This is a genomic window from Urbifossiella limnaea, assembly GCF_007747215.1.
Classification (GTDB): domain Bacteria; phylum Planctomycetota; class Planctomycetia; order Gemmatales; family Gemmataceae; genus Urbifossiella; species Urbifossiella limnaea.
This window is the reverse complement of the sequence record NZ_CP036273.1, coordinates 6,879,233-6,993,855: the sequence shown is the minus strand read 5'-3', so window position 1 is coordinate 6,993,855 and position 114,623 is coordinate 6,879,233. Positions and strand designations below refer to the sequence as shown.

At 72.9% G+C, this 114,623-nt stretch carries 96 protein-coding genes, 1 tRNA gene and 2 pseudogenes (2 of these 99 running past the window's edge); 32 read left to right on the top strand and 67 right to left on the bottom strand.

Annotated elements, in window-relative coordinates; all coding sequences use genetic code 11:
* Positions 1 to 958, top strand: partial view of a tetratricopeptide repeat protein gene (locus tag ETAA1_RS28440; protein WP_202920480.1) — the 3' portion only. 560 nt of this gene lie to the left of the window's left edge; only the last 958 of its 1,518 coding nucleotides appear in the window; the start codon falls outside the window, past its left edge; it ends in the stop codon at positions 956 to 958.
* 17 nt (positions 959 to 975) lie between these two features.
* Positions 976 to 1,434: a hypothetical protein gene (locus ETAA1_RS28435; protein WP_145243999.1), complete on the top strand. Its 459-nt coding sequence runs from the start codon at positions 976 to 978 to the stop codon at positions 1,432 to 1,434.
* Between the two features lie 122 nt (positions 1,435 to 1,556).
* Here ETAA1_RS28435 and ETAA1_RS28430 read toward each other — a convergent pair whose 3' ends face one another.
* Together ETAA1_RS28430 and ETAA1_RS28425 are read right to left on the bottom strand one after the other, a co-directional pair.
* Positions 1,557 to 2,519: a WD40 repeat domain-containing protein gene (locus tag ETAA1_RS28430; protein ID WP_145243998.1), complete on the bottom strand. Its 963-nt coding sequence runs from the start codon at positions 2,517 to 2,519 to the stop codon at positions 1,557 to 1,559.
* Between the two features lie 271 nt (positions 2,520 to 2,790).
* Positions 2,791 to 4,065, bottom strand: coding sequence for a HEAT repeat domain-containing protein (locus ETAA1_RS28425; RefSeq protein ID WP_145243997.1), 1,275 nt, complete (start codon positions 4,063 to 4,065; stop codon positions 2,791 to 2,793).
* 184 nt (positions 4,066 to 4,249) lie between these two features.
* Here ETAA1_RS28425 and ETAA1_RS28420 point away from each other — a divergent pair, with 184 nt between their 5' ends.
* The 3 genes from ETAA1_RS28420 to ETAA1_RS28410 all read left to right on the top strand — a co-directional run bounded on the left by ETAA1_RS28420 (position 4,250) and on the right by ETAA1_RS28410 (position 7,695).
* On the top strand, positions 4,250 to 5,644 hold the full coding sequence (locus ETAA1_RS28420) for a transposase (RefSeq protein WP_145233609.1): 1,395 nt from the start codon (positions 4,250 to 4,252) through the stop codon (positions 5,642 to 5,644).
* A gap of 635 nt (positions 5,645 to 6,279) precedes the next feature.
* Positions 6,280 to 7,362 (top strand): hypothetical protein, encoded by a 1,083-nt coding sequence (locus tag ETAA1_RS28415; protein ID WP_145243996.1) that lies wholly within the window; start codon positions 6,280 to 6,282, stop codon positions 7,360 to 7,362.
* Positions 7,363 to 7,512: 150 nt separating this feature from the next.
* Positions 7,513 to 7,695, top strand: a complete 183-nt coding sequence (locus ETAA1_RS28410; RefSeq protein WP_145243995.1) for a hypothetical protein — start codon at positions 7,513 to 7,515, stop codon at positions 7,693 to 7,695.
* 77 nt (positions 7,696 to 7,772) lie between these two features.
* Here ETAA1_RS28410 and ETAA1_RS28405 read toward each other — a convergent pair whose 3' ends face one another.
* Entirely contained in the window at positions 7,773 to 10,268 is a 2,496-nt protein-coding gene (locus tag ETAA1_RS28405; RefSeq protein ID WP_202920479.1) for an NACHT domain-containing protein, read from the bottom strand.
* Positions 10,269 to 10,416: 148 nt separating this feature from the next.
* A complete protein-coding gene (locus ETAA1_RS28400; RefSeq protein WP_145243993.1) occupies positions 10,417 to 10,599 on the bottom strand; it encodes a hypothetical protein in 183 nt (60 codons plus the stop codon).
* A gap of 145 nt (positions 10,600 to 10,744) precedes the next feature.
* Here ETAA1_RS28400 and ETAA1_RS28395 point away from each other — a divergent pair, with 145 nt between their 5' ends.
* Genes ETAA1_RS28395 through ETAA1_RS28385 form a run of 3 tightly spaced genes read left to right on the top strand, consistent with a single transcriptional unit; the run spans position 10,745 to position 15,034 of the window.
* Entirely contained in the window at positions 10,745 to 11,713 is a 969-nt protein-coding gene (locus ETAA1_RS28395) for a hypothetical protein (protein WP_145243992.1), read from the top strand.
* A 4-nt stretch (positions 11,714 to 11,717) separates the two neighbouring features.
* On the top strand, positions 11,718 to 13,724 hold the full coding sequence (locus tag ETAA1_RS28390) for an AAA family ATPase (RefSeq protein ID WP_145243991.1): 2,007 nt from the start codon (positions 11,718 to 11,720) through the stop codon (positions 13,722 to 13,724).
* A 38-nt stretch (positions 13,725 to 13,762) separates the two neighbouring features.
* Complete coding sequence (locus ETAA1_RS28385) at positions 13,763 to 15,034, top strand: hypothetical protein (RefSeq protein ID WP_145243990.1); 1,272 nt, start codon at positions 13,763 to 13,765, stop codon at positions 15,032 to 15,034.
* Positions 15,035 to 15,119: 85 nt separating this feature from the next.
* Here the strand turns inward: ETAA1_RS28385 and ETAA1_RS28380 are convergent, their stop codons facing one another.
* The 8 genes from ETAA1_RS28380 to ETAA1_RS28345 form a co-directional block, all read right to left on the bottom strand.
* Complete coding sequence (locus ETAA1_RS28380; protein ID WP_145243989.1) at positions 15,120 to 15,701, bottom strand: hypothetical protein; 582 nt, start codon at positions 15,699 to 15,701, stop codon at positions 15,120 to 15,122.
* Positions 15,698 to 15,976: a hypothetical protein gene (locus ETAA1_RS28375; RefSeq protein ID WP_145243988.1), complete on the bottom strand. Its 279-nt coding sequence runs from the start codon at positions 15,974 to 15,976 to the stop codon at positions 15,698 to 15,700. The genes ETAA1_RS28380 and ETAA1_RS28375 overlap by 4 nt, the downstream gene beginning before the upstream one ends.
* Positions 15,973 to 16,188 (bottom strand): hypothetical protein, encoded by a 216-nt coding sequence (locus tag ETAA1_RS28370; RefSeq protein WP_145243987.1) that lies wholly within the window; start codon positions 16,186 to 16,188, stop codon positions 15,973 to 15,975. The genes ETAA1_RS28375 and ETAA1_RS28370 overlap by 4 nt, the downstream gene beginning before the upstream one ends.
* Positions 16,185 to 16,652, bottom strand: coding sequence for a hypothetical protein (locus ETAA1_RS28365; RefSeq protein WP_145243986.1), 468 nt, complete (start codon positions 16,650 to 16,652; stop codon positions 16,185 to 16,187). The genes ETAA1_RS28370 and ETAA1_RS28365 overlap by 4 nt, the downstream gene beginning before the upstream one ends.
* Positions 16,649 to 16,927: a hypothetical protein gene (locus ETAA1_RS28360; RefSeq protein ID WP_145243985.1), complete on the bottom strand. Its 279-nt coding sequence runs from the start codon at positions 16,925 to 16,927 to the stop codon at positions 16,649 to 16,651. Before ETAA1_RS28360 ends, ETAA1_RS28365 begins: the two co-directional genes overlap by 4 nt.
* A complete protein-coding gene (locus ETAA1_RS28355; RefSeq protein WP_145243984.1) occupies positions 16,924 to 17,322 on the bottom strand; it encodes a hypothetical protein in 399 nt (132 codons plus the stop codon). Before ETAA1_RS28355 ends, ETAA1_RS28360 begins: the two co-directional genes overlap by 4 nt.
* 74 nt (positions 17,323 to 17,396) lie before the next feature.
* A complete protein-coding gene (locus tag ETAA1_RS28350; protein WP_145243983.1) occupies positions 17,397 to 17,597 on the bottom strand; it encodes a hypothetical protein in 201 nt (66 codons plus the stop codon).
* A gap of 24 nt (positions 17,598 to 17,621) precedes the next feature.
* Complete coding sequence (locus ETAA1_RS28345; RefSeq protein ID WP_145243982.1) at positions 17,622 to 18,872, bottom strand: DNA modification methylase; 1,251 nt, start codon at positions 18,870 to 18,872, stop codon at positions 17,622 to 17,624.
* Positions 18,873 to 19,477: 605 nt separating this feature from the next.
* Here ETAA1_RS28345 and ETAA1_RS28340 point away from each other — a divergent pair.
* Positions 19,478 to 20,536 carry a ligand-binding sensor domain-containing protein gene (locus ETAA1_RS28340; RefSeq protein WP_145243981.1) on the top strand — a complete coding sequence of 353 codons (1,059 nt, stop codon included), beginning with the start codon at positions 19,478 to 19,480 and terminating at the stop codon, positions 20,534 to 20,536.
* A gap of 27 nt (positions 20,537 to 20,563) precedes the next feature.
* Here the strand turns inward: ETAA1_RS28340 and ETAA1_RS28335 are convergent, their stop codons facing one another.
* The 23 genes from ETAA1_RS28335 to ETAA1_RS28225 form a co-directional block, all read right to left on the bottom strand.
* On the bottom strand, positions 20,564 to 22,624 hold the full coding sequence (locus ETAA1_RS28335; RefSeq protein ID WP_145243980.1) for a hypothetical protein: 2,061 nt from the start codon (positions 22,622 to 22,624) through the stop codon (positions 20,564 to 20,566).
* The gene (locus tag ETAA1_RS28330) at positions 22,621 to 23,361 is read right to left on the bottom strand and encodes a hypothetical protein (RefSeq protein ID WP_145243979.1); all 741 of its coding nucleotides are present in this window, start codon (positions 23,359 to 23,361) and stop codon (positions 22,621 to 22,623) included. The genes ETAA1_RS28335 and ETAA1_RS28330 overlap by 4 nt, the downstream gene beginning before the upstream one ends.
* Before the next feature lie 75 nt (positions 23,362 to 23,436).
* On the bottom strand, positions 23,437 to 23,736 hold the full coding sequence (locus ETAA1_RS28325; protein ID WP_145243978.1) for a hypothetical protein: 300 nt from the start codon (positions 23,734 to 23,736) through the stop codon (positions 23,437 to 23,439).
* Positions 23,737 to 23,773: 37 nt separating this feature from the next.
* Positions 23,774 to 24,313 (bottom strand): helix-turn-helix domain-containing protein, encoded by a 540-nt coding sequence (locus ETAA1_RS28320; protein WP_145243977.1) that lies wholly within the window; start codon positions 24,311 to 24,313, stop codon positions 23,774 to 23,776.
* 150 nt (positions 24,314 to 24,463) lie between these two features.
* Positions 24,464 to 24,784 carry a hypothetical protein gene (locus tag ETAA1_RS28315; RefSeq protein ID WP_145243976.1) on the bottom strand — a complete coding sequence of 107 codons (321 nt, stop codon included), beginning with the start codon at positions 24,782 to 24,784 and terminating at the stop codon, positions 24,464 to 24,466.
* A 258-nt stretch (positions 24,785 to 25,042) separates the two neighbouring features.
* Complete coding sequence (locus tag ETAA1_RS28310; RefSeq protein ID WP_145243975.1) at positions 25,043 to 26,107, bottom strand: hypothetical protein; 1,065 nt, start codon at positions 26,105 to 26,107, stop codon at positions 25,043 to 25,045.
* A gap of 18 nt (positions 26,108 to 26,125) precedes the next feature.
* On the bottom strand, positions 26,126 to 27,334 hold the full coding sequence (locus ETAA1_RS28305) for a hypothetical protein (RefSeq protein WP_145243974.1): 1,209 nt from the start codon (positions 27,332 to 27,334) through the stop codon (positions 26,126 to 26,128).
* A 66-nt stretch (positions 27,335 to 27,400) separates the two neighbouring features.
* A complete protein-coding gene (locus tag ETAA1_RS28300; protein WP_145243973.1) occupies positions 27,401 to 27,832 on the bottom strand; it encodes a hypothetical protein in 432 nt (143 codons plus the stop codon).
* A complete protein-coding gene (locus ETAA1_RS28295) occupies positions 27,829 to 29,418 on the bottom strand; it encodes a recombinase family protein (protein WP_145243972.1) in 1,590 nt (529 codons plus the stop codon). Before ETAA1_RS28295 ends, ETAA1_RS28300 begins: the two co-directional genes overlap by 4 nt.
* Positions 29,415 to 29,918 (bottom strand): DUF2924 domain-containing protein, encoded by a 504-nt coding sequence (locus tag ETAA1_RS28290; RefSeq protein ID WP_145243971.1) that lies wholly within the window; start codon positions 29,916 to 29,918, stop codon positions 29,415 to 29,417. The genes ETAA1_RS28295 and ETAA1_RS28290 overlap by 4 nt, the downstream gene beginning before the upstream one ends.
* Before the next feature lie 466 nt (positions 29,919 to 30,384).
* Entirely contained in the window at positions 30,385 to 30,990 is a 606-nt protein-coding gene (locus ETAA1_RS28285) for a class I SAM-dependent methyltransferase (protein WP_202920478.1), read from the bottom strand.
* Between the two features lie 516 nt (positions 30,991 to 31,506).
* The gene (locus tag ETAA1_RS28280) at positions 31,507 to 31,716 is read right to left on the bottom strand and encodes a hypothetical protein (RefSeq protein WP_145243970.1); all 210 of its coding nucleotides are present in this window, start codon (positions 31,714 to 31,716) and stop codon (positions 31,507 to 31,509) included.
* The gene (locus tag ETAA1_RS28275; protein ID WP_145243969.1) at positions 31,713 to 33,350 is read right to left on the bottom strand and encodes a hypothetical protein; all 1,638 of its coding nucleotides are present in this window, start codon (positions 33,348 to 33,350) and stop codon (positions 31,713 to 31,715) included. Before ETAA1_RS28275 ends, ETAA1_RS28280 begins: the two co-directional genes overlap by 4 nt.
* Positions 33,351 to 33,353: 3 nt before the next feature.
* A complete protein-coding gene (locus ETAA1_RS28270) occupies positions 33,354 to 34,136 on the bottom strand; it encodes a hypothetical protein (RefSeq protein ID WP_145243968.1) in 783 nt (260 codons plus the stop codon).
* Between the two features lie 18 nt (positions 34,137 to 34,154).
* Positions 34,155 to 34,502 carry a DUF6915 family protein gene (locus tag ETAA1_RS28265; RefSeq protein ID WP_145243967.1) on the bottom strand — a complete coding sequence of 116 codons (348 nt, stop codon included), beginning with the start codon at positions 34,500 to 34,502 and terminating at the stop codon, positions 34,155 to 34,157.
* Positions 34,503 to 34,505: 3 nt separating this feature from the next.
* Positions 34,506 to 35,330, bottom strand: a complete 825-nt coding sequence (locus ETAA1_RS28260; protein ID WP_145243966.1) for a hypothetical protein — start codon at positions 35,328 to 35,330, stop codon at positions 34,506 to 34,508.
* On the bottom strand, positions 35,327 to 36,133 hold the full coding sequence (locus ETAA1_RS28255) for a hypothetical protein (protein WP_145243965.1): 807 nt from the start codon (positions 36,131 to 36,133) through the stop codon (positions 35,327 to 35,329). Before ETAA1_RS28255 ends, ETAA1_RS28260 begins: the two co-directional genes overlap by 4 nt.
* Positions 36,134 to 36,234: 101 nt before the next feature.
* Entirely contained in the window at positions 36,235 to 38,175 is a 1,941-nt protein-coding gene (locus ETAA1_RS33700) for a calcium-binding protein (protein ID WP_145243964.1), read from the bottom strand.
* 336 nt (positions 38,176 to 38,511) lie between these two features.
* Complete coding sequence (locus tag ETAA1_RS28245) at positions 38,512 to 38,964, bottom strand: hypothetical protein (RefSeq protein ID WP_145243963.1); 453 nt, start codon at positions 38,962 to 38,964, stop codon at positions 38,512 to 38,514.
* Between the two features lie 470 nt (positions 38,965 to 39,434).
* Entirely contained in the window at positions 39,435 to 40,787 is a 1,353-nt protein-coding gene (locus ETAA1_RS28240) for a C2 family cysteine protease (RefSeq protein WP_145243962.1), read from the bottom strand.
* Positions 40,788 to 41,173: 386 nt separating this feature from the next.
* The gene (locus ETAA1_RS28235; RefSeq protein ID WP_202920476.1) at positions 41,174 to 46,132 is read right to left on the bottom strand and encodes a WD40 repeat domain-containing serine/threonine protein kinase; all 4,959 of its coding nucleotides are present in this window, start codon (positions 46,130 to 46,132) and stop codon (positions 41,174 to 41,176) included.
* Between the two features lie 25 nt (positions 46,133 to 46,157).
* Positions 46,158 to 46,769, bottom strand: coding sequence for an ECF-type sigma factor (locus ETAA1_RS28230; protein WP_145243960.1), 612 nt, complete (start codon positions 46,767 to 46,769; stop codon positions 46,158 to 46,160).
* A 623-nt stretch (positions 46,770 to 47,392) separates the two neighbouring features.
* Positions 47,393 to 47,464, bottom strand: a tRNA-Asn gene (locus ETAA1_RS28225).
* Positions 47,465 to 47,593: 129 nt separating this feature from the next.
* Here ETAA1_RS28225 and ETAA1_RS28220 point away from each other — a divergent pair.
* Positions 47,594 to 48,511: a TIM barrel protein gene (locus ETAA1_RS28220; RefSeq protein WP_145243959.1), complete on the top strand. Its 918-nt coding sequence runs from the start codon at positions 47,594 to 47,596 to the stop codon at positions 48,509 to 48,511.
* A 9-nt stretch (positions 48,512 to 48,520) separates the two neighbouring features.
* Here ETAA1_RS28220 and ETAA1_RS28215 read toward each other — a convergent pair whose 3' ends face one another.
* From ETAA1_RS28215 to ETAA1_RS28205, 3 genes are all read right to left on the bottom strand, one after another.
* The gene (locus ETAA1_RS28215) at positions 48,521 to 49,237 is read right to left on the bottom strand and encodes a hypothetical protein (RefSeq protein ID WP_145243958.1); all 717 of its coding nucleotides are present in this window, start codon (positions 49,235 to 49,237) and stop codon (positions 48,521 to 48,523) included.
* Positions 49,238 to 49,430: 193 nt separating this feature from the next.
* Positions 49,431 to 51,452 carry a sigma-70 family RNA polymerase sigma factor gene (locus ETAA1_RS28210; protein ID WP_145243957.1) on the bottom strand — a complete coding sequence of 674 codons (2,022 nt, stop codon included), beginning with the start codon at positions 51,450 to 51,452 and terminating at the stop codon, positions 49,431 to 49,433.
* Between the two features lie 66 nt (positions 51,453 to 51,518).
* A complete protein-coding gene (locus ETAA1_RS28205) occupies positions 51,519 to 51,833 on the bottom strand; it encodes a hypothetical protein (RefSeq protein WP_145243956.1) in 315 nt (104 codons plus the stop codon).
* 310 nt (positions 51,834 to 52,143) lie between these two features.
* Here ETAA1_RS28205 and ETAA1_RS32495 point away from each other — a divergent pair, with 310 nt between their 5' ends.
* Positions 52,144 to 52,386 carry a helix-hairpin-helix domain-containing protein gene (locus ETAA1_RS32495; RefSeq protein WP_202920475.1) on the top strand — a complete coding sequence of 81 codons (243 nt, stop codon included), beginning with the start codon at positions 52,144 to 52,146 and terminating at the stop codon, positions 52,384 to 52,386.
* 161 nt (positions 52,387 to 52,547) lie between these two features.
* Positions 52,548 to 53,630, top strand: coding sequence for a transposase (locus ETAA1_RS28195; protein WP_145243954.1), 1,083 nt, complete (start codon positions 52,548 to 52,550; stop codon positions 53,628 to 53,630).
* A 126-nt stretch (positions 53,631 to 53,756) separates the two neighbouring features.
* Here ETAA1_RS28195 and ETAA1_RS28190 read toward each other — a convergent pair whose 3' ends face one another.
* The 5 genes from ETAA1_RS28190 to ETAA1_RS28170 form a co-directional block, all read right to left on the bottom strand.
* Positions 53,757 to 54,440: a phosphonatase-like hydrolase gene (locus ETAA1_RS28190; RefSeq protein ID WP_202920474.1), complete on the bottom strand. Its 684-nt coding sequence runs from the start codon at positions 54,438 to 54,440 to the stop codon at positions 53,757 to 53,759.
* 66 nt (positions 54,441 to 54,506) lie between these two features.
* The gene (locus ETAA1_RS28185) at positions 54,507 to 55,649 is read right to left on the bottom strand and encodes a TIGR03364 family FAD-dependent oxidoreductase (RefSeq protein WP_145243953.1); all 1,143 of its coding nucleotides are present in this window, start codon (positions 55,647 to 55,649) and stop codon (positions 54,507 to 54,509) included.
* Positions 55,646 to 56,197, bottom strand: coding sequence for a phosphonate degradation HD-domain oxygenase (locus ETAA1_RS28180; protein WP_145243952.1), 552 nt, complete (start codon positions 56,195 to 56,197; stop codon positions 55,646 to 55,648). Before ETAA1_RS28180 ends, ETAA1_RS28185 begins: the two co-directional genes overlap by 4 nt.
* Positions 56,198 to 56,392: 195 nt before the next feature.
* The gene (locus tag ETAA1_RS28175) at positions 56,393 to 57,463 is read right to left on the bottom strand and encodes a zinc-binding dehydrogenase (protein ID WP_145243951.1); all 1,071 of its coding nucleotides are present in this window, start codon (positions 57,461 to 57,463) and stop codon (positions 56,393 to 56,395) included.
* Positions 57,463 to 58,746, bottom strand: a complete 1,284-nt coding sequence (locus tag ETAA1_RS28170; RefSeq protein ID WP_145243950.1) for a DUF5690 family protein — start codon at positions 58,744 to 58,746, stop codon at positions 57,463 to 57,465. The genes ETAA1_RS28175 and ETAA1_RS28170 overlap by 1 nt, the downstream gene beginning before the upstream one ends.
* Positions 58,747 to 58,922: 176 nt before the next feature.
* Between ETAA1_RS28170 and ETAA1_RS28165 the strand changes: the two genes are divergently transcribed.
* On the top strand, positions 58,923 to 59,741 hold the full coding sequence (locus ETAA1_RS28165) for a class I SAM-dependent methyltransferase (RefSeq protein WP_145243949.1): 819 nt from the start codon (positions 58,923 to 58,925) through the stop codon (positions 59,739 to 59,741).
* Between the two features lie 22 nt (positions 59,742 to 59,763).
* Here ETAA1_RS28165 and ETAA1_RS28160 read toward each other — a convergent pair whose 3' ends face one another.
* From ETAA1_RS28160 to ETAA1_RS28140, 5 genes are read right to left on the bottom strand one after another with little or no spacing between them, the layout of a single operon-like run.
* On the bottom strand, positions 59,764 to 60,294 hold the full coding sequence (locus ETAA1_RS28160; RefSeq protein WP_202920473.1) for a hypothetical protein: 531 nt from the start codon (positions 60,292 to 60,294) through the stop codon (positions 59,764 to 59,766).
* The gene (locus ETAA1_RS28155; RefSeq protein ID WP_145243948.1) at positions 60,291 to 62,339 is read right to left on the bottom strand and encodes an aminotransferase class III-fold pyridoxal phosphate-dependent enzyme; all 2,049 of its coding nucleotides are present in this window, start codon (positions 62,337 to 62,339) and stop codon (positions 60,291 to 60,293) included. The genes ETAA1_RS28160 and ETAA1_RS28155 overlap by 4 nt, the downstream gene beginning before the upstream one ends.
* Positions 62,336 to 63,829 carry an FAD-binding protein gene (locus ETAA1_RS28150; protein ID WP_202920472.1) on the bottom strand — a complete coding sequence of 498 codons (1,494 nt, stop codon included), beginning with the start codon at positions 63,827 to 63,829 and terminating at the stop codon, positions 62,336 to 62,338. The genes ETAA1_RS28155 and ETAA1_RS28150 overlap by 4 nt, the downstream gene beginning before the upstream one ends.
* A 34-nt stretch (positions 63,830 to 63,863) precedes the next feature.
* Entirely contained in the window at positions 63,864 to 64,745 is an 882-nt protein-coding gene (asd, locus tag ETAA1_RS28145) for an archaetidylserine decarboxylase (RefSeq protein ID WP_202920471.1), read from the bottom strand.
* 14 nt (positions 64,746 to 64,759) lie between these two features.
* Positions 64,760 to 66,310, bottom strand: a complete 1,551-nt coding sequence (locus ETAA1_RS28140) for an FAD-dependent oxidoreductase (RefSeq protein WP_145243945.1) — start codon at positions 66,308 to 66,310, stop codon at positions 64,760 to 64,762.
* Positions 66,311 to 66,650: 340 nt separating this feature from the next.
* On the opposite strand from ETAA1_RS28140, the gene ETAA1_RS28135 reads away from it, so the two are divergent.
* Both ETAA1_RS28135 and ETAA1_RS28130 read left to right on the top strand, forming a co-directional pair.
* The gene (locus ETAA1_RS28135) at positions 66,651 to 69,755 is read left to right on the top strand and encodes a S9 family peptidase (protein ID WP_145243944.1); all 3,105 of its coding nucleotides are present in this window, start codon (positions 66,651 to 66,653) and stop codon (positions 69,753 to 69,755) included.
* Between the two features lie 224 nt (positions 69,756 to 69,979).
* Positions 69,980 to 70,537, top strand: a complete 558-nt coding sequence (locus ETAA1_RS28130; RefSeq protein WP_145243943.1) for a sigma-70 family RNA polymerase sigma factor — start codon at positions 69,980 to 69,982, stop codon at positions 70,535 to 70,537.
* A 4-nt stretch (positions 70,538 to 70,541) separates the two neighbouring features.
* Here ETAA1_RS28130 and ETAA1_RS28125 read toward each other — a convergent pair whose 3' ends face one another.
* From ETAA1_RS28125 to ETAA1_RS33970, 3 genes and pseudogenes are all read right to left on the bottom strand, one after another.
* Complete coding sequence (locus ETAA1_RS28125; protein WP_202920470.1) at positions 70,542 to 71,018, bottom strand: hypothetical protein; 477 nt, start codon at positions 71,016 to 71,018, stop codon at positions 70,542 to 70,544.
* 609 nt (positions 71,019 to 71,627) lie between these two features.
* Positions 71,628 to 72,542: a serine/threonine-protein kinase gene (locus ETAA1_RS33605; protein WP_145243941.1), complete on the bottom strand. Its 915-nt coding sequence runs from the start codon at positions 72,540 to 72,542 to the stop codon at positions 71,628 to 71,630.
* Between the two features lie 91 nt (positions 72,543 to 72,633).
* Positions 72,634 to 72,945, bottom strand: a pseudogene (locus tag ETAA1_RS33970) (protein kinase domain-containing protein); the annotation flags it as partial.
* On the opposite strand from ETAA1_RS33970, the gene ETAA1_RS33165 reads away from it, so the two are divergent.
* Complete coding sequence (locus ETAA1_RS33165) at positions 72,829 to 73,641, top strand: hypothetical protein (RefSeq protein WP_238389522.1); 813 nt, start codon at positions 72,829 to 72,831, stop codon at positions 73,639 to 73,641. The pseudogene ETAA1_RS33970 and the gene ETAA1_RS33165 sit on opposite strands and share 117 nt — an antisense overlap.
* A gap of 189 nt (positions 73,642 to 73,830) precedes the next feature.
* Here ETAA1_RS33165 and ETAA1_RS28105 read toward each other — a convergent pair whose 3' ends face one another.
* Positions 73,831 to 75,018 (bottom strand): exo-alpha-sialidase, encoded by a 1,188-nt coding sequence (locus tag ETAA1_RS28105; RefSeq protein ID WP_145243940.1) that lies wholly within the window; start codon positions 75,016 to 75,018, stop codon positions 73,831 to 73,833.
* 433 nt (positions 75,019 to 75,451) lie between these two features.
* Between ETAA1_RS28105 and ETAA1_RS28100 the strand changes: the two genes are divergently transcribed.
* Together ETAA1_RS28100 and ETAA1_RS28095 are read left to right on the top strand one after the other, a co-directional pair.
* Complete coding sequence (locus ETAA1_RS28100; protein ID WP_145243939.1) at positions 75,452 to 77,725, top strand: glycosyltransferase; 2,274 nt, start codon at positions 75,452 to 75,454, stop codon at positions 77,723 to 77,725.
* A 60-nt stretch (positions 77,726 to 77,785) separates the two neighbouring features.
* On the top strand, positions 77,786 to 79,237 hold the full coding sequence (locus tag ETAA1_RS28095; protein ID WP_145243938.1) for a glycoside hydrolase family 130 protein: 1,452 nt from the start codon (positions 77,786 to 77,788) through the stop codon (positions 79,235 to 79,237).
* An 86-nt stretch (positions 79,238 to 79,323) separates the two neighbouring features.
* On the opposite strand, the gene ETAA1_RS28090 is transcribed toward ETAA1_RS28095, so the two are convergent.
* From ETAA1_RS28090 to ETAA1_RS28070, 5 genes are all read right to left on the bottom strand, one after another.
* On the bottom strand, positions 79,324 to 79,908 hold the full coding sequence (locus ETAA1_RS28090; protein ID WP_145243937.1) for a transposase: 585 nt from the start codon (positions 79,906 to 79,908) through the stop codon (positions 79,324 to 79,326).
* A 155-nt stretch (positions 79,909 to 80,063) separates the two neighbouring features.
* On the bottom strand, positions 80,064 to 81,152 hold the full coding sequence (locus tag ETAA1_RS28085; RefSeq protein WP_145243936.1) for a glycoside hydrolase family 130 protein: 1,089 nt from the start codon (positions 81,150 to 81,152) through the stop codon (positions 80,064 to 80,066).
* Positions 81,149 to 81,577 carry a hypothetical protein gene (locus ETAA1_RS28080; RefSeq protein WP_145243935.1) on the bottom strand — a complete coding sequence of 143 codons (429 nt, stop codon included), beginning with the start codon at positions 81,575 to 81,577 and terminating at the stop codon, positions 81,149 to 81,151. The genes ETAA1_RS28085 and ETAA1_RS28080 overlap by 4 nt, the downstream gene beginning before the upstream one ends.
* Positions 81,578 to 81,735: 158 nt before the next feature.
* Complete coding sequence (locus tag ETAA1_RS28075) at positions 81,736 to 82,863, bottom strand: Gfo/Idh/MocA family protein (protein WP_145243934.1); 1,128 nt, start codon at positions 82,861 to 82,863, stop codon at positions 81,736 to 81,738.
* Between the two features lie 97 nt (positions 82,864 to 82,960).
* Positions 82,961 to 83,191, bottom strand: a complete 231-nt coding sequence (locus ETAA1_RS28070; protein ID WP_145243933.1) for a hypothetical protein — start codon at positions 83,189 to 83,191, stop codon at positions 82,961 to 82,963.
* Positions 83,192 to 83,444: 253 nt separating this feature from the next.
* Here ETAA1_RS28070 and ETAA1_RS28065 point away from each other — a divergent pair, with 253 nt between their 5' ends.
* Complete coding sequence (locus ETAA1_RS28065) at positions 83,445 to 83,639, top strand: hypothetical protein (RefSeq protein ID WP_145243932.1); 195 nt, start codon at positions 83,445 to 83,447, stop codon at positions 83,637 to 83,639.
* Between the two features lie 43 nt (positions 83,640 to 83,682).
* Here the strand turns inward: ETAA1_RS28065 and ETAA1_RS28060 are convergent, their stop codons facing one another.
* Positions 83,683 to 83,982 (bottom strand): DUF551 domain-containing protein, encoded by a 300-nt coding sequence (locus ETAA1_RS28060; protein ID WP_145243931.1) that lies wholly within the window; start codon positions 83,980 to 83,982, stop codon positions 83,683 to 83,685.
* A gap of 82 nt (positions 83,983 to 84,064) precedes the next feature.
* Positions 84,065 to 84,940, bottom strand: coding sequence for an acyl-CoA desaturase (locus ETAA1_RS28055; protein ID WP_145243930.1), 876 nt, complete (start codon positions 84,938 to 84,940; stop codon positions 84,065 to 84,067).
* Positions 84,941 to 84,974: 34 nt separating this feature from the next.
* On the opposite strand from ETAA1_RS28055, the gene ETAA1_RS33965 reads away from it, so the two are divergent.
* The 3 genes from ETAA1_RS33965 (at position 84,975) to ETAA1_RS28040 (ending at position 92,549) form a co-directional block, all read left to right on the top strand.
* Positions 84,975 to 85,511: a helix-turn-helix domain-containing protein gene (locus ETAA1_RS33965; RefSeq protein ID WP_145244791.1), complete on the top strand. Its 537-nt coding sequence runs from the start codon at positions 84,975 to 84,977 to the stop codon at positions 85,509 to 85,511.
* Positions 85,508 to 86,518, top strand: coding sequence for a WD40/YVTN/BNR-like repeat-containing protein (locus ETAA1_RS28045; protein ID WP_145243929.1), 1,011 nt, complete (start codon positions 85,508 to 85,510; stop codon positions 86,516 to 86,518). Before ETAA1_RS33965 ends, ETAA1_RS28045 begins: the two co-directional genes overlap by 4 nt.
* A gap of 118 nt (positions 86,519 to 86,636) precedes the next feature.
* The gene (locus ETAA1_RS28040) at positions 86,637 to 92,549 is read left to right on the top strand and encodes a tetratricopeptide repeat protein (protein WP_202920469.1); all 5,913 of its coding nucleotides are present in this window, start codon (positions 86,637 to 86,639) and stop codon (positions 92,547 to 92,549) included.
* Between the two features lie 145 nt (positions 92,550 to 92,694).
* On the opposite strand, the gene ETAA1_RS32490 is transcribed toward ETAA1_RS28040, so the two are convergent.
* The gene (locus ETAA1_RS32490) at positions 92,695 to 92,859 is read right to left on the bottom strand and encodes a hypothetical protein (RefSeq protein WP_202920468.1); all 165 of its coding nucleotides are present in this window, start codon (positions 92,857 to 92,859) and stop codon (positions 92,695 to 92,697) included.
* A gap of 487 nt (positions 92,860 to 93,346) precedes the next feature.
* Here ETAA1_RS32490 and ETAA1_RS28035 point away from each other — a divergent pair, with 487 nt between their 5' ends.
* The 6 genes from ETAA1_RS28035 to ETAA1_RS28010 all read left to right on the top strand — a co-directional run bounded on the left by ETAA1_RS28035 (position 93,347) and on the right by ETAA1_RS28010 (position 100,009).
* Positions 93,347 to 93,748, top strand: coding sequence for a DUF2294 domain-containing protein (locus ETAA1_RS28035; RefSeq protein ID WP_145243927.1), 402 nt, complete (start codon positions 93,347 to 93,349; stop codon positions 93,746 to 93,748).
* 173 nt (positions 93,749 to 93,921) lie between these two features.
* On the top strand, positions 93,922 to 94,497 hold the full coding sequence (locus ETAA1_RS28030; RefSeq protein WP_145243926.1) for a carbonic anhydrase: 576 nt from the start codon (positions 93,922 to 93,924) through the stop codon (positions 94,495 to 94,497).
* A 35-nt stretch (positions 94,498 to 94,532) separates the two neighbouring features.
* Entirely contained in the window at positions 94,533 to 96,221 is a 1,689-nt protein-coding gene (locus ETAA1_RS28025; protein ID WP_145243925.1) for a peptidase domain-containing ABC transporter, read from the top strand.
* Positions 96,218 to 97,594 (top strand): HlyD family secretion protein, encoded by a 1,377-nt coding sequence (locus ETAA1_RS28020; RefSeq protein WP_145243924.1) that lies wholly within the window; start codon positions 96,218 to 96,220, stop codon positions 97,592 to 97,594. Before ETAA1_RS28025 ends, ETAA1_RS28020 begins: the two co-directional genes overlap by 4 nt.
* Positions 97,591 to 99,219, top strand: coding sequence for a TolC family protein (locus ETAA1_RS28015; RefSeq protein WP_202920467.1), 1,629 nt, complete (start codon positions 97,591 to 97,593; stop codon positions 99,217 to 99,219). The genes ETAA1_RS28020 and ETAA1_RS28015 overlap by 4 nt, the downstream gene beginning before the upstream one ends.
* 232 nt (positions 99,220 to 99,451) lie before the next feature.
* Complete coding sequence (locus ETAA1_RS28010) at positions 99,452 to 100,009, top strand: flavodoxin family protein (RefSeq protein ID WP_145243922.1); 558 nt, start codon at positions 99,452 to 99,454, stop codon at positions 100,007 to 100,009.
* 16 nt (positions 100,010 to 100,025) lie between these two features.
* On the opposite strand, the gene ETAA1_RS32485 is transcribed toward ETAA1_RS28010, so the two are convergent.
* Entirely contained in the window at positions 100,026 to 102,041 is a 2,016-nt protein-coding gene (locus ETAA1_RS32485) for an alpha/beta hydrolase-fold protein (protein WP_202920466.1), read from the bottom strand.
* A complete protein-coding gene (locus tag ETAA1_RS28000; RefSeq protein WP_145243921.1) occupies positions 102,038 to 102,505 on the bottom strand; it encodes a MarR family winged helix-turn-helix transcriptional regulator in 468 nt (155 codons plus the stop codon). The genes ETAA1_RS32485 and ETAA1_RS28000 overlap by 4 nt, the downstream gene beginning before the upstream one ends.
* A gap of 143 nt (positions 102,506 to 102,648) precedes the next feature.
* Between ETAA1_RS28000 and ETAA1_RS33160 the strand changes: the two are divergent.
* From ETAA1_RS33160 to ETAA1_RS27985, 3 genes and pseudogenes are all read left to right on the top strand, one after another.
* Positions 102,649 to 103,146, top strand: a pseudogene (locus tag ETAA1_RS33160) (ECF-type sigma factor); the annotation flags it as partial.
* Between the two features lie 126 nt (positions 103,147 to 103,272).
* Positions 103,273 to 103,851, top strand: a complete 579-nt coding sequence (locus ETAA1_RS33155; protein WP_145244790.1) for an ECF-type sigma factor — start codon at positions 103,273 to 103,275, stop codon at positions 103,849 to 103,851.
* Positions 103,841 to 106,633 carry a serine/threonine-protein kinase gene (locus tag ETAA1_RS27985; RefSeq protein WP_145243920.1) on the top strand — a complete coding sequence of 931 codons (2,793 nt, stop codon included), beginning with the start codon at positions 103,841 to 103,843 and terminating at the stop codon, positions 106,631 to 106,633. The genes ETAA1_RS33155 and ETAA1_RS27985 overlap by 11 nt, the downstream gene beginning before the upstream one ends.
* Here the strand turns inward: ETAA1_RS27985 and ETAA1_RS27980 are convergent.
* The 4 genes from ETAA1_RS27980 to ETAA1_RS27960 all read right to left on the bottom strand — a co-directional run bounded on the left by ETAA1_RS27980 (position 106,595) and on the right by ETAA1_RS27960 (position 111,762).
* A complete protein-coding gene (locus ETAA1_RS27980) occupies positions 106,595 to 107,914 on the bottom strand; it encodes an acyltransferase family protein (protein ID WP_145243919.1) in 1,320 nt (439 codons plus the stop codon). The two genes, ETAA1_RS27985 and ETAA1_RS27980, sit on opposite strands and share 39 nt — an antisense overlap.
* A 121-nt stretch (positions 107,915 to 108,035) precedes the next feature.
* Complete coding sequence (locus ETAA1_RS27975; RefSeq protein WP_145243918.1) at positions 108,036 to 109,982, bottom strand: redoxin family protein; 1,947 nt, start codon at positions 109,980 to 109,982, stop codon at positions 108,036 to 108,038.
* A 118-nt stretch (positions 109,983 to 110,100) separates the two neighbouring features.
* Positions 110,101 to 110,742, bottom strand: coding sequence for a hypothetical protein (locus tag ETAA1_RS27965; protein WP_145243916.1), 642 nt, complete (start codon positions 110,740 to 110,742; stop codon positions 110,101 to 110,103).
* A gap of 81 nt (positions 110,743 to 110,823) precedes the next feature.
* The gene (locus tag ETAA1_RS27960) at positions 110,824 to 111,762 is read right to left on the bottom strand and encodes an alpha/beta hydrolase (protein WP_145243915.1); all 939 of its coding nucleotides are present in this window, start codon (positions 111,760 to 111,762) and stop codon (positions 110,824 to 110,826) included.
* A gap of 260 nt (positions 111,763 to 112,022) precedes the next feature.
* Here ETAA1_RS27960 and ETAA1_RS27955 point away from each other — a divergent pair, with 260 nt between their 5' ends.
* Positions 112,023 to 112,922 (top strand): alpha/beta fold hydrolase, encoded by a 900-nt coding sequence (locus ETAA1_RS27955; RefSeq protein ID WP_145243914.1) that lies wholly within the window; start codon positions 112,023 to 112,025, stop codon positions 112,920 to 112,922.
* Positions 112,923 to 113,117: 195 nt separating this feature from the next.
* Here the strand turns inward: ETAA1_RS27955 and ETAA1_RS27950 are convergent, their stop codons facing one another.
* Positions 113,118 to 114,623: the 3' portion of a TolC family protein gene (locus ETAA1_RS27950; protein WP_145243913.1), read on the bottom strand. The gene runs 141 nt beyond the window's last position; the window shows 1,506 of its 1,647 coding nt (coding positions 142–1,647); the start codon falls outside the window, past its right edge; its stop codon occupies positions 113,118 to 113,120.

The following is a 114,623-nucleotide window of genomic DNA, read 5'->3' as shown; positions in this document are numbered from 1 at the left end:
CCCCCCGTTCGCCCGCGGGGAGGCGGCGCTGGCCGGCCTCCAGTCCGCCGGGAAGATCGACGCGCAGGGGGAGTTGATCGGCGCCGACGCGGTCCTGGCCCGGCAGGGGCTCGGCAAGGTCCGGGTCGCCCGCCGCGCGGCCGCGCCGCCGGTCGCGGCCCCCGCCCGCCGCGACCGCGCCAGGCCGGCCTCCCCGCGGACGAAAGACCTCCCCGCCTTCGACTCCGCGGACAAACTCCTCTCGTACTCCGGCGGCGTGTTCGAGACGCGGGTCAAGTCGCCCGTCACCCCCGAGGAACTGTGCGACGTGGTGGAGCGGTACGCCGACCTCCTCGACGTCCACGTCGAGGAGTACGCCTGCCCGGTGTCGGAGGCGATGCTGTGGGTCGGGCTGTTCCCGAAGGGGGCGAAGGTGGGGAAGGCGTTCGTGGGCATGTTCGCTCACGGCTCGCCCGCAGAGGCGCTGGCCGCCTGCCGGTCCCGGGTCGGGGACGACCCGAAGGAGGTGGCCTCCCTCGCCGCTCTGCTAGGGATCGTCGGCAAGTGGCAGCGGAACTTCGACGGCCACGGCGGGGCAGACCGCGACCCCGCCGCCGCGACCGACCGCGTGGAACCGGCCGACCTGTGGACGCGACTCGACACCCGCCGGGAGGCGCTGGGCATCCCGCTCCCGACCGCGGCGTCCCCGCCGGCCGCGCCCCCGCCCCCTCCGGCCGCGCCACCGATCAGCCCGATCCTCGCCGCCGTGGCCCTGAGCGACGTGCTGGGCGAGCTGAACCGGAAGGCCGAGGCCCGCGCCGCCGCCCCGCCCGCCCCGCCGGCACCCCCCGCCGAGGAGGACCTGGTCCGCTTCAATTGCGCCCGCTGTGGAAAGCGGCTGAAGGCCCCGCGCGCCTGGGGGGGGAAGCCGACCCGGTGCGTGAAGTGCGGGACTCCCACGCGGGTCCCGGGTGGGTGAGGCTCGGCCGACAGGCGGTGGTTCACTCGTGTGACGTCTCGCGGATCGGGGAGGGCGCGATCAAGGACGTGGCGCTGGGTGTCTTGCGCGTGGTGATGAGCGTGGCGGTCACCTGGGGGCTGTTCCTCGGCAGTCCGCGGCCGGACGACGGGATGTGGTGGTGCCTCTTCACCGGACCGCCGCTGGCGGTTTTCGGCGTCTGGATGACGAGGACGGCGTGGCGGGACTGGCGCCGGTCGCCCCGCCCGGCGGCCTCTGGCCGTTCGGCCCTGAACGCCCGGCGGATGGCCGAACTGACTTACCTGGTCGGTGCGGACGGCGGCTTCACGTTTCCGGCTCGGATCCGCGACATCGGGGCCGAGATCGACCGGGAGGGGGGCTTCGACTTCATGCAGGCTTACTACGTCGCCGTTCGCGCGTGCGGCGGCTACTTCTTCCAGGACTTTTGGGACGGGATCGGAAATTGGCGGAAGTAACCGGGCCGCACGGCTCGCGGGCGCCGCGGCTCGGTGCCCGCCGGAGCGACCGGACCCGACCGGTGCCTTCCAACGAGAAACTTGGTGCGGAAGACGCGGCGGTCCGGTTCAGCCTGCGTCGTCTACCAGAACCGCCACCACGGTTTGCGAGGCGCTTCCCAATGGGGGACCTGCACTTTCCATAACTGCACCCGCCGACCGACCGTACTTACAAGTACGGTATCATCGGCCGACAAGCTCATGGCTTCGGGTTCGAAGCACACCGACCGCTCGAACCCCACCTCCCCCGTGGCCGATCGCACCACCTTGACGATCCCGTCGGAATGGCCGAGCAGGATGAACCGTCCGTCGCCGGACGCGGCCAAGTGCCACACGCCGCGGTGCGGGCGGGCGCCGACCTCGAAGTCTCTCAACTCCCGCCAAGCCGAGGCGTCCCACACACCGACGCGGGTGAACCAGTTGGCCGGCTGACCCGGCGGCACGCGCACACCCTTCTCGGCGGTGAAGGCCAGCGGCGCGCGCCTGCTGACGGCGGTAGACATCGTACTGTCGCTGTTCTTACCCGTCAGTACCCTCACCCGCCCCGCGTCCGAGTGCCACAACTCGGCTTGGTTGCGGTCGCTGCCGATCAAGAGCCTTATCCCGTCCGCCGAAAAACCACCGATTTCGAGAGTGGCGCCGCCGTCGTGGTTCGCCAGGGGTGAACCGGCGGCCACGTCCCAGACGATGAGCCGGTGATCCCAGCCGGAGGTGACCAACCGCCGTCCGTCCGGGATGAACGCTGCCGCGGTGACGGCGCGACTATGCCCCCGAAAGAGGGCTCGCTCTCTGCCATCGATCGAGTTCCAGATTCGGACAGTTCCGTCCCCACCCCCCGTGGCGATGGTGCGGCCGTCGGGAGCAAAGGAGACCGTCCAGACATCGTCGGAATGCCCATGAAGTATCGGCCCGGGAGTCGCGGTTGGGATCTCCCAGAGTTCCGTGGTTCCGCTCTTGGTGGCCAGGGCAAGCCACCTGCCGTCCGGCGAGAAGGCCGCGCGGTGTATCTCTGACTCGATCGTGAATTCGCGGATCGCTTCGATCATGGCTCCCCCCGAAGTCGCTCACCGTCATTACCCCAGTGTTTAAGCGGTATTGACCATTACTTCAGTCAAATGTGCAGCACCGGAGTTGGCCGACGCACTCGGGGATAAGACCTCGGCAGCGGCGGTGGGCTACCGATCCTCCAGGTAGCGGAACGCCGTCGTGCCCACCGCTGTCTGCGGCTGATTTTGCTTCACCATACATGCCTCTAAGCCCAAGGACCCTGACAACTTGACGCTCGACACGGACACTTGCACGGACGGCAGCCGCACTTCACCCCTGGAACGTGCCGATCCCGTCCCAGTATTCCTCAAGGATGCGGACATTCCCGCCATAGCTGTTGCAGACTCGGACCATCCGCTCATGCCCCCCATTCTTCCACAGCCATTCGCCAACAATGCCGCACTCTACCGGCGACGACAGCGACGACAGGCGTCTGGCGATCTCGCGGTCGTCTGGGCTGCCCTTGACACAGACCTCATCGGCCACGCGCTGCCGCAGTTTTTCGTGCGCGCCGAGCAGCGCCTCGGCCCGCGGGGAGTTCATCCGGCCGAGGTGATCGACGGCGCGGCGGTAGTGCTTCGTGGCCAGCTCGCGCTCGACCGCCGCCATGTTCCGGTCCAGAACCGCGGCCGCCGCAGCGCGGACGGATTCGTCCGGATCGGACAGGGCTTGCGCGACGACGGCGTAGAGGTCGGGGGCGTAGTCGGACAGCTCTTCGTCGGGGAACGCGGCGAGCGTGCGGGCGCGAATCTCGGGGTCCGTGTGCCGCAACCCGGCGAGCATAAGCGCGGCGTGGACTTCATCGCGCCCAAGGTAGTTTCGCCCGTCGCTCCGCAGCCGCTCGCACGCCGCCCCGAGCGCGGCCGGGAGCAGGCGGGGCGACGCGAGGACCCTCTTCAGGAGTTCGGGGCGCAGCTCGGTGTAGCGGTCATTCTGCGGATTCTGCGGCAGCAGAATGTGCGCGGTGACATCCGGGCCGACGTACTCGTCATCGACCAGCGGCAGTAGCAGCCTGCCCGGGATGCACCCCTCGGCGAGGATGAACCGCTTGGCGTCGGCAGGGTAGGTGGGGTCGCGGAGCAACGCGACGAGTCGGTCAGGGGTGTCTCGCAGGAACGCGACCATCCAGTGGCGGAGGAGCGAATCCGTCTCGGGTGCGATCCGCGCTTGCAGCACGTCGCAGATCTCGGCCGTTAATGGTGAGCGCGTGTCAACACAAGTCAACTTGTGCAGCGCGTCCTTCGCGCGTCTGCGAATCGGCTCGTCGGGGCTGTCGAGCAGCGACCGCACGACCTCGCACAGGGCGTCTTGATCGACCTCGTTAAGCGCGAGCCACGCTCCTTCGCATCGCCAGTTCGGAGTTTCACGCGCCTGTTCGGCGACCTTCGCCCCCAACGCGGCCCGGACGGACGGATCGGTCTGCTTGCGGTACTCGGTGTAGAGTGTGCCGCCGTAGCAATTCCTCACGAATTGCTCGACATCCAGTGGGGGACTCGGCGGCTCAATCGGCTTCGACCGCTTGCGGAAGAAGTCAAAAAATCCCACGCTCGTCTCCTGGTCGGCCGGCGCCGATGGCTCGATGTTTCTGGATACCGCCGAACAACTCGTGCAAGGCGTGGATATTCTTCCCCGCCATGCCCCTCTCTGACCAGGCCATTCACGGTGACGCATCCCGGTCGTAAGCCGTCCGCTGGCAGGGACTTGGCCAAGCCAGGGAGAGGGCGCGCCCATGCTGTTCGGTGGGGTCTTCGAGCGGTTCCTAGAGGAGAGCCCGCTCAGCGTGATGTCCCGGGCGACCATCGAGCACGCCCTCTCGGCCTCGGCCCTCGACGCGCTGTTCGACCGGACCGCCGAGCGCGGGTACACCCGGGAGTTGCTGTTCTCCACGACGGTCGATCTGATGACCCTGGTGGTCGGCGGCAAGGCCCTCCACGTCCAGGCCGCCTACCGGCACCTGCGGGACCGCGTCCCGGTCACCCTCAAGTGCGTCTACGACAAGCTCCGGAACATCGAGACGGGCGTGTCCGCGGGGCTGGTCGCGCACGTGTCGGGCCGGTGCGAGGGGCTGATCACCGCGCTGGGCGGGGGGTGCAAGAGCCTGCTGCCGGGCTACCGGGTGCGGGTCCTCGACGGCAACCACCTGGCCGCCACCCAGCGGCGGCTGGGCGTCACCCGGGGGCACACCGCCGGCCCCTTGCCCGGGCAGAGTTTGGTCGTGCTCGACCCGGCCCTGATGCTGGTCACCGACATCGTCCCGTGCGAGGACGCCCACACCCAGGAGCGGGCGCTGATCGACCAGATTGTGCCGCTGGTGCGGGAGCGGGACGTGTGGGTCGCGGACCGCAACTTCTGCACGGCGGAGTTCCTGTGTGAGGTGGCCGCCCGGCGGGCCTACGTCGTCATCCGACGCCACGGGAACCTGAGCGTCGAGGCCGAAGCCGGGTACGGGGCCGAGGTCGCGACGGACCGGGGCTGGGTGGGCGAGCGGCGGGTCTGGGTCTGCTGGGGTGGGGCGCGGTTGGTGCGCCTGCGGCAGGTGCGGGTGCGGCTGCGGGCGCCGACCGCGGACGGGGACGCGGAGGTGGAGATCCTGACCAACCTGCCGGCGAAGGTGCCGGCCAAGAAGGTGGCCGAGATCTACCTCAAGCGGTGGAAGATCGAGGGGGCCTTCCACGAGTTGACAGTCGCCTTGAACTGTGAGGTGAACACCCTGGGGTACCCCAGGGCCGCGCTGTTCGGGTTCTGCGTGGCGGTGGCCGCGTACAACGTGCTGGCCGTACTGAAGGCGGCCCTGCGGGCGGTGCATGGTGAGAAGAAGGTGCAGGAGGAGGTGTCGGGGTATTACCTGGCGCTGGAGTGGGCGATGGTGTACGCGGGGATGATGATCGCCCTGCCCGCGTCGGAATGGGAGGCGTTCGGTCCGATGCCCAGCCCGGAGTTGGCCGGCCACCTCCGCGAGTGGGCGGGCAAGGTCGACCTTGGGAGGATCAAGAAAGCGCCGCCCCGGAAGCCGACGAGGACGGCGACCCGACGGATCAAGGACAAGAGCCCACATGTTTCCACGGCCCGGTTGCTCGACGAGGGGAAGAAGACCCGTCAGGCGAAAGTCAGCCGGAATCCGTGAGTCTCACACCGTGAATGGCCTGCCCTCTCTGACCTATCCGGAGCCTAACTGGTCGCCCCCCACGCCGCTACCGGATTCCCGTGCCGTTCACCCCCGCGTCCCGCCTCCGCCCGGCAATCCGCGACGAGGTTCGCACCTGGCCCTGTCGCCCGACCCAGATGCTCCCGCCCGACCACCCGGCCCGGGCCGCCTGGACGTTCGCCGATGGGGTAGATCTCGCCCCACTGTACGCCGCCATCCGGCCGGTGGCTCTGCGTCACCCTCGAGGGGGGTCGGCTCCGCCCGCGAGTTGGAGCGCCTCTGCGCCGACCACGCCGCGTACCAGTGGCGGTGCGGCGGCGTCACGTGAACCACCACACCCTCAGCTGATACAGGTGCAGCCCGGGGCGGGGCCGGCCGAGTTGGAGCCGGCGATCCGGGCGGTGCCGGCGGCCGACCCGGGGCGCGGCCCGGCACGACCTCGGGGTGCTGTTGCGGGCGTTGTCGTGCCCCGGGCAAGCGCTTCCAACGACGGGGATAACGTTGACGCGGGCTGAGGGCGAGGCCTGCCCGCCCGAGAGCACCAATACCTCTCCCTCCGGAGCGAATGGTGAAGAGCAGGGCGAGACCGATTCCGGAGCGCGAACGGGCCGACCATGCCGCCATTCCGCGTCACCCTCGTGGTCGCATCCGCCGGGTGGGTCGGTGTGAGTGCGGCCGCGGCCGTCGGCCCCCCGTCTCCCCCACTCTTCTGGGCCGGCTTTACCATCACCCTCGCCCTGGCGACGGCAAACCTGGCCGCCGCCACCGCCCGAGGGACCGGGCCGGTCGCACGGGCGGCCCACGTGGGCCTCGCGCTGGGAGCGTACGCGGCCGCCTTCCCGGCCGCCCACGCCCTCCTCGGCGCCGGCCACTTCGACGCCCCGCCCGGCGCCGGCCCGGGAGCCTGGGCGGCGTTCGCCTTGGCCCACCTCCTCCGCGCCGCCGACGCCCTCGACCTCGTCCGGGACTGGGGGGCGGTCCAGGCCGTCCGCCACACCAGCCCAACGGCCGCCGGACTCCTGGTCGGGTTCCACCTCATCGCCGGGGCGTTCGTGGTCGACGCGATCGGCCGGGCCGCCGGCCGCGCCCGCCGAACTTTCGTCGGCGACATGCCGCGGACGATGGCGGTCGTCCTCCTCGCCGTGTTCGCCCGTCTCGGGCTGGCAGCATGCGTGGCCGTCTTGCTGGGCATGGCCATCGGCCAACTCCAGAACTCGGGGATCCGGGTGTTCGACTGGCGGGCGGTGCCGCTGGCGGCTGCAGCGGCGGTCGCGTGCCTCGGACTGCTCCGGCTCGCCACCCGGCTGCGCGACCGCTCCATGGTGGGGCCGGCGGACCCGGGGGACGCGTTGGGGGAACTCGGGGCCGACGCCGGCCGGCCGCTGGCCCGGGCCGGGGCGGTCGTCCTCGCCCCGGCGTCGGTCGCTTTGCTGGTCGCACTGGTGTCGATCACCGGGCTGGCGGCGAACGAGATCGGGACGGCGGGGATGGCGTGGTGGGCGGTGGACCAGGCCCTTCGGGGGGCGGACTTCGCCGACGTGATGCAACTGTTCGACCTCCGGGTCACCGCCGGACCGGCCCTCCCGGCCGCGGTGCTCCCCGCGGTGTGCCTCCGGGCCGCGGGGTCGGCGGTCGTCGGGGTCGCCGTCCACCGGCTGTGGCGGCTGGCCCGGCCGGCCCCGGTCCCGACGAGGTGAGACCTGCGTCCGGGCAGCCGTGGTCGCCACCAGGGCGACGTACGAGGGCACCGCGGAAGCGATGGTGCCGGGGAACCGCACTCGAGCCGCCGTGACGGCAATGACACGGTTTCGGGGGGCGAAACTGCCGGTCGCAGTGTTCCGGGGGCGGTGGCCCCACAAGCGGCGCTGATGCAGGTGCTGGTGAAGGCCGGGGCGGGGCCGGTCGCTCCGTCGGTGGCGACCCGGGCGGTGCCGGCAGCCGACCCGGGGCACGGCCCCGCCCGGCACAACCTCGAGGTGCTGCTGCGGGCGACCGGGCGGTGGCCCGTGGACGGCGACCCAGCCGTCTAATGAACCGATTCGGCCAACTCACTGCGCCAAATGCCCGATGCGACGTCGCGGTCGAGTCAGGCGGGCGCCGCGGGGGACTACCCCGGCGCTTTATCCTCCGGCTCGTCCTCTACCTCGGGGCCGGGTAGTGCGAGCTCCCGTGGCGGCGTGTCGTGGAAAATCTCCAGCTTGCCCCTCCTGACCTCGATCAGCATGGACTTCAGGTCACTGATGATCTGGTACGCGTACGGCCGAACCTTGGTCGTCAGCTTGTTACAGATCCGACGGGCCACGTCCTTGGTACTCGCCGTGGTGATGCGGATGTTCGCCAGGAGGTAACAGCCCATATGAATCCCCAAGAAGTGCCGCCGGTCGGTCGGCCGGAACTTCTTGAGGAGGTCCTCCACGGCCGGGAGTTGGCCGACCTCGATCAGCCCGACGAGGGCCCAGAAGAGGGCCGTCTCGTTGACCGCCTGCTCCTCGTCCGTTTGCGGCTTTGCCTCCAACAGGGAAGCGGCCAGGTCGGCCATCAGGTGGGACGCGACCGCGTCCCGGGCGTGCAGGTAGTAGCCGAGGTAGACCATCAACTCGGGGAACCGCTTCTCCGGGTCGCCGCCGCCTTGCGCGATGAACCGGTCCTTGACCTCGGCCAGCGTGCGCAGGACCCACCGGAACGAGACGAGCTTGTCGTCCACCTTCGACAGGTAGCACGCCTGGGTGGCCAGGCCGACGGCGGTCGCCGCGGTGTACACCCCAACCGGGTCGGCCGTCGGGATGCGCCCGAGCAGACCGTTGATCGAGTCGCACTTGTCCGGATTCTCGCCGAAGTAGAACACGATCGCCTTCGTCCACCACGGCTGGGAGACGAGCCCGGTCAGGTGCTCGGCCGACGGGATCGCCCGCCCGGCGAAGAACTCCTGCAGCAGCATGTGGCGGAACTCGATGTCCTCCCCCACGATCCGCAAGAGGCCCGACCGGTAGACGATCTCGTGGAACAGGACCTCCACGTCCGCCCGGTGGTCCCGGCTCGCCAACTCCCGCTCGAACAGGGCGCGGCACTCGGCGACCGGGATCGAGATGTCGCCCCGCGTGTGCATGAGGTAGGCGAGCGACCGCAGCAGGAAGTCTTTGATGGGGGCGTGGATCTGCTGCGCCAGCCCCTTCTGCTTGTCCCACCGGCCGAGCATCATCTCGGTGTACTTCTTGAACAGCTCGGTGATGTTCGCGGGGATGTCCTGCCGGTTGTAGTCCGAGATCGCGACGAAGATGGTCACCAGAAGCGGGTTGAGCTCGACCCCGTGGACGTCCCGGATCCGCCGCAGCGTCTCGTTCATGTCCACCGCCGGGAGCGACTTGTCCCGGACGATCGTCGTGACCAGCCGCTCGGCCTGCTCCATGCTGAACGAGCTGATCTGGTAGGTGGTAAACCCGGTTAGCTCGCTGGTTTCCTTGACGAACGGCGTCCGCCGGGAGGTGATCACCACCAAACAGGTCGGGTGGGTCTGGTGGAACTCCTTGACCTTCCGGATCACCCCGGCCCGGCCCTCGTCGCTGGACACCTCGTCGAGCGCGTCGAGGAGGATCGCGACGAGCCCGGCGGCCAGGTCGGTCGCGTTGAAGCTCGCGCCGCGGTCGGGGGTGAGCCGCGCGGTCGCGTCCGCCGCCTGCTCGATCAGCCGGTGCGGCGACTTCTCCACCTCCGTACACCGCATCATCACGGGGACCATCGACGCCGACTCGTCCTTGAGGGCCTTGGTCGCGACCGAGTAGGCCAGCCGCCGGAGCGAGGTGGACTTCCCGCTGCCGGCGTCGCCGGTGATCATGACGAGTTTGGGCTTCCCCTTGAGGACGCCGTAGATCGGGATCTCCTCGAGGTCGGGGACGGTTTCGGTGTCCCGCCCGACCTTCTTCTCAACGGTCGTCATCCGGTTCAGGTAGAGCTGGACGAACGACTCGTCCGTGATCGGGCACACGGCCAGCCCCGCGTCGGACTGCTCGACGATCGACACCGTCTCGCTCTGCCGCGCGAGCTCCTCCTTGAGCCGCTGGTAGTAGGGGAACTTGTCGGCCTCGATGCCGTACCAGTACTCCGGGTAGTATTCGTCCAGCCCGTTGATGACCTCGTCGGCCCCCATGAAGGCCAGCCGGGTGTCGTTGATCTCGGCCTGGATGTGCTCCCGCGCGGCCTTGTTGATTTTCCCGCTCGCGCACAGGATCACGCAGTCGGGTTTCCGCTTCTCGCGGGGCATGACGAGGCTGACGCTCGTCTCGAGGGCGGTGCGGAGCTGCGCCTGCGCCTCGGTCACGTTCTCCGTGGCCTTCCGGGTCATGTTGATCGGCCCGCGCTTCGTCTGGACCGCGTACATGATCCGCTTGCGGATCGGGTCGGCCTTGAAGAAGACACAGTCCTTGCCTTCTTCGTCGGGTCCGCACAGATCGCGACCGTCCTCGAGCCCCATGCGGAGCATGAGCGGCCGCACGACGAGGTCGCGGAACTGATCCTCGGTCAGTTGGAGGAGGACACGTTCCTTCTTGAACCGTGAAATGGCCTGGGCGTCGAGGTGAGCCTTACTGGGGTGGGAAGCCTGTCCCATGTCGTTGCGCCCCCGCGAAAGGGAGGCGCCGCCCCGGTAGCCCGGGGGCCTACCCGCCCCAGGGCAATAGTAGCCCGGTACGAGAAGGAATCTACCCTGCGGACTCGAGGCCGCGCGGAGCTGTCGCACGTATGGGTGAGTCACGACATCAGCTCTCGCCCAAGTGGCCATGTGACGAAGTCCGCGCGGCGATGATCAGCTTCCCGACGGGTGTAAGCCGATCCTCCAACCCGGCAAGCACGACCGGGTCCGGCCCATCGCCGTCGTACACCACTGTCGTTACCCGCCCGTCCGCGTTGAAGTGAACGCCCGGCGGCAGGTCGTCGGCCATGCCGCAGCCGACCGGGACGGCGACGACGAGGTCGAGGCGGCCGGGCGGCGACAGGCCCCTGACGGCCTGCGATAGCCGCCCCGTCGGAATAGTTGTCGCGGACCGTCGCTCATCTATGCTAGCGGCACGACATTCGGAGTTTGTCATGACCGAAGCTGCCGCGACTCCCACGACGGCTGTGGCGTCGCTCACTTTTCCAGAGATCGTGGCCCGGGTCATCAAGACCGCACAACAGCCGGTCGCAATCGCTGACATCAAGAAAACGCTGAAGGCCCAGGGAGTCGCGATCGGCGGGAAGAAGGGGCACTCCGACTCGGACATCGAGGCGGCCGTGACCGCCGAGGTGGGCGGAGGCACCGCCTTCGCCCACCCCGCGACCTCGGCCAAGGGGAAACCCCGGTTCTGGCACACCCGGCCGAAGACGGCGGCGGAGGTCGTCGCCGACGCGCTCCGCGAAAAGGTCCGGCTCCTCGGGACCGACGAGGTGGTGACGGATAAGCAACTCGGGCGCCCCGGCGGCAAGAAGGCGACCCCCGAGGCGACGGCCGCGTTCGACGGGCTGCTCGCCGAGATGCAGGCGACCGGGCAATTGTTCCGCCGCGGGAAGGGGTACGCCCGGACCGCGCCGCCACCGCCGAAGTGGTACGAGACCGACCCGGGCAAGAAGCCGTTCGACGCACTCGTGAAGGCCGCCCAGAAGGTCACCGCCCTCGGGGTCGCTCCGCTCGACGACTTATTCACGATCCTCAGGAGCAAGCTCGAGTCGGCCCCCACACCACGTCCCGCCCCGGTGGTCACGGCGGCACCTCCCGCCCCGGTAACCCCGCCCCCGGCGCCGGCCGTCGATCTGCCGGCGGTGCTGAAACTCGCCTACGAGCACCTGTGCCTGTTCGTCGAGTTCCGCGACCGCCTCGTCGAGCTCCCGCGGCTGTACCACGAGGCGGCGAAGCGCCTGCCGGGACTGACGGTCGAGGATTTCCACCACGAGTTGTGGCGGCTGAGCGAGGCGCGGGCGGTCCAACTGCACGTGCTCAACGAGGTTCGCGGGGCGAGCGAGCCGCACCTCGCCATCCACCGGAACGACCGGCTGTACTACTTCGTCCGCTGGAACTGAGCCCATGTCGCCCACCGACCCCGGCCTGGCCCGGCTCGAGGTGCTCCGCGAGTTCAAGCGGCGGATGCCGCGGGCCGACCCCGACGCCAACGTTTCCCCGTTCGACCAGCGGGTGAGCACCGCCGCCGGCGGGGCGCCCGGGGCAGACGTGGCCGGGATGCACGCGGAGGCGCGGGCGCACGTCCGCGACACCATCACCGCCGTCCGCGCCGGGCGGAAGCAGTCGCAGGTCGTGCTCCTGTCCGGCGCCGCCGGCGTCGGCAAGACACACCTCCTCCGCACCTTCCAGGCGGCCGCGGCCGCGGACGAACTCGGGCACGTGTTCGTCGGCGGCTCGAACCACTGGTCGATCGACGAGTTCCAGGCCCGGCTCCTCGACTGGGTGATCGAGGCGGTCACCGCCCCCGGCCCGAACGACGACCACCTCCTCCTGCAGCGGGTCCGGGCGATCGGGTTCCGGGCCGTCGAGCACCTGCTGAGCAACCCGATGTCGTGGAAGGCGGCGGCCGCCCGGCCCGGCGGGTGGTGGCTCGGCCGGGCGTGGGGGCGGTGGCGGCGGCCGAGCCACGAGCGGCTCAAGGCCCTGGCCGACGCCCGCGACCCGGCGGTGTTCGCGCACTTCGACTTCGCCGCGTTCGGCAACGCGGTGTGCGACCGGTTCCTCGCCGAGCGGGCGAACCTGATGCACCGCTTCGCCTTGCGGGTGCTGCTCCTGTACCTGTTCCCCGACCGCCCGGAGGACGGGGTCGGGACGCGCGAGCGGGTGCTCCACTGGTTCCGCGGCCGGGGCGACCCGGACTACTTCGCCCGCCGCCTCGGGGCGAAGGAGCAGCCGGACCGCGAGTACGCCCGGTTCGAGGCCGTGAAGCTGCTCGCCCACCTGTTCTCACCGGAGGTGTCGCGGCAGCTGGAGGGGAAGCCGGGCGAGTGCCCGCCGCGGGTGCTGCTGCTCACGTTCGACCAGGCCGAGGGGCGGAACGAGTTGTTCGACGCCGAGGGCGACTGGGCCAAGTTCTTCGCCCACCTGAGCGAGCTGTACAACACGCTCCCGAACGTGGTCGTGCTGTTCACCATGACGCTCGGGCTGAAGACCCGGCTGCACGCGACCATGGAGCGGCAGTTCCGCGACCGCATCCTCATGGACGAGCGGTTCACCCTCTCGCTGCCGACCCCCGAGCAGGTGAAGGGGCTGTACCGCGAGCGCGTCGCCGCGTGGGTCCGCGACGACCCGGTCCTGCGGGACCGCTACGCCCAGCTGGACGAGCCGTACCTGCCGTTCACGGCCGACGAGGTGGTGGCGACGGCCGGCAACCAGGCCGTGCGCGACGCCCTGCTGGCGCTCGACGCGGCGTTCCACGCGCGGGTCCGGACGGTCGCGGTGGACCCGCTCATCGACTACCTGTTCGAGCGGAACGTGCGGAAGGCGGCGGAGGCGGCCGCGACCGAGTGGCAGTACACGACCGACCACCTCGACACCCTCCGGCAGCTGCTCGCGGTTATCGGCCCGGTCGTGGCGGCGGAGGCCGGCGTCGAGGTCCAGCACGACGAGTCGATGAAACTGGACGCCACGCCGGTGGTACGTCTGTCCGTCACCCGCCCCGGGACGGCTCCGGGGATCACCGTCCACCTCGCCCGGTTGGGGCGGACCTACAGGAACGGCTTGCCCGGGCTCGTCAAGGAAGTGCTGGCGAACCGGACGAAGGCCCGCACCTTCCTGTGGCTGGTCCGCCCGCTTCCGATCGCGGACCCCCTCGACGGCGTCGACGACCGCTACCACGACCAAATCACCGCCGACGTGTGCCCGGTGGAGGCGGAGTCGGCGTTCGCGGCGCTGACCGCGGTGTGCGACCGGCCCGACCGCTACGCCGAGCCCGCGCAGCGGGCGGCGCTCGACGCCCTGGTCCGCGCCGAGGTCGGCAAGACGTACCTCGGGAAGCTGCTCCGGTTCGCCCGGGTGCGGCTCGACGCCCTCGCCGGCGCGGCCGGGCCGGTGCCGGCGGGCCAGGACTGACGCGCCCGGCGGGCGCGGAACCCCAGCGGAGGCGGTCCGTGTCGTCCCCGATCTCGGTCGAGTTGGTCGCGCCGCCGGACGCGGTCCCGGTGGGCGAGTGGGCGTGGGTTCGGTTCACGGTCGTGCTGGCGGTCGCGGCGCCGCGGGCGGTGCGGCTGCCGGCCGGCGGGGTCACCTCCGTGGGGCGGGCGGCGGTGAGCACCGAGCTGTTCACCCAGGACCTCGTCCTCAACCCCGGCGAGGCGGTCACTCTGGCGGTCGGCATCAAGTACCGGGCCGCCGGCCCGGCCGACACCGCCGACCTGATCCTCCAGGCGAACCCGGTCGGCGGCGAGGCGCGCGACCGCGAGGTCGTCCGCCTCCCGGCGCACCCGTTCCGGGTCGTGCCGTCGCTGGAGCGAGCGCTCGACGTGCGCCTCAGCCGGGTGTGCGGGTACGGCAACGCGGTGAAGGTGGAGGCGGTGTTCACGAACGCCACCCCCGCAACCGATCTGGCGGATGTCGAGATCACGGTCGGCCCGGCCGACGCCGTTCGCGCCGGCCCGCTCCGCCGGCGGGAGCGGCGGTTGCCCGCCGGCGGGGAGATCCGGTTCGACCTGGTGGTCACCGGCCCCGAGGTCGCGCTCGACTGCTCGGCCGTGATCGACGGGGAGCCGGTCGGCGTCCGGCGGATGCGGGCGGTCCCGGCCGACGAGGGGTCGCACCCCGACGCGCCCCCGCCGTTCCGGTTCCTCGAGCCGCGTCTCCTCACCACCGACCGGGTGACCGTGGACCGCGAGGGGAAGGCGGGCGGCATCCTCGCGGACCGCGGGGTGTTCCCGCTGTCGGGGAACAAGGCCCGGTACCACTTGGTGGTCGAGCCGTCGCACCCGCAGGCGACGGCGGTGCGGCTCTACCCGGCCCCCGGCCGGGTCGAGGTCGAGCCGGCGGCGAAGACCGCCCGGCAGTGGCCGTTCGTCGTGACGGTCGTCGACAACCCGCTGTTCACCGAGTTGGTTCGGCTCGACTACGACGTAGTGGCGCCGGGGGCGGTGTTACGCGGCGAGGTCTACCTGTCGGTCCGGCCGACGGCAACGAAGGCGTGGACGGTAGCCGCGACGGCCGGGGCCGCGCTCACCCTGAAGGGGGTAGCCGGGCTGTTCACCGCCGTGGCCCGTGTGGACGGGGCCGTCGAAGACCTGATCGGGGTGGAGTGGCACGAGCTGCTGTCGCGGCAGTGGTGGGAGTGGGCGCAGTTCGGGTGCATCCCGATCATCCGCGGGGGGCTGTGGGTCGTCGACCGGGCACGGCGGACGTTCGTGGAAGGGTAGGCACACGCCGGCAGTCGGGCGGAGTCGGTGTGAAGCGCGTGCGGTAGGTTGTCAGCCTTGCGGCGCTCTAGCCGACCGCGCACCGTCATCGGCCTTCGCCCTCCCACCACACCAGCCTCTCCTCGAACACCTCCGCCAGTTCCGCCGCCACCGACGCCGCCGCCTTCACCGCGCCCGCCGGCCCGCCCCGGGCGGCGATCATCCCGGCCACCTCTTCGGCGGTGACGGCGTCCCCTTCAGCCTCGTCCTCGGCCATCCGGAGCACGTCCCCGCCGACCAGCGCCACCTCCAGCCCGCCGCACGGCAGCATCTCCCGTTCGCAGAACGCGGCCCACCCGTCCCGGGCGGCCAGGAGGAGGTAGCCGTAGGCCCTGGCGACGTTCCCCATCCGCCCGCCCGGCCCCTCGTCGAAGTCCTCCGCGAGGCGCTTCGTCTGGAAGAACCGGGCGGCGAGTTCGAGCCGCTCGGCCCGGTGCCGGTCGAGGACCTCGCGGAACGCCATCGCCCGGGGAAACGTGTCGGGCACGGCCACGGTCAGGCGGGGCGCGGCCGCGACGAGCCGCTCGTGCTCCACGTCGTCGCCGCGCCCGCTCGCCGCCAGCATCAGCGCCAGCCGCTCCTCGGGCCGGAGCAAGTCGTAGTGGCGGGCAAGGCGGTCGGCGGTCACGCGGGCCTCCTCCGGGCCAGGACGGCCTCCAGCGCGGCCACCCGAGCAGCCATCTGGTCAGCCTCAATCGCACTGAGCGCGACGCGGGCGAGGGTGCCGACGGCCCGCGCCCGGGCGACCGGGTCGGCAGCAGAGTCGGCGCGGACGCGGGCGGTCTCGGCCTCCAGCAGGGCCAGCACGTCGGCGGGGGACCGCAGCCGCACGGGCGCGGCGGCAGTGCAGGTCGTCGGCAGGAACACCGCCCGGCCGAGACGGGCCAGCCGCCCGCGGGTCATCGCGACCCTCCCACGCCGGTCCGGGCGATCAGCAGCGCCGCCGCGTACGCCACCGCGTTCATCTGATCGGCGTCCGCCCGGTCGAAGTCGGCCATCGACACCGTCCCGGCCGCCAGCCCGGCCAGCAGCGCCACCGGGTCGGTCGGCACCCCCTTCGGCCGCCGCCCCGGCAGCCGCCGGGTCAGCCTGGCCACCCGGTCGTGCAACGTCATGGCGGCGGCTCCGTCCACCAGTTGGCGGCGTGGGAGGTGACCCCGCCGCAGGCCGGGCACGTCGGGAAGACGACGATCGACGGCGGCGGGCTCGGGTCGCGGGAGTCGGTGCTCAGGAGCGGCACCCCGAGCCCGCACCGCTCGCAGTGGTGGCCGAGGAACCAGGCGTGCGGCCGGGCCAGCAGCCACTCGACTAGCGCCCGCGGGAACTGGAACCCGGCTGGCGCGACGGCCCACCGGGCGAACGGCCACAGCGCCCACGAGTGGAGGGCGTCGTCGCCGTCGGGGTCGCTCAGGGCGATCCCCACCGCCATCCGCAGGTCCTCCGGCACCATCATCAGGAACGCCACCCGCTTCTCGTGCTCCGTGTCCACCGCGGCGTTGACAGCCGCGTGCCGCGCGGCGGCCGCGGCTTGGCGGCGGGCGAGGTCGGCGAGGCGGCGGCCGAGGGCGTGGGTGCTCACGCGGGCTCCTCCGTCGGTGCCGCGACGACCTCCCGCCCGAGTACAATCTCCAGTGCCGCCGGCGCTGCCTGCTCCATCACCCGAGTCCGCAGGACCGGGTCGGGCCCGTCCCCCTCGTACACCACGTCGAGGACGCCGCCCGTCCGGTACACCCCCGGCGGCCGGCCGTCCGGGTCGCCCCCGGCCGGCACCCACACCACGATGTGGGCCAGGTCGTCCCCGCCCCGCCCGGCCAGCCCGGCCCGCAGCCGCGCCACCCGCCCGCGGATGTTCACCACCGCCTCCCCCCGCCGTCCGGCGGGCCGAGGGCCTTGACCTTCTCCTCCAGGTCCCGCAGCTCGGCCTCCAGGTCGGCCAGCTCCCGGATCTTCAGCCCGACCTCCAGCACCGCCTTCGCCGCCCCCAGCCGCGTCGCCGGAGGGGCCGACTCCTTCATCAGCGCCAGCAGGGTGCGGACGGCCTCGCCGGATGCGGCCGACAGGAGGCCTGCGGACCGCCGGACGAGGTCGGTCCGGGCCTCCTTGATCCGCTTCTGGAACTCGGGGTCGCGGAGCCGGGTGTAGACCGTACGCTCGGACACTCCGCCCTGCTTCGCGGCAGCCTCGACCGTCGCCCCGCACGCGAGGGCCAGCACCACCGCGTCATCGTTCCTCTTCCGCTGCGCGACCACGGCACCCCCTCCGCACGCCCCCGAGTTGCAGACTTTTGCAGCCCTGTTGCAGGGTCCGGGCGGGTTCCCGCCCCCTACACCAGGCCGCCGACGGGTTCGGCAGCCCAGACCACGACCTCCTCGACCACCAGCACGTGGCACCCGCCGCACGCGGGGCAGGGTGGCGGGTCGGCGTCCTCGTCGGCGGCGAGCCGGTTCACCACCCCGCGGCCGGGGCAGCCGGCCGTCCCTATCAGAGCCGTCGCGACCGCCCCCACGCGCCTCCTGAGCCGCATCGGCAGGCCCCCCGATCGTACCGGCTACGCCGCGGCCGCATCGGCCCGGCGGCGGGCCACCACGTCGGCGTAGGCCACTTCCGCGTCGCCTTCGAGCAGCCGCACCGGTACGGCGTCGCCGAACGTCGCCGCGGCCCGGGCCAGCACCACGTCGCCGTACCGCGGGTCGACCTCGATCAGCCGCGCGGCCCGCCCGGCCTGCTCGGCGGCGACGAGGGTGGTGCCGCTCCCGCCGAAGGGGTCGAGGACCACCCCGCCGGCCGGGCAGCTGTTGGCGAGCAGCGCCCCGAACAGCGCGACCGGCTTCATGGTGGGGTGCTCGGCGTTCCGGGCCGGCTTGTCGAACTCGAGCACGGTCGTCTGGGCGCGGCCGCCGAGCCAGGTGTGGGGGGCGCCGTCGGCCCACCCGTACAGGCACGGCTCGTGGCGCCACTGGTAGTCCTGCCGGCCCAGCACGAGCGAAGGCTTCACCCACACCAGGCACTGCCGCACGCGGAGCCCGGCCTCGGCCGCAGCCCGGCGGACGGACAGCCCGTAGGTGTCGGCGTGCCACACGTAGAACCCGCCGCCGGGGCGGAGGTGCGAGCGGGCCGCCGAGAGGGCCGAGACGAGGAACTGCTGGAAGTCGTCGTCGGACAGGTCGTCGTTGGCGATCGTCAGGCGGTCGGCGGTGCCGCCCTCGTAGGCGACGTTGTACGGCGGGTCCGTCAGCAGCACGTCGGCCGGCTCGCCGCCCAGCACCCGGGCTACGTCGGCGGGCTTCGTCGCGTCACCGCAGAGGAGGCGGTGGCGGCCGACGGCCCACAGGTCGCCGGGCCGGGTGACCGGCACGGCCGGCGGCTCGGGCACGTCGTCCGGGTCGCCGGTCGCCGCCGCGGGCGGGTCGGCGAGCAGCGCCAGCAGGTCGTCCTCGGCGAACCCGGTGAGGCCGAGGTCGAAGTCGGCCGCCTGGAGCACCGCAAGTTCCTGGGCGAGCAGCCCGTCGTCCCAGGCGGACAGCGTCGCGGTCTGGTTGTCGGCGATCCGGTACGCCCGGACCTGCTCGGGGGTGAGGCCGCGGGCGACGTGGACCGGCACCTCGGCGAGCCCGAGCTTCAACGCCCCCTTGAGTCGCGTGTGGCCGACGACCACCACGTCGTCCTCGTCCACGACGATCGGCTGGCGGAACCCGAACTCCTTGAGCGACGCCGCGACGGCGTCCACCCCGGCGTCGTTGTGCCGGGGGTTCTGCGGGTACGGCTTCAGCCTCCCGACCGGCCACATCTCCACGTCCATCGGCCACCCCCTCGCAACGTGCGGAGCATCCCGTACCCGGGAAATACGCAGTCGGTCGAGAAAGCGACGGACGGCCTCGAGTGTGTCGTTCACGCGCGGGTAACTGACCGGTGGCGGCTGACGAAAACACCTAGAAACCAAGGCGTTTCAGAGGTTCGGCACACTTAACTTGCAATCTCGCAACGAGTTATGACTCGGTGCCGAACCTTGCCGAACCTTGCCGAACCTCTGATTTCAGAGGTTCGGCACACTTAACATGCAGACCCACAACATCTTGCGACGAGTTGCCGAACCTGCCGAACCTTAACAGGTAAGTCGGTACATACGCGGGCGCGCGCACGCGCCCGGGCGCACGCGTGCGTGAAGGGTGCTTACCGTTAGAGGTTTGGCAGGTTCGGCAAAACGACGCAAGGACATGCGGGTGTGGTGGTTAAAGGTGCCGAACCTCTGATTTCAGAGGTTCGGCAGAGGTTCGGCAACCGCCCCGAGGTTCGGCAGGTGGCGCCGGGCCCGGGGGACAGAACCCCGGTGGCGGTTCTCACGTACAGGGCGCACCTTCGCCGGCGGTGCGAAGCGTATCCGGCCCGACGACCGTGGAGGAAGAGATGGGCCTGTTCACCAACGGACTTCGCGCGTCGGCGGCCGTGGCCCTCGTCGCCGCGGTCGTCGCAGGTGCTGCCGGTCAGGACCGGCCGGCGACCGAGAAGGCCCCCGCCGCCAGGGGCGAAGTCGTCGCGGAGTTGGGCCGGAGCGTGATGTACGTGTTCCACGCCAAGAGCGGAGACTACTGGTTCGGGAGCAACGACCGGGGCGTGTACCGGTACGACGGGAAGACCCTGGTCAACTTCACGACGACGGGCGGGCTGGTCAGCAACCAGATCCGGGGGGTCCAGGAGGACAAGGCCGGGAACGTCTACTTCACCACCTACGCGGGCATCAGCCGGTTCGACGGGCGGGCGTTCTCGACCCTGTCCGCCCCGGCGACGGCCGACCCGGCGGGGTGGAAACTCCGGCCGGACGACCTGTGGTTCGTGGGGGCGCCGGACGCGGGGGTAGTCTTCCGGTACGACGGCCGGGCGCTCCACCGGCTGGAGTTCCCGCGGACGAAGCTCGGCGACGAGCACTTCGAGAGGATGCCCCGCTCGAAGTTCCCGAACGCGGTCTACAACCCGTACGACGTGTACTGCGTCGTTCGGGACAGCAAGGGCCGCGTGTGGTTCGGGTGCACGTCCGTCGGCGTGTGCCGGTACGACGGGACGTCGTTCGAGTGGCTCACGGACCGCACCCTCGTGGAGGCGCCGGTCCGGTCCGTCCTCGAGGACCGGAACGGCAACTTCTGGTTCACCTACAGCGGGCACCGCTCGCTCACCGGCTTCCAGGCGGTCGCCGACATCGGCCGGCTCCAGCCGCGCGCGGAAGGGACCATTGTCGAGGGCATGTCGATCGTCGAAGACGGGGCCGGCAAGTTGTGGACGGCGGCGCTGCGGGCGGGCGCGTTCCAGTACGACGGGAAGCGGAAGGTCCACTACCCCATCAAGGACGGGGACACCCCGGTCGAGGTGTTCGCCGTGTACCGGGACAACCGGGGCGTCGTGTGGCTCGGGACGCACAACGGCGGTGCGTACCGGTTCAACGGCACGGCCTTCGAGAAGTTCCGGCCGTGATGCCGGGGGCAAGTTGCCCGTCGGTCGTCAATCGCCACGGCCGTCCTCGGGATCGTGGACGGCCACCCGGTATAGGTTCCCCTTCCGGTCCGGCACCCGCTGGAACTCCGCCCGCCGGCCGTCGTCCAGGGGGAACGACTCGCCCACGAACCGCCCCGCCAGGATGCCGACCCGCGTCGCCACCGCCCGCCCCGATTCCTTCCCCGCGTCCGCCCCGAACAGCCGCAGCCGGGCGGCCAGGTCCGCCAGCTCGGCCGCCGTCCACGTCCCCTGCGGGTGGTCCGCCAGCGCCGCCACCAGGTCCGCGAACTCCCGCCGGGTGTCGTCCAACTCGGCGGCCGCCGCCCCCGCGTTCCCCAGAAAGTCCGGAAACCCGCCGTGCCGGAGGATGCCGCCGACCACCGGCCCCCACCCCTTCTTGTTGAACCGCGACCGCGCCTCCGCCCGCGGGGACCCGGCCGCGCGCCACCGCTCGACCAGCCCGGCCAGCTCGCCGAGCAACTCGGCCCGGTGGGCCAGGGCGTACCCCTCCGGGTCGGGCAAGTCGAACGCCCGCCGGGCCGGGTCCCCCTCGTGGTACAGCCCGACCACCACGCTCCGGGACACCAGGTCCCGGCTCACGTCCGGGGTGTTCGCCGTCAGGCAGAACTGGTGGGAGTTCTCCGCCCGGATCTCACGCGAGTGCCCGAGGAGCCGGAACGACAGCACCTCGTCGGTGATCGACCGCTCCAGGCACGCGGAATCGATCCGCGGGGCGCGGCCCCGGCCCTTGGCGTTGTCCACCACGATGGTGGTGGCCCCGCGGCGGACGATCGCCCCGAGCCGCTTCTCGAACTCCTCGTCGTTCGGGTTGTACGTGGCCGTCTCGGTCGGCCGGCCGTCGCGGAGGATGGCGATCACTTGGGCGAGGATGGTCTTGCCGAGCCCGGGCTGGTTGCCGGTGAACAGGACGGCCGGCTTGGACCCGACGAAGTGGGGGCCGAGGAGCGCGGTCACGAGGACGCCGACGTAGTTGGTGCGGTCGGCCGGGCCGCGGAAGCAGAACTCGGCGAGGAGCCGGTCGAGGTGCGCGGTGCCGGCTCGCGGCTCGACCGGCAGGGCGGCGGAGTAGATGCCGGTGGCCGGGTCGTACCCGGGGCGGGCGAGGCGCCAGTCGGGGGTGTAGACGGGGACGAGGGTGAACAGTGTGACGGGCGGGAGGCGGGCGGCCTCGCCGGGGTGGTTGAGCCAGGTGTTGGCGTAGGCGGCCGGGAGGGGCCGGTACTCCTCCCCGTCGGCGGCGGCGACGACGACCTCGGCGTGGTGGTTGAGGAGGCCGGCGAGCTCGGCGGCGGACAGGACGGGGCCGATGTCGGCGCCGGCGATGCGGACGAGCTGGCCGGCCCGGCGGTAGCAGTCGCGGGCGGCCACGAGGGTGTCGGTGACCTCGGCCATCGTCAGCGCCACCGGGAGCGCGGGGTCGATGTGAACGACCCGGCGGGGCGGCCGCCCGTCCGGAGTTCCGCGGTCGGTGGGTGGGCCTTCGATCGGCGGTTCTGCCGCGGGCGGTACGCCCTCGGGCGGTGCTCCACCGGCAGGTGGTGTCGCGTCGGGCGAGGCCGCGCCGGGCGGGGCCGGCCCGCCGGCCGGCGGCCGGGCGGCCGGCCGACGCCGCTGCTTGCCGCCCGGCTTCCGCGCGGCGAGGGGCGGGTCGTAGTGGCCCGGGTCGGGCGGGCCGAGGGCGGCCTTGAACGCCTGCCACCCGTGCCCCCGGCACCCGTTGTGGAAGCAGTGGGCCGACAGCCGCCCGTCCGGGGCCTGCATGACGCACGCGTCCGGGTCGGCGTGGCTCGGGTCGAACGGGCACTCCTTCAAGACGTACACCGTCCGCCCGCGGGCGTCCGGCTCCGGCTTGACCCGGAACCCGACCCCGCGAGCGGCCAGCCACCGGTCCACCAGCAGCCGCGACGTGTACGTCGTCCCTCCCGACGACGGTGGGACGAGCGGGGCGCCTGCCGGCGGGGGCGGGGCGGCCGGGGCCGGCGCCTCGGCGGCGACGGCGTCCAGGAGGTCGGCGGGCACGGCGGGGACGAGGCTCGGGTCGGTCACGGCGCGGGCACCTCCAGCAGGGCCGCCCGGCGGTGCGGCCGGTCGGGGGTGCTGTCCCCCTTCCGGGCGACCGTCCCCCACACCTTGCACACCCGCGCCGGGTTGCCGACCGTCGTGTCGATCTTGACGTGCGCGGTGTCGAACCGGGCCGCCAGCGCCTGCAGCACCCGCCCCACCCGGCCGTCGCCCGCCGGCAGCTCGACCCGGTACAGCAGGTGGTAGCCGTTCCCCGAGTCGGCGAGGACCGGGTCCGGCCAGCCCTGCCCGCGGAGGTGCTCCCGGACGGCCAGGGCGGTGTCGAACGCCGCCGCCTTCTCGGCCGCGGTGGCGCTGACGTGCGGGTCGCGGACCGGGTCGGCGTCGACCAGCAGCCACCGCCGGGCGAGCACGTCCTTGTCCTTGGTCAGCTCGCCGTCGTCGGCCCAGTCGAGGCGGTTGCACCGGCGGGCGAGCAGGTCGGGGCGGACCGGGTTGAGGGTGGCGTACACGGCCTTGGCGTGCCGGGTCACGTCGAGGGCCGCGCGGGCCATGTCGGCCCGGTGGGCGGGGTCGAAGAACCCGGCCTCGGTGTGCGGCCGGCCGGCCCCGCGGCGGACCTTGACGGCCCGCAGCTCGACCACCTGGTCGGCGGCGAAGAGGAGGCGGTACTGCGCGGCGAGGATCGCGACCACCTCGTCGGCCGTCTTGGCGCGGCCGAGGGCGGCGATGAGGTGCGGGTCGTCGGGCGGCGGGGTCACGGGCTCCTCCTCGGGGCGCACCCCGGACGGCCCCGCCGGTGAGGGCGGGTTCCGGGTGCGGGTCTGGATTGCGGGTCAGGCGGCGGCCGGCTCGGGCCGCGCCGCCGGGGCGGGCTCGGCCCGCTCGACCCGGAAGCTGTCCGGGCCGAACTCGCGCGTGGCGAACCCGACGAACAGCCGGTTCAGGTCGCGGCCGACGGCCGTGCCGGCGTCGATCACCACCACCCGACCGCCGTCGCCCACGGCGTGGCCGGCGTCGAGCCGGGTCTGGCTCTCGCCGTGGAGGGCCTCGGCGGCGATTACCGCGAGCACGAGGGTGTCGCCGAGCTCGTCCGCGGGGACGGCGGGGTCGAACGTGTACCGGTACGGGGTCATGGATTCCTCCTGGACGGGTAAATACGCGATCGGGGCGTCAACCGACGGCGTGGCCCGGCAGGTAGCCGGCGAGCCCCGGCCGGGCGTGCCGGGCGCGGACGACCCGGAGCCGCTCGGACAGGGTGGTCCGGTGGACGCCGAGGGTCCGGGCGGCGTCGGCGATGTTCCGGGCGGCCATCACCGCCTCGGCCGCGGCCCGCAGCGGCGGCGGCAGGGCGGCGAGGAGGTCGGCCACGTCCGCGGCGAGGTCGGCGCCCGCCGGCCCGCGGCCGCGGTGGTCGGCGGCCCCGGCCACGTCGACCGCCGCCTCCCGGGCCGGGTTCCGGCGGGCGGCCCGGTGGCGGCGGACGAGGCCGGCGGCCCCGCGCCCGACGACCACCCGGGCGAACTCGACCAGCGGCAGGCGGGCGGGGTCGTAGGCCGGGAGCCCCGCGAGAAGGACGGCGGTCAGGTGCTGGGCCACGTCGTCGCGGTCGGCGACGCGGGGCGGGACGGCCCGGGCGACCCGGGCGGCGTGGATCCGGATCAGGGCGCGGACGGCCGGGTCGCGGACGACGGCCTCGGGGTCGGTCGGCACGGGTGCGCTCCTCCCCGGCCGGCGAGGCGGGCGACGTGGGCACGGCGGGGCGGCGGGCAGCGCGGGGCGGCCGGAGCACCGGGGGGTGCCCACGTCGCCTCCGCCGCGCGGCCGGTCGATCGTCGGGGTGTGGGGTGATGAGGGCCGGCGTCAGCCGGCGACCTCGGCCTGGAACGGCAGACCGTGCTTGCAGGAGAGGACCGGGATCACCCCGTCCCCGACCCGGTCCAGGAGCGCGAGCAGGTCGAGCTGCTGCCGCTTGAGCGCGGCGTCGGCGTTACCGGTCTCCGGCCGCGGGCCGTTCTCGGACGCGAACTTGTACTCGACGACGACCCGCGGCATCGGATCGAGGACCGGCTCGCCGCCCCGGACGACCAGGTGCTCGACCCGGCCGAAGTTGGTGTGCTGGAGGAGGGCGAGGAGCCGCCGGCGGGCGGGGGTGAGCCCGGCCGGGGTGGTAGGGTGCGGCATGTGAGGCCTCCGGGCGGAGGCCGAGCGCGGGGACGGGTCCGGCGGCAGGGTGGCCCGCGGCTCGGCCCAGGTGTCGGTGTCGGGCGCGTTACCACGCCCGGCGGACCCGTCGGGCACAGATGTCGAAAAGTCGCTGGGGGCGGAGAAATGTCGGCGGGCGGGACGGCGAATCGGCCGGAAGTGGCGAGTGGAGACGGCGTTGCCGGTCGGTGCGAATTCGAGAAACCACCGGATTCCGCCAGCGACTTTTCGCCGGCGTCAGTCCGGCTCCACGCGGAAGAGCGTCCGCCACCCCTGCCGGTCGGCCGTGAGGGCGATCGGGTCGCCGGTCAGGCGGAAGAATGCGGCCAGGTCCTTCGCCAGCTTCTCCCGCCGCTTCTGGTGCCTCCGGTCCGCCGTCGGGCTATCCCAGGTGAGCGTCCCACCGCCCGCGGCGAACGCGCGCAGCAGCGCCCACTGGGCGGTCGCCCGGCCGCTCCGGCCGTCGGCCATCCCCAGCTGCGCGTACGTGAGGGTGCGGGACACGGCCCCGACCGTCACCGCCACCGTGTCCCCGTCCACGAATCGAATCCGGACGTCCGCCCACCGCGCCGCGGGCGGCGTCGGGAACGCCGCCCGGCCGTCGGTCCCCGCCGCGGGCGCGAGCCTGGCGCGGAGGTCGTCCAGTTCGGGCGCGCCGGCGGGCACCGCCCCCAGCCGCCCGTCCTCCCCGACGCGGAGGGCGTCGGCGAGGGCGACGAACGCCCCTCCCCGCCGGCCCAGGAGGAGCCGCGCGTCGATCCGGTGGAACGCGGTGGTCGGGGCGAGGACCACGACCGGCCCGTCCGCCCGCACGGCCACCGCCTCCAGTCCCGCCTGGTAGGCCATCCGGTCGACGGCCAGCAGGAGGTAGGCCGAGAAGGCCACCCCCGCGGTCGGTCGGAGCAGCCCGACCCGGGTCGCGACCGGCACCCCCGCGACCGGCCCGGGGTCGGGGTCGAGCCCAAGGGCGACCGCCGCCGCTGCGGCCAGCCGGCCGCGGTCGAGCCGGTAGACGACCAGGTGGCGGCGGGCGAGGCGGACGGGCTCGGACCCGTCGTCGGTCACGCCGACGAGGTCGTCCGGCCCGTGCTCGACCACGGTCAGCCACTCGCCGGGGCGGCCGGGGCGCGGCACCACCCGCGCCGGCTCGGGGTCCGGGGCCACAAGCCCGCACGCCCGGGCGGCGTCGAACCCGCCCCCGGCGTGGCTCCGCCACTCGGCGGCGACCGCGGCCGGGCCGGGGAGGCGGTCGAGGGCGAGCCAGAACCGAGTCAGCGATGGCGCGGCGGGCGGGGCGGACATGGGGAGGTGGGGTGGCGGTCAGGCGGCGGGGTACACGTCGAGGAACCCGCGGGCCCGGAGCCAGGCCTCGACCGCCGGGGACTCGTGGTCCCGGGCGTACAGCGCGACGTTAGGCGGCTTGATCGTCACCGCCCGCGGCCGGCGGGCGTCCGCCGGCTTCACCTGGAACACCGCCCGGGCGAGCTTCGGCCGGTCCGGGACCGCCCGCCCGCGGTCGCGGAAGGCGGCGAACACGTCGGCCGCCCGGACGATCTCGTACTCGGCCTGGGCCCCGCCCCACGCGAAGTGGATCTCCCGCAGCCGCACCCACTCCAGCCCCGGCACGTCGGCACACACGAGCGCCGCGTCGGCGGCCGCCCGGAGCGGCTCGAGGGTGTACTTGAGCGCGTCCGGGAAGTAGTCGGCCCGCCCGAACAGGTGGAGCCCGAAGGCCGCCCGGTACAGGTCCTTCTCCCCCTTGAGCCGGGCGCTCACCCGGAGCTCGCCGAGGGCCGGGTCGTACGCGACCACGTCGTACCGGAGGGGCCGGTAGGCGACGCTCCCGGGCTCGGCGTCGGCGGCGGCCGCCTCCTCCCGCTTGAACGGCTCGCCGTGGCGGACGAGGAACCACGTCACGTCGGGGCGGGGGAAGGCGAACACCCGGGCGGTGCGGCCGCGGCGGTTGGCCGCGAACCAGTCGTTCATCTCGCCCTCGAGCGCGGCGGTGACGTCGGGCGTGAGGGCGGGGGCGGCCGCCGGGGCGGAGGCGTCGGTCTGGAAGTACTCGAACGACCGGGGGTTGGGGAGGTGCTGCTCGGCGTGGGCGCGTTCGAGCCGGTCGGGGGCGGCGAGCCACACCTGGACGGCGACCTCGGCCGGCGTGAGGTCGGCGCCGTCGAGGGCGAGGCCGGCGGCGGCGGCGACGGCGAGGAGGGCGTGCATCCCCTCCGGGGTGGCCATGCCGTCGACGTAGTAGAGGGCCTCGACGAGGTCGGCGGGCGTGTCGGCGTCGGGGGCCATGAGGGCCGCGACGAGCGACTCGTAGGGGATGCGCCCCGTTGTGCCGGGGGCGGGAAGGTCGGCGCCGCGGGCGGCGAGGTAGGGGCGGTAGGGGGCGAGGAAGCGGAGGAGGGGCTCGCGGTCGACGGCCCGGAGGACGCTGGGGGCGGACAGGTGCGGGAGGCGGAAGGTGGCCATCGGCGGCGCCGCGTGGGGTGAGCGCACGGGCGTCCAGAAATGGACGGGCATGCGCGTCACCAGCATACTCGCCCGACGATCCCGTGCAAACCCGAAGATCGAAAAAATCGGTCCGGCTCACTCGCCGGCCCGCCGGTTTGGTCGGCGGGCCGTGAGCTCACGCCAGGCCCTTCGCTGCCCCCGCCAGTCGCGCACCGCCGCCACCGGCTGCAGGTCGGCCAGCGCCAGCGGCTCCCGCCCCGCGGTCACAGGCGGCAGGAACAGCAGTGCCTCCTGGATGTCGGGGGCGAGCAGTGTCAGGTTCATCACCTGGGTGATCCGCGCCGGCGTCACCCGCCCCAGCCGGGCCAGCGCGGCGTAGTCGCGCACCACCCCCGTGCGGACGAGCCCGTCCAGCTTGATCGCCAGCGCCATCAGCCGGGCCACCCGCGGCACCCGCTCGGGCGGGGGTTCGGCCGGTGCCGGGCCGTCCCGCAGTTCGGGCCGGCCGCCGTGACCCCGGCGGGTGATGTGGACGGTCCCCTCGATCGTCAGCGTCGCGTCGGTCATGCCACCATCCCCTGCTGGCGGTCGGCCAGCTCGCCGGCCAGGGCCGTGATCCCGCTCGGCCGGAAGGTCACTGCGACCTTCCCCGCCGCCCCGTCGTACACCACCTTCTCGACCAGCAGCCCGATGACCCGCGCCCGCTCGGAGGGGGCGAGCGCCGCCCACACCGGGTCGAACCCCGCCAGCGCCGCCGCGGCGTCGGCCTCGGACACGCTCGCCGCCTTGACCTCACGGGCCTGCTCCTTCACCCGCCGGAGCCGGTCCTCGGCGAGCCTCTGCTGGTCGAGCAGGCCGGCCAGCCGCCGCACCACCTCAGCGTTGTCGTCGCCGGGCCGGAACCGGGCCGACTCCAGCGCCAGGTGCCGCTTCAGCCCGGCCAGCTCGGCCGCCAGCCCCTTCTCCTCCGCCGCGAGTTCGGCGAGCCGCTCGGCCTGCTGATGGCGGACCTGCTCGACGACCTGACGAAGCAGGTCGGGGTCGCGGCCGGCGGCCCGCACCCGGTCCACCACGAACCCCTCCACCGGCCCGGCCGGGACCGGCCGCGACGGGCAGGCGGCTGCGCCCTTCTTGTGCCCAGCGACGCAGGCGTAGTAGCGGTAGGTGCGGGCGCCCTTCGTCGTGCAGGTGGGCGTCATCGCCGCCCGGCACGGGCCGCACCGCAGCAGGCCCTTGAGCAGGGCGCCGTACTTGTCCGGCGACCCCGGCCCGGCCCCCTGCGTGCCGTTCGTGCAGAGCCGCTCCTGCACCCGGTCAAAGGTGGCAGGGTCGATGAGGGCCGGGTGCTCGCCGGGGAACACGTCGGCCTTGTACCGCACCCGCCCGGCGTACAGCGGGTTGGTGAGGAGTTGGTACAGGCTGGTGCGGGTGAAGGGCTTCCCGCCCGTGACCCGGCCGGCCTTGTCCGCCCACCGCTTGGTGACCCACCCCCGCCGGCCGAGCTCCTTCACCACCGGGAGGAGCGACCCGTGCCGCAGGTAGAGCCCGAAGATGTCGCGGACCCGCTCGGCCTCGGCGGCGTGGATGACGAGCCTTCGGCCGCCGGGCTCGCGGTCGTAGCCCAGCACCGGCCGGCCCCCGGACCAGATGCCCTTGCGGCGGGTGGCCGCGATCTTGTCCCGCGTCCGCTCGCCGACGATCTCCCGCTCGAACTGGGCGAAGGACAGGAGCACGTTGAGCACCAGTCGGCCCATGCTCGACGCCGTGTTGAACTGCTGCGTGACGCTGACGAAGGACACGCCCTTCTGCTCGAACCGCTGCATCAGCTGGGCGAAGTCGAGGAGGCTCCGGCTGAGCCGGTCCACCTTGTACACGACCACGCAGTCCACCCGGCCCGCCTCGACGTCGGCCATCAGCCGCCGCAGCCCGGGGCGGTCGGTGTTGCCGCCGGTGAACCCGCCGTCGTCGTACCGGTCCGGCAGGGCCACCCACCCCTCGCCGCTCTGACTGCGGACGTACGCCTCGCCCGCGTCCCGCTGGGCGTCGAGGCTGTTGAACTCCTGCTCCAGCCCCTCCTCGGTGGACTTCCGCGTGTAGACGGCACAGCGGACGAGCTTCACCGTGGGGCGGTGACCTGGCTTCGTGGTGGTCATGCGGCACTCCCCGTCCGGGTGAGGCGGAAGAAGAGGAACCCGTTCGTGTGGGTGCCGGTCACCGCCTTGGCGACGGCGCTGAGCGACCCGTATCGCTCGCCGGCGTACTCGAACCCGTCGGCGGCGATCTTCACCCGGACCTCGCCGCCCTTGTACCGGCGGGTCAGCACCGTCCCCACCCCCGGCAGCCGCGGGTCGTGGACCGCCGGGATGGGCGTGGCCGTGCTGGTGGGCTCGGGCTGCTCCTTCGGGGCGGAGAGGCGGAGGTCGGCGTCCCGGGCCAGATCGGCGGCCCGGGCGCGTGCCCGTTCGCTCAGGTCGCCCTCGGCCAGCGCCTGCAGGCGCCACCCGACGCGGCGGGCCAACCAGGCGCGGTTGCCGGACGCGGCCGGCTCGCCGAACACCGCCGCGTACCGGTCGCGGAGCTCGGCCGCGGTCATCCTCGCCAGCGCCGCCAGCTCCCTCGCGAGCGTCGGCGGCTTGTCGGTCGTCGCGGGCATGCAGTCCTCCTCGCGGGTGTCTCGGGGGTCGTTAACCGGCGTGGACAGTAACGCTCGCGCGGGGCGACGCATCAAGTCGATTCGCCTGTCTTTTCCTGCGAATTCGTAGCACCGGGCGGGGGCGGGAAGGCGGCCGGGTGGAGGTGGCGGAGGAGGCCGGCGGCGAGCAGGGCGGCGACGGCGGCGGCTCGCTCTGCGGCGGTCAATTCAGTGGGCGGGGTGCGGTCGAAGGGGCGTACGGCTACGGCCGGGGTCACGGGGGCACCTCCACATCGGGGTGTAGCCCACAGCGACCTTCGGCGTGACCGGCCGGCGGCTGTCTGGCGGAATCTCTGGACGTGTTAATTGCCCGGACGGGCGCGAAGTGTCGCACCGAATGGTGGAAGGCGGCCGGTGGGGTTAATCGTGATTACCGCCCTCGGCGTGTCGGACCGGAGCACCCAAGGTCGGGTCGTGGCGGTGAGGATCACAGGCGGGTGGCGATCACCTCCAGGTACTCCGACTCGACCCGCGTCGTGCCGCCCGTCGTCTGGTTATGGCTCGTCCACAGCCGCTCCAGGTCGGCCCGAAGCGCAGACTGCTGGCCCGGCTCGGCGGCCAGCGCCTCGAACGCCCGGTTCGTCGGCCCGTAATACACCCGCCAGAACTCCACCACCGCCGCCGGTTCGAACGGGAACTCGAACGCGATCATCTGCGGTGTGGTTCGCAGGTCGGTGGCGCCGCTGTCCAGCCGCTCCCGCACCTTCGCCTCGTCCCCCCACTGGATCGGCGACGGCAACCCCGCAGGAGGCGGGACGTGGCCGGCGATCGTCTTGAACATCTGCCCGACGAACCCGCCCGGTGTCCAGTTCGCCAGCGCGATGGTGCCGCCCGGACGACAGACGCGGAGCAACTCGGCGGCCGACAGTTCCGGGCGCGGAGCGAACATCACCACGAACATGCTGATGACTGCGTCGAAGCTCGAGTCAAGGTACGGCACTTTCTCCGCGTCCCCCTCGTCGAACCGGGCGGTGAGCCCCTCCGCCGCGGCCCGCGACCGGGCCTGCTCCAACAGGTTGGTGGCGATGTCCACCCCGGTGACAACGGCCCCTGCGCGGGCGGCGGCGCGAACTCCTCCAGCTTCCCGGTCGACAGGTTCAGCACCTGACGCCACCAGCCGTCGTGGTCGGCCCGCCGCCACGGGAACTGTCGGGCCAACCGGTACTCGTCGTGCGGGTGCCCGCGGTATTCGACACCCACCCCGCGGGTGAGCAAGAGCGGGCGCGCCGGGTCGGCGGTGAGGACGATCCCCGGCAGGAGTTCGTCCGGGCGGACCCAGGTGCGGCCCGGCCCCGGCGGCGGGTTCAGGAGTTCGAACTCCCGCCGTTCGATCATCTTCCGCCACGCCTCCGCCTCCAGGCACTGGTGCGAGTCGTAGTCGGCGTCCGCCCGGACGCAGCGGACGAAGTAGCTCTCGTCCCGGTCCCGCGGGCTGACCGTCCCGCCGAGCAGCGCCTGGAGCCGGTGCCCGGACTGGCTGAGCAGGGTGTGCTCCCCGGCGTCGAACACGACGGGCGAGCAGCCGAGGTCGAAGCGGTCGGGCACGGCGTCATTCCTCCAGCGGCACCTCAACGATCTGGTAGCTCTGCTCGGCCGGGCCGAACTGCCGGTCCAGCGGCTGGCCGGGGACGGCGGCCTCGGCCTCCTCGCGGGTGGGGTACCCCCGCAGGAAGGCGTAATCGCCGCCCCACGGCCCGTCATGGTAAATCCAGTCGCTGCGGGCCAGGACGAACACGGTCCGTTTCGGGGTCGCGGTCATTCGCCCACCTCCGTCGGCAGGGCCAGCACCTCGTACAGCCGCACCCGGTCGAACACCTCCCAGAGTGCCCGCACCTGCTCCGTCCGGAACGGCCGGCGGGGGGAGTACTGCCACCACCCAGGGTCCGGGAGGAATCCCGCGAGGGCGGTGTCGTCGATCAGCCCGTGGTCGACCAGGTGCTGTCTCGCTTGCGAGACCGTCAGGCTGCTGTACCAGGTCCAGTCGCGGTCCGGCTCCCAGGGGAACGGCGGTGGCGAGTCCGGCGGGGGGGAATCCCGGAACGCCCGCTCGGCCTCATCCCGTACCGCTTCCGCCCGGGCGGGGTCGGCGAACGCGCCCAGGAACCGCACCGGGTTGTTGGCCGGGCCGCCGTCCGGAATCCAGTTGGTCGCCCGCACGTAGTAGAGGGTGCGTACGCGCCGTGGGGGACGGTGACGGGCATCGCCCACCCGCAACTGCCGCACCTCGTACAGGGCGAGCGGGCCGGACTCCCACGTCAGCTCCCACAACCCCGCCCGCTGTGCGTCGGTCAACCCGCCCGCGACGTGTGTCCACCAGTCGGCGCACGCCCGGCGATGACCGACGAAATCGTGCCTCGCCGGGGCGGGGAACGGTCGGTCGATGCCGAGGTCACGCACGGCGGCGGGCAGGTCGTGGGCGTCCCACCCGCCCCGGCGGAGCCCGGCCGGGCGGAAGCGGTACGGGTTGGCGAACGCACGATACTCCGACTCGCCGCGGTCGCGGAACCGTTCGGCCTCCTCCCGGCGGGCGAACACCCGCACCGGCACCCCGCCAACCCCGTCCGGCCGCTCGAACAGGCCAGGCACAGCGTCGAACTCGTCCGTCAAGGGTTCCCAGCCGAACCGGACGACGACGAACGCGGTGTCGGCGAGCGATTCGGCGGGCACGCCCAACTCCGGCTCGCCACGATCGACATCTATCACGTCCGCGTGGCTCACCGCCGTGGCCTCGGCGGTCGGCTGCGGCACGGGAGTGGGGCCGAACGGGTTGGCCGCCGCGGCTCGCGGGCCGGGGTCGAACGCGAGGTCCGGTTCGCCGAGCGTCCGCTGGGCGGCCGCCGTCTCGGCCGCGGCCAGTGCCTGCTTGGCGGTCCGGTCCCGCTCGGCCGCCGGGCGGTCGTGCCACAGGGCGAGGGGGGTCCCGCCCTCTGACTCTGACAAGAAATTGGTGTCGTTCATGTCCCGCCACCAGTTCACCCGCAGCACGCAGTGCAACGGGTCGCCGGCCCGCTCGCGGACGCGGAAGAACCGCACCCGGTTGCACCCCTCCCAGACGTGGGCGAGTTGCGCCGGCGTCCACCCGCCGGCGAACAGGTCGGCCCAGGCGAGCCACGGCGTTCGCCCGTCCGGGTCGCGGTCCGGCGGGTCGAGGTCGGCGGCGCGGAGCCAGTCCAGAAATGCGAACTCGGGGAGCGTGGTGAACTCGGCCAGGGTGGTGCCGCAGCGGAACGGGTGCCCGACGAGTTCACGCACGTCGGCCTCGCGGCGGGCCTGTTCGGTGTGGGCGTCCTCCGCCGCGTCGAACCGGTCGACGACGACCTCCCCCGGCAGGCGCACCCAGCCCGCGGGCCCGACCCGCCGCCAGCTGAACCGCTCCAGCACGAATGCGGACACGGGTCACCCCTCCGCCGGGACCGGCAGCCGCAACTCGGCAACCAGATACTTCCAACTGGCCTCCTCGAACTCGCTGCAGCCGTTCGACCGCATCGCACGGTCGATGTCGGCCTTCGCCTCGGCGGTCAGCCGGTCGCACTCCCGCTCGGCGGCGGCCCGGTCGCGGAAGGCCGTCACCGGGCGGTTCGCACCGTCGAACGGGCCGTCGCTGTACTTCCAGTGGTGCAGCATCACCACGTACACCGGCACGGAACGCGGTCCGCTCATTACCCCCCTCTTGGCCGCCGACGGGTGCCAGTCCACCCCGGCCACCTCGAAGAACGGGAACAGGTTCGCGGCCTCCCAGAAGTGGGCCAGCTGGTCGGCCGTGAACGGGTACGGGTGGACGCGGTCGCCCCGGTCGCCGTCGGCGGTGGTGACGTACCCGCCGAAGATCAACGGGTACCACCAGTCCGACCACGCCCTCACATCAACGTTGTCGCCGGGTGGCATCACGTGCGGCGGGTAATCAGGGAAGTTGGCGTCGATCAGCCAGTCCCGGAGCGCGAACACGGGCAACGTCGTGACCCGGGTCAACTCCTGGACGGCGTCGTCCCACGTCGGCCAGTCGACATGGAACGGGTCGCCTTTCGGACACCGGGTGCGGGCGTACCACCGGCTGTGGGTCAACGCGGCCGCCTCCGCCGCCGCACGGTCCTCGCACACGGCCACCGCGTACGGAGCCTCCAACTCCGACGGTTTCTCCCAATAGCACCGCCGGCGGCGGACGACGAACAGGTCGGGCATCACGGCCTCCCGCGGCGGTTAGTCCACGAGTCTCACCGGCACCTTCCGCACCCCGGCCATCCACGGCTGGCTGGGCATCTCCTTCAGCCAGTCGCTCAGGCTGGGGATGAACCCCAGGTCTTCCAGCACGTGTTGTTCGGCGACGTCCCGCACGTGCACCACCCGCCCGGCCGAGTTGGTGAGCGTCCGCCCGAAGATGTCCTCGATGACGAAGATGCCGAACGCCGAGTGGAACACGCACCGGTGCGTCACCTCCGCGTGGGCGGACTTCGTCTGGTCCATCTTCTCGTGGATGGCGATGTAGTCCTCCGGCACCCCGCCCCACCGCTTGGCCGACGACTCGGCGTGGACCCAGGCCTTGGCCATCAGTCAGCCCTCCGCGTGAAAAGGGAGTTCCACCACGACCAGGCGGTTCGGGCCGCCGTTGTCGAACTCGCCGTCCGCCCCGAGGGCCCGCTGCCGCCGGGCCAGTTCGGCCTCGGCGGCGGCACGGGTGCCGAACGCGGCGAGCGGGTCGTTCGCCCCGCCGTACACCCAGTCGTCGTACTCCCAGTGCTCGTGGACGACGGCGTACACGGTCGTCGCGGCCGGCGGCGGGGGGTCGGCCGCCGGCACCTCCACCACCTCGAAGAACTCGACCTTGTTCAACCCCGCCCACACGTGGGCCAGCTGGTCGGGGGTGAGCGTGCCGTCCACCACCACTCGCTCCCACCACCGCTTCCACGCCTCGCGGGTCAGCGCCGCGGTGTGTCTGTCTCGCTCGTGCTTGCGGCGTTCGGGCGTCCACTCCGCCCACCGCTTCGCCCACCGCGCTTGCTCCTGCCTCCATTCGCGGTCGGTCATGTCCGGCGACCGGTACGGTTCCGGGTCGGTCGGCTGGATGACTTCGGGCGGCTCGACGTCCAGGTCCACCAGCCAGTCGCGGAAGGCCAACTCGGGCAGGCTGGTCAGGTCCTCGAACCGCTCGCCGAAAAGGTCGCGGCCGGACGGGTGGCTGAACGGGTCGGGACCGCGGACGAACTCCCGGTGCAGTCGGCGGGCGTGTTCCTCGGCTTCCGCCCGGGTGCCGAACACGGCCCAGTACTGCTCGGCCGGCACCGGGATGGTGTCCCGGCTGTAGTCGGCTGCCACCCTCAGCCGGACCGCGAACACCGCGGGCGGGCGGGGGGCGGTTTGCGGGGTGGGAAGCGTCATCGCCCGTCCCCCGGGTCGAGGGGCAGTTCCACCACGGTCAGGTCGTCCGCGTGCGGCGCCCCGCCGTCGCGGTCCTCGTCGCACTCCCGCCGCCGGCGGGCCAACTCCGCGTCCGCCGCCTTGCGGGAGGGGAACACGCCGGCCACGTCGTGCGAGTCGAAGTCCCAGGTGTCGGCGTACACCCAGCGGGTGTGAACGACCGCGTACACGGCCCCGGCCGTCGGCGGCCGTGCGACCCGCGACGACTCGACCACCTCGAACAGGCGGAGGGTGTCGAACGCCTCACACACCCGCTGTCGCTGGTCGGCGGTCAGCCGGCCGCCGGCCACCACCTCCCGCCACCACCGGTCCCAGGCCTGCCGGCCCCGCTCGTCCGCCCGCCGCCGCCGCTCCTCCTGCTGCCGCCCGCGGGAGAGGCCGCCCCACCACCGCGCCCAGCGGCGCTGCTCCAGGTCCCACCAGTGGTCGGAGGTGCCGGGGGAGCGACACGGCACCGGGTCGGCGGGTTCGACCGGGTCGGGTGGTGCGACGCCGCCGTCGAGCAGGAAGTCCCGGAGGGCGGACTCGGGCCGGCTGGTGGCCCCCGCGAGTCCTGACGCCAGCGGCGTCTCGTCGCCCGGGAACAGGAGATCCGGACCGCCCGCGAGAACGGCGTCGCGGTGGAGGTGCGCCGCGTGGGCCTCGGCGCTCGCGCGGTCGTCGAACGCGGCGAGGTACACGTCGTTCGGCCCCGGGAAATGGCCACGTCCGCCGTCGGTCGGTAGGCGACGGCGGACGAGGTAGGTGAGCGTCCTGGCGGGCACGTCGGCCTCCCCCTCGTAAACCCCGGACCGACCGCGACGGCCCGCGCAGCCGTGGTGATGGGTCGCGACCCGCCCGGGCGACCGGCCCGGCCCCGGAGCGGCTACCCCACGTACACGGGCACCCACGTGTCGAGCACCGGGTCGAAGTCCGGGCACGCGTCCTCGCTCATCCAGAAGAACTGGGGGACGCCGGTCGGGCTGAGGTACACGCCCGGGTTGTAGTACTGGACGACCCGGTCTCGATCGCCCCCGCCCCGGAGCGTGTCCTGGACCCGGTCGGCGCCGCCGTCCAGGTAGTCGTCGCCCGCCCCGCCGTCGAGGTAGTCAGCCCCGCCGTTGCCGAACAGGTAGTCGTTCCCGCCCCGGCCGTAGATGAAATCGTCTCCGCCCTCGCCGAAGAACGTGTTTGCGTTCCCGTTGCCGTACAGGAAGTCCTTCGACTGGCTCCCCTTCACGTTTTCGATCCGGACGATGCCGCCGTTGATACCGGTGGCTGTACCGGCCGCGAGATCAACGGTCACGCCGACGGACCGGGCGGAATAGTCCAGCCGGTTCGTCCCCGACCCACCGTCGATCCGACCCGACAGGAATCCCCCCGGCAGGACGCGGAAGTGATCCGCACCTTCTCCCGCGGCGGTCAGGTTCTCCACCCGTTCGAACGACAGGCCGCCGAAGCTCGTCTGGGTGTCCCGGAGCTGGCCCTTGTTGAAGTCCGAAAGCGTCCAGGTCAGATTCCCCCAGGAAATCAGGGTGTCTCGGGCGGTGACGCCGGGCAGGCCGTCCCGGCCGTCGATCTCGACGCGGACGCCACTCTTCAGCAGGGAGTCCGAGATCATGAACGTGTCCGCGTCGGTCGACCCGCGGACCACGACGGTGTTGACCCCGATCAGCGAGACGGGCACCGAGTGGCTGTTGACCCCGACGTGCAGGGTGTTGCCGTTGGTGTACAGGAACATCGAATCGGCCACCGAATCGCCTCCGCCCAGCTGGGAGTTCATGTCGATCACCAGTCGCGAGGAGGCGAACCCGGCCTGCTGCGCGATCCAGGGGGCGTAGGGCTGGACCCAGGTGTGAGTGCTGGTCTCACCAAACGTGCCGCGGTTCAGGGTCGCCCCCGGCGTGCCGGGCGTCCTCCGGCTGTCCGTGATCGTGTTCCAGGCGGTCCCGTTCGTGACCCCGACGATGAGGTTCCCGATCAGCGCCGGGCCGCCAGAATCCCCCGGTTGTATAAGTGCTTCGGCCGGTCCGAGGCCGGTGTCCGTCCGGGCACCGGTGACCCCGTAGAAGTCGTGGATTCCGAGCCCGCTGTCGAAGTCCTGGCGGAGGTACTCGCCGACCACGACGTCGATGGCGTTCTGGCCAGTCCGGCGGACACCCGAGCCGGTGGGAGTCGTGTCCCAGCCGACCGCTCCGTTCCCCGACCGACCGTACCCGGACAGCGTGGTCACCTGCCCGACCAGCCCCGCGGCCGTCGCCCCGGTGTGCAGGGAATAGCGGCTCGCCGCCGCCGGGGCCAGCTCGGGCAGTTCGATGACGGCGATGTCCGCCCCGCGGTTCCATGACCCGGACCACGCGTTCGGGAGGGTGACCGCGGACGACAGCTGCGCGCTGGTGACCACGCGGACGTTCTGGGCCGGGATGTTGTTCACCCACCGGTCGGTGCCGTCGGCGAGCGTGAACCGGACCGAATACGCCCCGACGTCGGGCCGTCCGTCCCCGGTGTCGACGGTGCCGTCCCCGTCCGTGTCGAATTCCATGTCGATCACGTGCGCCGCCGTGAGAATATGCCGCCCGGTCCACAGGAGCGACCCCGACCCCGACCCGTTCGGCGCGAACACCTGGACGACACCGGTGTTGATCCCGTCCGCCGCGGGGTTCGGGAAGGTGCCGTCGGCGAGTTGTGCGCCGGCCCCCGCGACGGGGGTGAGGCGGTCCTCCATCCGCTCCAGGCCCAGTCGGGGCGCGGCCGGGCGCGGAGTCGGCGTGGGGGCGCGCCGGCCGTGCGGTTGGAGCCCGTGTGCCAGTTTCTTGAGCCAGTTCATCGCTCGCCCTCGGGGTGTGTCGCTCGCCCCGGCGGACCCGGTGTGGGCAGCCGGGAGTGCCTCACAAGGGTTCCCTCGCAGACCGGCCGCGTCCGGCGACACGCCCGCGGGCGATTTTCAGTTATTTCCCCACCGTTGTTATCCCGCCCCGTTCGGCTCCGTCCCACGCGCGGTGGTCGAGGGTGAGGGGAAGCCGGCGAGGGTGGCGCGGATCACAGTCGCCAAGAAGTGCTGGTGATCCCCACAGCGGTGACCCCCGGACAGACGGGCGGCGGACGTGAAGCCGGCGGCGGTAGCTTGACGGTGAACACCGTCGCTGATCCGGCGTCCGGTCAATCACGCCCATCCCGGCAGGCGGTAGAACCGGGCCGCCGACTCGGCCGCCCCGTGGGCATCGATGTCTTGCTCCAGGCGCCCCGCCCGCAGCGCGCCGAACGACTCCGGTTCCCACGGCTCGGGGGCGCCCTCGTCGAGCTTCCATTCGGAGCCGGAATCCCCGCCCACGGACTCCAACGCGCGGAGCCGCCGACCCGCCCGCCAGTGACCGAACCGGAACCAGTTCGTGATGCCGCAGAAGCCCAGCAGCAAGGCGTTCGTGTCCAGCTCGGTCGAGAGTGCCGCGAGGTCGGCGAACTCACCCCGGGCCGCCGTCTGGTACCGAACCACCGACAGCTCGACGCCACAGAAGTCCGAGCCCGGCTCGCCGACCGCTTCCCCGTACCGGGCCAGACGATGGGACACGTGCGGTGCGACGGGGACGCGCACGTAGATCGCCAGGAACGTTCCCATCTCGGCTTTCCGCGGTGAGAGCAACCGTACGACTCCCACGGCCGCCCGCGGCCCCCGACCGCGGTGAACTGGGGGCGACCGGGTCGGGCGTTCCCCGCGGGGTCGGCGCCGCCGAGTCGCCCGCCGGTGGGCGGCCGCCGGGGGGGCGAGTCGCGGGCGATCGTACCCGCGCCGGGCCAGGCGGACAACCCGCCGGCAGGCAGATTGAGGGGCTGCGGCCCCAGCCAAGGCTGGGGAGTTGTGGGGAACGAACCCGGCCCGGCCCGGCCGGGGGATCGGTGGCGGTCCGGCGCCGCCGAGGGGAACGACGACCGCGGCCGGTGGCGGGACCCGTTCGCCGGCCCGGAGTGCCGGAAGGCGCTCGAGCGGAGGCCGGGTCGGATGGAGGTAATCGCAGTCGCACCCGCTCGGCTGCGGGCTCCGGCCCGGGGCGTCGGACCCCGCCCCGGACCGTAGCCCGGTCGCCCCGGTCACAGCGTCCCGGCGTAGAACCGGCCGGCCCGGTTGAACAGCTGCTCGGGCGTGACCGTCACCGTCGCGCTCCCCGCGGTGCCGTCGTCGCCCCACGGGTTCCGCAGGGTGATCGAGGTCACCTGCAGCGAGTAGGACCGGGTGGTCGAGTTCCACACCCACCCGCGGTTCACGGACGTCACCACGTACGCGTGGCCGTCGACCGTCGCGCCGACGTCCAGGCCCGGGGCCTTCGCCACCCCGGTCCCGATAGACAGCATCTCCCCCGCCGCGAACCGCCGGTACATCTCGTTCGCCAGGGCCGTCGCCGAGCCGTAGTCGGCGAAGTTGCTGGTGACCGCGTTCGTCGACCCGAACGCCTGGTACACCTCGGCCGCCCGCCCGCCCTGCAGCGACGCGTAGCTGTTGGCCCCGGCGGTGCGGAAGTGGGCGTACGCCTTCTCCGCGACCGCCACCCACATGCTGTTCTCCGCCCCGAACCCGGCGTTCACCGGGGTGGCCCCGCCGACCGCCACCGGCAGGTCGTTGTCCACCCGGTAGAAGTTGTTCCCGAGCCGGACCCCGTAGGTGCCGTCGTCGAAGTCCACGACCCGCCCCCGGACGGCCATCGGGTCGTGCTTCGCGACCGTGCCGAGCCCGGAGACCAGCCAGCAGTCGCCGAGCGCGCCCTGGTCCATGTCCTGGACCCGCGGGCCGGCGGCGGCGAACAGCGGGTTCCCGGCGAACGCCCGGTACGTCTGCCCGGCCGCCACCACCGGGTCGAGGATCCGGTCCCCGTCGAGTGTCCGGTCGGCCGCGTTGGCGAACCCGGACATCCGCTGCACCACGTCGTCGGTCCCGACGTACGGGCTGAGCTGGTCGTTCGTCTCGGCCCAGATCACGTCCCGCCCGCCCCACGGGTCCAGGTAGTCGGGCCCCCCGGCGTCGATCCCGATCAGGACGTCGTTCCCGTTCCCGCCGTAGAGGTTGTCCGCCCCGCCCCGGCCGTTCAGCCGGTCGTGCCCCTCCCCGCCGTCGAGGGCGTCGTTCCCGCCCCCGCCGACGAACACGTCATTCCCCCCGTACCCGAAGGCGGCCGACCCGATCCCGGTGTGGTTGACGAACCGGTCGTTCCCCTCGCCCCCGTAGAAGTTGAGGGAGCGGAGCCAGGACGCCGGGTAGGACCAGGACCGGGTCGTCCCGGGCTCGGTCACGGTGACCGTCGTGCCGGCCTGGCGGACCTCGGCCCCGCCGCCGGCGTTGTCCATCTGGACGATCAGGTCCTGGCCGGCCAGGTACGCGGACAGGACGGCGGGCACCTCGCGGACTTCCAGCGGTTCGAACCCGAGTTTGCGGCTGGTCTTGGCGGCCATGGCGGTTGCCCCGTCTGACGTGGGGCCCGGCCGGCGGTCACGCCGGCGGGGCGGGATTCCGGGCCGGCGGGGTCGTGTCCCCGCCGCCCGTACCCGATCCCTCGCAAGACGCGCCGCCGGAGCGACACGGGTTCCAGATTTTTTTCGGACGTGACGGGTGAATCCTGGGAACGCGCTCGACGTGGCTCGTCGCGGAAGGCAGGACGACGGGTGGACTGTGACTCGTGGGAACGGGGCCGGCCCGGTCGGGCTCACGGCTTCCTCGTCCCCCTCCGGCGAAGCGACACCTCGCGTCGTCGAGTAACCTGTGGGCGATCCTCGGCAGGGAGAACCCATTCCGATGCTCAAACGGCCCGGCACCGACACCCGGCCTGACTGCCGGCTCGCTACTTCGCCTTGAGCGCCGGGCCGAGGGCCTTCTCCACCTCGGCCCTGGTGCGGTCGTAGTAATCCCGCCACTCGGGCAGGACCGATCCGGGTACCGTCCGCCACCCGGTCACCGCCCGGTCGTAACTGGCCACCGCGGATTCGGACCGGCCGAGTTGGTGGTAGGCCAGGGCGAGGAACAGGTACTTGAACGGCACCGCGGCGGGCGGTGCCACCTTGTCGTCCTCGACCCCGTTCAACGCGTCCACCGCGGCGGCCGCGTCACCGGCGCGGGCGTGGGCGATGCCGAGGGTCACCTTGTACACCTCGATGCCCCGCCCGAGTTCCTTCGCCTCCGCCGCCGCCCGCACGGCGACACGCGGGTCCCGCACCGCGTCCCCGCCGAGCAGCCGGACGCGGGCGATCTCGTTCAGCAGGTGGGCCCGGTCGGTCGCCCGGGCCTGGGGCGTCCGTTGCAGGGCGGCCTCGTAGTCCTCCACCGCCCCGGCGTACTTGAGCTGGTGCTCCCGCGCGTGCCCGCGGTTGTGGTACGGGTTGTCCGACGCCCCGCCGGCGGCGATGACCGCGTCGTAATCCGCCTCGGCCTCGGCGTCCTTCCCGAGCCGCAGGTACGCGAGCGCCCGCCCGGCGCGGGCCGCCCCGTCGGCCGGGTTCGCCTTCAGCTTCTGCGACCAGTCGTGTATCTCCAGTTCGAACCGCAAGGCGTTTCCGCCGACCAGGACCGCCGCCTCGACGCGGAGGTCACTCATATCGGGAAGGCGGTCGGTCAGCTTGCGGTAGGTGGTCTCGGCCGTGTCGAACGACTTCCGCGCCTCCGCCCGGGCGGCCGCATCGCCCGGCCTGGCCATCCGCATCTGGGTCATCGCCAGGAAGTATCCGGCGTAGGCGGTCTCCCGCTCCACGAACACCCCGCCGGCGGCGGCCAGCCGTAGCGTGGCCGCCGCCGCCTTCAGGTCGCCGTCGCGGAACTGGGCCGCCCCCAGGCAGGTGAGGAAGGGGACGTTCAGCGGTTGGGCGGCGACCGCCTTCCCGGCCCACTCCCGGGCCTGTCGGTACGCCTCGACGGACAGCCCGGGCTCGGTGACCAGGTGCCACGCCGCCAGGTCGTACTCCTTCGCCTTTGCCCCGGTCAGCTTGAGGTACTCGGCGAAGTCGGCCACCGCCTCGGCGGAGTTGCGCTGGCGAGCATGCGCCCGCCCGCGCACCAACCGGTTGGCCGGCACCTTCGGCGCGTTCCTGACGGCACGTTCGGCCGGTGGAAGGGGATCGGCGGTGGAGCGGGGGCGTTTGTTGAGGATCGACTCGGCTTGTTGTCGGTCCGCGAGGGTGCCGAGTTCGCCATACTCCACCTCGACGGTGAGCGGCGTGAGCCGGTCGACCGGCGGGGCCGGCGGGTACGGCGACTGGTCCCAGTCCAGGGCGAGTTCCTTCAGCCGCTCGCGGATCAGCCGCAGGTCCCACACGTGCAGGACGCGGCCTTTTGTGGGGAGCGTGACCAGCCTGGCACCGTCGGGGGCGAACTCCATCGAGTCAACGGCGTGCTGGTCCGGGTCGGTCAGACGGGCCAGTTCCTTCTCGCCGGTCGAATCCAGTAGCACGATCACCCCGTCGCCGGCATCCACGGCAATCAGATTGCCGGTGGGGTCGAACGCGTGCGATCCGCGGCTCGCCATCCCGGGCTGGCTCCGGAGCGAGGGCCCTTCGACCCAGTCCCCCACCCGCCAGCGGCGGCCCCGCCAGTCGGTCAGCCACTGGCCGTCCGGGCTGAACTGTGGGGTGGTCCACACGGTGTCATCCAGGACTTCCTTGAGCAACTCGCCGGTGTCGGTGTTCCAGATGCGTATGCCGGTTCCGCTGTGCGACCCCGTCGCCGCGAGCTTGCCGTCCGGGGTGACCGCCGAGGACCGAGAGTCCGCATGCGGTCGCAGCGGGACCACCCGCCCGGTCGCGCGGTGCCAGACCACGCCGCCTTCGAGGTTCGACCCGACGACGACAGTACCATCCCGGCTGTGCATCACGATGTTGTTCGTGGAGATGTCCGCCGGTAGTGCCGACGGGGGCCCGATGACGAAGCGGGTCGCCGTGGTTTCACCCGTGGAGGTCGGCCACACCGCGTACCGCCCGGTGGTGGGGACGAACAACTCGCCCTTCGCGTTGAAGTAGCTCGCGCCCGCTCCGGACAGGCCCGAGATCCGCTCGCTCCCGGTGACCAGATCGAACAGACTCGTGCCGGTCGAGGGACCTACTGCGAGCAGTCGCCCTCCGGGGTGAGCACTCAATGGGTTGCCGACACTCTTGGTGGGGGATCCGTCTCGATAGTGCAGGGTGCGGAACTCGCGACCTGGGTTGAACTGCTTCATCTGGATGCGAGAGGCCCCGATTTCGGCGGCGGATATTCCGAGGATCCGGTCATCCGGCAGGATCATGGAGGTACCAGAGCCGTTGTGTCGGAACAGTTCGTGGCCGGTGTAGGGATCCCAGTAATGGGTGCGCAACGCCCAACCGTTGCCCATCAGCACGTCGCCGGCCGGGTTCAACCGCAGCCTCATTCCGTTGTCATCGTGGGGCATCCGGAAGCGTTCGCGGTTGTGGGCGAGCGACCAGGCGACGACGGTGCCTGTCGTCGACACGTAGAGGAGATCCCCATCCGGATGGACAACGAGCGAGGAAGCGGTCGGGATTCCCGCCGCCGTGGTGCCAACCACCTCACCGCGTTTCCAGTCGAAAATGGACACCTGACGGTCCCCCATCAGGTAAGCGAACGGTCGGGTGCGGTGAAAGGGGATCAGCGCGACGGTTAGCGCGTAATTCTGCGCGGCGACGTTGGTCTGCGCGAGCGGCCGCCCGGACGGGAGTTCGTACGTGCGGACGACGCCGGCGTTCGCCTCGATGTAGGCTGTGCCGTCGGGGGCAAAGCCGTACTGAATCTCAATCGAGTTGGTGGGCCGTGGGGGGATCACGCTGGAGAGTTTGACCCCGTCCCAGATCCATACACCCACCGTCTTTTCATTTTCGCCCCGGTCTTTCGGCTTCCACGCGGCCACCATCAGGTAACGGCCGTCCTCGCTCCAGAACGCGATACTAGCCTCGAGGTCGAGGTGATCGACCTCGACCGCCCGCTCCGGGTCGTCCGCGATCCGACGAATGCTGAGCCTGCCCTTGACACAGACCGCCGCGAACCGACCGTCCGGCGTGGGAGACCAGGAGTACTGTTCGCCTTGCCCCCCCGGCGGGATGGTGACCCACTGCGGGAGGGTGCGGACGTCGGGCAGGGCGAGGGCGGCGATCGCCTCGTTGCGCAGGTCGAGCCGGCGGCGGGCCCGCTCGGCGTCCGGCAAGTCGAGTGTGGCCAGCACGTCCCGGGCGCGGGTCACCGCGTCGAGGGCGCCCCACCGCTGGCCGATCTTCCGGCTCATCCGGGTACCCCGCGCCTCGGCCACCACCGCCTGGTACAGTTTCTCGCGGCCCTCGGCCTCGGCCGCCACCACCCGGTCCCGTTCCGTCCGAACCTCCTTCTCCTTGTCGGCGACATCGTCCCTCTGCTGGCGGAAGACGGCCGACGCGACCACCCCGCCGACCATGATCGCCACGCCCAGGGCCGAGACGAGGCCGACGAGCGCCGCCCGCCCGGGGTTCCGCCGCGCCCACTTCCACGCCCGCTCGGCCGCCCCCACCGGGCGGGCCGAGACCGGCTCGCCGCGGGCGAACCGCTCCAGGTCGTCGGCCAACTCGGCCGCCGTCGGGTACCGATCCCGGGCGTCCTTCTCCAGGCACTTCCGCACGAGCAGGTCGAGGTCGCGCGGGACCGCGGGGTTCACCGCCCGGGGCGGCGGGGGGGTGTGGCTCGCGACCGCCTGGAGGACCTCCGCGGTGTCCGCCCCGGTGAACGGCCGAGATCCCGTCAGGCACTCGTACAGGACGACCCCGAGGGACCACACGTCGGCCGCCGGGCCGGCGAACTTCGTCCGCCCGGCCGCCTGCTCCGGGGCCATGTACGCCGGCGTCCCCATCACCGCGTGGGTGTGGGTCAGGTCGCTGCCGCCCCCAACCTTGGCCAGCCCGAAGTCGGCCACCTTGGGCTCCCCGGCCGCGTCGAACAGCACGTTACCGGGCTTCAGGTCGCGGTGCACGATCCCGAGGTCGTGCGCCGCCGCCACGCCACGGGCGATCTTCGCGACCAGCCCGGCCGCCACACCCGGGTTCAGCCGCCACTCCGTCCGTCCCCCGCCCTCGGTCTCGGGGGGCGGGGCGAGGCGGTCGGCGAGGGTGCCGGCGGGGCAGTACTCGAGGGCGATGAACGGCCGGCCGCCGGTCTGGCCGAAGTCGTACACCCGCGCCACGTGCGGGTGGTCGACGGCCGCCGCCGCCTCGGCCTCGGCCAGGAACCGGATCAGCAGCTTCGGGTCGTCGCTCGCCGGCCCGCGGGTCGTCTTGATCGCCACCACCCGGTTCAGCCCGAGCTGCCGGGCCCGGTACACCACCCCCATCGCCCCCCGCCCGATCGCCTCCTCCACCGCGTACCCGGGGACGCGGGGGAGGTCGGCCGCCGCCGGGTGATCCGCTTTCGTCGAGCCGTCCGCCCCGGCGTCGCGCGTGGCGTCGGCCGGTGCCGCCACGTACCACCGAGTAGCCTCCCCCTCCGGGGCGAAGGCGGCAGTCTCCTCGCGGTGGCCCCGGAACACGTCCTCGACAACCGCCGGGTAGTCCGGGAACCGGGCCAGGTACTCGGCCCGGGCTGCGGCGCGGTCGCCCCCCGGGCGGTAGGCCAGGTCGAGGTGGAGGAGTTCCCGGAGCAGGGCCGGCCGGGCCGCCTCGGGGGCCTCGAGTAACAGCGCCGCGAGGTCGACGGGCTTGTCCGCCCGCCGGGCGTCCTCGAACCGGTCGCACAGCTGCTCGACCAGGACCAGCAGGGCGGCCGGGAGGGTGTCCCGGCCGGGCGACGGGGCGTCGTGGGTCATTGGTTTACCTCGCAAACCGAGGCTGCTACACGTCATCGGCCGCGGCCTGCTCCCAGATCTTGCGGATCGTCTCCAGCTTCCGCTGGACCGACCGGAGGGTGCGGCCGATCCGGGTCGCCGCCTCCTCGTTCGTCAGCCCCTCGAGCTTGAGGAGGGCCAGCTGAGCCAGATCCGGGTCGGCCAGCCGGTGGAGCAGTCGGTCGCACTCGTCGGCGAACAGGGCGGCGAACGCCGGGTCGGGGTCGCCGCCGGGGAGCTGGTCGAGCCCGCCGGGCCCGCCGTCCGGGTCGGCGAACACCGAGTCCCCGCGGACCGCCCCCCCGCCCCGCTTCGCCGCGCCGGCCCGCCGGGCCCGGTCGACCGCCTTCCGCTCGGTCAGCAGGACGAGCACCTGCCACAGGTCGTCCCGGTCCTCGAGCCGGGGGAACCGGCCGCCGGCCACCCCGCGGAAGAAGCTGTCGAACGCGCTGAGCGCCACGTCCTCCCCGTCGGCCACCCGCCGGGCCCGGGCCGACAGCCGGCCGCGGGCCAGCCCGGCGAGCCGGTCGAAGTACCGCTCCCAGACGGCGGCGGCCGCGGCCGGGTCGTCGCCGGCTTTGAGGCGGCCGAGGAGGATGGAGTCGGAGTCGGGGGACATCGGGCGAGCCGGGGCGGGGGTGGCGAGTTCCGGGCGATCGTACCAGCGACGGGCCCGGCGGACAACCCGGCAGGGGGAATTCGTCGGCGCTCACCGCTCGATGGAGGATCCGCGCGACCGCTTCGTATCTGCTGGTGATTGCCCGACCCCGGGAGAATTCCGTGAGGGGGGCGACGCTCTGTGGCGTCGGAATTACTCATACCATGCCCGCGCCTCTATTCTGTTAAGCGCCAGAGCGTCGCCAGGCGGCTCGGAAGGGGTTATTGGGACGAACTTGCCATCGCCGCCCAACCCGCCAGTTAACACGCGCGAGACACCTACTTTTCAAGGTGATCCGCCGAAGTGGCCCTCTCGGCCTGTTAACTGAAGCCTCAAACCTGTTAACTGACGCCTCTCGACTCTCCAGAGAGCGCGAGACTTTCCGCCCCTCCCACCCCGAAACCGCCCTCACCCCCACTCCTCGTCCCACCAACCGACCGCCCGGTCTGAGACTTTCCCTCGCGTCCCGTAATCCCAAAACCCTTGCGGAACAAGGGCGAGAAACGCGAACACCCCGGGGCGTCTCTCCCCGGGGTGTCCGTGTTAACTGATCGAGCGGCGCGAGTTCGCAACCGTGCTGTGAGCTCCTCCGGTAGGATTCGAACCTACGACCCGCCGGTTAACAGCCGGCTGCTCTACCGCTGAGCTACAGAGGAATCCGTCGCTGAAATCCTAATCCGCACGCCCCCCCACGACAAGAGGAGCCGCCGGCCGAATATCGGGTTCGCGCGCCACCCGCACCCGACTGGTATACTGCCCCCCAACCCTCTCCCGGAGCCGCTCCCATGCCCGACCGCCGACAGGTCCTCCAGGGGGCCGTCGCCGCCGCCGCCGGGGTCGCCGCCGCACCCGCCGACGCCGCCGACCCGCCCGCCGCCCGCAACGGCCGCATCCGGCAGTCCATCGTCTTCTGGTGCTTCAACGCCCGCGCCGAGCGCTGGGACATCGAACGCACCTGCGAAGTCGCCAAGCTCCTCGGCGTGCCGTCCGTCGAGATCGTCGGCCCCGAGCACTGGCCCGTCCTCCGCAAGCACGGGCTCGCCTGCGCCATCGCCCCCAACGGCATGCCGGGCGCGCCGTTCATGCGCGGGTTCAACAACACCGGCTTCCACGCCGAGAACCTCGACCGCACCGGCCGCATGATCGACGCCTGCGCCGACGCCCGCGTCCCCAGCGTCATCACCTTCGTCGGCTACAAGTGGCGGAACCCCGACGACCCCGCCTCGGGCGCCATCCCCCGGGACGAGGCCGAGCGGAACTGCGTCGCCGGGCTCAAGGAACTCGCCCGCCACGCCGAGCGGAAGGGCGTCACCGTGTGCCTCGAACACCTCAACACCCGCGACGGCTCCGACCCCATGAAGGGGCACCCCGGCTACCAGGGCGACGACCTCGACTTCTGCACCGACATCCTCAAGAAGCTCGGCTCGCCGCGGGTGAAGCTGCTGTTCGACGTGTACCACGTGCAGCTGATGCACGGCGACATCCTCCGCCGCATCGAGGCGAACAAGGACCTCATCGGCCACGTCCACACGGCGGGGGTGCCGGGCCGCGGCGAGCTCGACGAGAACCAGGAGGTGAACTACCCGGCCGTCATGCGGAAGCTGCTCGCGGTCGGGTACACCGGCTACGTCGGGCAGGAGTTCATCCCGACGCGCAACCCGCTCGAAGGGCTGCGGCAGGCGGTGCGGCTGTGCGACGTGTGAGCGCGGCGGTCATTGCTTGGGCGCGACCCAGGCGCCGTCGTCCAGCGGCAGCCACTCGCCCTTGTTCACCGACATCGTGGCCCGGTCGGCGTACAGCCGCACCGCCACCCGCGGCGGGCCGACGCGGAGGATTTCGATCACCTCCGGCGTCCGGCCCGCCTCGTCGAACACGAAGAACAGCCCCTGCTCGTTCCGCTCGTACCACAGGCCCTTGTCGTTCTTGCGGAACGCCTTCTTCTTGCCGACCCACTCCACGCGCTGGTCGGCCGGCGACGCGGCGGCGAAGAACTCGGCCTTCCGCGCCAGCACGGCCCGGGCCGCGTCCAGGTTCTTGCGGTCGCGGTAGTCTTCGGCCGCCTTGTCGAACGCCGCCTCGCACCTCTTCCGCGCCGCCACCAGCTTCGCCTGGTAGTCGACCAGCGCCGGCCGCATCACCGCCGACGCGGGGAGCGCGGCCGGGCTCGCCTCGAACGCCTTCCGCTCGGCCTTCACCTGGTCGAGGAGGCGGATCTGGTCGGCGACCTTGAGCTTCCTGGTGTCCTCGAGCGCCTTCTGCTGCGCGGCGAAGGCCGCGAGCAGCTTCTCCTGCGCCTTGCCGGTGGCGGCGACGTACTCGTCCTGGGCCTTCGCGAGCGCCTGGGTGACGGGGTCGGCCGGGTCGGGCTGGCCGACGGCCGCGGCGGTCAGGAACAGGAGGCCGGCGGCGACGAACGGGCGGCGGCTCACGGCGTGGTCTCCGGCGACACGCGTGATGGTAAGACGGCCCGCGCCGGGGTGTCAACCAGGAACCGCCGCCGGGTGCGCCCGCGGAATTCGGTTGGCCGTTAGGCCGGGGCGCGAGCCCCGTCGGGCTTCGGACACGCGACGGGGCTCGCGCCCCGGCCTAGCGGCCGGCCCCAATCCCCAGCCCCCATCGCCGTCACTCGGGCGCCGGGGTGAAGTCCCACAGGCCCAGCCGGGTGTTGCCGCGGTGCGCCTCCAGCACCGCCAGCACCGGCCGCGACGGGTGGAACGCCAACCCGCCGGCCCGCCCGTCCCACGTCCGCAGCACGTTCCCCGTCGCCGTCTCCCACACCGTCAGCCGCGGCGAACCCGGCGCGTGCGTCGGGACCGCGATCGGCGGCCCGCCCTTCGGCCGCTCCGTCACCTCCAGCGGCGTCAGCGGGGTGTAGCCGAGCGCCGCCAGCCGGCCGTCGCCCGACACGGCCACCGCCGCCATCGGCAGAATCAGCTCCAGCTCCGCCGGCAGCGGCAGCGCCTTCCCCGCGTCCAGGTCGAGCACCAGCACCGGCGTCTGCCGGCCGCGCGCCAGCACCGCCCGCCGCCCGTCGCCCGACAGGCCGACCACGAGCCCCGGGAAGCGGAGCGAGTCCTCCATCGAGAGGCCGGTCCGGAGGAGCGTCATCTCCGGCCGCTTCGCCGCCGGCGCCGTCGCCCACAGCTGCTTCCCCGTCGCCGCGTCGTACCCCTCGATCACCCCCTGCCCCGCGTGGGCCAGCACGCGCCGCCCGTCCGGCGTCAGCCGCACGTCGGAGAACGTGCCGTCGAAGGCGCCGAGCGGCCACCGCGCCTCAAACCGCGGGTCGGCGTGCCACACCGTCACCCGGGTCGGCGTGCGCACCAGGAAGCGCACGTCCTGCGGGCCGGTCGGCGTCAGCCGCTCGCCGCCGTCGGGCACCGCCCCGCGTGACTCGGCATCGCCCTTGACGGCGACCTGCCGCGGGCCGGTCGGCTGGGTCGTCAGATCGACCCGCGCCACGCCGTACCGCTGCAGCGTGTGCTCGGCGCTGATGAGGCCCGTCTCGCGGGTCGCGGTCAGGAGCGACTTGCCGTCGGGGGTGAAGCCGACCAGCTGCGTCTGCGGCGGGAGCGGCCCCACCCACGGCCTCATCTGCGGGTCGGCCGGGGCGAGCACGACCAGCGTGTTCTCCCCCGAGTCCGCGGCCGCCGAACCGGTGAGCGCGAGCCACGTGCCGTCCGGACTCCACGCCGCGCCGGCCACCGACTTCAGCGGCACCTCCTGCGTCCGCTGCAACCGCGGGGCGGCGAACTTCGGCGGCGCCGGCTGCTCGGCGACGGCCGGCCTCGGGGGCGCGTCCGGCTGCGCCACCGCGGGGGGCGCCGGCGGAGCGTCCGGCGGCTGCGCGACCCCGGCAGCCAGGGCGACCCCGGCGGCCAGCGTGAGGGCGACGGCGCCGCCGAGCAACACGGTCTTCATCGCCGACCCTCCGCGGGCGAGCCGCCGCACCGCCGCCGGCACCACGCCGCCGGCGGCCCAGTCGGCGACCAGCCCGCACGTTTTCAAGAGCAAGGATTCGGGAACCGCCGCCGCCCGCCCGCCGATCAAACCGGCTGCCACCGCCGGCGCCACGCCGCGCCGCGCGAGCCGGGCCGCGAGCCGCTTCCGCCCGCCGTCGAGCCGGCTCGCCAGCGTGCCGGGCGGCACGCCGAGCCGCGCCGCGGCGTCGGCCCGCGACAGCCCGCGCAGGTCGCACAGGACGACGGCGTCGCGGTACCACGCCGGCAGCTTGTCCAGTTCCTCGTCGAGCACGGGGCCGAGGTCGCTCGGGGCGTCGGCGGGGGCGGCGGGCTCGGGGACGTTCACGGCTTGTACCTCCCGGGCCCGCCGCCGGGCCGCGGCGCGGCGGGCGTTGCGGGCGACGCCGACGGCGACGCGGTACAGCCAGTTGCCGAGCAGCGCCGGGTTGCGGAGCGAGCCGGCCCGGCGCGCCAGCACGAGGAAGACGGCCTGGAAGGCGTCGTCGGCGTCGTGGTGGTGGCGGACGCCGCGGCGGCAGGCGGCGAGCACGACCGGCCCGTGCCGGCGGACGAGTTCGGCGAACGCCGCGGCGTCGCGGGTGGCGGCGAACCGGCGGAGGAGGTCGGCGTCGGCCGCCGGCTCGGCGGCGGCCTGCCGGAGGAGCACGGCGGGGTCGGTCATGGGGGTACACTGTCCGGCCGGGGGCGGGCGAGTCGCGCGAAATCCGAACCCCGGGCGGCGGCCGGCCTACCCGCGGTTGTTGAACGCATCGTTCAGCCGCTCGGCCTCCGCGTCCACCAACAGTTCCTTCTCGCGCAAATAATCGACCAGACAGATGCCGACGATTTGCAGCGTGGTGGAGCCGTCCGGTCCCGGCTCGCTGTCCGGCCCCGGTTCGCGGGCGCCCGGCACTTCCAGGCGGTAGACGACGAGCCCCAGGTCGTCCGGCCCGAACTCGTGCTTTCCGTGCCGGTACCAGTTGTAGCCCACCTGGAGCCCCACGTTCGCCGCGCTGGTCAGGTTCGCCAGCCGGACGAGCGACCACGGGGAGCGGACGGTCAAGTCCAGCCACGTGCAGTCCTGAGAGCGGCCATGGACCCTCTCCACTGCGACCCCGGGCATCAGACCCAGAAGCCGCACGATGTCCCGGAGCGTGACCTCCTCCGGGGATGCCCACCCCGGAACGTCGAAACCGTGTGGAACGCGGTCGTGTGCCATGCGTGGTGCGGCCGGGTTCGGCCGCGGTCGCCGCCTCGGTGGGGGCGGCCTCGGTATCGTAGCCCGCGGCTGCGCCGCGGTCACGTTCCGCTACCGAGCTTGTGTCCGTGCGTATACTATGGTGGTATTCCTTCCACCACCCGGAGGCCGCGCCGTGACCAACGCCGAAATCGCCCGCGAGCTCCGCACCCGCGCCGCCGACCTGGCCCGCGCCGGTGACAACCTTTATCGCGTCCGGGCGTTTCGGCAGGCGGCGATGGCCGTGCTGGCGCTCCCGAACCCGGTGGCCGAGCTGGTCGCCGCCGCCGGCCCGAAGGCGCTCGCGCGGCTCCCCGGCATCGGTCGAAGTCTGGCCGACACCATCGCGGGCCTGGCCGCAGAACAACTTGCGGCCTGAAAGACTATCTAGCATTATTTTGTGTATTTGACTCAATGCGTGCCTCGACCCCCCGGGGCTGGCGACCCGACAGTTATTCGGCGCGTCCCAGGTGAGACACTCATGGGCCCCGGGATTCTGCCGTAACGTGACGTTGTCACACGCCGTTACGGGAGGAGCCCATGAGTGCGTCGTCCATCGTACACGACTGGAGGGGGACCGTCCGTGACCTCCTGCCCGGGTTGCACGGGCACCAGGCCAACACCCTGGCCGACCTCAGCCTCGCCGTCGCCCTGGCCGGCGACTGCCGGGCCGGCTGGGTCGCCCCCCGGCTCCCGACCAACGCCGCACCGGCGAGCACCCGCCGGCGGTTCGAGCGGGCGCTCGCCAACCCCCGGCTCCGGCCCCGGGTGGCCCAACGGGACCTGGGCCGGGCGCTGCTGGCCCACTGGGCCGGGCGGACGGTCCTGCTGGTCCTCGACGAGACCCCCCGGGCCAACGACCTCCGGGCCATGTGCGTCCGGGTCGCCCACGCCGGGCGGGCGCTCCCCCTGGCCGCGGAGGTGTACCGGACCGGCGCCGCGCCCCGGCCGATGCCCCTCCTGGTCCGCGGGCTGCTCCGCCAGGTCCGGGGGTGCCTGCCGCGCCCGTGCCGGGTGGTCCTGCTGGCCGACCGCGGGCTGGCCTGGCCGACCCTGGTCGACTTCTGCACCGAGAGCGGGTGGCACTACGTCCTCCGGCTGCTGGGCCAGACGGTGATCCGGTTCCCGGACGGGACCGAGCGGGCGGCCCGGGAGTTGGCCCCCCGGGTCGGGACCCGGTGGGTCGGGGCGGCGGCGGCGTTCCGCAAGGCCGGGTGGCGGGGGGCCGGGGTGGTGGCGACGTGGGAGCGGGGGATGAAGGAGCCGTGGGTGCTGCTGGCGGACGAGCCGGGGAGCCTCCGGCACGCCCGGGCGTACGCGAAGCGGATGTGGGTGGAGGAGTCGTTCCGGGACGACAAGGGCGGGGCGCTGGGGTGGGGGGCCAGCCGGGTGGACCGCCCGGCCCACGCGGCCCGGCTGCTGGTCCTGCTGGCGCTCGCGGTGGTGCTGGCGGTGAGCCGGGGGGGCGCGGCGACGAAGGCCGGACGGAGGCGGGCGGTCGACCCACACCAACGGCGGCGGCTGAGCATCGTCCAGGTCGGGTTGCAGTGGCTCCGGCACGCCGTCGCCCACGCCTTGTACGACCGCCTCCGGCTCCGCCGGTTGTACCTGTACCCCGAGTAGGTCGAATATAAGTGTCGGGCCGCCAGCCCCTCGGGGGAGAGGGGCGCGGCGGAGCACGCGGGGTGAGGGGGCGAACCCCGCACGATGAAAACCAACCCCACGCACCCACCCCGCTCAGCCGGCGGGTCAGTGCCGCCCGCCGAGCACCAGCGCCGGCACGTCGGCGACGGACGCCAGCAGGTGCGTGTGCGGCCGCGCCGCCAGTTGCTCGCGGGTGTACGCCCCCGTCGTCACGCCCACCACGAGCCCGCAGCCGGTGTTCGTCCCCTCCTCCAGGTCCACCGCGGTGTCGCCGACCTTCGCCACCGCCGTCGGGTCGGTCACGCCCAGCCGCGCCATCAGCGCGCGGATCATGTCCGGGTGCGGCCGGCCGCGCTCCACCTCGTCGCTGGTGATTGTCGCGTCCACCGTGCCGGGCACGGTCCAGCCGAGGCGCGCCAGCACGGCGTCGGCGATGCGGCGGCCGAAGCCGGTGTCGAGCGCCACCTTCACGCCCGCGGCGCGGAGCCGCGCGAACGCCGCCGCCGCGCCGGGGATCTCGCGCACCGCGGGGTCGGTGGCGTAGTAGTCGCACATCCGCGCCACGAAGGCGGTATGCACCGCGTCCACCTCCGCCGGCCCCGCCGGCCGGCCGACCGTCTCCAGGATCACGCGGATGGCCTCGGGCTTGTGGTAGCCCATGACGCGGTCGATCACCGCCGGGTCGGCCGTGACGCCGTGCACCGCCAGTGCGGCGCGGAACGAGGCGTTCACCGCGTCGCCGTCGAACACCGTCGTCCCCGCCATGTCGAACACGACCAGCTCGATCACGTCTGCCTCCGTTCGGGGAATGACGAATGACGAATGACGAATGACGAACCCGATCGGACCCCTTCGTCATTCGTCATTCGTCATTCCCGAGTCCCCCAGGAATTCGGTCACCGTCCGCTCGGCGAGGCCGAACGACAGCGTCATGCCGGCCCCGCCGACGCCCGTCACCGCGAGCACGCCCGGCGCCGGCCGGGCCGCCACCCACGCCGCCGTCGGGTGCTTGGCGTACACCCCGTGCCAGCGGGCCGCGATCGTCAGGCCCGGCAGGTTCAGGAAGCCGCGGAGGTAGTCGAGGATCAGGTCGTCCACCCGCGGGTCGTCGAACGGGCTGACGGCGTCGCCGTAGTGGTGCGAGTCGCCGATCACGACCTCGCCGGCCTCGTTCTGCGACGCCATGACGTGAATGCCGTGCCGCCCGTACTCCGGCAGCTCGGCGTCGAACCGCGCGGCCACGGCCGGGAGCGTCGGGCACGCCGCGAAGCCGCCGTAGTGCCGCAGCGTCAGCCCACCGGCGAGCATGGTGCCGAGCCGCTCGCGCCGCGGCGCCGAGCGCATCATCTGGAGCTTGCAGCGAACCAGGCCCGACTCCGCGAACGCCTGCGGCGCCAGGTCGCGGAAGTCTTCGCCGGTGCAGATCACCAGTCGATTCGCGGCGACGCTCCCGCCTGTGGTGGCGACACGGCCGGCTTCGTAGCCGAGGACCGTGGTGCCGAAGTGGAACGCGACGCCGTGCCGCCGCGCCAGGTACGCCGGAAGTTCGGCGATCACCTGTCGCGGGTCCACGCACGTCTCCGTCGAGCTGAACAGCCCGGCGCGGAGGCCGTCCGTGCGGACGGCGGGGAAGCGGCGCACGACCTCCGCGGCGTTTAGCACCTCGCACGGCCGGTCGCCGACGGCCGCGAACTCGCGGAGCACCTGCTCCTCGTCGGCGTGGCGGGCGACGTGGAGCGAGCCGCAGGGGTCGTGCCACAGGCCGGCGTCGGGGAGCACGTCGCGCCACACGTCAAGGCTGCGGCGGGCCAACTCGTACCGCTCGCCGGCCGGCTGGCCGACGGGCCACAGCATGCCGAAGTTCCGCACCGAAGCCCCGCGCGCGGCCGGGTGCCGCTCGACCACCGCGACCCGCAGCCCGCGGCGGGCCAGGTGGTAGGCGTGGGCCAGCCCCAGCACCCCGGCCCCGACCACCACCGCGTCGTACCCCGCGCTCATGCCGTCCCCTTCAGCGCCGCTTCCAGGTGTGGCCGGTAGTGCTCGACGCCCGGGACCGCGAGCCCCGGCACCTTCGCGGCGTCGTCCCACCGCCGCAGCGCCAGCGCCGCCTGCCAGTGCGGCTCGGCGCGGAACGCGGCCTGCTCGTCCGACGTGAACGGCCCCCCCTGGAGTTCCAGACTCCGCCGCGACGCCGGGGAGAGGCCGCCGAGGTAATCGGACTCGGCGGCGCACAGGTAGCGCTTGGCGGCGACGTGGAGGCGGACCGGGTCGGCGACGGCGGGGCCGAAGTGCTTGGCGAGCCACGCCGCGCCGATGTCTTCGTGCCGGCCGTCGATGCCGCGCTCGGCCACGTCCTCGCCGAGGGTGTGAAGGAGGTGCCCCACGTCGTGCAGCAGCGCGGCGGCGACGAGCGGCGGGGCGGCGTCCGCGGCTTCGGCGAGGTGCGCCGTCTGGAGGGCGTGCTCGGTTTCGGTCACCGCCTCACCGAAGTACAGCCCGCTCCCGCGCTCGGCGAACAGGCGGAACACGGCGTCGACGAGCGGCACAGGAGCCTCCGGCGGTCAGGATACGCAGCGAATATCGGGGCGGCGATTCAACCACGATCCACCAGACGGTTTACGTCGGCGGCTCGCCGCAGCATCGCTCCAATATTCATTTGTGGCACGGGCTCAATGCGTGTCACGACCCCCCGGGGGGGAGCCGTACACACAATGAACCTCGCCCGAGCGACGCCGTTCCGCTCACGGCACGACCGCGGTCCGCACCCCGGGCCGGGCGTGGGCGTCGGCAAAGGCCTGCTCGGCGTCGGCCAGCGGGTACGCGGCGCCGACCAGCTCCGCGAACGGGTACGCCGCCCCCGGCCCGGCGAGGAAGTCGAGCGCCGCGGCGAGGTCGGCGGGGTGGTAGTTGTGGACGCCACGCACCGTGAGCATCCGCCGCACGACCGCCTCCGGGTTCAGCGGCACCGCCCCGACCGGGGCCACGGTTCCGGCGAGGATCACCGTGCCGCCCACGCGCGCCAGCGCCAGCGCCGCGGCGACCGCGTCGGCCGTGCCAGCGAGTTCGAGCACCACGTCGGCGCCGCGGCCGGCGGTCGCGGCGAGGACCGCGGCGCGAGTGTCCTCGCCGGGCGCGACCGCGTGCGTGGCCCCGAACAACGCCGCGCGGTTGCGGTTCGCCGGGTGCGGGTCGGCGGCGACGACCGCGGCGGCGCCCGCGGCGCGGGCCAGGGCGCACGCCGTCACGCCGAGAACGCCGGCGCCGAACACCAGCACCGTCCGCCCCGCGACCGAGCCGGCGGCCCGCAACACCGCAGCAGCGGTCGCGGTCGCGCAGTTCGCCGGCGCCGCGACGCGGTCCGGAATCGCGTCCGGCACGACGAACCACGCCGTGCCTGGGACGAGCAGCACGAACTCGGCCAGCCCGCCGGCGGGGCGGCCCGGTTCGGCGCGGCGGTGGCCGTACTTGAATGGCGTCTCGCACTTCTGCGGCAGCCCGTCGGCGCAGAAGAAGCACGCCCCGCAGCCGACGGCCACGGCCCACGTCACCCGCGTGCCCACCGTCGCCGGCGTGCCGCGGTAATCGGTCGGCGTCGCCCCCGGCCCGAACGCTCCGATGCGGCCGACGACCTCGTGCCCGAGCACGGCGGGCGTGGGTTCGGTCCGCCGGCCGGCGTGGGTGTGCAGGTCGCTGCGGCACAGGGTGCAGCACGACACGCGGACCAGCAACTCGCCGGCCCGCGGCTCGGGCGTCGGTTCGGTCACGAGTTCGAGCGGCCGGCCCGCACCGTGGAACAGAACGACGCTCGCCATCACGCCTCCCCCGCGGCCGGCCGGGCGGCCGGGTGCGACAGGAAGTAGTACCACGCGGGAAGGAGCAGCGCCAGCGTCGCGGCGGCGATCACCCACGACAGCGGCACGAAGAACGCCAGAAAGTCCGGCCCGCCGCCGCCGGCCGAGCGCGCGAGCAGCACCGCGACGTAGCCGAGGTACCCGAAGGCGTCCACGAGCGTCATCAGGTAGCCGACCGTGCCGCGGTCGCGGGTCATGGCGATGAGCCGCTCGAACACGGTGGTGTGGACGGCGATGTAGGGCAGGTACAGCCCGACGCCGTGGAGGACCATGAACGCGAGCGGCGACAGGACGCCCGCCCGCAGCCCGACCAGCGCCGCCGCCAGCAGCACCGCCCCGGCCGCGGCCGTGCCCATCGCGTAGGTGAAGGCCCGGCGGTTGTCGCGGATCAGCACCGCGGCGCCGCTCAGCACCAGCACGCACGCCGCGACCGCCATCTCGGAGTACGTGAACACCCCCGGCTGCCCCGTCACCCCGAGTCCGGCCCACACCTCGGGCGCGAAGTCGGCCCGCACGCTCCGTAGCACCGTCACCAACAGGTACGCCCCGCCGAGGAGCAGCAGCCCGGCCGCGTAGCGGCGGCCGAACGCGCGGCGGTCGGCGGCGGTCATCGGGGCGCGCTCGCTGCGCAGGGCCACGTCGGACTGCGCGGGCGGCGGCACGCGGGCGAGCATCCCCACGAACAGCAGCAACGCCGGCGCGAACAGCAGCCCCGCGGCGGCCGGCATCCACGCCTCGCTCACGCCCGCCTTCAGCAGGTACGCCCCCGCCGACTTCGCCGCCCCGTCGGCCACGACGAAGCTGGCGCACAGCCCGGCCGCCAGCGCCTCCGACTGCCGGCGGCCCTCGAGCACGCCGAGGACCAGCCCGAAGATCATGCCCAGCGGCAGGCCGTTGACGAACAGCCACGCCACGTTCCACGGCGCCGGCGTAACCGCGAACAGAAATAGCGCCAGCTCGGCCACGCCGACGAGGGCGAGGATCAGCCCGGCCCGCCGCGCCGGCGACACTTCGGACACCACCTTGATGCCGAGGAACTTGGACGCCGTGTACCCGAGCACCTGGGCGACGACGAGGGCCGACTTGTAGCCGGCGCCCCAGAAGGGGTCGTCGGCGAACGCGCCGGCGGTGAACGGCTTGCGGACGGCGTAGACGCAGAAGTACGTCCCGAACGCGGCCGCGACGCACCACGCGGCCGCGGCCCGCGCCGCGGGTCGGTCGGACTGGCGGACCGGCTCGCCCATCGCGGTCGGTTCCTCGCGGGTGCGGGTTCCCCCCGACGGTTTAGGGAATGCCCGCGCCGCGGACGCGTCTTCCGAGAGTCTTCACACTCCCTTCCCGCGAACGCCACCCGGGGCTCATTGAGTAGCTACACGCCGCCCGGTGCGGCGACCCGCTGTCCCGACCAGAGAGCCACGACGTGAACACCACAGCCATCCGACGGCAGTACGACGAGGTCGTCGCCGAGTACTACGACTTCGACCCCCAGGGCGTGACCGGCGGCTCGCTCGACCGGGCGATGGCCCAGTTGCGGGCGTGGGCGCCCGACGACGCCGACCCGTTCCGCGTCCTCGACCTGGGCATCGGCACCGGCCTGTTCCTCAGCCGCGTCGCCGCCGCGCTCGGCGACCGCGTCGCGCCGTTCGGCGTGGACGTGTCGGAGAAGATGATCGACCGGGCGCGCGCCCGGGTGCCCGGCCTCACCGCCGCCGTGGACTCGGCCGCCCACCTCGACGCCCACTTCCCGGGCCAGTCCTTCGACCTCGTCTGCACGCACTTCGTCACCGGCTTCGTGCCGATGAACGTGCTGGCCCCGCTGATTCATGCCCGGCTCGACGACGGCGGCTGCTGGTCGTTCGTCGGCGGCACGATGGCCGGCTTCCCGGCGCTGCAGCAGAAGGCCGACGCGAAGCTGGTGCGGTGGCTCGGCGGCACGGCGGCGGCGAGCGCCGACGAGGTGGTGTGCAACCCGGCCGGCCGCGACGAGGTGGTGCGCACGCTGGAGGCGAACGGCTTCGCCGTGCGGGCGTGCGAGGTGTTCGAGCCGAAGGTCGAGTTCCCCGACTTCGACCGGTTCATGGAGTTCGCCTACCGCGGCGGCTGGCTCACCCCGTTCATCGAGGCGGCCGGGCTCCACAAGGCCGGCCGCCTTACCCGGTGGCTGCTGAACAAGCTCGTGTTCCCGATGTCCGACCACCACAACGTCGTGATCGCCCTCGCCGAGAAGGCCGAAGGGTGAGCGCCAGTCGGCGGGGGCGGCATCACGCCGCCCACCGCCGGCGGTCGAGCAGCAGGTAGTTCAGCAGGAACGGCACCTCGTAGAAGAGCAGCACCCAGAACAGCGGCCGCCCCTTGGGGTAGCGGCGGTTGAAGTCGGTCATGTCGGCGGCGGTCGTGAACACCTTGTGGCCCCACGCCTGGAGCTTGTAGCACAGCGGGACCAGCAGCGGGTACACCCACACGGCCCACGCCGGCAGCGGCGGCGCGTACACGACCGCGGCGACGAACCCCGCGAGGTAGGCCGCCAGCGCCGCGCTCACCCGGGCCGGCAGGTTCGGCACGACCGCCAGCCAGTACGCGGCCGCCAGCCCGACCGGCACCCACACCACGGGCACCAACCAGTACAGCATCGCGTAAACGCCGAACCACACGCCGAACAGGGCGGCGAGGTGGTTCACGTTGATGCCAAACTGCGAGTGCCGGCACAGGTGCCGGGCATACAGGTCGGCGAAGTCCACGCGCGCCAGGCTCAGCGGCGGGTCGGCGGGGTCGGCCGTGGTGCTCAAGGTCATCGCCTCCGCAGGGTCGCGGTCGCCAGGGTGCCGAGCGCCCCCGCCAGCACGCGCGGGAACGGCCGCCGCAGCACCTCTACTACCGTCGCCGCCGCCGCCCGCAGGTCGTCCGGGGCCGCGGTCAGCGACGGCGTCAATTTCAGCACGTTCGGCTCGTACTGGCAGAACCCGGCCAGTACCGGGAATCGTGGGTGCCGCAGCATCGCCAGCAGGTAGAGCGAGTACAGCTGCTTACGCATCCACCGCCGCAGGCCGCGCCGCGCGTCGAGTTCGACGCCGACGAGGAGGCCGAACGCCCGCACGTCGCGCACCCCCGGGCAGCCGGCGAGCCCGTCGCGAAGCAGCCGGGCGAACAGCTCGCCGGATTCGCTCGCGCGCTCGGCGAATCGCAGCTCGTCGGCCCGGCGTAGGACGTTCAGTACCGTGCGGTAGCCGGCGTCGCAGCCGTAGCGCCGGCGGAACTCGGCGGGCAGGTCGCCGCCCGCCCGCGCGACCGCGTCCGAGCACAGGGTTAGCGCGACCGGCACCATCATGTCCGACGTGCCCTTGCCGAGCACGAGGAGGTCCGGCGCCAGGCCGAGCGCCGCGGACCGGGTGAACGGGCCAGTGCGGAACATGCCGGTCTGCACCTCGTCGATCAGCAGCAGGTGGCCGAACCGCGCGCGGCTGTCGGCCAGGAACCGCAGCACCGCCTCGGGCACCGGGCGGACGCCGCCGACGGCCTGCACCAGTTCCGTCTGCACGACGGCGACCGGGTGCTCCGCCAGCAGCCGTTCGAGCTGCGGGACCGCGTCGGGGGCGAACGGGTCGGCGTAGAGCACGTCCGGGTAGAGCGGGTCGATGCGCTCCTTGTACTTCACGCCCCAGGTGCCGGCGAGCGCCAGCAGTGTCTTGCCGCCGTAGCCCGACTTCAGCGCCAGGACGTGCCGCCGCGGGTGTTGCGCCACGAGCGCGAGCTTCAGCGCGTTCTCGATCGCCGACGCGCCGCTGACCGCCGGCAGGACGTGACCCAGCCCCGTCTTCGCGCGCAGCCGCTCGGCGAGTTCGGCGGCGCCCGCGTCGGCGCCCGGCAGCGCCGCCAGCTCGGCCGTGTAGCCCGGGGGGTTGTGGCCGCGGATGCTGCACGCCACGCCGCTCACGGCGTCGAACACCCGCCGCCCGCCTACGTGGACGAAGTCACCGGCGGCGCGGACGCCGGGCACGTCGAAGCCGGCGGCGCGGATCGTCTTCCCGAGCGACGGGCTGTACAGCCGGCGGAACGCGCGGCCGCGTGCTTTCAGGTCGTCGCGCAGCTGCGCCAACTCCGGCTCGACCGCCGCCCAGAACGCCGGGTCGGCGGCCTTCAGGCAGTTGAGGAAGTGGAGCGTCGAGACCGTGTTCGGCTGGTACGTCGTGGAGTGGAACGTCGCCTTACCGCGCCGGTTCCAGTGGTCGTACAGCGACTTCCGCGCGGTGAACGCGGCGAACGGCACGGCGCGGTTCACGAACGACTCGTCGAAGACAACCACGTCCGGCGGCACGTCGCGGAGCCCGCCCGGCGCGGAGCGGCGCACGGCGGCGAGGCTGTCACGATTCACGCAGGTGATGACGAGCGGGGCGTGGGCCTTGATGGCCCGCCGGGCCAGCGCGGTCAATTCGCCGAGGCTACCGTCGGGCTTCGGGACGAGCACGACGAACCCGACCGGCGACTCGTCCGTCACGAGCCCGGGGACGAACACGGCCGTGCCGCCGCCCGCCGCCGGGGCCGACGCGAACGGGCCGAGGCGGCCGGCGGGGTCGATCACCAGGCCGGTCGCGGGGCGGGTGCCGCTGCCGTCGTAGCGGGCGAGCTTGATGGCGCCGCTCAGCGCCTCGTCGAACGAGTTCGCCAGGAACGTCTGGTGGCCGCGGCCGTCGGCGGGCGGCGCCCACGTCGTCTCGGCGTAGCGGCCGAGGCACAGGCACGTCTGCGCCACGAACGGGTTCAGGTACAGGCGCAGCAGGTTCGGCAGCTGCCCGCGGAGCATCTGGTCGAGGGTGTCGGCGAGCGGCGGGGGGGGGGTCATGTGCTGTGCTTGCCGGGGTTGGAACGGACGACCGCGAACGCGCGCGCCAGGTACTCCTCGAACGCGGCGCGGCTGCGGCGGAGCATGAACATGTCGGCCGAGACGCAGTCGTGGTCGCGGAACGGCGAGTGCGGGAACCCGTCGCGGCGGATGAACCGCAGCTGAATCTTCTTCAGCGGCAGCGCCCGGTGGTCGGCCCAGAACCGGGCGAACTCGTCGGCCGTGAAGAACAGCTCGACGTGCCACGCGAGCTTCCGCGTGAGGGTGTGCATCAGGTACGCCGTGACCGGGTTCTCCTCCAGCCGGTCCCACAGCCGGCCGATCGCGTCTCGCGGCAGTTCCAGCACCGGCGCCTGCGCCCCGCCCGCGTCGGAGTAGAAGCGCGCGACCGTGGCCGTCTCCCCGGCCGCGTTGGGCTTGCGGACCTCGACGTTCGTCGGCTTCGGGTCGGTGAGTGCGGCCAGGATCGTCGCGGCGTCCGGCGTCGTCAGCTCCTCGCGGTTCATGAAGTACCGCGAGCGCGGCTTCACCCGCACCTCGAGCCGTAGCAGCACGGCGCCGGAGCGGAGGTTGTAGACGTGCTCGCCGAACGCCGGCTCGTCGCTCGCCGCCGCGACGAGGCGGTCCGCGGCGGGGTCGTACAGGAGCACCTTCGTAATCGTCTCGGCGAGGCAGGAGAAGTCCGCGGCCGAGCCGTGGATCGGCACGTAGTACGCGGTGCCGAGGCAGACGTAGGAGAAGTTCGGCACGACGTAGAGCGTCTGGTCGGTGGCGGCGAGCGCGTCGAGCGCCTGGCGGACGGTGGCGCCGGCGTCGGCCCGGATGCGGTCGGCGGCGCTCTTGCGGACGCGGTTCAGGCGCACCGTGCTGACGACCGTGCGCGCCGGGTAGTGGTGGCCGAAGTGGTTGACGCCGTGGTTGTAGCCCACGACCTTGACGTGCCGCGCGTTCGCCGGGTGGCACAGCGCCCGCAGCTCGTGCAGCGACCGCGGCCGGAGCGTGTCGAAGCTGCGGCGCCGCAGCGCGAGCGCGACCAGTTGCCCGAGCAGCAACCACGACAGGAGCCGGCACGCGGCCGTGACGCACGCCGACAGCACTCCCCGCGGGGCGTGTTCGGCCAGCACGTCGCGCCAGGGCCGGTTCGGGCCGAGGACCGAGACCGCCCGCCGCCGCCCGGGCGGGCCGTCGGCCCGCTCGCGCTCGATCGCCGCGGAGAGTTCGGCCTCGCTGACGAACCCGGCCCGCAGTCGCCGCGGCACCAGCGGGTAGCACGCGCCGAACCGTCGGAGCGCCGCGGAGCCGAGTACGACGCCCGGGCGGAACACGACCACCCGCGCCGCCGTCCCCTTCAGGCGGTCGAGAACGTCCCGCTCGGCCGCGACCGCGGCCTGGTCGTCCAGGTGCGCGCGGTAGCTGCTCACGACGGCGACGAAGTCCGCCGCGCGTGCCCGGTCGAGCTGCGCGTCGGTCGGCCGCGGCGTGACGGGCACGACGACGTCCGCGCCGCCCGGCCCCGCCGCGGCCTCAGCCGGGGTAGGTAAACAGAGGCTCGCCATACCGGACCTTGTCGTTCGGGGACACCGCACACGTCACGCCGTCGGCCGGCGGCACGACCACCACCACGGTCGAGCCGAGTTCGAACGTCGCCACCCACTCGCCGCGGCGCACCGGCAGCGGCGGCGACCACGCCGTCGCGGTGACGCGCCGCGCCCGCGGGCGGAAGTCGGGCGCCGCGGGGAGCGTGACGTTCCCGACGCCCCAGCCGGCCACCATGGCCATCACGCACGGGCCGAGCGGCGTCGTGAAGCGGAAGATCACGCGCTCGTTGAGCGTGTAGACCGGGAACTCGGGCCGCTGGAACGGCGGGTGAACGAGCAGCCGCGCGCCGGGGACGTGCGTCGCCTCGTGCAGCGCGCCGTCCTGCGGGGCGAACACGCGGTGGCAGTCGATCGGCGACAGGAACACGACCGCGAAGTGCCCGCCCTCGAACGCCGCGGTGTCGGTGCCGGGCAGGAGCGACTCCAGCGTGTACTCGATCCGCTTGAGCGTGAGGATGCGCCCCTTCTCGACGCGGCCCACGTCCTGCACGGTGCCGTCGCACGGGGACAGGAATTGCGGCGTGCCGGCGGGGATCGGGCGGCACTCGGGGCGGACGCCGCGGGTGAACAGGGCGTTGAGCGTCGGGTACTCGGCCAGCGGCCGGTCCATCTCGGCCTCGTTCAGCCCCGGCGGGTACTTCTTGCCGAACGCCGTGCGGTACAGCCGCTCGCGGAGCCGGCGCGACGGCAGCGGCAGCCGGGCCAGCGCCACGCCCAGCAGCGCCACGCCGAAGCCGACCGGCCCGCCGTGGATGGCCCACGCCTGGCGACGCTGCTCGCGGCGGATCGCTCGGCGCGACGGGTTCAACGCGGCCTCCGGGGTCACAGTTCGGCCGCCGCGACGCCGGCGACGCGGAGCGCGTTGGCGACGATCGTCAGCGCCGGGCCGACGCCGAGCGACGTGGGCATGAAGCTGCCGTCCACGACGAACACGTTCGGGTGGCCGAACACGCGGCAGTCGCGGTCGAGCACGGCGTGGGCCGGGTCGGCGCCGAACCGCAGCGTGCCGCACTGGTGGGCGACGTGCTCGTCGGACGCGAACAGCTTCCGCACCGCGACGACCGCCCCGGCCTGCTTCAGGATGCGGGCCATCTCGCGCCCGAGCCGCTTGCCGCGGTACAGGTCGTAGGCGCCGAAGCGGTGCCGCAGCCGCGGCCGGCCGTCGGCGCCGAGCGTCACGCGGTTGGCCGGGTCGGGCAGGTCCTCGACGATCCCGGCCATCGGCAGCATCCGCCGGCGCAGGAAGTGGACGAGCTTGCGCGGCAGGAACCGCGGCGTCATCTTCGCCGTCATGTGCGGCCCGGGGACCGGCAGCGACGACACGAGTCCCATCTTGTGCGGCGTCTTGCGGGTGCCGAAGTAGAAGTCGGTGAAGCCGACCTGCTTTACGAACGTGTCCTCGGCCTCGGTGGGCGTGCGGAACAGGCCGACGGTGATCGGCGACAGGTGCGGCATGTAGTGCCGGCCGACGTGCTCGCCCGTCATCCCCGAGCGAAGCAGCAGCGCCGGCGAGTGGATCGCCCCCGCCGCGACGGCGTAGCGACGCGCGCGGACCACCGATTCGCGGCCGGTCGCCCGGTCGCGCAGCCGCACACCGGTCACGCGACCGCCGCCGTCGCGATCCAGCGCCTCGACTTCCACGCCCGTCAGCACGCGGAGTGGCAGCCCGTCGGCGGACGCGCGGTCGATCAGGTGCAGTGCCGACCCGCGCGCGCCCGTTGGGCAAACGTACCCGGCACAGGCGCCGCAGCGAAGGCACTTCGTCGGGTCGATCGCCAGCGGCAGGCGGAACGGTTTCAGCCCACGCCGGCGGGCGGCGGTCATCAGCCGCTCGTTGACCGGGTGGAGCGGCAGCGGCTCGTGCGGGTACGCGGCCGGTCGGGGCAGGGGGCCGTAGTCCTCGTCGCCGCTCCCGGCGACGCCAAACAATCGCTCGGCCTCGGCGTAGTGGGGCGCCAGGTCGTCGTAGCCGACGGGCCAGTCCCACACCTCGCGGCCGAGGCGGTGGCCGTAGTGCCGGCCGGGGTGAAAGTCGTCGCGGCTGGGCCGCAGCAGCGCCCCGCCGAACAGGGCCGTGCCGCCGCCCGGGACGCCGCCCATGTACAGCCGCTTGAGCGCCCCGTTCACCTCGACGGTGCGGTCGTCGTAGGGCGCCTTATCGATCAACGTGGCCTTCTCGTCCGCGTCGGCCGGTGGGGCCGGGCGGCCGCGCTCGACGAGCACGACCGACTTCCCGGCCCGGGCGCAGGCGTAGGCGAACGTGGCCCCTCCGGCCCCGCTCCCGATGACGAGTACGTCGCAGTCGCGCGAGACGGGTGGCGCCCCCGGCACGACGGCGAGCGACGTACGCGGCGGGCGGTTGGCAGCGACCATCGACGGCGACCCCGACGGGACACGGGCAGTTCGCGAGCGAACTCACCGTTCCAGTACGCCGCATTCCGGCTCGTTCAAGCGGCCTCGCGGGGACTTCATCGGGGCTTCTCGGAACGACCACAGAGTACCCGACATCGACTGCGTTCTGGGGCGACATCGGCTTGAGGCAATTCAGCTACCGAGGTGGAGTTCGCCGCTGTCGTAACCTGTTCGCTACGGGGAGCCATCCAGCCGGCGGTCGCGCCCGACAAGACTCCCGACTTCGGACTGGTTCATGGCGTCGGGGGACGAATAATAACCCCCTCTCTCCCACGCGCACCGCACCTTCGGGAGCCGACTCGTGACCCCTGCCCGACCCCGCCGCGTGCTCGCGGCGACCGCCGCCCTGCTCGGCCTACTCGCCGTCGCCAACGCCCCCGTCGCGGGCCAGCCGGCGGCGAAGAAAGTACTCACCCACGCCGACTACGACGCCTGGAAGGCGGCGACCGGCGTCACCCTCTCGCCCGACGGGCGGTACGTCGCCTACAGCGTCGGCGGCGCGGACGGCACCGGCGACGGCGAGATCGTCGTGCGGCACATCGCCACCGCGAAGGACATCCGGGTGGCGCGCGGCGGGCGTCCCGAGACGAAGGAGGGCGAGGCCGAGCCCGAAGCGCCGCCGCCGGGCCCGCCGGGGCAGAAGGGAGCGAAGGCCGGTGTGGGCGGCGCCGGCGGCAGCCCGCGGTTCGCCCCGGACTCGTCGCGCGTCGTCTTCGCGCTCCCGCCGACGAAGGCCGAGTTGGGGCAGGCGAAGGCGGTGAAGGGGAACGCGGCCGAGGCGCCCCGGGCGGTCCTCGCCGTGATGGACCTCCCCGCCGGGACGATCGCCGCCCGCCTCCCCTACGAGGGGGCGTTCACCGTCGCCGGCGACGGCGCCGGGTTCCTCGTCTACCAGCTCCCGGCCAAGAAGGAGGCGAAGGAGGACGCCAAGGCCGAGGGGCCGCCCGCGATCCCGTCCGGCCCGTTCGGCTTCAAGAAGGGCGGGAAGTTCGGCACCAACCCGACGCCGGGCACGGGCGCGGCGCCGGCGGTGAAGGCGCCGCAGTTCGGCAGCGACCTCGTGGTCCGCGACCTCGCCACCGGGCGGGAGCACGTCGTCCCCGAGGTGTCGGCGCACGTCCTCAGCAAGGACGGGAAGCTGCTCGTGTACGCGGTCGCCTCGCGGAAGGACGCGGCGAACGGCGTGTACGCCCTCGACCCCCGCGCCCCCGCGGCCGGCGTGCCCCTCAAGAGCGGCGCCGGGAAGTACAGCCGGCTGGTGTGGGACGAGAAGCAGACGAAGCTTGCGTTCTTCCACGACGCCGCCGGCGCGACCGCCGACCCGAAGGTCGCCCCGCCGCCGCGCCCGGTCGGGTGGACGCCGGCGCCCGTGCCGCCGCAGCTGCACGCCTACGTCTGGGAGCGCCCGGCGAAGGACGCGGTCGCCGCGCCGGCGGTGCTGGCGGTCGGCCCCAAGCCCGACGGGCTGAAGGCCGGCTGGGTGATGAACGGCACCACGCTGTCGTTCTCCGCCGACGGCTCGCGCCTCTACCTCGCCACCGGCCCGCAGCGCACGCCGACGCCCGAGGCGCCGAAGACCGCCACGCCGGGCGCGGCGCCGGACCGCGTCGAGCTCGACCTGTGGCACTGGAAGGACAACTACATCCAGCCGATGCAGAAGGTCCGCGGCGACGCCGACCGCAACCGCACGCACACCGCGGTCGTGTTCCTCGACACCAAGCAGTTCCGCCAGCTCGGCGACGAGACGCTCCAGGTCGGCCCGCCGGCGGTCGGCGACTGGGCGCTCGGGTCGGACAACCGCAAGTACCTCCACCTCACCGGCTACGCCGACCCGGTGCCGAAGGACTACGCGCTGGTGAACGTCACGACCGGCGAGCGCCGCCCGCTGCTCACCGGCTACGGCGGGTCGGCGGCGCTGTCGCCCGACGGCAAGTTCGTCCTCACCTACCACGGCAAGGACTGGTCCGCGGTCGCCGTCGCCGGCGGGAAGGCGCACAACCTCACCGCCGCGCTGCCGGCGAAGTTCTTCAACGAGGACGACGACCACCCCGCCGACCCGCCGCCCTACGGCGTCGCCGGGTGGAGCACCGACGGCCGGTTCGTGCTGCTGCACGACAAGTACGACGTGTGGAAGGTCGCCGCCGACGGCAGCGGCGCCGAGAACCTGACGAAGACGGGCCGCGCGCAGCAAATTCGCTTCCGCCGGCTGAACGTGCCGGTGGACGAGGAGGAGCCGGACGACCGCAAGGGGATCGACCTGGCGCGGCCGATGCTCCTGGCCGCCGAGAACCTCGACACCCGCGACACCGGCTTCTACCGCCTCGACCCGGGCGGCAGCCCGCGGAAGCTGCTGATGGGCGCCCGCAAGTACGGCCCGCCCACGCGGGCGAAGACCGCCGACACGTACCTGCTCACGGCGCAGAGCTTCACCGAGTTCCCCGACTACCACGCCACCGGCCCGGACTTCGCCGAGCTGAAGCGCGTGACCGACATCAACCCGACCGTCCACGACTACAACTGGGGCCGCGCCGAGCTGGTGCGGTACAAGAGTTCCGACGGCGTGCCGCTGAGCGGCGTGCTCGTGAAGCCGGAGAACTTCGACCCGGCGAAGAAGTACCCGATGGTGGTGTACATCTACGAGCGGCTGTCGGACGGGCTGCACGCGTTCCGGGTGCCGAACGTCACGCGCGGGCAGGTCATCAACCCGACGTTTTACGCCAGCAACGGCTACCTCGTGTTGATGCCGGACATCGCCTACAAGGTCGGCTCGCCCGGCCAGAGCGCGGTCAAGTGCGTGCTCCCGGCGATCCAGGCCGTGGTGGACCAGGGGTGCGTGGACGAGAAGGCCATCGGCATCAACGGCCAGTCGTGGGGCGGCTACCAGATCGCGTACATGGTGACGCAGACGAACCGGTTCCGCGCCGCGGTCGCCGGCGCCCCGGTGTCGAACATGGTGAGCGCCTACGACGGCGTCCGCTGGGGGAGCGGGATGCCGCGGCAGTTCCAGTACGAGAAGGGGCAGAGCCGGATCGGCGAGACGCTGTGGAAGGCGCCGATGCGGTACATCGAGAACTCGCCGGTCTTCATGGCCGACCGGGTGGAGACGCCGCTGCTGATGATCCACAACGACCAGGACGACGCGGTGCCGTGGTACCAGGGCGTGGAGTACTACCTGGCGCTCCGCCGGCTCGGGAAGGAGTGCTACCTGCTGAACTACAACGGCGAGAAGCACAACCTGGCGAAGAAGGCGAACGCCCGCGACTTCGCGGTGCGGATGTTCCAGTTCTTCGAGCACCACCTGCGCGGCCGGACCGCGCCGGAGTGGATGACGGCCGGCGTGCCCTACACGGACCGCGACCGCGAGCGGGAGCGCGCCCGGCAGCTACTCGCTCCGGCGAAGGAGTAGCCCGGGCGGGCGGGCGGCCGGGCGGGCGGCCGGGCGGGCGGGCGGCGCTCCGCGGGCGAGAACCCGGTACCGCCGCCCACCAAGGTTGTGCCCGGCCCGGCCCAGGGTCGCCGGCTCAACGGGGCGTGACCAACTTCGGGGATGAGGCTACTGGCGTGGCGCGTGGTATGCTGTCTTTCGCGTTACTGCCGCGCGACGCCTGATCCACGACTCGGTCGGCCCCGCTGAGCGACCCGCTTCACGACCTCCACCGGTACCGCGACGACCTGGTTCTCCTCGCCCTCTGCCAGCTCCCGGTCCGGCTCCGGGCCAAGTTCGACCCGTCCGACCTGGTGCAGCAGACGCTCCTCGCCGCCCACCGGGACCGGGCCGCGTTCCGCGGCACGACCAGCGGCGAGGTCGCCGGCTGGCTCCGCGGCATCCTCGCCCACCGGCTGTCGAACGCCGCCCGCGAATTCGACCGGGACAAGCGCGACGTGGGTCGCGAGCGGCCGCTCGGCCGCGCGGTCGAGGAGTCGTCGGCCCGGCTGGAGGCGTGGCTGGTCGACGCCCGCACCCCGCCCCACGACCGGGCTGACCGGAACGAGCAACTGCTCGGGCTGGCCGCCGCCCTCGCCGCACTGCCGGACGCGCAGCGCGAGGCGGTCGAGCTCCGCTACCTGCGCGGGTTCGCCGTCAAGGAAGTGGCTGAAGAACTCGGCCGCACCCCGGCCGCCGTCGGCGGGCTGCTCCACCGGGCGCTCGTCGAGCTGAACCGCGTGCTCGCCCCGCCGCCCGAGTGAGCGGTCACGGCGGGCCGAAGCCGTTCTGCCGGCGGAACTCCTCGTGGCTCCGCCGCATCTCGTCCTGCCGCTGCTGGTGCTCCCGGATGTTTGGGAGGACGACGACGAACAGGATGAAGAGCACGAAGCCGCCGAAGAGGAGTAACGGCAGGCACGCGGCGAACCCCTCCCACCCGGACCGGGCGAACCGCCCCTCACCCCGCTGCTTCTGGGCGTAGCAGCTCGGACAGATGAGCACGAGGATTTGCTGCCCCGGCCCGACCGCGTAGCCGGTCTTCCGAACGTCCGCCTCGGGGAACCTACGGCCGCAGAAGTAGCACCGGGGCGGGCCTGGCGACTGGTCGTCCACGATGGCGTCCGGCGGCAACGGGGGTGGCGGTGGCGGCGGCGGTGGTGGCGGGCGGAACGGCGGCGGCGGCGGGTGGTATGGCGGCGGCGGCCGGTAGATCGGCGGCGGAGGCGGGGGGAAGTACGGGCGCATCGGCGGGGCTCCCGGTTCGCGTCTGTCAGAATAGGTGCCGTCCGCCGGCGGACGATGCGCGCATCATCCGCGGGCGGACGGGTCCGGTATCCCGAGGGCCGGTCGGCCCTTCACCGGGGAACGCCTCATGGTCGCACGTATCGGGTTCGGGGTGGCCGTTCTTCTCGTCGGGGTCGGGTCGGTCGGCGCGCAGCCCCCGGCCGGTATCGACCCGGTCGCCGTCACCGACTTCCTCCGCGGGAAGGGGAGCTACGGCCGGTACGACCCGGACCTGGACTGGGGAACGTCGGATTTCACGTACCAGCTCCTCCCGGAGTGGTCGGTCCGGCGCAAGGGGCTGCCGGCGTTCTTCGGACCGGGCCTGGCGACCAGCGACGCCCCGCTGCCGCGGCCGGCGGTGCCGTTCGCTGTGTTCGGCGTCGAGGGCGGCGTGACGGCGGCGGTGCTTGGCCGGCTCGCCGAGCAGGATAACCTTCACACGCTCGTGGTCGGCGACCGGCTCACGCCGCGATCGATGCAACAGCTCGGCACGCTGAAGCAACTCCGCACGCTCCGCGTCGCCCCGCCGCCCGGCGACGGGCTTCGGCCCCTCGCCGGGCTCTCGAAACTCTACTCCCTGGCGCTCGACCTCGACCACGAGACGCCGACCGACTTCCGCCCCCTCGCCGGGCTGGCGAACGTCCGCGTGCTCGACCTGGACGGATCCCAGAACACCGACGCCGGGTTCGAGCACCTCGCGCGGATGGAGCGGCTGGAAACGTTGCGGGTCCGAAGCTTCGACCTCAAGGGTGACGGCCTCAAGCGCCTCGCGGCGGCGAGCCAGGCGTCGTGCGCGGCCCGCACCCGCAGGAGATAGAGCAGGTCTTCGGCCCGGTCGAGCTCCCGCCCGGCGCGTCGCGACTCGCGCTCGGCGTCGGCGCGGGCCGCGGCTTCCTGCCCGGCGCGCCGCTCGGCGTCGGCGCGGGCGGCGGCCTCCTTCCCGCGCAGGTCGTTGGCGTCGTCGCGCGACCGGCCCGCCGCCGCCGCCGCCGCCGCGTCGGCCCGCCCGACGGACCCGGCGAGTGCCTCGGCCCGCCCCCCGGCCTCGGCCGCGAAATGCGCCGACACCCCAGCCCCGACGGCCGACACGGCGACCACCAGCCCCCCGAGCGCGGCGACCGCCGGGTAGCGGCGGCACCACCGCCACGCCCGGCCGGCGGGCCCGACGGGCCGCGACCGCACCGGCTCGCCGCGCAGGAACCGGCCGAGCTCGGCGGCCAGGTCCCGGGCCGCCGCGAACCGCCGCGCGGGCTCCTTCTCCAGGCAGCGGAGGCACACCGTCTCCAGGTCGGCGGGGACAGCCGGGGTCAGGGTGCGGGGCCGCGGCGACGGGTCGTCGGTCACCTGACGAAGGGTATCGAGCGGGGTGTCGCCGAGGAACGGCGGGCGGCCGGTGAGCGCCTCGAACAGGATCGCCCCGAGGGCGTACACGTCGGTCGCCGGGCCGACGAGGTCGGGCCGCCCGGCCGCCTGCTCCGGGGCCATGTACGGCGGCGACCCGAGGAGCACCCCCCTTGCGGGTCAGGTCGGCCCGGCCGTCGAGGAGTTTGGCGAGGCCGAAGTCGGTCACCCGCGGGCGGCCGGCGTCGAACAGGACGTTCCCCGGCTTCAGGTCGCGATGAAGGACCTGCCCGTCGTGGGCCGCCTGGACGGCGTCGGCGAGCGCGGCCACCACCGCGGCGGCCTCCGCGGGCGCGAGGGCCCCGGTAGCTAGCCGGTCGGCGAGGGTGCCGCCGGCGCAGTACTCGGCCGCGAGGAACGGCAGCCCGTCGTGCTCGCCGACCTCGAACACGCGGACGATGCCCGGGTGGGACAGCCGGGCGGCGGCCTCGGCCTCGACCCGAAACCGCGCCCGCTCGGCCGGGGTGGCGTACCGCCCGGCGTGGATCAGCTTGAGCGCCACGTCACGACCGAGGCGCCCGTCGCGGGCGCGGTACACGACGCCCAGGTCGTCACTCACCTGGTACGACACGGTCGGGGCCAACTGCAGGAACTGCATGTTCGAGAAGACCGGCCCGATGACGAACTGCCCGAACGGGCCGGTCGGGGCCAGGACCGGGTTCCCCGCGTCGCCCGGGAAGTTCACCCCGCCGCCGCCGAGCGCGAGCAGGCCGAGGCCGAACGTGAGCGGGCTCTCGTCGTCCAGCTTGGACACGACTCCCAGGCTCGGGACGAGGGGGAACCCGTTGTCGCTCCGGGTGCGGCCGGACACGGACCCGCCTTGGAGCGGGGCCGGGAGGCTCGACGTGACCGAGATGTCCGGGTAGATGAACGCCCCGCCGATCGAGGTCTCGTTCCGCCCGAGCCGGCCGATGGCGGCGGGGTTCCAGTACAGCGCCCCGATGGCGTCGATCGGCGTCGCGGTCGAGACGCCGGCCATGCCGGCGTGGGTGGCCCCGGCCCCGGACAGGTACGCCCCGGCTGGGCGTTCGCCGCGGTGGGAGAGGCCGCGAGGAGCACCGCAACGCCGAGCCCGAGCCGGCACGTCCGTGTCATGGCCCTCTCCCGAACAGTGGGATCACAGCAGGAATATCGGTTGGGTGAATTGCGCCACTTGAGCGGTCTGCACAACCCGCAAGTCTGACCATCCAATATTGGCAACGCCGTTCGACAGGGGCGTGTCGCACCTCAGGTTCCGCTGTGTGATCAGCAAATCGGACTGGGACGCCCGTTGACCCCTGGCGGGCGTCGGTGACCGTGGCGCGGGCCGGCCCGGCACAACCTGGATGTGGTGCCACGGGCGACCGGGCGGTGGCCCGGGGGGCAGTGATGCTCACCTTGTGCCGTCGCCCGGATCCCAGATCGTGGCCGCAATGTACCGGTCCCCGGCCGGTGTGTCATGGAAGTAGTACACCGTGACCACCTTCCCGTCCGGCCGCTGCACGCTCCGCGGGTAGCCGACGTCACGGCCCCCGCCGTCCGACCGCAGTGCGACCTCCGGGCCCCACGTCCGGCCGTCGTCCCGGCTCAGCCGGGCGCGGACGCCGAACGGCTCGGCGCGGTGGCCATACGTCAGGCACACCCGCCCGTCCCGCAGCCGGACCATGCTGGCCGGGTTCCCCTCCCCGGTGTCGGGGACGGCTGCCGGTTGGTCCAGCACCCACGTCTTGCCCCCGTCCTCCGATCGGTAGGTGTCGATCCAGTTTCGCTCGCCCTCCCGGCAGCGGACGGCGGTGAGCAGCCGGTCGGGTCCGAGCCGGACGGTGGACGGCATGATCGCGTACCCGGCCGGCTCGGCCCCGATCCACCCGACGAACTCCCATGTCCTGCCCCCGTCAGCCGTCCGGGCGCAAAACGCCCGCCCCTCCCGCCCGTCCGCCTTCGCCGCCGTCAGGAACAGCAGACACTCGCTCTTCCCGGCCACCAGGTAGTCGGTCCGGGCGGCCACTCCCATCCGGCCGAACAGCGGCAGCCGGAACGGGCCGTCCCAGGTCTTGCCGCGGTCGGTTGAGTAGTAGAACCGGGACGGCCCGGACCCGGTGTTGGTCATCCGGGCGGTCAGGGCGAAGCCCGGGTGGGTGAAGTCGATCCCGCCGGGGCAGTCCCGCCACGGCCTCTCCTCGACGCCCGGCGGGGGGACGCCGTGCAGGGCCTTGCCGGCCGGGACGAGGGCGCCGCCGGCGGCCGGGTTCTCGACCGCCCAGGTCGCGCCGCCGTCCTTGCTGCGGGCGAGCAGGTGCTCCTCGGGCCGGCCGTGGTCGATGGCGTGCCGGCCGGGGCCGTTGTCGCGGGCGTACCCGGCGCTGAACCCGACGAGGATCTCGTCGCCCCAGGCCCACAGCCCGTGGTTCGCCGGCCAGCCGCCGAACCGCCCCGCCTCGGCGTAGACCTTGACGTGGCGGGCCACCGCCGGCCCGGCCGGCGTGGGGCGTGGCCCGCCCCCGGCGCAGCCCGGCCCGCCCGCGGCCAGCGCGGCCAACCCACCCAGGAGGAGCGGCCCGAGGCTCTCCCGCCGTTTCATGTGGATAACCTTGTCGCCGTCCGTGGGCGTGCCGACGTACCGCCGCGGATCGGAGTCGGGATCACCGTGCCCGCCCGGAGGGATACGCGCCGGGCTGCCGCGGCCGCGGGGCCGGGCAACGGTGGCGTCGCGATCCAGCATACACGGAGCCAACGAGTCGGACGAGATTACGACCGGCAGGAGCAAGGGGCCACGCGGCGGGCGCGGATGCCGGTGCTGGTGAGCGCCGGGGTGAGCCCGGACGAACCGGCGCCTGCGATCCGGGCGGTGCCGGCGGCGGCCCGCTCGGCTCCCGGGCCGTCTGCTCCGTGCCGCGTTCGGCCGGGCGCGCGGGCGGCGCGTATGGTAAGGGGTGGTGCGTGGGGGTGGCGTGATCCGTCATCAAGCCCGTTGCGCAGGGCCGCCCGGGTCGGACCACACGGAACTCTCCGCCATGCGCCCCTCGGACATCCGCAAGATCGCGTTCGTCGGCGACTACCTCCCCCGGAAGTGCGGGATCGCCACCTTCACCCACGACATGTGTACCTCGGTGGCCGCCCGGTTCCCGGACGCCGAGTGCTTCGTCGTCCCCGTCAACGACCGCCCCGACGGGTACGACTACCCGCCCGAGGTCCGGTTCGAGATCGACGCCCCCGACCTGGAGGGCTACCGCCGGGCCGCCGACTTCCTGAACTTCGCCAACACCGACGTGGTGTGCCTCCAGCACGAGTACGGCATCTACGGCGGCACCGCCGGGGGCCACATCCTCGGGCTGGTGCGCGACCTCCGCATGCCCGTCGTCACCACCTTCCACACCGTCCTGCGCGAGCCGAACGACGACCAGCTCCGCGTGCTGACCGACCTGGCCGCCCTGTCCGCCCGGGTCGTGGTGATGACCGAACTCGCCCGCAGGTTCCTCCAGGACATCTACTCCGTCCCCGCCGACAAGATCGACGTGATCGCCCACGGCATCCCCGACACGCCGTTCGTGGACCCGAACCCGTACAAGGAGCAGTACGACGTGGCGGGCCGGCTGGTGGGGCTGACGTTCGGGCTCCTGTCGCCGAACAAGGGGATCGAGTACGTCCTCCGGGCCGTGCCCGAGATCCTGAAGCGGTTCCCGTCGTTCGTCTACATCGTCCTCGGGGCGACCCACCCGGACCTCGTCCGCCAGCAGGGCGAGCGGTACCGGCTGAGCCTGGAGCGGCTGGCCCGGACGCTCGGCATCGAGAAGCACGTCATCTTCTACAACCGGTTCGTGGAACTGAAGGAGTTGACCGAGTTCATCCGGGCGGCGGACGTGTACGTCACCCCGTACCTGAACCCGGCGCAGATCACGTCGGGCACGCTGGCGTACTCGTTCGGGTGCGGCAAGGCGATCGTCTCGACCCCGTACTGGCACGCCGAGGAGTTGCTGGCCGACGGCCGCGGCGTGCTCGTGCCGTTCGCCGACGCGGCGGCGCTGGCGCGGGAGATCGGCGGGCTGCTCGGCGACGAGCCGCGGCGGGCGGCGATGTGCGCGGAGGCGTACCGGCTGGGCCGCGACATGATCTGGCCGCGCTCCGCCGACCGGTACATGGAGGCGTTCCAGCGGGCGCGGCTCGGCCGCCAGGACCAGCCGCACAAGCCGCTGGCCGTCCGCACCCTCGCCGAACAGCAGGCCGACCTGCCCGACTGGCGGCTCGACCATCTGCTGCGGATGACCGACGCGACCGGCATGCTCCAGCACGCCACCCACACCATCCCGAACTTCGTCGAGGGGTACTGCACCGACGACAACGCCCGGGCCCTCCTCCTGACGGTCTACCTCGACGAACTGGGCCAGACCGGGCCGGAGCTCGACCGGCTGGCCACGCGGTACGCCGCCTTCCTCCAGGCCGCGTTCAACCCGGAGGCGAAGCGGTTCCGCAACTTCCTGGGGTTCGACCGCCGCTGGCTGGAGGAGGTCGGGTCGGAGGACTCGCACGGCCGCGCGCTGTGGGCTCTAGGCACCTGTGTGGGCCGGTCCCGGCGGCGCGACATCCCCGCGTGGGCGGCGTCGCACTTCGAGCTGGCCCTGCCGGCCGTGCTGGACACCACCTCGCCCCGCGCCTGGGCGTTCGCCCTGCTGGGCATCCGGGAGTACCTCCGCCGGTTCGGCGGCGACCGGCTCATCACCCAGGTCCGCGACACCCTGGTCGCCCGCCTGATCGACATCTACGACCGGACCACCACCCCCGACTGGCCGTGGTACGAGGAGATCCTCAGCTACGACATCGCCCGCCTGCCGCAGGCGCTCATCACCGCCGGCCGTGAGAGCGGGAACGCCCGCGCGCTGGAGGTCGGGCTCCAGTCGCTCCGCTGGCTGGTCACCGTTCAGACGGCCCCGCAGGAGCACTTCCGGGCGGTCGGCAGCAACGGGTTCTACCGCAAGGGCGGGCCGTGCGCCCGGTACGACCAGCAGCCGGTCGAGGCGAACGCGACGGTGTCGGCCTGCCTGGAGGCGTACCGCGCGACCCAGGACGCCGGGTGGGTGAAGGAGGCCCGGTCGGCGTTCGAGTGGTTCCTCGGCCGTAACGACCTCGGCCAGGAGCTGTACGACCCCACTACCGGCGGGTGCTTCGACGGCCTTCAGGAGGACCGGGTGAACCGGAACCAGGGGGCCGAATCGACCCTCGCCTTCCTCCTGTCGCTCGCCGAGATGTGTCTGCTCGAAAGCTCACTGGCGGCGTTCCGCCAGGCACGGTAGTCTGCCGCGGTCCACGGACGGACGGCGGTTCTTCCCCAGCGAGGTCGGCGAAGCCCAAACATGGACGTCAAGCGTACGGGGATCGTCCTCAAGCCGACGAACTCCCGCGTCGTGATCCGGCCGTTCGAGATCCCGAACGAGGCCCGGGTCGAGCGGATCATCGCCCGCGTCGCGTCCCTGTCCGAGGCGGAGGTCGCGGGGCAACTCGAAACCGTGATGCGGGACTTCCGCGCGCGGCACCAGCGCACCCGCGAGTTCTTCCTGGGCCGGTTCGAGCAGGTCCGCAAGCACCTGCTGACCGACCAGCCGGTGAGCGAGGCCCGCCGGCTGCTCATCGGCTCGTACTTCACCTCGGAGTACGCGCTCGAGTCGGCCGCCCTGTTCAACCCGTCGATGGTCTGGCACCCCGACCAGTCCGGCCTCCCGGAAGGGGCGCGGCGGTTCGTCGTGAGCCTCCGGGCGACCGGCGAGGGGCACATCTCGTCGATCACCTTCCGGTCGGGCGTGATCGACGCCGAGAGCCGCATCCGCATCGACGAGCCGACCCGGTACGTCCAGGCGCCGGAGGTGGTGCCGAACGCCCTGTACGAGAAGGCGCTGTTCCAGCGCAAGCTGAGCGAGCTCGGGATCAACGGCCCGCTGACCGAGCAGACCGTCGCCTCGCTCGGCGACCACTTCACCCTCGCCGACCTGGACCGCACGCTGAAGGCCGTGCTGAAGAGCCACCGCACCCGACAGCGCGAGTTCGAGCCGATCGCCCACACCATGCTCGTGCTGGCGAAGGCCAACTACGAAATCCGGTTCGACCCGGCGTTGAACGTGTCGGAGCGGATCATCTTCCCGTCGTCGCCGACCGAGACGAACGGGATCGAGGACGCCCGGTTCGTGCGGTTCACGCACGACGACGGCCGCGTCTGCTACTACGCCACGTACACCGCCTACGACGGCCGGGTGACGCTGCCCCAGATGCTCGAGACGGAAGACTTCCTCCACTTCAAGGTGGGGACGCTGAACGGCCCGGAGGTGAAGAACAAGGGGTTCGCCCTGTTCCCGCGGATGGTGAACGGGCTGTACGCGATGCTGAGCCGGCAGGACAACGAGAACGTCTACCTGATGTACTCGGACCAGCCGCACTTCTGGTACGCAAAGGAGTTGGTCGCGCGGCCGACGTACCCGTGGGAGTACATCCAACTCGGCAACTGCGGGTCGCCGATCGAGACGGCGGCGGGGTGGCTGGTGCTGACCCACGGGGTCGGGCCGATGCGGCGGTACGCGATGGGGGCGTTCCTGCTGGACCGGGACGACCCGTCCCGCCTGATCGGCCGGCTCGCGGCGCCGCTGCTGGAACCGGACGCGAACGAGCGCGAGGGGTACGTGCCGAACGTGGTGTACAGCTGCGGCGGCCTGGTCCACGGCCGCGACCTGGTCATCCCCTACGCCATGTCGGACTACGCCAGCAGCTTCGCCACCGTCCCCCTCGACGACGTGCTGAACGCCATGACGCGGGTGTGAGCAGCGGGCGCGTGTTGCACCTGGCGAGCCGGGAGCGTGAGCGACCGGAGTCCAACGCATCTCGACCCGCGTTAGACTCCGGTCGCTCACGCTCCCGGCTCGCCAGCTCCGGGCTCGCCAGGCACATCAGACTCGGGCGACCAGACGACGAGCGGATCGGGTTGCTTGAAGAGGACGTAGCGGGTGGCGGCGGCGAGGGCTTCGTCGTCCCTCAGCTTCCGCTTCGAACCGTTCGTCGTCCACCAGGTCTCCGACGGCGGGGTGCCGTACCGGCGGTTGAGGGCGCGGGTTCCGTAGGCCTTGAAGTCGGCCAGGATCTTGCGCGGGTCGGGGTCGTCGGGAACCTGGACGACGACGTGGAAGTGGTTGACCATGATTGCGACGGCGTGGAGTACCCACTGGCGGTACGCGGCAGTTTCCTGGAACTGCGCGAGCAGCACTTCCGCGTGCGTGAGGTCGAGGAGGATCGTCGGCCCGGTCATCCGCTCCAGCGCACTCCGGTACAGGCCGGGGATCGCTTCTTCACAGGGCTCGCCGGGCAGGTCGTGCTCGCGGCGGACCCCGGAGGGTGCTTCGTCAGCGCGGAGGTCGCGCACGGACGTGACCGACCCGCGGGCGTCGCCCGGGAGCCGGGTGCCATAAGTGGTGTTGGTGAGGAGCCAGAAGCGCATGGCGAAAGTGTAAATCTGCGCGACCCGCGTGCAACACGAAGATGTGCGATCAAGCTGGCGAGCCGGGGTTGTAACTGGCGAGCCGGGAGCGTGAGCGACCGGAGTGGCACGCATCTCATCAGGCTCCGGTCGCTCACGCTCCCGGCTCGCCAGGTTCAACTGCGCCCCGTCATGGATAAACCCGTCATCGCCGCCACCAATTCCCGCCGCGAGAACGCCGCGACTGCGGTGGCCGCGTCGGCGGCCCCGTAGTACACGAGCAACGCCTCCCCGTTTTCGACCACCCCCGTCGGGAAGACCACGTTCGGCACGAAGCCGGTCACCTCGAACTCTGCCTCGGGCCGCATGAACGGCTCGGCGGTCCGCCGCAGCACCCGCGTCGGGTCGGTCGCGTCGAGCAGGAGCAGGCCGCCAAAATATTCCCCGACGTCCCCAGGCCGTGTCGGGTGGCGGTTTCCGTGGTAGATTGCCAGCCACCCCTCGGGGACGCGGAGCGGCGGCGGGCCCGCCCCGACCCGGCCGGACTGCCACTCGCCGCCCGCGAGCGACAGCGGGACGTGGGCGCCCCAGTGAAGCAGGTCCGGCGAGCGAGCCACCCACATCTCCGGTCGGGTGAACGGCGTGCCGCACACCGGCCGGTGCAGCGCGGCGTAGCCGCCGCCGATCATTTCCGGGAACAGCACCACGTCCTTGTTCTCGGGGCAGAAGGCGATGCCGTGCCGGTCGAAGGTGCGGAAGTCGGACGTGCTCGCCAGCGCCGTCGCCGGGCCGTGCCGTGACACGGCGACGTAGGTGAAGTAGAAGCGGCCGTTCAGCGGGGTGATCCGCGGGTCCTCCACCCCAAACTCCTCCGCCTCCCCCTGCGGGCGGAAGGTGACGCCCGTGACCTCCCGCACTCCCGTCCCGTCCCCGCAGTGGACGACGCGCAGGTGTGACGTGAAGGTGAGCCGCACCAGCCCGTCGGCCTTGCGGCGGACCACGCGCGGGTCCACGACGATCAACTCGTCATCGGGAACCCAGTCGATTGTCAGCCCGGCCGCGACATCCCAGCGGGGGAGGCCGGTGAAGCCCGGCCGCCGTTCCCGCGGCCGCTCGGCCACGCGCACCAGCAGCACGACTTCATCGTCCACCCGGACGGCGCCGGGGTTGAAGGCGCCGACGACCTCGAAGTCGGCGCTCGACGCGGGCACGTCTTCGGGCCGGAGCAACAGCCGCGTCAAGAGCCGCTGCACGGTTCGCGTCACTTGCGGTTGTACTCGGCGTAGAATTCCCGGGCGCGGGCGAGTAGCGCGTTCTCGGACGTGTGGTGGGCGTCCACGACGACCGAGCCGATGACATTGCCGGCGACGTCGGCGTGGTGGTCCTTCAGGTCGGCGAGCAACTGGTCCATCGCGCTGCTCCGCCCGGTCCCGCTGCCGAACAGCAGGATCTGATCGGCCCCCTGTAACGCCTTGGCGACGGCCTCGTGGTAGCTCCGCCGCTCGGCCGGCCGCTTGCCGTCGGTCCACTCGTTGGCGGAGTGCAGGTGCCGGCCGTGCCCGTGCGGGTCGTAGGGGGCGATGCGCTCGGGGACGGCCCCCCGAACCTCCGTGCGGTAGACCCGGGCTTCCTGGTGGTCGATGACCACCAGCAGGTGCGGACCCGTCTCGGTCTCGTGCCGTGTCGCCATGATTCGATCCTCCACTCGCTTTCGCCGTTCAAGGACGGTCTGCAAGCCACCGACCGCGGGGCCGCGGACGGGGAATCTCGAATTCCGAGCGTCGGCTGCGACGCCCGCAGCCGGACCCTTTTCGGAAGTCGTACTCGATGACCGGCGTGGCTCGGTGATTACGGAGCCACACGCAAAACGTGCGCCAGAGCGTCGGCCTCACACGCCCTCGCCAGCGACTCGCGACCGTTCACCTCGGTCACGACCCGCCGGTGATCCCGGTCGCGAATCCAGCTCACCTGATCCTGCATCATCGCGCGGAGCAGTCGGCCGTAGAGCGGCGACTTCGCCGTGCCGTCGCCGCACGACAGGTCGATGACCTGGTAGGCGTCGATCGGCTTCCCCCGGCCGCGGCAGGCGCGGTCGGTGCCGCCGTAGGACGCGGCCACGTCGAGCCGGGCACCCGGGAACAGGTCGCACAGTTCCCGCGTCTGCCGCTCGTCCACCAGGGCGTGAACCCGCGTCCGGGTCGGCACCCAGTCGAAGAGCGTCACGTCGCCGCGCTCGAACACGAGCCGGAGTTCCTGGCGGTCCATCCGCCCGGCCTGGTGGAAGCCGTGGTAAAAGTTGACGAGGGCCGCGTCGCCGTACCGGACCGTGGCGTGGACGTGCTCCTCGATCGTGGTTCCCGGCCGCACACCCACCTGTGCCGCTTCGACACACCCCGGCCCGAACCATCCGGCGAACAGGTCGAAGAAGTGCACCCCGTGCTCGACGAAGATGCCGCCGCTCTTCGCACGATCCCAGAACCAGTGGGCATGCGGCAAGTTCTCGTCCGAGGCGTAGTTCTCGAACGACCCGTGCAGGAACTCGCCCAGCACACGGGTCTCGACCAGACGGTGGACGGCGCCGAACAGCGGGTTGTAGCGCTGCATGAGGTTGGCGACGAGCAACCGGTCCCGGCGGCGGGCCTCGGCGACCAGCTCGTCGGCCTGCGCAACGGTCAGCGCTAACGGCTTCTCGACGATGACGTGCTTCCCGGCCGCCAGCGCGGCCATCGCCTGGTCGAAGTGAAGGAACGGCGGCGTGGCGATGTACACCACGTCCACGTCGGGGCGCCGGAGGAGGTCGCCGGAGTCGTCGACGTTCTCGACCCCGAACCGGGCGGCGGCGGCTAGGGACGCGGGGCGGTGGGTGCCGGCCATCCCGACGAGGACGACGCCGGGCACCTGGGTGAAGTGCTGGAGCGCGAAGAGCCCGAACCCGCCACAACCGACCACCCCCAACCGAACGGGGCCGTCGTGCATGTCTTCCGATCGTGTGTGGGGGGCCGGATGAACCGCCGGCGTGACCTGTCTCGACCCGCGGGCGTCGAGCCACTTGGTTCCGGCAGACTCGCCGCGGTCAGCGCATCTTGGAGCCGCGCGGGACCGGGTCGCCCGAGGTGCCACGGGCCAGCCGCTCGGCCACCCCTTCGCTCGAGATCCCCTGCTGGACCAGCGACTGGGAGCCCGGGCGGGAGCGCTCCAACTCCTCCCACTCGGTCTGCTCGCAGACCGAGTTCGGGCCGGTGACGACGCCCTTGTTGATCGTTTGGTAGATGACCCACGATTCGTTCGCTACGCGCTTCCGCATTCGATCCCCCTGACCCCCGGTGGTTCCGGAGGGCAAAACATCATTATCCGGCGGCGGGAGGGGGAAAGATACAGCGGCGCCAAGAATCACTCCGATTTCCTCGACCGCTCACATGGGGCGAAGTGTCTGCGCGCCACGCAATAACGGCGGTGATGGAACCGCCACCGTATACTGGTCGTCCCGCCGCGACCCCGCGCCCGTCTCGTAACTCGGTGGCGGCGTGCACGTCTCAACTGCGTCCTGGGGAGGAGCAATGCCGCAGGTCCACGTCGGCGATTCGGTCGTGCTGATCGCCGGCGGCCCGGACATGCAGGTGACGGCCGTGGAACGCGGTTCGGTCACGTGCGCGTGGTCCTACCGGGACGCCGAGGCCGGCTGGCTGGTCGTCGCGCGGCGGGAGGAAGTGTTCCCGGAATCGGCCGTGCGAAAAGTGGTGCCGAGCCAGTAAGACCCCACATCGCCGTCGTTCGCACCCCCGACGAGCGGCCGGCCTACCACCGGCCCGTCCAGCTCGGCCGCACGAACTCCTTCCCGCCAACCCGGTCCGCCGAACCGACGGGGTGAGGCGGGAGCGGCATCCAGTGGGTGACGACCGGACGGAACAGCCGCGACCCGTCGTACTCCTCCCACCGGGGAGGCCGCGGGTGGCGACCGAACTGAGGTGGGTCGACCCACCGGGCCGCGAGCACCCGGCCGTCCGCGCTCGCGACAAGCACCACCACGCCGACCGCCCGGTCGGCCGGGTTGGCGGGTAGTTCGGGCAACCGGTCTTCCACGCTGATCCAGTTCACACCGCCTCCGGGTGAGGAGAACCCGTCGCACGAGCCGCTGCAACGGTCGAGCCGGACCGGACGCCGGCGCTCGACCCGTGGCCTACGCCGGCGTCCCCCAGGCCGCCGCCATGACCGCCGCCGGAGGTTGGCGGACGCCCCACACCAGACCGAAGCGACGGAGCACGCGGATCGCCAGGTAGGCCATGTCGAACTCGTACCACGCGAACCCGTGCCGGGCCGACGTGGGGCACTTGTGGTGGTTGTTGTGCCACCCGTCCCCCATCGCCAGCACCCCGAGTACGGCGTTGTTCCGGCTCCCCTCCCCGGTGGCGAACCGTTGCGGCCCCCACCGGTGCCCGACCGAGTTGACCGCGAACGTCACCTGGAAGATCAGGACTGTGCTCAGGCCGTACCCCCAGAGAAGGCCGGCCCACCCGTCCACGAGGTAGCACGCGCAGGCGGCGAGCACCCCGGGGATCATCCACAGTCGGTCCAGCCACACCAACTCGGGGTAGCGGGTCAAATCCCGGACCGTGGCGTGGTCGGGCCGCATCAGGTCGCGTGTGAACAGCCACCCGCAGTGCCCGTACCAGAACCCGTCGACGACCGGCGAGTGGACGTCGTCGGGGGTGTCCGAGTGCGTGTGGTGCTGGCGGTGGTGAACGACCCACCACAGCGGCCCCTTCTGGAGGGCCGTACACCCGGCGGCCGCGAGGAGGAACTGGAACCACCGGGACGTCTTGTACGCGTGGTGGGCTAACCCGCGGTGGTACCCGACCGTGATCCCCAGCCCGCTCACCCGGGTCATCACGACCACGAGGACGAGCGCGGTGAGGGTCACCGGGACGAACGCCAGCCCGATCAGGGAGAGGTGAACGAGGATGAGGGGAGCCAGTGACAGCCCGACGCGGGTCACCCGGTACCACGCCGGTGGTACGCGGACGGCGGCCGCCGGGGCGGCCGGTAGGGTATGCATTATGGGGCGCGCTTTGTGATGGGGCGACACGGCGATACCGGAGGGATTCTACGGCACGATCTCGGACACGCCGCCGGGTGTCGAGAAATCTTCCGTTCGGGTCCCGGAAGCGGATGCTCCTTTCCCGGAGTCCATCGCACACGACCGTCGCCCGGCCCGCTTCCAGGTCCAGCGCGCACGGATCGTCCTGGCCGTTGCCGCCGGGGAGCGGGTCGGCAACATCGCCCGCCACCTGGCGTGCGACCGGACGACCACCTGGCGCGTCTGCCGTCGCTACCGAGACGGCGGGGTGAGGAGGATCCTGGCCGACGACCCGCGCCCGGGACGTCCCCAGGTGATTCCCGCCCCTCCGGCGAGCTTGGGTCGTCGAGTCGGCGTGTCTGGCGCCGGTCGCCAAGGAGTTGCCCGTCACCCACTGGTCCAGCGCCGCCCCGGCCCGGCACCCGGCGATCAGCGGGACGAGGAGGAATCGGAGGGGGGTGTCGCAACTTCGAGGGGCGGGGTGGTATGCGACGCGGCCCACGCCGGCGTCGACGATAAAGTGACTTCGTCACCAGAGGAGCCGCCATGAAGTACGTCCCTGTCGCCGCCATGATGTGCGGCCTCGCCGCGCCCGTCGCCCTCGGTCAGTGGCGGGCGCAGGCCGTGGACACGAAGGCGGACTTCCGCGGGCTGTGGGTCGTCGGCCCGGACGTGGCGTGGGTGAGCGGGACCGCCGGCACCTTCGCCCGCACGACCGACGGGGGAAAGACCTGGGCCGTCGGGACCGTGCGCGGCGCTGCCGCGCTCGACTTCCGCGCCGTCCGGGCCTTCGGTGCGGACACGGCGTACCTCCTCAGCGCCGGCCCCGGCGACGCCTCGCGCGTGTACAAGACGACCGACGGCGGGAAGTCGTGGGCGATGCAGTTCAAGGCGGCGAACCCGGCCGCGTTCTTCGACGCCATCGCGTTCTGGGACGAGAAAGCGGGTCTGGCGCTCGGCGACCCAATCGACGGCCGCTTCCAGCTGATCGCCACCAGCGACGGCGGCGCGACGTGGGCGCCGCTTGCGCCGCGGGTGTTGCCGCCGGCGCTGCCCGGCGAGGCGGCGTTCGCAGCCAGCAACACGTGCCTCGTGGCCCGCGGCGAGTCCGACGCCTGGTTCGTCACCGGCGGGGGGAAGACGGCGCGCGTCTTCCACAGCCGGGACCGCGGGCGGACGTGGGACGTGAGCGACACCCCGGTCGCCGCCGGCGTCGAGTCCGCGGGCGCGTTCTCGATCGCGTTCCGGGACAAGGACCACGGCCTGATCGTCGGCGGCGACTACCGCAAGCCGGGCGAGACCGGCGCGACCGTGGCGGCCACGAGCGACGGCGGCCGGACGTGGACCCGGCTCGACAAGCGGCTGCCGTTCTGCTCGGCCGTGGCCTGGGCCGGCGAACGGTGGGTGGCGGTGGGCACGTCCGGCGCCCACGCCTCCCGCGACGGCGACGCCTGGGAGCGGCTCGACCGCGAGAACTACAACAGCGTCGGCTTCGGCCCGGCCGGCGGGGGCTGGGCCGCCGGCCCGAAGGGCCGCGTCGCGGCGGTCGGCCGGTAGCCCCATTCCCATGCAGGCCGCGGGTTTCGACCAGGCGACGGCATCCGGCGGATCGTGACGTACACTCCTGCCGGGTGGCCAGGGGATGGCCGTCGCACCGGGTCCGTCGGAACGCCACATGCCCGCCGAGAGCACGGTCAAGATCGAGGTGCCGGTCCGCCCGCACCCCGTCCCCCCGCCCGAGACGCCGCCGCCGGCCCTCCCGACGTGGGTGATGAACCCTTCTGTCGGCCCGGTCGACGACGCGGCGGGGGCGCGGCTCTGGATCCCGGGGTACGAAGTCGGGCGCGAGATCGCCCGCGGCGGGATGGGGCTGGTCCTCGCGGCCCGCGACCCGAAGCTCGGGCGCGACGTGGCCGTCAAGGTGCTGCTCCCCGGCGACTGCTCCGGCGAAGCGGCCCGGCGGTTCGTCCAGGAGTCGCGGATCACCGCGCGCCTGCCGCACCCGGCAATCCCGCCCGTTTACGAGCTCGGCACGCTCCCCGACGGCGGCCCGTTCCTGGCGATGAAGTTCGTCCGCGGCCGCACCCTCGCCGCCGAGCTGAAGGGCGCCGACCGCCCCGCCGACCTGCCGCGGCTCGTGCGGGTCTTCGAGCAGGTCGCGCAGGCGGTCGGGTTCGCCCACTCGCAGGGGGTGGTCCACCGCGACCTGAAGCCGGCGAACGTCATGGTCGGGGCGTTCGGCGAGGTCCAGCTCATGGACTGGGGGCTCGCCAAGGAGGTGGGGGGCGCGGACGACGAGCCGCGGCCGGGCGCCGGGCGCGACCGGCACCGCGACGACCCCGTTGAGACGGAGGTGGGGGTGGCGCTGGGAACGCCGGCGTACATGGCCCCGGAGCAGGCCCGCGGGGAGCCCGCCACCCCGTCGATCGACGTGTTCGCGCTCGGCGGCATCCTCTGCGACGTCCTCACCGGGCACCCGCCGTTCGCGGGCGGCACCGCGGAGGACACGGTCGTGCGGGCGGCGCGGGGCGACGTCGAGCCCGCCTTCGCCCGCCTCGACGCCTGCGGCGCGGACGCGGACCTCGTCGCGCTTTGCAAACACTTGTTGAGCCCCCGCGCGGCCGACCGCCCGGCCGACGGGGAGGCCGTCGCGGACGCCGTCGCCGCCTACCGGGCGGGGGTCGAGCGGCGGCTGCGCGAGGCCGAGGCCGAGCGCGCCGCCGCCGGCGCTCGCGCGGCCGAGCAGCGGAAGAAGCGGCGCGTGCAGGCGGCGCTGGCGGTTGCGGTCGTGGCCTTCGCCGCCGTCGTCGGCCTCGGGGCGTGGTGGCAGGACCGGCAGGCCGCGGACCGGCGGCGACAGGACGAGCTCCGGCAGCTGGCCGAGCGCGAGCGCCTGGCCCGCGACGCCGCGGCGGTCGAGGACGTCCTCGCGCGGTGCGAGGACCGGTTACGACAGGGCGACGCCGACCGCGCGGAGGAACTTCTCGCCCAGGCCGGGGAGCGGGTCGCCCAGGGGGCGGGCGACGCCAACGGCAACATCACCCGCCTCCGCGCCGAACTCGCCCTCCTCCGGGAGCTCGACGCCGGCCACGATCTGGAGTGGGCGGTCGTCGCGGGGAAGCCCGCCGACGCGGACCGGCTGGTCGCCGCCTGGTCCGGCGTGTTCCGCCGGGTCGGGTTCGCCGCCGGGTCGCCCCCGTCGGACGAGACGGTGGCCCGGGTGCGCGGCGCCACGACGCGCGAGCAACTCCTGCGGGCGCTGGAGAGCTGGTTCTGGACGCGGCCGTCGGCCGGGGTGGCGGCGCTGCTACTGGCCGCCGACCCGGACGCGTACCGGAACGCCGTCCGCGCGGCCCGGCGGGAGGGGAACGCGGCGCGGCTCGTCGAACTGGCGGGCGCCCCGGAGGCCCTGGGCCAGCCGGCCCGGTTCGCCCTCCTGCTCGCGCGCGATCCCGCCGTACCCGTGGCCCGTCGAGACCAGATCCTCGACGCCGTGTACCGGAGCCAGCCGAACAACTTCCACGTCCTCATGGACCTGGCCGCCTCTCGGCCCGGCGGGCGGGCGGATCGTACGGCCGACCGGGCGGGCTGGTACCGGGCCGCGCTGGCCGTTCGCCCCCGCAGCGTCTCCGCGTGGAACAACCTCGGCAACGTCCTGCACGACCTGGGCAAGTTCCCGGCGGCGATCACCGCCTACCAGCAGGCCATCCGCATCGACCCGAAGTTCGCCATCGCGTTCTGCAACCTCGGGACCACCCTGCGCGACGCGAAGGACGCGCCCGGGGCGCTCGCGGCGCTACAGGCGGCCGTCCGGCTCGACCCCGGCTACGCGCACGGCCACAACAACCTCGGCAACGCCCTCCAGGACGCGGGCGACCTGGCCGGCGCCGTCGCGGCGTTCCGCGAGGCCATCCGGCTCACGCCCGACTACGTCGAGGCGTACACGAACCTGGCGAGCGCCCTCTGCGAGTCGGGCGACCCGCGGGCGGGGGTCGTGGCGGCCGCGGCGGCCGTCCGGCTCGACCCGACGGATGCCATCGCCCACTCGCACCTGGGTAACGCCCGCCGCGCCGCCGGCGACCTACCCGGCGCGACCGACGCCTACAACGTCGCCATCCGGCTCGACCCGCGGTACGCGCCCGTTCGATCCAACCTGGGGCACGTGCTCCGCGACCGGGGGGACGTACCGGGGGCCGTCGCCGCGTACCGCGAGGCCGTTCGCATCGACCCCGGCTTCGCCGCGGCGCACTCCTACCTCGGGAACGCGCTCCGGGAGGCCGGCGACACGCCCGCCGCGACCGCCGCGTGCCGCGAGGCGATCCGCCTCGACCCCGCCCAGGCGCACGCTCACCACCACCTGGGGCTGGCGCTGAAGGCCGCGGGGGACCAGCCGGGGGCCGTTGCCGCGTACCGAGACGCGATCCGAACCGACCCCAACTACGCCCGCGCGCACAACAGCCTGGGCCTGGCGCTGCGGGCCTCGGGTGATTTGGAAGGGGCCGTCACGGCATACCGGGATGCGGTCCGAACCGACCCGAAGTACGTCCCGGCTTACAACAACCTCGGTATCGCACTGAAGGCCGCGGGTGACCTGCCGGGGGCGCTCGGCGCCTACAAGGCGGCCGTCCGCCTCGAGCCGGGGAACGTGCTCGCCAACTACAACCTGGGCCTCGCGCTGGCGGCGACGGGGGACGGGCCGGGGGCGGTCGCGGCCTTCCGACAGGCCGTTCGCACCAACCCCGACCTCCTCCCCGCCCACGCCTGCCTTGCGGAGTTGCTACGGGCGTCCGGGGACGTGCGCGGGGCCGTCGCGGCGTACCGGGAGGTGATCCGCTTGAACCCCCGACACGCCCCCGCCCACGCCGCTCTCGGGCTCGCGCTGGCGGAGTCGGGCGACGCCGCGGCCGGGCGGGCGGCGTTCGCGGAAGCGGCTCGCCTCGACCCCGACCAGTTCGGGCCGCCCTACCGACAGCGCTTCCTACTACCGGTTGCCCCTCCTCCGCGGGAGCTGACGCCGCGCAGCCCGGCTCGAGACGCTCACTCGCTACCTTGTGGCGGTTGGCGAAGCCGCGAGCGTCGGGAATGCGAAGGAGATCCCGGCAGCCACCTCCGAGCCGATCCCGAGCGTGCGTCGCCAGGTTGCGTCCTCGGTCGGGCCGGGTATGCTGGCCGCATGTCCGACGTGACCCGCCTGCTCGATGCCGCGGCGGCCGGCGACCGCGCGGCCGCCGCGGACCTGCTGCCGCTCGTGTACGACGAGTTGCGGAAGCTCGCGGCCGCCCGCATGGCCGCCGAGCCGCCGGACCACACCCTCCCGCCGACCGCACTCGTCCACGAGGCGTACCTGCGGCTCGTCGGCCCGGCCGACGCCGCCCGGTGGGACGACCGCGGGCACTTCTTCGCCGCCGCCGCCGAGGCCATGCGCCGGGTGCTGGTCAACCACGCCAGCGACAACAACCGCCAGAAGCGCGGCGGCGGCGGCCGGGTCCGCCTCGAACTGCTCGACCAGGCCGGCTCGCTGGCCGAGGATCCGGGCCTCGTCCTGTCACTCGACGAGCTGCTCACCCGGCTCGGGGGGGAGGATGCGACCGCCGCCCAGGTCGTCACCGGGGGCGTGAGGCACACCACCAGCCACGGGGATGAGTTGAAGGTCTGGGACGCCAAGTCGGGCCAGGCCCTCGTCACCGTCAAGGTCAACTCCTCGGTGCTGGGCGTGGCGTTCAGCCCGGACGGCACCCGGATCGCCACGGCCCACAACAACAAGACCGCGGCGGTCCGGGACGCGGCGACCGGGGCGGCCCTCGTCGAGTTGAAAGGTCACACGGGCGGCGTGACCAGCGTCGCGTTCAGCCCGGACGGCAGGCGCGTCGTCACCGGCAGCATGGACCACACGGTTCGGGTGTGGGACGCGCGGACCGGGACGACGCTCGCCGAACTCAAGTCCCACACCGGCGCCGTGACGAGCGTCGCGTTCCGCGCGGACGGCCGTCAGCTTCTCACCTCCGCCCGCAGGACCGACGGCAAGCCGAGCGAGGTCATGGTGTGGGACGCGCCGACGCGGGCGCCGGGGGTCGAACTGGCGGGGGGCTCGTCCATCATCATGACCGCGGCGTTCAGCCCGGACGGCACGCGAGTGGCGACCGCCAGTCAGGACGGGACGGTCCGGTTGTCAGACGCCCGAACCGGAAGCACCCTCCACGAACTGCAAGGGGGCAAGCGGGAGAGGGGCGAGATCTCCCTGGCGTTCAGTGCGGACGGCGCCCGGATCGCCAGCGGCGGGAACCAGCCGACGGTGAAGGTGTGGGACGCCCGGACCGGGGCGGAACTCGTCGAATTCCAGACCGGCCCGCACCAGCGCTGTGCCTTCTCCACCGACGGAACGCGGATCGTCACCGAGGGGTTCGACCAGGCCTCGAAGGTGTGGGACGCGCGCTCGGGTCAAGAACTGAAGGGAGAAGCGGTTCCCAGAACGGTCCTCTGCGAGCGGACCAGCCCCGACGGGCGCTACTTCGTCCGCCACCTCCAAGGCCGCGCCGAAGTGCTCCCGCTGCAGCCGGACCCGGAGGACGCCGCCGAACGCCGACTGCAATCGCAACCGAACCTGGCGCGGTATCGGGCCGGCTACCTGGCGGCGCGGCTGGCCAGGGACGAGTTCGCGGCCGCGTTCTACCTCAAACTCGTCCCGCCGGGCGAGCACAAGGCCGTGCTCGACCAGGCGGACGCGGACGGATTCGCGGCTCTGGAAACCCTGGCCCAGGAGCACTTGCAGACCGGGAAGCGGGACGAGGCGATTCCGGTCCTCGTCGAGCTCCTCGCCGTCAGCAGGACCAGGCACGGGCCCGAGGACCCCGCCACGGTCCAGGTCATGGACGAACTCGGCCGATTCTACCACCAGACGGGCCAGGCCGGGAAAGCCATCCTCCTACTGGAAGACGTGGTGAAGATTCGGAAGGCGAACCAGGACCCGGAGGCGCCGCACGCGATGGGGATGCTGGGGCTGGCCTACAAGGACACGGGCCGCCACAAGGAGGCGATCGCGGTGCTCGAGGAGGGGGCCGCGACGGACGAAGGGGTGAGGCAGCAACTGCTCGACGTCTACGCGGTGGCGGGGGAGCACGCCAAAGTCGTCACCACGTGCCGCGAGCAACTGGAAATCCTCCGGACGGCGAAGGACGAGGACGAAGTCGCCGACAGCAAGGCCGACCTGCTCGCCCTACTCGGCCGCGCCTACCTCGCGCAGAAGAAATGGTCCGACGCGGAAGCGCCGCTCCGGGAGTGCGGGACCATTCGGGAGAAGAACTGGCCCAACCAGTGGCCGACCTTCGAGACCCAGTCGCTGCTCGGGGAGGCTCTGCTGCGTCAGAAGAAGTACGCCGAGGCCGAGCCGCTGCTGGTGAAGGGCTACGCGGGCCTGAAGCAGCGGGAGTACTTCCTGGACCCGCGGGAGGAATCCCGAATCCCCGAGGCCCTCGACCGTCTGATCGACTTCTACACCGCGACGGACAAGCCGGACGACGCGGCGCGGTGGCGGGCCGAGCGGGCGAAGTATCCGCCTCCGGCCGCCCCGCCGCCGCGGGAGAAAATGTGACGGAAGCCCTGTGGTGGGGACTCGGCCGACGGCCATCGGCGGAGGGAGTCGGCCGCGGCCGCTCGGCTCGCACCCAACGGCGCCCGGCACTCTCGGGGACGACCTGCAACGGCGACCGCTGCCCACGATGAGTTGCTCGAGTCAGTCACGTCTCCCGCGGTCGGAGGTGGTGCCCGCACGGTTCTGGCTGTACCTCGGGCGAGGACTTCGCCGGCGGCGGAGAGCCGGCCGCGACCGACCTCGACGTGTTCGGCGGGGCGGTGCCGGCCGACGGGGTGTACGTCGGCCGGCCCGCGTCGGCCGTGGTCACGGGACACCTCCGAGGTGTCGGTGGCCCTCAGCGACCTTTGGCGGGACCGGCCGGCGGCTGTCTGGCGGGAGCCTCCGGACGTGGTACTTGCCCGGTCGCGCGAAAAGTGTCAATCTGCGGTCGCGACAGCCGGCGACAAACCAGCCGCGGCCAAGCGGGCGGCTGCCCCGTCCCCGCCGCCTGCCGGGCGTCGCCCATCGGGTCGTCCCCGTTGGCCGGCACTACGACGGCGGGCCGGGCGGCGCAGGCACGGAGGGGCGCGGGGCTGTACCTGTCGGCCCTCCCCACGTCCATTAGCACCCACGAAGCGGCCTGCGTCGCTGCCTGCACCATCCTCCCGGGTGCCGCGGAGCCAACTCGCCCGCGACCTCGTGCCCTCCGTCCGCTCCGGGACCGAGATCCGGTTCGCCACGGGACTTGAGGCAGCGCCGTATAACAGCAGCATAACCGGCACGAACCGCGTGCCGGCCGGGACGGTGGGGGCGGCGTGCGAACGCGGGGGGAACTGGAGGCCGAAATCAGTGCCGCGGTCATCCGGTTCAAGCGCGACTACATGGGCCGCGGGCCGCAGGAGGTGCGGACGTTCCTGGTCGAGGACGTGGCCCTGGTCCGCCTCCGCGGGGTGCTCACCCCGGCCGAGCAGCGGCTCGCGCAGGTCGAAGACCCACACCGCGGCCGCGACCTCATCAAGCAACTCCGGGTCGAGCTGATCGAGCACGGCCGCGAGCTCCTGGAACAGGCCGTCCAACGCATCCTCGGCGTCCGCGTGCTGAGCCTCCACACCGACATTAGCACCCGGACCGGTGAGTCCGTCCTCGTCTTCAGCCTGTCCAGCGACCCGGTCGAAAACGACGATCGGGATCTTGACCGCGGTCGAACGGGCGGCTAATAATCTCGACGCGATCGGGCGGGGGAGGGCGGCACGGGCCGCCGGCCACGCGCGCGGTCGCCCGACGACAGCTGACAGCCTTCCCGGCGTGACCCGCCGGGCAGGACATAGGCCGGAGAAGCGCTACCGGGTGGTAGCGCTTCTCCGGCCTATTTCCGTTTCCCGGAGCACCGATGACCCACCCGAGCCCGGCCGAAGCGCTGGCCCTGCTGTACGCCGGCAACGAGCGGTTCGCGGCCGGCCGGCCGGCCGCGCCGCACCGCGACCTGAGTCGTCTTCGCGCCGTGGCACCGGCCCAGAAGCCGTTCGCCGCCTTCCTCGGGTGTGCGGACAGCCGGGTGCCGGTCGAGATCGTGTTCGACCAGGGGTTCGGCGACCTGTTCGTCACCCGCATCGCCGGGAACGTCTCGACCCCGGAGGTGACCGCCAGCCTGGAGTTCGCCACGGAGGTGTTGGGGGCGAAGGTGCTCTTCGTCCTCGGCCACACCGCGTGCGGGGCGGTGACCGCGGCGGTGAGGGCGGAGCCGGTGCCTGGGTCGATCAGCTCGCTATTCTACCACATCCGGCCGGCGGTGCGCACCGCCGGCGGGGACGTGGAGGCGGCCGTCCGGGAGAACGTGCGCAACCAGATGGACGTGCTCCGCGAGGCGTCCCCGGTGATCGCCCGGTTGGTCCGGGGCGGGAGGCTGGACGTGGCCGGCGGCGTCTACGATATCTCTACCGGGCGGGTGTCGCCGGTGGAGTTGTGACCGCCCCCGGTCACTGTCCCGACGTGAGCCGAGACATGGGTGAACACGCTTCGCACCCCCCCGCGGCGCACGAGGTGGGGCACGGCCACGCCCCGGCCCGCCCCTACGCCCGGCTGGCCCTCCTCCTCGGCCCCGAGCGGCGCGACGTGGCTACCGTCGTGGTGTTCGCCGCCGCCGTGGCTGTGCTGTCGCTGGCCACGCCGATCGCCGTCGAGTCGCTGGTCAACACCGTGGCGTTCGGCGTACTCCTCTGGCCGGTAGTTGTGCTGGCGCTCGTGCTGTTCGGGTGCCTCGGGCTGGCGGCCGCCGTCCGGGCCATGCAGGTGTACGTGGTCGAGTGCCTCCAGCGGCGGCTGTTCGTGCGGGTGGCCGCGGACTATGCCTACCGCCTCCCCCGCATCCGGCTCGACGCCTTCGACCGCCGGTACGGCCCGGAACTGGCCAACCGGTTCTTCGACATTCTGAACGTGCAGAAGTCCCTGGCCACCCTCCTGCTCGACGGCGTCGCCCTGGTCGTCACGGCCGTGGTCGGGCTGACGGTGGTCGCGTTCTACCACCCGCTCCTGCTCGGGTTCGACGCGGTGCTGATCCTGCTGGTGCTGTTCCTGGTGCTCGGCCTCGGGTGGGGCGGGGTGAAGACCGCCCTGCACGAGTCGCACGCCAAGTACGACGTGGCCGCGTGGCTGCAAGAACTCCTCCACCGCCACCGGGCGATCAAGCTGGCCGGCGGCCCCCGGCTGGCGGCGGCCGAGGGCGACCGGCTGGCGGCCGAGTACCTGAAGGCCCGCAAGGCCCACTTCCGGGTGGTGTGGCGGCAGACCCTGTTCGCCTTCGGGCTCCAGGCGGTCGGCGGGACCGCCCTCCTCGGCCTCGGCGGCTACCTCGTCATCAACCAACAGCTCACCCTCGGCCAGCTCGTCGCGGCCGAGTTGATCGTGTCCGTCGTGCTCGGCTCGGTCGCCAAGCTCGGGAAGTACGCCGAGACGTACTACGACCTACTCGCCGGGGCGGAGAAGCTCGGCCTCCTCACCGACCTGCCGCTGGAGCGGGAGGGCGGGGAGGCGCCGCCGCCCGGCGGGGCGATGGCCGTCCACCTCCGCGGGGTGGACCGGGTGTCCGGCCGGGGGCTTCCCATCCCCGCCGACTGGGCGGTCGCGGCCGGCGAGCGGGTGGCGGTGCTCGGCCCGCCGGGGTCGGGCAAGACGCTCCTGTTCGAGACCGTCGCCGGGCTCCGGGAGCCGGACCGCGGGGTCGTCGAGCTCGACGGGCTCGACCTGCGGGTGTTCGACCCGGACAGGCTGCGCGAGCAAGTGGAGTTGGTCGGCGGGGCGGAACTCTTCGCCGGGACGATCAACGACAACCTCCGGGTCGGCCGGGCCGACCTGACGGCCGCCGCGGTCCGCGACGCGCTCCGGGCCGTCGGCCTGCTCGAAACCGTGCAAGCGCTGCCGCAGGGGTTCGACACCGTCCTCACCCCGAATGGCGCCCCGCTGTCGGGCGTCCAGGCGGTGCGGCTGACGCTCGCCCGGGCGATCGCCGCCCGGCCGCGGCTCCTCCTCCTCGACGGCACACTCGACGCATTCGACTCGGCCGATGTGCTCCCCGCCCTGTTCGACCGGGCCGCCCCCTGGACACTCCTGGTCGCCACGGCAAACCCGGCGGTGGTCGGCCGGTGCGACCGGATGATTCCGCTCGGCGCAGCCACATCGGAGGCCCACGTATGACCGCGCCCGCGTTCTCCCCGGCGGTCCCGTTCGCCAGCCTGGATGCGGCTCGTACCCCGCGGCCGGCCCGGTGGGTCGGCCGGCTCCTACTCCTGACCTTCGTGGCCGCCCCGCTTGTTCTGGTGTTCGTGCCGTGGCAGCAGACGGTCCGCGGCCGCGGGCAAATCGTCGCCTTCGCGCCGACCGAGCGGAAGCAGGTGGTCACCGCCCTGGTCGGCGGGCAGGTGAAGAAGTGGTACGTCGTCGAGGGATCGAAGGTGAAGGCCGGCGACCCGATTGTCGATATTGACGATAACGACCCCGGCCTGGCCGAGCGGCTGGACGCGCAGCGGAAGTTTCTCTTCAGTCGCAAGGACGCCGCGACGGACGAGCTGGCCGAGCAACTGCGGTCGGTCAAGGCCCAGGAGCAGGCGATGGACGCGGCCGTCGCCGCCGCGAAGGCCAACCGCGACGCCGCGGCACTGCTGGTGGACGTGTCCCGGCAGGCGCGGAAGAACAACGAGTTTGCGGCGACCTTCGAGAAGCGCCGGTACGAGATGTTCGACCGGCTGTTCCGGGACAAGCAGTTCGGCGGGCTGGAGTCGGAGCTGAGCCGGGACGACGCGAAGGCGAAGGCCGACCGGGCGCTGACCGACGTGACCCGGGCCGACGCCGAGCTGAAGCGGGCCGAGGCGGCGGTACTGACGGCCGACTCGCTCGTCCTCCAGGCCGGGGCGACGGGGCTGTCGGCCGTGGCCCTGGCCCACCGCGACCTCCACCGGGCCGAGCAGAACCGGTTCTCGGTCGAGCGGGAGTTGCAGGAGATCGAGAACCGGATCGAGCGGTTCAAGGCCCGGTTCGTGCGGGCCCCGACCGACGGGGTGATCTTCCGCATCAGCGCGAACGCCGGGGCCGGCGGGCAGTTCGTCAAGGAGGGCGACGAGCTGGCGGTGATCGTCCCCGACGCCACCGACCGGGTGGTCGAGCTGCTGGTGGACGGGGTGGACGCCCCGCTCATCGCCGCGCACATGGAGCAGACCGGGCGGGGGCCGCACGTGCGGCTCCAGTTCGAGGGGTGGCCCGGCGTCCAGTTCGCCGGCTGGCCGTCGGTCGCGATCGGGACGTTCGGCGGCCGGGTCCGCCAGATCGACGCGACGGACGACGGGAACGGCCGGTTCCGCATCCTCGTCGAGCCGGACGAACTGTTCGCCGGCGACCGCTGGCCGGAAGGGTTGTACCTGCGCCAGGGGAACCAGGCCGTCGGGTGGGTGTTCCTGAACCGCGTCACGCTCGGGTACGAGTTGTGGCGGCAGTTGAACGGGTTCCCGCCGGTGGTCGCCCCCAAGCCGCCGGACAAGGACGAAAGCAAGCCGCCCAAGGTGAAGACGAAGTGACCCCGACCCGGACCGCAATCCTCGCCGCCGTCCTCGCCGGGGCCGGCTGCCGCACCGTGTCGTCGGACCCGTCGTGGGCCTCCGCGGCCCCGGCCGGGGTGCGGGCAACGACGGCGGCCCCGGCGCGGCCGGGGGTCGTTCCGGCCGCGCACGCCGAGCCGGCCGACAAGTTCGCCGCCCAGCCAGCCCTCCCGCCGCCGCGCCCGGTCGAGCCCGCGCCGAAGTCCGCACCGCCCGCGCCGCCGACGGACGCCACGCCGATCGCCGGCGCGCCGCCGAGCGCCGGCGGGCCGCTCGGGCTGGACGAGGTGTTGACCGCGGTGGAGCAGCACTACCCGCTGTTGCGGGCGGTCGAGCAGGAGCGCGTGGCGGCCGGCGGGCGGCTCCTCTCCGCGATGGGCGCGTTCGACCTGAACCTCGCCGCCTCCGCCGAGGGGCAGGGGACCACGTACGACAACTTCCGCAGCGGCCTCGGCGTCAGCCAGGGGATCCCGGTGGCCGGGCTCGGGGTGTTCGCCGGGTACCGCAACGGGTACGGCACCTTCCCGACCTACAACCTCGGCCAGAAGACGGCCGACGGCGGCGAGTTCCGGGCCGGGGTGAGCATCCCCCTCCTCCAGGGGCGCGAGATCGACCGCCCCCGGGCGGCGATCCAGCAGGCCCGGCTCGACACCCAGATCGCCGAGCCGGTGATCCACCGCCAGCGGCTCGACTTCCAGCGGGCCGCGGCCCGCACCTACTGGGCCTGGGTCGGGGCCGGCCACCGGCTCAAGGTGGCCGAGGAGCTGGTGCGGCTGGCGGTCGAGCGCGACGAGCAGTTGCGGGTGCGCGTCGAGGCCGGGCCGGCGGCGAACATCGAGCGGGTGGACAACCAGCAGAACATCGCCCTGCGCAACGGCCTGATGGTGCAGGCCCAGCGGGCGTTCCAGCAGGCGACCATCGAGTTGTCCCTGTTTCTCCGCGACCCGGCCGGGAGCCCGACCCTCGCCGGTCGGGACCGGCTGCCGGTGTTCCCCGAGGTACAGCCGGTCGCGGCCGGGTTCGAGGAGGCGCTGCGAACCGCCCTCGCCAACCGCCCGGAGCCGCAGCGGCTCCGGCTCCAGCGCGAGCGGGCGGCCGTGGACCTGCGCCTGGCATCGAACCAGACGCTCCCGGCCGTCAACGCCGTCGTCGCCGCGGCACAGGACGTGGGGTACGGCACCAGCTCGCTGTCCGGCCCGAACGGACTCGACCGGACGACCCTGAACGCCGGGGTGGCGATGCAGCTACCGCTCCAGCGGCGCGACGCCCGCGGGCGGGAGATCCAGGCCGGCGCGCAGCTCGCCCAGATCGAGGCCCAACTGCGGCAGGCGGAGGACGTGGTGCGGGCCGAAGTTCAGGACGCCGTGTCGGCGTTGGACCGCGCCTACGAGTTCCACCGCCAGGCCCGGCAGCGGGTCGAGCTGGCGCGACTGGTTGCGCGGGCCGAGCGGGAGCAACTGCGGCTCGGCCGCAGCGACGTGCTACGGGTCACCTTGCGGGAGCAGGCGGCGTTCGACGCCGAAATAATCGAGATCGGCGCCCGGCAGGACTACTTCCGGGCCTTGGCCGAGTTCCGCGCCGCGCTGGGGCTCGGCGGGTGGTGAGGCCACCGCCGAACCGACCGGCGGTGCGGCCGAAATCCGCACCTACCGCGGGTGCTTCAAACAGGGCCGAACGGCCAAGCATTTCCCCCCGTACTGCCGGGGGCTCCTGGCGGGCCTCCCGCGTAAGACGGTCGAGCCGATCGCCCTGGCCGCCCCCGGGGCGGTGACGACCGGGCCCCTCTATCTTGTCTCCTGGGGTGCCATCACGCCCGGACCGGTTCGGGGGGAGTCGATGGGAAAAGTGCTGGTGCTGTACCACTCGGCCGGCGGGAACACCGCGGCGATGGCCCGACTCGTCGCAGAGGGGGCCGGGCGGATCCCCGGGACCGAGGTCCGCGTCCGCGACGTGGATGCCGCGTCGCCGGACGACGTGTACTGGTGCGACGGCCTCGCGGTCGGCAGCCCGACGAACATGGGCGTGCTGTCGTGGCGGATGAAGCGGTTCTGGGACGAGACCATGTTCGACCACTGGGGGAAGGTGGACGGGAAGGTCGCCTGTGCCTTCTCGTCCAGCGGCGGGTGGGGCGGCGGGGCCGAGATCGCCTGCCAGTCCCTCCAGATGGTCCTGATGAACTTCGGCTTCCTGGTGTTCGGCGTCACCGACTACGCCGGCACGATGACCACCTGCCACTACGGCGCGGTCGCGGCCAAGGAACCGCGGGACGCCGAGGTGCAGCAGTCCTGCCGGCTGCTCGGCCGGCGGCTGGCCGAGTGGGTGGCGGTCGTCGCCGACGGCCGCAAGGACCAGCACCCGCTCGCCAAGCCCGAGTCGCGGACGCTACCGGGGTGACCCGGCGCCTGGCGGGTCACTTCTTCGGCCGGAACAGCCGCGGGGCGAAGTCGTTCAGGGCGTACCGCCACGTCTGCCACTCGTGCCCCTGCCCCGGCAGGTCGCGGAACACCACGTTCCTGGCCCCGGCCTGCTGGAGCCCGTCGTGGAGCGCCTTGGCGCCCTTGTGGATCCCCGCGTCGAGGCCGCTGGTGCCCGAGTGGAGGTACAGCAGGCTCACCTTCTGGTCGAACGCCGCGGCGTCGGCGAACACGCCGCCGTAGCCCGTCTTCGGATCGACCTTGCCGGCCCCGCTGAACGCCGCGACGGCGGAGAACGTGTCGAGGTGCGTCAGCCCAATCTGCATCGACTGCGCCCCGCCCATCGACAGCCCGGCGATGGCCCGGTGGTCGCGGTCGGCGACGGTGCGGTAGGTCGCGTCGACCATCGGGACCAACTCCTTGACGACCACGTCCTCGAAGGCGCCGAAGTTGAACCCCTTCCCCTTCGGCTCGGCCGCGGCCCCCGCCCGCGCGGCGTACCCCTTCTCCATGACCACGATCATCGGCACGGCCTTCCCCCCGGCGATCAGGTTGTCGAGGATGAAGTTCGCCTTCCCCTGCCGGGTCCACCCGGTCTCGTCCTCGCCGCCGCCGTGCTGGAGGTACAGCACCGGGTAGCGCTTCTGCGTGTCGGCGTCGTAGCCGGGGGGCGTGTACACCACGACGTGCCGCGTCTGCCCGGTCACCTTCGACGGGTACCACCGCGAGCGCACTTCGCCGTGGGGCACGTCCCTGGCGTGGTAGAAGTCCACGCCCTTCTCGGGGACCTCGACCGCGCTCGTCGGCTTGCCGGTGCCGAAGAAGCTCTCGCTCCCGGGGTCGTTGACCCGGGCGCCGTCCACGATCAGTTCGTAGTAGTGGAGCCCCGGGAGGACCGGCGGCGACGTCAGGCTCCAGACCCCGCCTTCGCCCTTCGTCATGTCCCACGGTCCGCCGGCCCCCAGCCCGTAGTTCGTGAAGACCTGGACCTTGCTGGCGTCCGGCGCCTTCAGCCGGAACGTGACCCGCCCGTCGGCGTGGACCCGCGGGTAGCCGGCGGGGCCGACGGTGGTCGCCGCCGGCTTCCCGTCGTCGGCCGGGGCGCCGGCGGGGGCCGCCTTCGCGGGCGCCTTGCCGTCCTGCGCCGGGTCGCGGAAGACGAGCCGGGCGAAGGTGTACAGGTCGCTCCGCCACACCTTGAAGTCGTGCCCGCCGCCGGGGATGACGCGGTAGACGTGCGGCACCTTGTTCTCGTCGAGCATCTTGTGGACGCCCTCGCTGATGCGGAACAGCCCGTCCTTGTCGCCGCAGGCGACGTAGAGGAGCTTCAGCTTCCGGGCCGCCTCGGCGTGGTCCTTGACCAGGGCGGCGGCCGGCCGGGTGTTCGGGGCCGACGAAAACCCGCCGACCCAGGCGAAGGTGTCGAGGTTGCCGAGCCCGAAGTTGAGCGACTGGCCGCCGCCCATGGACAGGCCGGCGATGGCGCGGGCCTCGCGGTCGGACTTCGCCGGGTAGGTCTTCTCGACGAACGGGATCAGGTCGGCGAGGAGCTCCTTCTCGAACAGGGCGAACGCCGGCGACTGCTTGGGGATCGGGTCCCGCGCCGTCAGGTCCTTCGACGCCCGCCCGTTGGGCATGACGACGATCATGGGCGCGGCCTTCCCGTCGGCGTAGAGGTTGTCGAGGATCACGTCCGGCGCCCCGCCGCGGCGCCACTCGTTCTCGTCGCCGCCGATGCCGTGCAGCAGGTACAGGACCGGGTACCTCCGGTCCTTCGTGTACCCCGGCGGCGTGTACACGGTCGCCTTCCGCTTCACCCCGACGGTCGCCGAGTCGTACTCGACCGTCTCCAGCCGGCCGCGCTCGATGCCGTCGCGCTTCTTGTCGAAGTCCGCCGGCGGCGCCGGGATCGGCCCGGGCGCCCCCGGCGGGGCGGGCTGCTGCCCCAGGGCCGGAAGGGCCAGGCCCGCCAGCACGACCCACGCGAGCGGGCCCGCGGTGCGGTAACTCATGCGTCATCCTCGGAAGGGGTGAGAGGAACCCGGTCGGCCTCGGGGGTCAGTGCCCCCGCGACGCGGGCCAGGAGCCCGACGAGGGCGTCCGCCTCGCCCGGCGTGAGCGCCGCGAGCATCCCGGCCCGGATCGGCTCGCCGGCCGCCCAGAGTCGGGCGAACGCCCGCTTCCCCGCGGCGGTGAGCACGACCGTGCGGGCGCGGGCGTCGGTCGGGTGGGCGTCCCGCCCGACCAGCCCGCGGCGCTCCAGCAGGACGAGCATGGCCCGCACGGTGCTGGGGTCGGAGGCCATGCGGCGGGCGAGTTGCCGCTGGGTGAGGGCGTGGCCGCCGCGGGCGAGGGTGGCGAGGAGGACGAACTGGTCGGCGGTGACGCCGAGCGGGGCGAACGCGGCCTCGGACCGGCGGTGGAGGGCCAGGTACGCGGCCCGGAGGGCCATCGGGAGTTCGTGACCGGTGGTCATGGTCGGACACGGCGCGGTTCGTGCGTACACGCACGATCGGAGATGGGATTGTCGCGGCCGACGTGGGCCGAAGGCAAGTGAGTAAACGGTGAGTGCGCGAGGGGTGGGGCTTCGCGCTTGCCGCGTGCAGCACCTGGCGCTCGATGGGACAAGCTCTCGGGCGACGGCCGTCCACGGCTCGTGTGTCACGGGCATCGTCGAATCAGCTGACTTGTTTCTGCGAATTCGTGGCACTGACAAGGGGGTGGGAAGGCGACCGGATCGAGGTGACGGAGGAGGCCGGCGGCGAGGAGCGCGGCGATCGCGACGGCCCGCTCGCCGGGCGTCATGTCGGACGGGTGGAGGGGAATGAGGTGATCGGCCACGTGAAGCCCTCGGGCGGTGCCGGCCGCGTCGGCTGCCCTTGCCCGAGAACTACCCCGGCGGCGCGCGAAGTGTCCGCCGGCGGAAGAATTGGTGGGGTTTGGAGGACGCTCCAGGCCACCGCCCTCGTCCACGAGGCCGACCTCCGGCTCGTCGGGCCGGGCGACAACGCCCGGTGGGACGACCGCGGGCACTGCGTCTTCGGCGGCGGCGGTGCAGCCGCCGAGGCCGTGCGTCACAATCTCATCGACGCCGCCCGGCGAAAGCGCGCCGCGACCCACGGCGGCGCTGCAACCACACCACTACCCCCGGAAAGTCCGCCCGCTGCGCGGCGACGGAAGTCACATCAAAGTCGCAATCTGGTATCATCCGGGACGACCCGCACCCTCCCGCCGGGGCCGCCCATGCCCGCCGACGACGTGACCCACTGGATCGGCCGGCTCCGGGCCGGTGACCCGGAGGCGGCCGGCCCGCTGTTCGCGACCTATTTCGCACGCCTCGTCGGGCTCGCGCGGGGCCGCCTCCGCGAGGCCCCCCGGCGGGCCGCGGACGAGGAGGACGTGGCACTATCCGCGTTCGACAGCTTCTGCCGCGGGGCCGAGGCGGGGCGGTTCCCCCGCCTCGACGACCGGGACGACCTGTGGCAGGTCCTCCTGGTTCTCTGCGCGCGCAAGGCCGCCGACCTCGCCCGCCGCGAGGGGCGGCTCAAGCGAGGCGGCGGCCGACTGGCACAGGAACTGGACCCCGGCGTGGTCGCCGCCGACGGGCCGAGCCCGGAGTTCGCCGCGCTCGTTGCCGACGAGTGCCGCCACCTCCTCGACCGGCTCGGCGACGACACTCTCCGGCAGGTCGCGGTCTGGAAGATGGAGGGCTATACGAGTGCCGAGATCGCCGCCCGCCTCGGCCGGTCCGAGGGAACGGTCGAGCGGAAGCTGGCCCTGATCCGCAAAGCCTGGTCCGTTGGGGTGGCCGATGGCGACTGACCCGGAGGCCGACTCCCTGGCCGCCGCCCACCGCCGCGACCGCGCGTGCGACCGCTTCGAGAAGGCCTGGCTGGCCGGCAACCGGCCGTCGCTCGCGGAGGCGGTCGCCGCCGCACCCGAGGCCGACCGTGCGGGGCTGTTCGCCGATCTGGTGCGGCTGGAGGTCCACTACCGCCGCCGCGGCGGCGAGGACTCCAGGCCGGCCGACTACGCCGGTCGTTTCCCCGAGTACGTCGGTGCCGTCGCCGCCGCGTTCGCCGCCACCACCCCGTTCGAGCCGCCGCCCCCCGAGCCGCCTCGGCCGCCCGGTCGGTTCGCGGCCGGAGAGGTGGTCGCCGGCCGGTACCGGATCGTCGCCCGGGTCGGGGCCGGCGGCATGGGCGAGGTGTACCGGGCCGACGACCTGGAGCTCGGCGGGCCGGTGGCACTGAAGTTCCTCCCGCCGGCCCGGACGGCAGACCCCGAGTGGGTGGCGCGGCTGAAGCAGGAGGTGGCCGTCGCCCGGCGGGTGACCCACGAGAACGTCTGCCGGGTCCACGACCTCGGGGACGCCGCCGGCCAGCCGTTCCTGGTAATGGAGTACGTCGACGGGCGGAGCCTCGCGGACCTCCGCCGGTTGGTCCGCCGGTTCGACCCGGAGCAGGTGACGAACTACGCCCGCCAACTGTGCGACGGCCTGGCCGCGGTTCACGACCGCGGTCTGCTGCACCGCGACTTGAAGCCGGCCAACGTGCTGATCGACGCCGACGGCCGGCTGCTCCTCGCCGACTTCGGGCTGGCCGCGGCCGCGGCCGACGTGGGGGCCGACGAGGCCGGGGCCGGGACGGTCGCGTACATGGCCCCGGAGCAGTTGGCGGCGGTTGGGGTGTCGGCCCGGTCCGACCTGTTCGCACTGGGACTGATCCTGTTCGAGCTGGCGACCGGCGAGCGGCCGTTCCCCGGCACCACCAGGGCCGACCTGGCCCGCCAGTACGCGGCCGGCCCGCCGCGGCCGTCAACGTTGGCCCCGGGACTCGACCCGGCGCTCGACGCGGTGGTGGTCCGCTGCCTGGCCGCGGACCCGCACCGCCGGCCGGCGTTGGCCGCGGAGGTGAAGGCCGCGCTGCCGCCGCTGTCGCCACGGAAGACGGCCGACCGCGGTGGGTCCGGCCGACTTCGCCCGGCAGTCGCCGTCGGGTTGTTCGTCGCGGCGCTGGTCGGGCTCCTCGCCCACGCCTGGGCGGCCGACCACACCATGGCCTACCGCCGGCTCCCTCCGGCCAAGAGCCGCGCCTCGCTGCGGGACACGGCGGCCGGCATCGCGGGCAATCTCGACCCGACCAAACGGCCCCCGCCGGTGGACGAGGACTCCGGGTTCGACTGGGATCTCGAGCGGGTCCACGACGTGGCCCGGCACGCCCCCGCCGGGTGGGACCGCGACCAGGATGGTCGCTCCCCGCTGGTCTACTTCTGGTACCGGGCGAGCCCGATCCACCACGTTCCCGCCGCGCAGGTGAACGCGGCTGACCCGCCGCTGACGACGCCCGGGATGGTTTCGGTCTTGCTCGACCCGAAGGGCCGGCTCATCGAGTACCACGCCGTTCCCGGTCGGGAGCCCTCGGCACACCTGGCGCCCGCGACGCGAGAACACTGGGAGGGCAAGCTGCTGGCCGAGGCCGGCCTCGACCGTGCCCGTTTCGCGCCGGCCCTGCTGTCCCGCCGGCCGCCGTGCGACTCTGACGACGCGTGGGGGCTGGCGGCGTCCGACGCCGGCCTGCGGGCCGACTTCGCGGTGTGCGACGGACGCCCGGTCTACTTCCGGGTGTGGGAACCGACCGCGGGCGGCGGGCCGCCGAAGGACCGGGTGGAGGGGCAGAACGTCGCGGCGCAAGGGAAGCGTAACATGGTGGCCAGCCTGGCGGTGGTAGTCGTAATACTGGCCACGCTCGCCGCCGTCCCGCTCGCTGTGCGTAACTGGCGGCTCGGCCGGGCGGACCTCCGCGGGGCGGCCCTGGTGTGCGGCGGGTACGCCGCCGTCACGCTCGTGGGCTGGGTTTCTACCAGCCCGCACACGACGTCGCTCCAGGCCGAGCGCGTGGCGGTGATGACCGCCCTCGGGGTCGCGGTGTTTTGGGCGGTGCTGCTGGCCGTGTGTTACCTGGCGGTGGAGCCGGCGATGCGGCGGCGGTGGCCGGAGCGGCTGGCCTCGTGGAACCGGCTCCTGGCCGGCCGCCCGGCCGACCCGCTGGTCGGCCGCGACGTGCTCCTCGGGGTGGTGGTCGGCACCGTCGCGGCCGTCCCGCCGAAGTTGGCGGCCGCCGCCCTCGGCACGTACTACCTGATCTCCCCCCTCTACAGTCCGCTCCCCCCGGACGTGTCCCCGGGCTTCTTCCTGTCGGTCCTGTCGGTGGCGCTGATCCGGACGGCGACGGTGTTCGTCCTGCTGCTCCTGTTCGGCGTGCTGCTGCGGCGGGACTGGGCCGCGGTCGCCGCCATCGCCCTGCTCGCCGTCCCAGCCACCCTCGAGCCGCAAGCCACGCTCCCGAGGGAGTCGCCGGTGACGTTGGCGGCGATCGCGGCTGGGGCGGCCGTGTTGACGGCCGCCGCCGTCCGGTTCGGCTGGCTCGCGGCCCTGGCGTCGATGTTCACTTCGACCGTGCTCCACATCGCGCCACTGACCCTGACCCCGCAGGGGTGGTACGCGGGGACCACGGTCGCCACCGCCGTCGTCCTGGTCGGCCTCGCCGTGTACGGGTTCGTCGTCTCACTCGGCGGCCAGCGAATCATCCCGGACGAGTTCTGACGCGCGGTCAGGCCGCCTCTCCCCCGGCGCCCGTTGACTGCGGTGCTTGCGGCCGTTGAGGATCGCCCCGATCAGCGTGTACCGTACCCCCCACTGGTAGCTCGCCAGCAGTCCGGCCGTCGTGACGGCGGTCAGCAGCGTGAACTTGACGAGGCCGGGGACCTGCCAGTCGCGGACCCAGAACTGAAGCAGCACGATCGGCGTGATGCTCGCCAGGTAGCACCAGTACGAGGCGTCGGCCAGGTAGCGGCTCCAGGCCGTCTCGCGGGCGAACCACCGGAGGAATCCGCCCCACAGGCCGCAGACCATGAGCCAGGTGTACGCCGCCATCGCGGCGCACGCCCCGACCCAGAGGGCGGTCACGTCCGCGCCGGACCGCTCGGCCCCGGCGCCGGTGATGACCAGCCCCGCCATCACCGGCATCACCACGACGTTCGCGACGACGAGGTGCGCCGCCCAGCGCCGGCCGAACGCCGGGACCAGGTCGCGGTGGCGGTACAGCGCCCAGCCGACGGCGAAGAACCCGCCGTAGTAGGCGAGCAGTCGAAGCTCCGGCTCCCACCCGGCCGGCGTGTCCACGGACCAGGTCCGCATCGGCAGGAGCAGCGGGACGGTCAGCAGGGAGAGCACCGGCACGCGCAGCCACCCCCCGACGACGAGGCGGAACGCGGAGTCGCACGCGGCGGCAGCCCGGGTGCCTGCGAACCACCGGAGCGGGCGGTCGAGGAGCAGCGCAGCGACATAGAAGTACAGCAGGAAGTACAGGAACCACAGGTGGAAGGGGCGGACCCCGGCGACGAACGCCCCGGAGAGGAAAACGTCGCCGACCACCCCGGCGTCGGACGCCTCCGGGTGGTCGGCGACCAGGGACGCGGCGAAGGCCCGGGCCGGGGACGCCTCCCCGCGGACCGGCTCCGAGTGGACGTTGCCGACCTCCGCGTACAGCAGCGCCGCGAGGACCGTGGGGGCGATGAACACGACCCCGAGGGCGAACGGCAGCGCGACGCGCTTCAGCCGGTGGCGGGCCATTCCGGCGGCGCCGTACCGCTGGCGCAGGAGGCAGCCGAAGAACCCGGCGAGCAGGAAGAACAACTGCATCCGGAAGTCGTGGACGGCGTAAAGGAGTACGTCGGACAGCGGGATCGGGCGGTCGTCGCGGACCGGCCAGAACGCCGGCGGTTGTTCGAGGAACGACAGCCCCGCGTGGAGGGCGATGCCGAGGAACATGGCGAACGCCCGGAGGCTGTCGAGGGCGTGGTAGCGGTCCGGCGCGGCGGCCATGGGCGGGCTCCGGGGCGGGGGTCGGGTGGTGGTCGTGCGGAGTACGTTTGCGCCCCGGGCCTGGCGGGTGAGGGTTACGACAACCCTCCCCGCCGGTCGGAACGGTGTCGGTCGGCCGCCGTCACCGCCCGGCGGGCGGGGCGTAGTCGGCCGGCTCGGTCAGGAAGCGCACGCGGATCGTCGGCCCCGGCCGGTCGGAGGTGGCGCGGATGAACCCGAACAGCATCTCGTCGGTCGTCTGGTCGCCGCGCCGCACGTCCCGCGGCGGGCTGAACGGGTTGTTCGGGTTCGCCGCCGAGTTGTCGAACGCCGCCGCCACCTCGAACCGCGTCCCCGCCGGCGCCGCGATCGGCTCGCGGAAGAAGTAGCTCTCCTGCCAGTTGTAGTCCCAGTCGCGGATGTCCACGAGCACCCGCTCGGCCCCGCCCGGCGGCGTCATCGTCACCTTCACCCACTTGCCGAGCATATGCATGTGCGGCAGGACCGAGTGGATCGTGCAGTCCTCCTCGGTCACCACCCGGCCGCGGACGACGTGGGCCGGCCGGCCGGCCGGGATCGTCTCGAACCGCTTGAACCCGTCGCCGGGCGCCACCATCCCGGGCACTACCAGTAGCCGCAGCGGCTTGAGCGCCTTGGCGTCCTTCGCGAAGTAGAACCCGATCCGGGTGCGGTCCGTCTCCGTCCGGCCGGTGCGGTGGTAGTGCATCTGCACCACCACGTCGGCGCCCTTCGGGAGGAAGTAGCCGGTGCCGGCCGGCAGGGTGAACCCGCGAAGGCCGGGCGTCCACCCGCCGATCCCGCCGACCGCCGCCGGGTTCAGCGGCGTGAACCCGATCCCCATCGCCGACGTGTACCCCGGCCCCGAGTCCGGCTCGGTCGGCTCCTTCTTCCGCTTCCGCTCCTTCTCCTCCAGCCCGCGCGCCGTGCCGGTGGCGTCGAAGTAGTTGATCGTGTGGTGGACGACCTTCGGGTTCCCGGGCTTCACCTCGTAGGCGACGATCATCTTGTCCTCGGTGAGGCCGGTGGGCATCACGACGGCGCGGAAGTGGTCCGGGCCGGTCGGGCCGAGGCGGAACTCCTCGGGCATCTCGAGCACCAGGTCGGGCGGGCCGAGTTGCCAGCCGCCGGCGCCGGTGAACTGCCGCGGCGGCGGGGCGTCCTTCGGGTCGCCCTCGGCGCGGCCGCCGTCGGCCCACGCGGCCAGAGTCGCGGCCGCGCCGGGCGGCAGCTTCCGCTCGTGCCGGTAGCCCGGCCCGCCGACCGGCTTCCACGGCGGCATCCGGCCGTCGGCCGTGTACTCCTTGATCAGGTCGGCCCACCGCACGGCCTGCCGGTACGTCGTCAGGCTGAACGGCCCGACCTCACCCGGCCGGTGGCACTCCTGGCAGTGGGCCTGGAGCACCGGCAGCACGTCCTTGTAGTACGTCACGTTTGCCGGCCCGCCGGTCGCCGGTGCCTTCGCCTCCACCCCGACCGGGCACCCGACCGGCCGGGTGGTCGCCACGGTGACGGGCCGGCCGGCGAGCACCTCGTCGAGCGCGCTCTGCAGGTCCGGGCGGGCAGGGCGGGGGTTCGCCTTGCCGGGGGACAGCCAGCGGTCGTCGACCCGGCCGCGGTAGCGGACCACGCCGCCGGCGTCGAGGACGAACGCCTCCGGGACGCGGGTGGCGGCGAACGCGCGGACGGCCTTCTGGTCCGGGTCGGCGAAGACCGGGAACCCGGCCGCGAACGCCGCCGCCTGCCGCTTTACCTCCGCCGGCCCCTCCCCGGGGCACACCCCGACCACCGCGACGCCCTTGTCGGCGTAGCGCTTCGCCAGCTCGCCGAGTGGGGCGGTGTAGCTGTTGGACACCGGGCAGTCGAACGACAGGAACACGACGACGACGGCCTTCGCCCCCTTGAACTGATCCGGCAGCGTGGCCGACCCGCCGTCCGGGTGGTGGACTGTGACGGGCCGCACGGGTAGGCCGACGGCGCCGGCCGGCTCGTCCCCAGCTGCCGGGAGGAGTGGGCGGAGCAGGACCGCGGCGACGGCGGCGGTCAGCACGGCCGGGACGGAACGACGCATGGGCTCTCCGGGTTGGGCGGGCGGGGGGCGTCACCTTATCCTCGTGAACCGTCAGCGGAACCCCGCGCGATTTCTTTCGCGCGTCCGATTCCTTCCACGACAACGGTCGACGTGGCGGTCACCGGTTGCCCTTGGCGGCCTCCACGGCGCGGACCAGGTCGGCCTCCGCGCCGAGCCGCCAGAACCGGGCCTGGTTGAGTTGCTGGGGCGGGTCGATGTTCCCGATGCGGGCCGCCGTGAACCGCTCGACCTCCCACGCGGCCCGGACGGCGTCCTCGTACCACATCACCTTCCCGGTCGGGGTGGCGGCCAACTCCCCGGCCAGCCGGAAGACGCTCCGCTGCATCTCCAGGTAGAGCATGTACTCCTCCGACCGGAACATCCCGAGCTCGATCCGCATTCGCACGCGCGTCAGGTACGAGAAGCCTTCCCGCACTTGAGCGAGCTGGATCTTGCGCAGCGGCGAGGCGTCGGCCGGGACCTCGGCGACAGCGAGCTTCCAGAGCCGCTCCATCGCCGGATGGAGATGCCCTCGGGGGCCGGCCCGCTTGTCACCGGGCGGCGGCGCGAGGTTGGGGAACGCGGTAAACGCCTTATCCTCCCAGGGGAGGAACGGCGCCGGCTGCCCGCCGGCAGGCTGCGGCGTTTCGCCCCCGCCCGGCCGGGGTTGAGGGAGGGGGACGGGCTGGGCGAACCCGACCGCGGCACACCACGCCAGGACCGCCGCGGTCAGAACGGACAGGGAGCTTCGGGGCGACATCACAGCCTCCGGTCGGGGTGTAGGAAGATCCCACTCGGGTGAACGGGGCTGCCAGCCCGTCGCGGGCCGGCGGGGATCGGATCACGGCTTGCCGAGGAGGTGAGCGTCGAACCAGCCGGCGAGGGTCGGGACATCCCCGGCCACCCACGGCCCGAAGTGCGCCCGGCCGGCCCGCACAACCAGTTCGCACGTCACGCCGCAGTCCTTGAGCCTGGCGACCATGGCCTCGGACTGGGTCAAGGGCACCAGCTTGTCCTTGTCCCCGTGAATGATCAGCGTCGGTGCCGCGCCCCTGGCGGCGTGGGTCAGCGCGGACACCTCCCGGCCGATCTCACGCCGGCGCTCGGGCGTCACGGCCACGAACTTCCCGGTGGCCGCGTCCAGCTCGCGGAAATCAAACGGGGCGGCCTGCTCCTTCGTGCACGACCCCTCGAGCGCCAGGAAGTCGGTCGGCGGGAAGAAGCACGCGACCGCCGCCACCTTCGACGACTGCCGTTCGACAGGGTCTAATGCGTTCGGGTCGCCCGGCCGGCCGGCGCACCCGACCATCAGTGACAGGTGCCCGCCCGCCGACCCGCCGGTGGCCCCGAGTTTCTCCGGGTCGACACCGTACTTCTTCGCGTGGTGCCGGACGAACCGGACGGCGCGGTGGGCGTCCTCGACGACCTCGGGCACCGTGTACTTGGGCTGGCTCCCGTGCATGACCGCGAACACCGTGTACCCCCGGTCCAGGAACGGCGTCGTGGCCAGCGGGTGGAGCAGCGCGAGCAGGTGGCGGTCGGAGCGGTACTCGGCGGACACGAAGACGACGACGCCGGCCCCGTTCGACTTCGTCGGGGCGAACACGTCCATCGTCAGGGCCAGCCCGTCCCGGCGCCCGTACACGACATCTTCCGTCCGGGTGTAGGTCGGCGCTTGCTTCGTGGCGGTAGCGGACTGGGCGGGTGCCGTGTCGGCGAGTGCGAGGAGGGTGACCGCGGCCAACACGGCGTGACGGGCCGTGGCGGGCGAGAGGTTCATGGCAGCTCCGGCAGGGGTGGCAGGTTCCAACGTCCAGAACCTCGCTGTGCTCGCGCCGGACCCCTCACCGATTTCCCGCTTTTCCCCTCCGAGCCGTCTTCTGCTCACCACGGCGGTGTATACTCGGCCCGCCACCCGAACGATCCCCACCTCCCGCCCGCGGAAGTGGCTCGACATTTTTCAGATTCGTTGAGGGGCAATCGGCCGCGGCGGCGAGTGACCGGGGTGTGGTCCCCGAACCCGGCGTAGAGGGTAGTTCCGTGAAGCGACGTGCGATCGGCGTCTGTGGGTTGGTGGCCGTGTTGTCTGGTGTGTGGTCGGCTCCGGCTCCGGCACAGGAACTGGGGCAGGACGGCTACGTCGATTCTGACGGCGTGAAGATCCACTACGTCACCACCGGCAAGGGGCCGCTGGTGGTACTGGTGCACGGCTTCCCCGACTACTGGTACACCTGGCGCGACCAGATGCCGGTCCTGGCGAAGCACTACCAGGTCGTGGCGATCGACCAGCGCGGGTACAACAAGAGTGACCAGCCGAAGGGCGTCGAGAGCTACGGTGTCGGGAAGCTCGTCGGGGATGTCGCGGCGGTGGTCAAGCACTTCAAGTGCGACAAGGCCGTCATCGTCGGCCACGACTGGGGCGGCTTCGTCGCCTGGTCCTTCGCCATGCTCCGCCCCGACCTGACCGACCGCCTGGTCGTCCTGAACATGCCGCACCCCAAGGGGGTGATGCGCGAGCTGGCGAACAACCCGGAGCAGCAGAAGGCCAGTGCCTACGCCCGCGGCTTTCAGGAGCCCGATTCTCACAAGAGGATAACGGCGAACGACCTCGCCAAGTGGGTCAAGGAACCGGAAGCGCGAGAGCGCTACGTCGAAGCGCTCGACCGCTCCTCGATGGAGGGGATGCTGAACTACTACAAGGCCAACTACCCGCGTGAGCCCTACAGGGACAACGGGTTGTTCCTGAAGGTGAAGTGCCCGGTGCTGATGATCCACGGGCTAGACGACCAGTACCTGCTGCCCGGCGCGCTCAACGACAACTGGAAGTGGGTGGAGAAGGACCTGACGCTCGTCACGGTGCCGAAAGCAGGCCACTTCGTCCACCGCGATGCACCGGAGGCAGTTAACAAGGCGATGCTGCGCTGGTTGCGGCCGGATTGACGACTCTCAGTACAGGAGGGAGGCGAGCGGTCGATGACGCCGCGGGATGGGTCGGGCAGCCTCTCCGCACGACCCCCGCGACGCAGGCCGGGCGCCTCAAGGTGCCGTCGCCCGAGCGTCGCCCCAGGAACTTCACCCGGCGAGGATCGCCTTCCGGCTCGCCCCCGGTAGCCAACCCGGGTGCGACCAGGAGGGTTACGGACGGCCTGCCCCCGGCGGTCGAGCGACCGCCGGGGCGCTCGGGACGACCGGCACGTCGAGGGACTGCGGGGCGGCGGACTCCAACCCGCACGTCGCGGGCTGGCCGATCGCGGTGTACAGCCGGAACTGCTGCCGGTTGAACTCGACCACCTGCTGCAGGTACTGCACGCGGGCCTGGTTGAGCGACTGGACCGCCGTCAGCACCTCCAGCGCGTCGAACTGGAGCTGCCCCTTCGGGCCGGGCACCCCGAACGACACGTCCCGAAACTTCCGGTACATCTCCTGGGCCTGCCGCACCGCTTCCTGGGCGGAGCCCAGCGTCTCGAACCGCGCCGCCGCGAGCTCGGCCGCCTCGCCGACCTCGGCCGACACCCGCGCCTGCACCTCCCGCACCCGCTGGAGGGCGGCGGCGTAGGACGCCTGCCGCGCCCGGGTCGTGGCGGCGTTCCCGAGCCCGAAGTTGTCCAGCTCCCACACCAGGGCGGCGCCGGCGTTGTATTGCCCGCGCATCGGGCCGAACGCATCATCTCGGCCGCCCTTGAACCCGCCGCCGATGAACTCCCCCTGAACCCGCGGTAGGAACGGCGCCGTCTTCGCTTGCCGGACCAGAGCCTCGGCCGCTTGCACCTCCGCGCCGGCGGCGGCCACCTCGGGCCGGGCCAGGAGCCCGGTGGCAATGAGCTGGTCCAGGGTGTACTCACCCGGGACGAGGACGACGGGGACCACCGCAAGCTCGGCCGGCACCAGTTTGACCGCCGGGTCGAGGGTGAGCAGCCCCGCGAGGCGGGCGGCGGCCGCCGCCGCCCGGCCGCGGATGACGATCCGCTCCTGCCGCCGGAGGTCCACCTCGGTCGCCGCCCGGTTCACGTCCGCCGCCGTCTTCCCGGTCCCCGCCTTGGCGAACGCCTCGGCCGCCTGGAGGGCCTGCTCCGTCTTGTTCAGGGTGTCGGCGTTGACCGCCAGGAGGGCGTGGAGTTCGAGTACGTCGAGGTAGGTCAGGGCGACCTCCAGCTGGACGTTGTTCGCCACCGCCCGGGAACGCGACTCGGTCGCCTGCACCACGCGGCGGGCGACGAGTGGGAGGTAGAGGGCGTCGCCCACATCCACCCGCAGTTGCGGCCCGCCGAGGACCGCGAAGTTCCCCCGGGCGACGGAAAACGTCTCGCCCCGGCGGTTCTGGTCGATCCCGTCGTGGTAGAAGAACGTCGGCCCGAACACGAGGTTCGGCACCCACGCCACCCGCGCGCGGTCGTAGTTGGCGATCGCCTCCTGGACTCGCGCGCGGGCGACGGCCGCAGTCGGGTTGTCGGCGTCCGCCAGTCGCAGCGCGGTCGCCAGGTCGATCGGGTAGGAGGCGGGCTGGGCCGGGGGGTACAGCCGCGGCGCGACGGGGGGCGCGGGGGCGGCGGCCGGCGCGGCGGGTTGAGGCGGCGCTTTCGCGGCGGGCGGGTTCTGGGCGGCTTGGGCCGGAGCCTCCGCCTGGCTCGCCTGGCGGACCGC

Coding starts and splice junctions, on each gene's coding strand:
- ETAA1_RS28430 (WP_145243998.1), bottom strand. CDS start 2,519: ATGATCGAAGCGATCCGCGAATTCACGATCGAGTCAGAGATACACCGC.
- ETAA1_RS28420 (WP_145233609.1), top strand. CDS start 4,250: ATGCTGTTCGGTGGGGTCTTCGAGCGGTTCCTAGAGGAGAGCCCGCTC.
- ETAA1_RS28415 (WP_145243996.1), top strand. CDS start 6,280: ATGCCGCCATTCCGCGTCACCCTCGTGGTCGCATCCGCCGGGTGGGTC.
- ETAA1_RS28405 (WP_202920479.1), bottom strand. CDS start 10,268: ATGGGACAGGCTTCCCACCCCAGTAAGGCTCACCTCGACGCCCAGGCC.
- ETAA1_RS28400 (WP_145243993.1), bottom strand. CDS start 10,599: ATGGCCGACGACCTGCCGCCGGGCGTTCACTTCAACGCGGACGGGCGG.
- ETAA1_RS28395 (WP_145243992.1), top strand. CDS start 10,745: ATGACCGAAGCTGCCGCGACTCCCACGACGGCTGTGGCGTCGCTCACT.
- ETAA1_RS28390 (WP_145243991.1), top strand. CDS start 11,718: ATGTCGCCCACCGACCCCGGCCTGGCCCGGCTCGAGGTGCTCCGCGAG.
- ETAA1_RS28375 (WP_145243988.1), bottom strand. CDS start 15,976: ATGACCCGCGGGCGGCTGGCCCGTCTCGGCCGGGCGGTGTTCCTGCCG.
- ETAA1_RS28370 (WP_145243987.1), bottom strand. CDS start 16,188: ATGACGTTGCACGACCGGGTGGCCAGGCTGACCCGGCGGCTGCCGGGG.
- ETAA1_RS28350 (WP_145243983.1), bottom strand. CDS start 17,597: ATGCGGCTCAGGAGGCGCGTGGGGGCGGTCGCGACGGCTCTGATAGGG.
- ETAA1_RS28345 (WP_145243982.1), bottom strand. CDS start 18,872: ATGGACGTGGAGATGTGGCCGGTCGGGAGGCTGAAGCCGTACCCGCAG.
- ETAA1_RS28340 (WP_145243981.1), top strand. CDS start 19,478: ATGGGCCTGTTCACCAACGGACTTCGCGCGTCGGCGGCCGTGGCCCTC.
- ETAA1_RS28325 (WP_145243978.1), bottom strand. CDS start 23,736: ATGACCCCGTACCGGTACACGTTCGACCCCGCCGTCCCCGCGGACGAG.
- ETAA1_RS28315 (WP_145243976.1), bottom strand. CDS start 24,784: ATGCCGCACCCTACCACCCCGGCCGGGCTCACCCCCGCCCGCCGGCGG.
- ETAA1_RS28310 (WP_145243975.1), bottom strand. CDS start 26,107: ATGTCCGCCCCGCCCGCCGCGCCATCGCTGACTCGGTTCTGGCTCGCC.
- ETAA1_RS28305 (WP_145243974.1), bottom strand. CDS start 27,334: ATGCCCGTCCATTTCTGGACGCCCGTGCGCTCACCCCACGCGGCGCCG.
- ETAA1_RS28300 (WP_145243973.1), bottom strand. CDS start 27,832: ATGACCGACGCGACGCTGACGATCGAGGGGACCGTCCACATCACCCGC.
- ETAA1_RS28295 (WP_145243972.1), bottom strand. CDS start 29,418: ATGACCACCACGAAGCCAGGTCACCGCCCCACGGTGAAGCTCGTCCGC.
- ETAA1_RS28290 (WP_145243971.1), bottom strand. CDS start 29,918: ATGCCCGCGACGACCGACAAGCCGCCGACGCTCGCGAGGGAGCTGGCG.
- ETAA1_RS28280 (WP_145243970.1), bottom strand. CDS start 31,716: ATGACCGCGACCCCGAAACGGACCGTGTTCGTCCTGGCCCGCAGCGAC.
- ETAA1_RS28270 (WP_145243968.1), bottom strand. CDS start 34,136: ATGCCCGACCTGTTCGTCGTCCGCCGCCGGCGGTGCTATTGGGAGAAA.
- ETAA1_RS28265 (WP_145243967.1), bottom strand. CDS start 34,502: ATGGCCAAGGCCTGGGTCCACGCCGAGTCGTCGGCCAAGCGGTGGGGC.
- ETAA1_RS28260 (WP_145243966.1), bottom strand. CDS start 35,330: ATGACGCTTCCCACCCCGCAAACCGCCCCCCGCCCGCCCGCGGTGTTC.
- ETAA1_RS33700 (WP_145243964.1), bottom strand. CDS start 38,175: ATGAACTGGCTCAAGAAACTGGCACACGGGCTCCAACCGCACGGCCGG.
- ETAA1_RS28245 (WP_145243963.1), bottom strand. CDS start 38,964: ATGGGAACGTTCCTGGCGATCTACGTGCGCGTCCCCGTCGCACCGCAC.
- ETAA1_RS28240 (WP_145243962.1), bottom strand. CDS start 40,787: ATGGCCGCCAAGACCAGCCGCAAACTCGGGTTCGAACCGCTGGAAGTC.
- ETAA1_RS28235 (WP_202920476.1), bottom strand. CDS start 46,132: ATGACCCACGACGCCCCGTCGCCCGGCCGGGACACCCTCCCGGCCGCC.
- ETAA1_RS28230 (WP_145243960.1), bottom strand. CDS start 46,769: ATGTCCCCCGACTCCGACTCCATCCTCCTCGGCCGCCTCAAAGCCGGC.
- ETAA1_RS28220 (WP_145243959.1), top strand. CDS start 47,594: ATGCCCGACCGCCGACAGGTCCTCCAGGGGGCCGTCGCCGCCGCCGCC.
- ETAA1_RS28210 (WP_145243957.1), bottom strand. CDS start 51,452: ATGACCGACCCCGCCGTGCTCCTCCGGCAGGCCGCCGCCGAGCCGGCG.
- ETAA1_RS28195 (WP_145243954.1), top strand. CDS start 52,548: ATGAGTGCGTCGTCCATCGTACACGACTGGAGGGGGACCGTCCGTGAC.
- ETAA1_RS28185 (WP_145243953.1), bottom strand. CDS start 55,649: ATGAGCGCGGGGTACGACGCGGTGGTGGTCGGGGCCGGGGTGCTGGGG.
- ETAA1_RS28175 (WP_145243951.1), bottom strand. CDS start 57,463: ATGGCGAGCGTCGTTCTGTTCCACGGTGCGGGCCGGCCGCTCGAACTC.
- ETAA1_RS28170 (WP_145243950.1), bottom strand. CDS start 58,746: ATGGGCGAGCCGGTCCGCCAGTCCGACCGACCCGCGGCGCGGGCCGCG.
- ETAA1_RS28160 (WP_202920473.1), bottom strand. CDS start 60,294: ATGACCTTGAGCACCACGGCCGACCCCGCCGACCCGCCGCTGAGCCTG.
- ETAA1_RS28155 (WP_145243948.1), bottom strand. CDS start 62,339: ATGACCCCCCCCCCGCCGCTCGCCGACACCCTCGACCAGATGCTCCGC.
- ETAA1_RS28140 (WP_145243945.1), bottom strand. CDS start 66,310: ATGGTCGCTGCCAACCGCCCGCCGCGTACGTCGCTCGCCGTCGTGCCG.
- ETAA1_RS28125 (WP_202920470.1), bottom strand. CDS start 71,018: ATGCGCCCGTACTTCCCCCCGCCTCCGCCGCCGATCTACCGGCCGCCG.
- ETAA1_RS33605 (WP_145243941.1), bottom strand. CDS start 72,542: ATGGCCCCGGAGCAGGCGGCCGGGCGGCCCGACCTCGTCGGCCCGGCG.
- ETAA1_RS28105 (WP_145243940.1), bottom strand. CDS start 75,018: ATGAAACGGCGGGAGAGCCTCGGGCCGCTCCTCCTGGGTGGGTTGGCC.
- ETAA1_RS28100 (WP_145243939.1), top strand. CDS start 75,452: ATGCGCCCCTCGGACATCCGCAAGATCGCGTTCGTCGGCGACTACCTC.
- ETAA1_RS28095 (WP_145243938.1), top strand. CDS start 77,786: ATGGACGTCAAGCGTACGGGGATCGTCCTCAAGCCGACGAACTCCCGC.
- ETAA1_RS28090 (WP_145243937.1), bottom strand. CDS start 79,908: ATGCGCTTCTGGCTCCTCACCAACACCACTTATGGCACCCGGCTCCCG.
- ETAA1_RS28080 (WP_145243935.1), bottom strand. CDS start 81,577: ATGGCGACACGGCACGAGACCGAGACGGGTCCGCACCTGCTGGTGGTC.
- ETAA1_RS28075 (WP_145243934.1), bottom strand. CDS start 82,863: ATGCACGACGGCCCCGTTCGGTTGGGGGTGGTCGGTTGTGGCGGGTTC.
- ETAA1_RS28070 (WP_145243933.1), bottom strand. CDS start 83,191: ATGCGGAAGCGCGTAGCGAACGAATCGTGGGTCATCTACCAAACGATC.
- ETAA1_RS28065 (WP_145243932.1), top strand. CDS start 83,445: ATGCCGCAGGTCCACGTCGGCGATTCGGTCGTGCTGATCGCCGGCGGC.
- ETAA1_RS28055 (WP_145243930.1), bottom strand. CDS start 84,940: ATGCATACCCTACCGGCCGCCCCGGCGGCCGCCGTCCGCGTACCACCG.
- ETAA1_RS28045 (WP_145243929.1), top strand. CDS start 85,508: ATGAAGTACGTCCCTGTCGCCGCCATGATGTGCGGCCTCGCCGCGCCC.
- ETAA1_RS28040 (WP_202920469.1), top strand. CDS start 86,637: ATGCCCGCCGAGAGCACGGTCAAGATCGAGGTGCCGGTCCGCCCGCAC.
- ETAA1_RS28030 (WP_145243926.1), top strand. CDS start 93,922: ATGACCCACCCGAGCCCGGCCGAAGCGCTGGCCCTGCTGTACGCCGGC.
- ETAA1_RS28025 (WP_145243925.1), top strand. CDS start 94,533: ATGGGTGAACACGCTTCGCACCCCCCCGCGGCGCACGAGGTGGGGCAC.
- ETAA1_RS28020 (WP_145243924.1), top strand. CDS start 96,218: ATGACCGCGCCCGCGTTCTCCCCGGCGGTCCCGTTCGCCAGCCTGGAT.
- ETAA1_RS28010 (WP_145243922.1), top strand. CDS start 99,452: ATGGGAAAAGTGCTGGTGCTGTACCACTCGGCCGGCGGGAACACCGCG.
- ETAA1_RS32485 (WP_202920466.1), bottom strand. CDS start 102,041: ATGAGTTACCGCACCGCGGGCCCGCTCGCGTGGGTCGTGCTGGCGGGC.
- ETAA1_RS28000 (WP_145243921.1), bottom strand. CDS start 102,505: ATGACCACCGGTCACGAACTCCCGATGGCCCTCCGGGCCGCGTACCTG.
- ETAA1_RS33155 (WP_145244790.1), top strand. CDS start 103,273: ATGCCCGCCGACGACGTGACCCACTGGATCGGCCGGCTCCGGGCCGGT.
- ETAA1_RS27985 (WP_145243920.1), top strand. CDS start 103,841: ATGGCGACTGACCCGGAGGCCGACTCCCTGGCCGCCGCCCACCGCCGC.
- ETAA1_RS27980 (WP_145243919.1), bottom strand. CDS start 107,914: ATGGCCGCCGCGCCGGACCGCTACCACGCCCTCGACAGCCTCCGGGCG.
- ETAA1_RS27975 (WP_145243918.1), bottom strand. CDS start 109,982: ATGCGTCGTTCCGTCCCGGCCGTGCTGACCGCCGCCGTCGCCGCGGTC.
- ETAA1_RS27965 (WP_145243916.1), bottom strand. CDS start 110,742: ATGTCGCCCCGAAGCTCCCTGTCCGTTCTGACCGCGGCGGTCCTGGCG.
- ETAA1_RS27960 (WP_145243915.1), bottom strand. CDS start 111,762: ATGAACCTCTCGCCCGCCACGGCCCGTCACGCCGTGTTGGCCGCGGTC.